This window comes from Paenibacillus sp. NPDC056722 (assembly GCF_042790635.1).
GTDB lineage: Bacteria > Bacillota > Bacilli > Paenibacillales > Paenibacillaceae > Paenibacillus_AQ > Paenibacillus_AQ agri.
In genome coordinates, this window is record NZ_JBHTYV010000011.1 from 57672 (window position 1) to 159070 (window position 101399).

At 45.8% G+C, this 101399-nt stretch carries 86 protein-coding genes, 8 tRNA genes, 1 rRNA gene and 1 pseudogene (1 of these 96 only partly in view); 19 read left to right on the plus strand and 77 right to left on the minus strand.

The window, feature by feature from the left end:
• The 14 genes and pseudogenes from ACFRAM_RS22180 to ACFRAM_RS22245 all read right to left on the minus strand — a co-directional run.
• Positions 1 to 736, minus strand: the 5' portion of a protein-coding gene (locus tag ACFRAM_RS22180; protein ID WP_379468137.1) for a CPBP family intramembrane glutamic endopeptidase. 77 nt of this gene lie to the left of the window's left edge; only the first 736 of its 813 coding nucleotides appear in the window; the start codon lies at positions 734 to 736; its stop codon lies beyond the left edge, outside the window.
• A 70-nt stretch (positions 737 to 806) separates the two neighbouring features.
• Positions 807 to 1574: a MerR family transcriptional regulator gene (locus ACFRAM_RS22185; protein ID WP_379468139.1), complete on the minus strand. Its 768-nt coding sequence runs from the start codon at positions 1572 to 1574 to the stop codon at positions 807 to 809.
• Positions 1575 to 1784: 210 nt separating this feature from the next.
• Positions 1785 to 3299, minus strand: coding sequence for a DHA2 family efflux MFS transporter permease subunit (locus ACFRAM_RS22190; RefSeq protein WP_379468141.1), 1515 nt, complete (start codon positions 3297 to 3299; stop codon positions 1785 to 1787).
• A 3-nt stretch (positions 3300 to 3302) separates the two neighbouring features.
• The gene (locus ACFRAM_RS22195; RefSeq protein WP_379468143.1) at positions 3303 to 4076 is read right to left on the minus strand and encodes a MerR family transcriptional regulator; all 774 of its coding nucleotides are present in this window, start codon (positions 4074 to 4076) and stop codon (positions 3303 to 3305) included.
• 121 nt (positions 4077 to 4197) lie between these two features.
• Positions 4198 to 5457, minus strand: a complete 1260-nt coding sequence (locus ACFRAM_RS22200) for a TraB/GumN family protein (RefSeq protein WP_379468145.1) — start codon at positions 5455 to 5457, stop codon at positions 4198 to 4200.
• 244 nt (positions 5458 to 5701) lie between these two features.
• The gene (locus ACFRAM_RS22205; RefSeq protein WP_379468147.1) at positions 5702 to 6487 is read right to left on the minus strand and encodes a MerR family transcriptional regulator; all 786 of its coding nucleotides are present in this window, start codon (positions 6485 to 6487) and stop codon (positions 5702 to 5704) included.
• Positions 6488 to 6636: 149 nt separating this feature from the next.
• On the minus strand, positions 6637 to 7449 hold the full coding sequence (locus tag ACFRAM_RS22210; protein ID WP_379468149.1) for a CPBP family intramembrane glutamic endopeptidase: 813 nt from the start codon (positions 7447 to 7449) through the stop codon (positions 6637 to 6639).
• A gap of 182 nt (positions 7450 to 7631) precedes the next feature.
• Positions 7632 to 8891, minus strand: a complete 1260-nt coding sequence (locus tag ACFRAM_RS22215; protein ID WP_379468151.1) for a TraB/GumN family protein — start codon at positions 8889 to 8891, stop codon at positions 7632 to 7634.
• 178 nt (positions 8892 to 9069) lie between these two features.
• Positions 9070 to 9834: a MerR family transcriptional regulator gene (locus ACFRAM_RS22220; RefSeq protein ID WP_379468154.1), complete on the minus strand. Its 765-nt coding sequence runs from the start codon at positions 9832 to 9834 to the stop codon at positions 9070 to 9072.
• A 445-nt stretch (positions 9835 to 10279) separates the two neighbouring features.
• Positions 10280 to 10591: a YbjQ family protein gene (locus tag ACFRAM_RS22225; RefSeq protein WP_379194440.1), complete on the minus strand. Its 312-nt coding sequence runs from the start codon at positions 10589 to 10591 to the stop codon at positions 10280 to 10282.
• A 104-nt stretch (positions 10592 to 10695) separates the two neighbouring features.
• Positions 10696 to 11949: a TraB/GumN family protein gene (locus tag ACFRAM_RS22230; protein ID WP_379468160.1), complete on the minus strand. Its 1254-nt coding sequence runs from the start codon at positions 11947 to 11949 to the stop codon at positions 10696 to 10698.
• Between the two features lie 29 nt (positions 11950 to 11978).
• The gene (locus ACFRAM_RS22235; RefSeq protein WP_379468162.1) at positions 11979 to 12560 is read right to left on the minus strand and encodes a hypothetical protein; all 582 of its coding nucleotides are present in this window, start codon (positions 12558 to 12560) and stop codon (positions 11979 to 11981) included.
• Positions 12561 to 12590: 30 nt separating this feature from the next.
• A pseudogene (locus ACFRAM_RS22240) lies at positions 12591 to 12761 on the minus strand (MerR family transcriptional regulator); the annotation flags it as partial.
• Between the two features lie 158 nt (positions 12762 to 12919).
• Positions 12920 to 13777: an arginase family protein gene (locus ACFRAM_RS22245; RefSeq protein WP_379468164.1), complete on the minus strand. Its 858-nt coding sequence runs from the start codon at positions 13775 to 13777 to the stop codon at positions 12920 to 12922.
• A gap of 105 nt (positions 13778 to 13882) precedes the next feature.
• Between ACFRAM_RS22245 and ACFRAM_RS22250 the strand changes: the two genes are divergently transcribed.
• A complete protein-coding gene (locus tag ACFRAM_RS22250; RefSeq protein WP_066364950.1) occupies positions 13883 to 14224 on the plus strand; it encodes a winged helix-turn-helix transcriptional regulator in 342 nt (113 codons plus the stop codon).
• 301 nt (positions 14225 to 14525) lie between these two features.
• Positions 14526 to 16028, plus strand: a complete 1503-nt coding sequence (locus tag ACFRAM_RS22255; RefSeq protein ID WP_379468166.1) for an alpha/beta hydrolase family protein — start codon at positions 14526 to 14528, stop codon at positions 16026 to 16028.
• 484 nt (positions 16029 to 16512) lie between these two features.
• Here ACFRAM_RS22255 and ACFRAM_RS22260 read toward each other — a convergent pair whose 3' ends face one another.
• A complete protein-coding gene (locus ACFRAM_RS22260; protein WP_379468168.1) occupies positions 16513 to 16722 on the minus strand; it encodes a hypothetical protein in 210 nt (69 codons plus the stop codon).
• A gap of 109 nt (positions 16723 to 16831) precedes the next feature.
• Here ACFRAM_RS22260 and ACFRAM_RS22265 point away from each other — a divergent pair, with 109 nt between their 5' ends.
• Positions 16832 to 17683 (plus strand): CPBP family intramembrane glutamic endopeptidase, encoded by an 852-nt coding sequence (locus tag ACFRAM_RS22265; RefSeq protein WP_379468170.1) that lies wholly within the window; start codon positions 16832 to 16834, stop codon positions 17681 to 17683.
• An 18-nt stretch (positions 17684 to 17701) separates the two neighbouring features.
• Positions 17702 to 18313 (plus strand): TetR/AcrR family transcriptional regulator, encoded by a 612-nt coding sequence (locus ACFRAM_RS22270; RefSeq protein WP_379468172.1) that lies wholly within the window; start codon positions 17702 to 17704, stop codon positions 18311 to 18313.
• An 89-nt stretch (positions 18314 to 18402) separates the two neighbouring features.
• Here the strand turns inward: ACFRAM_RS22270 and ACFRAM_RS22275 are convergent, their stop codons facing one another.
• Both ACFRAM_RS22275 and ACFRAM_RS22280 read right to left on the minus strand, forming a co-directional pair.
• The gene (locus tag ACFRAM_RS22275) at positions 18403 to 19581 is read right to left on the minus strand and encodes an MFS transporter (RefSeq protein ID WP_379468174.1); all 1179 of its coding nucleotides are present in this window, start codon (positions 19579 to 19581) and stop codon (positions 18403 to 18405) included.
• 112 nt (positions 19582 to 19693) lie between these two features.
• Positions 19694 to 19999 carry an ArsR/SmtB family transcription factor gene (locus ACFRAM_RS22280; RefSeq protein WP_379468176.1) on the minus strand — a complete coding sequence of 102 codons (306 nt, stop codon included), beginning with the start codon at positions 19997 to 19999 and terminating at the stop codon, positions 19694 to 19696.
• Positions 20000 to 20157: 158 nt separating this feature from the next.
• On the opposite strand from ACFRAM_RS22280, the gene ACFRAM_RS22285 reads away from it, so the two are divergent.
• Entirely contained in the window at positions 20158 to 20592 is a 435-nt protein-coding gene (locus ACFRAM_RS22285; protein ID WP_379468178.1) for a VOC family protein, read from the plus strand.
• Positions 20593 to 20609: 17 nt separating this feature from the next.
• Here the strand turns inward: ACFRAM_RS22285 and ACFRAM_RS22290 are convergent, their stop codons facing one another.
• Together ACFRAM_RS22290 and ACFRAM_RS22295 are read right to left on the minus strand one after the other, a co-directional pair.
• Entirely contained in the window at positions 20610 to 21464 is an 855-nt protein-coding gene (locus tag ACFRAM_RS22290; RefSeq protein ID WP_379468180.1) for an NAD-dependent epimerase/dehydratase family protein, read from the minus strand.
• Between the two features lie 61 nt (positions 21465 to 21525).
• Positions 21526 to 22791 carry an MFS transporter gene (locus ACFRAM_RS22295; protein ID WP_379468182.1) on the minus strand — a complete coding sequence of 422 codons (1266 nt, stop codon included), beginning with the start codon at positions 22789 to 22791 and terminating at the stop codon, positions 21526 to 21528.
• 131 nt (positions 22792 to 22922) lie between these two features.
• On the opposite strand from ACFRAM_RS22295, the gene pdxR reads away from it, so the two are divergent.
• Positions 22923 to 24326: a MocR-like pyridoxine biosynthesis transcription factor PdxR gene (pdxR, locus tag ACFRAM_RS22300; RefSeq protein ID WP_379468184.1), complete on the plus strand. Its 1404-nt coding sequence runs from the start codon at positions 22923 to 22925 to the stop codon at positions 24324 to 24326.
• 67 nt (positions 24327 to 24393) lie between these two features.
• Here pdxR and ACFRAM_RS22305 read toward each other — a convergent pair whose 3' ends face one another.
• The 4 genes from ACFRAM_RS22305 to ACFRAM_RS22320 all read right to left on the minus strand — a co-directional run bounded on the left by ACFRAM_RS22305 (position 24394) and on the right by ACFRAM_RS22320 (position 27510).
• On the minus strand, positions 24394 to 25431 hold the full coding sequence (locus ACFRAM_RS22305) for a sensor histidine kinase (RefSeq protein WP_379468186.1): 1038 nt from the start codon (positions 25429 to 25431) through the stop codon (positions 24394 to 24396).
• Between the two features lie 4 nt (positions 25432 to 25435).
• Positions 25436 to 26128 (minus strand): response regulator transcription factor, encoded by a 693-nt coding sequence (locus ACFRAM_RS22310; RefSeq protein ID WP_379468189.1) that lies wholly within the window; start codon positions 26126 to 26128, stop codon positions 25436 to 25438.
• A 6-nt stretch (positions 26129 to 26134) separates the two neighbouring features.
• Entirely contained in the window at positions 26135 to 26602 is a 468-nt protein-coding gene (locus ACFRAM_RS22315) for a DoxX family membrane protein (protein WP_379468191.1), read from the minus strand.
• 65 nt (positions 26603 to 26667) lie between these two features.
• Positions 26668 to 27510 (minus strand): DM13 domain-containing protein, encoded by an 843-nt coding sequence (locus ACFRAM_RS22320; protein WP_379468193.1) that lies wholly within the window; start codon positions 27508 to 27510, stop codon positions 26668 to 26670.
• 1092 nt (positions 27511 to 28602) lie between these two features.
• Between ACFRAM_RS22320 and ACFRAM_RS22325 the strand changes: the two genes are divergently transcribed.
• The 3 genes from ACFRAM_RS22325 (at position 28603) to rplD (ending at position 30760) form a co-directional block, all read left to right on the plus strand.
• Entirely contained in the window at positions 28603 to 29643 is a 1041-nt protein-coding gene (locus ACFRAM_RS22325; RefSeq protein ID WP_379468195.1) for a Cfr family 23S rRNA (adenine(2503)-C(8))-methyltransferase, read from the plus strand.
• Positions 29640 to 29909, plus strand: coding sequence for a CD3324 family protein (locus ACFRAM_RS22330; RefSeq protein WP_379468197.1), 270 nt, complete (start codon positions 29640 to 29642; stop codon positions 29907 to 29909). The genes ACFRAM_RS22325 and ACFRAM_RS22330 overlap by 4 nt, the downstream gene beginning before the upstream one ends.
• A gap of 221 nt (positions 29910 to 30130) precedes the next feature.
• Positions 30131 to 30760: a 50S ribosomal protein L4 gene (gene rplD / locus ACFRAM_RS22335; protein ID WP_379468199.1), complete on the plus strand. Its 630-nt coding sequence runs from the start codon at positions 30131 to 30133 to the stop codon at positions 30758 to 30760.
• A 139-nt stretch (positions 30761 to 30899) separates the two neighbouring features.
• On the opposite strand, the gene ACFRAM_RS22340 is transcribed toward rplD, so the two are convergent.
• Entirely contained in the window at positions 30900 to 31496 is a 597-nt protein-coding gene (locus tag ACFRAM_RS22340; protein WP_379468204.1) for a TetR/AcrR family transcriptional regulator, read from the minus strand.
• 232 nt (positions 31497 to 31728) lie between these two features.
• Between ACFRAM_RS22340 and gap the strand changes: the two genes are divergently transcribed.
• Positions 31729 to 32739, plus strand: coding sequence for a type I glyceraldehyde-3-phosphate dehydrogenase (gene gap / locus ACFRAM_RS22345; RefSeq protein ID WP_379468206.1), 1011 nt, complete (start codon positions 31729 to 31731; stop codon positions 32737 to 32739).
• Between the two features lie 129 nt (positions 32740 to 32868).
• On the opposite strand, the gene ACFRAM_RS22350 is transcribed toward gap, so the two are convergent.
• From ACFRAM_RS22350 to allC, 31 genes are all read right to left on the minus strand, one after another.
• Positions 32869 to 34281 (minus strand): Sapep family Mn(2+)-dependent dipeptidase, encoded by a 1413-nt coding sequence (locus tag ACFRAM_RS22350; protein ID WP_379468209.1) that lies wholly within the window; start codon positions 34279 to 34281, stop codon positions 32869 to 32871.
• A gap of 33 nt (positions 34282 to 34314) precedes the next feature.
• On the minus strand, positions 34315 to 35160 hold the full coding sequence (locus ACFRAM_RS22355; protein WP_379468211.1) for a carbohydrate ABC transporter permease: 846 nt from the start codon (positions 35158 to 35160) through the stop codon (positions 34315 to 34317).
• Positions 35161 to 35162: 2 nt separating this feature from the next.
• A complete protein-coding gene (locus ACFRAM_RS22360; RefSeq protein ID WP_379468214.1) occupies positions 35163 to 36035 on the minus strand; it encodes a carbohydrate ABC transporter permease in 873 nt (290 codons plus the stop codon).
• Positions 36036 to 36129: 94 nt separating this feature from the next.
• Positions 36130 to 37395 (minus strand): ABC transporter substrate-binding protein, encoded by a 1266-nt coding sequence (locus tag ACFRAM_RS22365; RefSeq protein WP_379468216.1) that lies wholly within the window; start codon positions 37393 to 37395, stop codon positions 36130 to 36132.
• Positions 37396 to 37501: 106 nt separating this feature from the next.
• Positions 37502 to 38677, minus strand: coding sequence for an acyl-CoA dehydrogenase family protein (locus ACFRAM_RS22370; RefSeq protein WP_379468326.1), 1176 nt, complete (start codon positions 38675 to 38677; stop codon positions 37502 to 37504).
• Positions 38678 to 38790: 113 nt separating this feature from the next.
• Positions 38791 to 39858, minus strand: a complete 1068-nt coding sequence (locus ACFRAM_RS22375; protein ID WP_379468218.1) for a response regulator transcription factor — start codon at positions 39856 to 39858, stop codon at positions 38791 to 38793.
• Positions 39851 to 41572: a cache domain-containing sensor histidine kinase gene (locus tag ACFRAM_RS22380; protein ID WP_379468220.1), complete on the minus strand. Its 1722-nt coding sequence runs from the start codon at positions 41570 to 41572 to the stop codon at positions 39851 to 39853. Before ACFRAM_RS22380 ends, ACFRAM_RS22375 begins: the two co-directional genes overlap by 8 nt.
• Positions 41573 to 41792: 220 nt before the next feature.
• Positions 41793 to 42638, minus strand: coding sequence for a sulfurtransferase (locus ACFRAM_RS22385; protein WP_379468222.1), 846 nt, complete (start codon positions 42636 to 42638; stop codon positions 41793 to 41795).
• A gap of 22 nt (positions 42639 to 42660) precedes the next feature.
• Positions 42661 to 43971 carry an LLM class flavin-dependent oxidoreductase gene (locus ACFRAM_RS22390; protein WP_379468224.1) on the minus strand — a complete coding sequence of 437 codons (1311 nt, stop codon included), beginning with the start codon at positions 43969 to 43971 and terminating at the stop codon, positions 42661 to 42663.
• A 20-nt stretch (positions 43972 to 43991) separates the two neighbouring features.
• Positions 43992 to 44849 (minus strand): carbohydrate ABC transporter permease, encoded by an 858-nt coding sequence (locus ACFRAM_RS22395; RefSeq protein ID WP_066365032.1) that lies wholly within the window; start codon positions 44847 to 44849, stop codon positions 43992 to 43994.
• Between the two features lie 15 nt (positions 44850 to 44864).
• Positions 44865 to 45797, minus strand: a complete 933-nt coding sequence (locus ACFRAM_RS22400) for a carbohydrate ABC transporter permease (protein ID WP_379468227.1) — start codon at positions 45795 to 45797, stop codon at positions 44865 to 44867.
• A gap of 69 nt (positions 45798 to 45866) precedes the next feature.
• Positions 45867 to 47234, minus strand: a complete 1368-nt coding sequence (locus tag ACFRAM_RS22405; RefSeq protein WP_379468229.1) for an extracellular solute-binding protein — start codon at positions 47232 to 47234, stop codon at positions 45867 to 45869.
• A 33-nt stretch (positions 47235 to 47267) separates the two neighbouring features.
• Positions 47268 to 48233, minus strand: a complete 966-nt coding sequence (locus tag ACFRAM_RS22410; RefSeq protein ID WP_379468231.1) for an amidohydrolase family protein — start codon at positions 48231 to 48233, stop codon at positions 47268 to 47270.
• 18 nt (positions 48234 to 48251) lie between these two features.
• Entirely contained in the window at positions 48252 to 49757 is a 1506-nt protein-coding gene (argH, locus tag ACFRAM_RS22415) for an argininosuccinate lyase (RefSeq protein WP_379468233.1), read from the minus strand.
• A 287-nt stretch (positions 49758 to 50044) separates the two neighbouring features.
• Positions 50045 to 50509 (minus strand): phosphotransferase, encoded by a 465-nt coding sequence (locus ACFRAM_RS22420; RefSeq protein WP_379468328.1) that lies wholly within the window; start codon positions 50507 to 50509, stop codon positions 50045 to 50047.
• Positions 50510 to 50563: 54 nt separating this feature from the next.
• Positions 50564 to 50854 (minus strand): hypothetical protein, encoded by a 291-nt coding sequence (locus tag ACFRAM_RS22425; protein ID WP_379468235.1) that lies wholly within the window; start codon positions 50852 to 50854, stop codon positions 50564 to 50566.
• Between the two features lie 166 nt (positions 50855 to 51020).
• Positions 51021 to 52226, minus strand: coding sequence for an MFS transporter (locus ACFRAM_RS22430; RefSeq protein WP_379468237.1), 1206 nt, complete (start codon positions 52224 to 52226; stop codon positions 51021 to 51023).
• Between the two features lie 130 nt (positions 52227 to 52356).
• The gene (locus tag ACFRAM_RS22435; protein ID WP_379468239.1) at positions 52357 to 53253 is read right to left on the minus strand and encodes an SDR family oxidoreductase; all 897 of its coding nucleotides are present in this window, start codon (positions 53251 to 53253) and stop codon (positions 52357 to 52359) included.
• A 140-nt stretch (positions 53254 to 53393) separates the two neighbouring features.
• On the minus strand, positions 53394 to 54353 hold the full coding sequence (locus ACFRAM_RS22440; protein ID WP_379468241.1) for an AraC family transcriptional regulator: 960 nt from the start codon (positions 54351 to 54353) through the stop codon (positions 53394 to 53396).
• Positions 54354 to 54629: 276 nt separating this feature from the next.
• On the minus strand, positions 54630 to 57293 hold the full coding sequence (locus ACFRAM_RS22445) for a glycoside hydrolase family 38 N-terminal domain-containing protein (protein ID WP_379468243.1): 2664 nt from the start codon (positions 57291 to 57293) through the stop codon (positions 54630 to 54632).
• A 793-nt stretch (positions 57294 to 58086) separates the two neighbouring features.
• Entirely contained in the window at positions 58087 to 60255 is a 2169-nt protein-coding gene (locus ACFRAM_RS22450) for a glycosyl hydrolase family 95 catalytic domain-containing protein (protein WP_379468247.1), read from the minus strand.
• 80 nt (positions 60256 to 60335) lie between these two features.
• Positions 60336 to 61997: an extracellular solute-binding protein gene (locus ACFRAM_RS22455; RefSeq protein WP_379468249.1), complete on the minus strand. Its 1662-nt coding sequence runs from the start codon at positions 61995 to 61997 to the stop codon at positions 60336 to 60338.
• 122 nt (positions 61998 to 62119) lie between these two features.
• The gene (locus ACFRAM_RS22460; RefSeq protein ID WP_379468251.1) at positions 62120 to 63010 is read right to left on the minus strand and encodes a carbohydrate ABC transporter permease; all 891 of its coding nucleotides are present in this window, start codon (positions 63008 to 63010) and stop codon (positions 62120 to 62122) included.
• 12 nt (positions 63011 to 63022) lie between these two features.
• Positions 63023 to 63934: an ABC transporter permease gene (locus tag ACFRAM_RS22465; protein ID WP_066365077.1), complete on the minus strand. Its 912-nt coding sequence runs from the start codon at positions 63932 to 63934 to the stop codon at positions 63023 to 63025.
• Positions 63935 to 64242: 308 nt separating this feature from the next.
• A complete protein-coding gene (locus tag ACFRAM_RS22470) occupies positions 64243 to 65337 on the minus strand; it encodes a GntR family transcriptional regulator (RefSeq protein WP_379468254.1) in 1095 nt (364 codons plus the stop codon).
• 155 nt (positions 65338 to 65492) lie between these two features.
• Positions 65493 to 66887 (minus strand): allantoinase, encoded by a 1395-nt coding sequence (locus tag ACFRAM_RS22475; protein ID WP_379468256.1) that lies wholly within the window; start codon positions 66885 to 66887, stop codon positions 65493 to 65495.
• 34 nt (positions 66888 to 66921) lie between these two features.
• Positions 66922 to 68310, minus strand: a complete 1389-nt coding sequence (locus ACFRAM_RS22480) for an NCS1 family transporter (RefSeq protein WP_379468330.1) — start codon at positions 68308 to 68310, stop codon at positions 66922 to 66924.
• 319 nt (positions 68311 to 68629) lie between these two features.
• Positions 68630 to 69943 carry an amidase gene (locus tag ACFRAM_RS22485; protein ID WP_379468258.1) on the minus strand — a complete coding sequence of 438 codons (1314 nt, stop codon included), beginning with the start codon at positions 69941 to 69943 and terminating at the stop codon, positions 68630 to 68632.
• Between the two features lie 39 nt (positions 69944 to 69982).
• On the minus strand, positions 69983 to 71365 hold the full coding sequence (locus ACFRAM_RS22490) for a uracil/xanthine transporter (RefSeq protein ID WP_379468260.1): 1383 nt from the start codon (positions 71363 to 71365) through the stop codon (positions 69983 to 69985).
• A 77-nt stretch (positions 71366 to 71442) separates the two neighbouring features.
• Complete coding sequence (locus ACFRAM_RS22495; RefSeq protein WP_379468262.1) at positions 71443 to 72681, minus strand: pyridoxal-phosphate-dependent aminotransferase family protein; 1239 nt, start codon at positions 72679 to 72681, stop codon at positions 71443 to 71445.
• 36 nt (positions 72682 to 72717) lie between these two features.
• Entirely contained in the window at positions 72718 to 73989 is a 1272-nt protein-coding gene (allC, locus tag ACFRAM_RS22500) for an allantoate deiminase (protein ID WP_379468264.1), read from the minus strand.
• A gap of 223 nt (positions 73990 to 74212) precedes the next feature.
• On the opposite strand from allC, the gene ACFRAM_RS22505 reads away from it, so the two are divergent.
• Positions 74213 to 75844 (plus strand): PucR family transcriptional regulator, encoded by a 1632-nt coding sequence (locus tag ACFRAM_RS22505; RefSeq protein ID WP_379468266.1) that lies wholly within the window; start codon positions 74213 to 74215, stop codon positions 75842 to 75844.
• A 116-nt stretch (positions 75845 to 75960) separates the two neighbouring features.
• Here the strand turns inward: ACFRAM_RS22505 and ACFRAM_RS22510 are convergent, their stop codons facing one another.
• From ACFRAM_RS22510 to ACFRAM_RS22530, 5 genes are all read right to left on the minus strand, one after another.
• Entirely contained in the window at positions 75961 to 78471 is a 2511-nt protein-coding gene (locus tag ACFRAM_RS22510; RefSeq protein WP_379468270.1) for a glycoside hydrolase family 38 N-terminal domain-containing protein, read from the minus strand.
• An 18-nt stretch (positions 78472 to 78489) separates the two neighbouring features.
• Entirely contained in the window at positions 78490 to 79458 is a 969-nt protein-coding gene (locus ACFRAM_RS22515) for an ROK family protein (protein ID WP_379468272.1), read from the minus strand.
• Positions 79458 to 81329 carry a class I mannose-6-phosphate isomerase gene (locus tag ACFRAM_RS22520; RefSeq protein ID WP_379468274.1) on the minus strand — a complete coding sequence of 624 codons (1872 nt, stop codon included), beginning with the start codon at positions 81327 to 81329 and terminating at the stop codon, positions 79458 to 79460. Before ACFRAM_RS22520 ends, ACFRAM_RS22515 begins: the two co-directional genes overlap by 1 nt.
• A gap of 95 nt (positions 81330 to 81424) precedes the next feature.
• Positions 81425 to 82351, minus strand: coding sequence for an AraC family transcriptional regulator (locus ACFRAM_RS22525; protein WP_379468276.1), 927 nt, complete (start codon positions 82349 to 82351; stop codon positions 81425 to 81427).
• A 74-nt stretch (positions 82352 to 82425) separates the two neighbouring features.
• Positions 82426 to 82797, minus strand: a complete 372-nt coding sequence (locus ACFRAM_RS22530) for a winged helix-turn-helix transcriptional regulator (protein WP_379468278.1) — start codon at positions 82795 to 82797, stop codon at positions 82426 to 82428.
• Positions 82798 to 82971: 174 nt separating this feature from the next.
• Here ACFRAM_RS22530 and ACFRAM_RS22535 point away from each other — a divergent pair, with 174 nt between their 5' ends.
• From ACFRAM_RS22535 to ACFRAM_RS22545, 3 genes are all read left to right on the plus strand, one after another.
• Positions 82972 to 83862 (plus strand): NmrA/HSCARG family protein, encoded by an 891-nt coding sequence (locus tag ACFRAM_RS22535; protein WP_379468280.1) that lies wholly within the window; start codon positions 82972 to 82974, stop codon positions 83860 to 83862.
• A gap of 141 nt (positions 83863 to 84003) precedes the next feature.
• A complete protein-coding gene (locus ACFRAM_RS22540; RefSeq protein ID WP_379468282.1) occupies positions 84004 to 84585 on the plus strand; it encodes a TetR/AcrR family transcriptional regulator in 582 nt (193 codons plus the stop codon).
• Between the two features lie 108 nt (positions 84586 to 84693).
• The gene (locus tag ACFRAM_RS22545; RefSeq protein ID WP_379468284.1) at positions 84694 to 86064 is read left to right on the plus strand and encodes an MFS transporter; all 1371 of its coding nucleotides are present in this window, start codon (positions 84694 to 84696) and stop codon (positions 86062 to 86064) included.
• A 136-nt stretch (positions 86065 to 86200) separates the two neighbouring features.
• Here the strand turns inward: ACFRAM_RS22545 and ACFRAM_RS22550 are convergent, their stop codons facing one another.
• Complete coding sequence (locus ACFRAM_RS22550) at positions 86201 to 87061, minus strand: helix-turn-helix domain-containing protein (protein ID WP_379468286.1); 861 nt, start codon at positions 87059 to 87061, stop codon at positions 86201 to 86203.
• Between the two features lie 240 nt (positions 87062 to 87301).
• Here ACFRAM_RS22550 and ACFRAM_RS22555 point away from each other — a divergent pair, with 240 nt between their 5' ends.
• Genes ACFRAM_RS22555 through ACFRAM_RS22575 form a run of 5 tightly spaced genes read left to right on the plus strand, consistent with a single transcriptional unit; the run spans position 87302 to position 91153 of the window.
• Entirely contained in the window at positions 87302 to 87724 is a 423-nt protein-coding gene (locus ACFRAM_RS22555; RefSeq protein WP_379468288.1) for a GNAT family N-acetyltransferase, read from the plus strand.
• A gap of 35 nt (positions 87725 to 87759) precedes the next feature.
• The gene (locus ACFRAM_RS22560; RefSeq protein WP_379468290.1) at positions 87760 to 88782 is read left to right on the plus strand and encodes a glutathione S-transferase C-terminal domain-containing protein; all 1023 of its coding nucleotides are present in this window, start codon (positions 87760 to 87762) and stop codon (positions 88780 to 88782) included.
• A gap of 14 nt (positions 88783 to 88796) precedes the next feature.
• On the plus strand, positions 88797 to 89648 hold the full coding sequence (locus tag ACFRAM_RS22565) for a transporter substrate-binding domain-containing protein (RefSeq protein ID WP_379468292.1): 852 nt from the start codon (positions 88797 to 88799) through the stop codon (positions 89646 to 89648).
• Between the two features lie 10 nt (positions 89649 to 89658).
• On the plus strand, positions 89659 to 90402 hold the full coding sequence (locus tag ACFRAM_RS22570) for an amino acid ABC transporter permease (RefSeq protein WP_286154950.1): 744 nt from the start codon (positions 89659 to 89661) through the stop codon (positions 90400 to 90402).
• Positions 90395 to 91153, plus strand: a complete 759-nt coding sequence (locus ACFRAM_RS22575) for an amino acid ABC transporter ATP-binding protein (RefSeq protein WP_379468295.1) — start codon at positions 90395 to 90397, stop codon at positions 91151 to 91153. The genes ACFRAM_RS22570 and ACFRAM_RS22575 overlap by 8 nt, the downstream gene beginning before the upstream one ends.
• A 283-nt stretch (positions 91154 to 91436) precedes the next feature.
• Here ACFRAM_RS22575 and ACFRAM_RS22580 read toward each other — a convergent pair whose 3' ends face one another.
• From ACFRAM_RS22580 to rrf, 16 genes are all read right to left on the minus strand, one after another.
• A complete protein-coding gene (locus ACFRAM_RS22580) occupies positions 91437 to 93161 on the minus strand; it encodes an ABC transporter ATP-binding protein (protein ID WP_379468297.1) in 1725 nt (574 codons plus the stop codon).
• The gene (locus ACFRAM_RS22585) at positions 93158 to 94015 is read right to left on the minus strand and encodes an ABC transporter ATP-binding protein (protein WP_379468299.1); all 858 of its coding nucleotides are present in this window, start codon (positions 94013 to 94015) and stop codon (positions 93158 to 93160) included. The genes ACFRAM_RS22580 and ACFRAM_RS22585 overlap by 4 nt, the downstream gene beginning before the upstream one ends.
• A 9-nt stretch (positions 94016 to 94024) precedes the next feature.
• Positions 94025 to 95038, minus strand: a complete 1014-nt coding sequence (locus ACFRAM_RS22590) for a FecCD family ABC transporter permease (protein WP_379468301.1) — start codon at positions 95036 to 95038, stop codon at positions 94025 to 94027.
• Entirely contained in the window at positions 95035 to 96060 is a 1026-nt protein-coding gene (locus ACFRAM_RS22595; RefSeq protein WP_379468332.1) for a FecCD family ABC transporter permease, read from the minus strand. The genes ACFRAM_RS22590 and ACFRAM_RS22595 overlap by 4 nt, the downstream gene beginning before the upstream one ends.
• A 73-nt stretch (positions 96061 to 96133) precedes the next feature.
• Positions 96134 to 98104, minus strand: coding sequence for a helix-turn-helix domain-containing protein (locus ACFRAM_RS22600; protein WP_379468303.1), 1971 nt, complete (start codon positions 98102 to 98104; stop codon positions 96134 to 96136).
• Between the two features lie 553 nt (positions 98105 to 98657).
• Positions 98658 to 99467, minus strand: coding sequence for a CPBP family intramembrane glutamic endopeptidase (locus ACFRAM_RS22605; protein ID WP_379468305.1), 810 nt, complete (start codon positions 99465 to 99467; stop codon positions 98658 to 98660).
• Positions 99468 to 99488: 21 nt separating this feature from the next.
• Positions 99489 to 99704, minus strand: coding sequence for a MerR family transcriptional regulator (locus tag ACFRAM_RS22610; protein ID WP_379468307.1), 216 nt, complete (start codon positions 99702 to 99704; stop codon positions 99489 to 99491).
• 303 nt (positions 99705 to 100007) lie between these two features.
• Positions 100008 to 100086, minus strand: a tRNA-Leu gene (locus ACFRAM_RS22615).
• A 14-nt stretch (positions 100087 to 100100) separates the two neighbouring features.
• A tRNA-Arg gene (locus tag ACFRAM_RS22620) sits at positions 100101 to 100177 on the minus strand.
• A gap of 6 nt (positions 100178 to 100183) precedes the next feature.
• Positions 100184 to 100258 (minus strand) — tRNA-Gly (locus ACFRAM_RS22625).
• 37 nt (positions 100259 to 100295) lie between these two features.
• A tRNA-Lys gene (locus ACFRAM_RS22630) sits at positions 100296 to 100368 on the minus strand.
• A 42-nt stretch (positions 100369 to 100410) separates the two neighbouring features.
• Positions 100411 to 100488 (minus strand) — tRNA-Asp (locus tag ACFRAM_RS22635).
• Between the two features lie 24 nt (positions 100489 to 100512).
• A tRNA-Met gene (locus ACFRAM_RS22640) sits at positions 100513 to 100589 on the minus strand.
• Positions 100590 to 100630: 41 nt separating this feature from the next.
• A tRNA-Val gene (locus tag ACFRAM_RS22645) sits at positions 100631 to 100706 on the minus strand.
• Positions 100707 to 100763: 57 nt separating this feature from the next.
• Positions 100764 to 100838 (minus strand) — tRNA-Glu (locus ACFRAM_RS22650).
• Between the two features lie 468 nt (positions 100839 to 101306).
• Positions 101307 to 101399, minus strand: a 5S ribosomal RNA gene (rrf, locus tag ACFRAM_RS22655); the annotation flags it as partial.

Here is a 101399-nt window from a genome sequence, read left to right on the forward strand (position 1 = left end):
CTGCAGCGATCGCCAACACCGGAGCTAGTGCACCAGCGAGAGGAAACGACGACGAGCCATTCGTAGAAAAAATGCTAAAGTCCCAAAGTCCGTGCAGGAGCATGGCGAACACGAGCGATCCGGTAGACCTCCGGGCAAGATAGAAGATCGAACCGAGGCCGAAAGCGATCAATACCTGGAACAAGGCACCCGCCCCGATGCCCAGGAAGATGTTCGGCAGGTGGAAGACTGCGAACATCGCGGTTGCAAGCAGCCAGACCCCGGTTTCACCGAAGCGGCTGCGCAGAGCGACTATCAACTGACCCCGGTTGATCATGTCCTCATTGAAGCCGACCAAGATACTACCCACAATGAGATACAGCCACATGAGGGGCGTGAAACGGCTGAAGTCACCGATCAGCATGTTCACGATCGCGATGACCATCATGATGATCGGAAGAGTCATCGTCCATCGTGAAAGACGCTGCCTTTCCAGCAGACTGGGGCGCCACCATCCGTAGATCGTGACCATTGTGATGGTCAGCACGGCACCGCCGGACAGTGGTATTACGTACCAGAGAAGAAGGGTCTGCGCACTCTCGCCTATTCGCGGGTAGTCGACACCATTGAGCACAAAGATCGCGTAGAAGACTGCGCTGTAGAGGAAATAGGTGAGAACACCCCATCGTACACGGGGACGAACTCGAAGGGCGGGATCCGAAGATTCTTGCAGCATGTCCCTATTATTTGACATCATAAACACTCCCACTATACATTAGTATTTTCTTTCATTTGCTCTTGTTTTTTAGATTTCAACATCGAATACTTCAAGAACTAGGGATATCATGACTGAGCAGATGAACTAACGCTTCAACCAAGTAGTTCATAAGTTCCGGTTCGAATTTCGGAAAAAGCTGCAGATCCCACTCCCCTAGCGCTATTAGCGTTTCGATCGTCTCCAGTTCCTGTAGCGATTCGCCCAACATCTGCTCGATTATCAGCTTTATAGTAAGCGCACGCTCCTGCACAAGGTGATGTTCCGGTGGTAGCCCTTGCTTGGACATCACGAGCAGATCGTTCACCGTTATCATGATCTTACGTTCTACCTGATCTCGTTCTTCCGGGCTCAATCCACTTAGTAACACCGATTGTACGAATGTATCCGGCAGACGTTCGGAGAGCCATTGCTTCTGCTCCTCCTCATGCTGAATGGAACGAACCATCATCAGAATAAGTCCTGGATCAATCGTGTCGTTATCATCAACGATTGCTATTGCCCGTTCAACCGTATCCACAATGCGCTGAATATGCTGCTGCTTCTTCAGCAGCAGCCCATATTGCAGCTTCAGAGAAGCATTAAAATCCTTGCCGTCCTGCTCCAAATACTCGCTGATATCTTCCAAGGAGTAATCTAAATATTTTAAAGCCAATATTTGATGGAGTCGGAACAAATCCTCATCAGAATAAGTACGGTATCCACCCTCGGTGTATCCGCTTGGCTTGAGCAGCCCCTTGCGGTCATAATATCGCAAAGTAGGTGTCGACGTTGAGGTCAATTTCGAGAATGAACCAACGGTATAATGCTTCTTACTCATCTTACTCAGCCCCTTTCTAGTTTCAGTATAAAGCTTAAAGTTACTTTAACCTCAAGTCCTTTTTTTGGACTCTAATTAAAAAAGATCTCCATATTAGTTCAAACTCCCCATAACGAGTAGGATTTTCTGGGTAAACAAAATAGCCAGCCACCGTTGGATTTCCGGCGACTGACTGATTAAACTGGCAAGGTGCCTGTGAAGCCTGTCTTACTAATGGAGAACAGTACCACTTTCAGGTTGATTTAATCCTGCCTCTTGTTCGTTTGGTTTGACACGCTTCATAAATAACGAGATGAACAGGGCGATAATCGACATGACACCAGCAAAAATAAAGGCGCCTTTGATGCCAAAAACAAAGGAAGAAGGCAAATGAGCTAACATCGCAGAATCTAGTTGAGCAAGATTAAGCCCATTACTCATATCAAATCCTTGATCACGCAAATAGTTTACTTGACCTGTCGCTAGCATCGTCATCGCCAGCGCACTGCCAATCGCTCCAGCCACTTGCTGCAGCGTACTCATTATTGCTGTACCGTGTGGATAAAATTCAGCCGGCAACTGGTTCATCCCATTGGTTTGTGCTGGCATCATGACCATCGACAAAGCTAACAATAATGTACAGTGCAAGGCAACAATAAACACGGTTGGGGTATTCACCGTAATCGTTGAGAAGAGAAACATAACGGCACCAATTAAAATCAGACCAGGTATAATTAGCCTTCTTGGTCCATACTTATCAAACATTTTACCCATAAGAGGACCCATTATACCACTAATGAGCGTACCAGGTAGCAAGAGCAGTCCGGCCTGTAAGGTGTTTTTTCCAAGACCGTTCTGTAAAAGCATCGGCAGCAACAGCATAGATGACAAAAGCAGCATCATCACTACAATGAATAGCACCACCGACAAACTAAACATTGGAAAACGGAACGTACGGAGATTCATGATCGGTGATTCTATACTCAATTGACGCCAAGTGAAGAGAATAAGTGCTGCTACGCCGACAATTATAAAAGATATAACCAACATACTACTCCAGCCACTCTCGCCGGCTTTGCTGAAGCCGAATAATAGACTGCCAAAGCCGATTGTCGAAAGCAGTAGCGAAAGGATATCAATTTTCGGACGTGTAATCACGGATATATTTTTCAAGAAGATTATGCCGAAGATTAGTGAGATAAAAAGAACTGTGCCGGAAATCCAGAAAATCCAATGCCAAGACAGCTTTTCAATAATTAAGCCGGCAACGGTTGGACCAGAAGCAGGCGCAAGCGTCAATACAAGTCCCATCAATCCCATAGCTGCACCGCGCTTCTCCGCCGGGAAAAGAATCAGTATGGCATTCATCATAAGGGGTAAAAGTAAGGCCAGACCAGCGGCCTGGAAAAAACGTGCCACCAGAAGCACTTCAAAATTAGGCGCTAATCCAGCAATGATTGAGCCTAGTGTTGAAAAAGAGAGCGCAGCAATAAATAGTTGTCTCGTTGTAAACCATTGAAGCAGCAGACCAGACACTGGACCTAAAATACCTAGTACTAACATATAACCTGTAGTCAGCCACTGGATAGTAGTCGGGCCGACTTGTAACTGCTTCATAAGCTCTGGAAGTGCAATATTTAGGGCTGTTTCGCTAAACATGCCAATGAAGGCGCCTAATAATAAAGAAATAAGAATGGGTGCTGCTTTTACTTGTTTTGTTACATCCGTTTGAATAGATGCTTCCATGTCTCACTCTCCACTTCGTCCATTAAGATTGGTAAATACTTTATATAGGTAGTTCTTAAAATCAGGCGGGAAGCTGCCCGGGTAGAGCTGCCAATTCGTCTCCTCCAATGCGCTCCCAATTTCGCTGGTCCCCAGCCCTTGTAGCGATTCTCCAAACCACTCCTCGATGATTTGCATTAGAGCAAGCGCACGCTCCTGCACAAGGTGATGTTCCGGCTGTAGCCCTTGCTTGGACAGGATGAGCAGATCATTAAGACCTATTGTGATCTCACGTTCTAGCTGGGTCCGTTCTTCCGGGCTTGCTTCGCTCATAAATATCGATTGTACAAGCGTATCCGGCAAACGACCGGAGAGCCACTGTCTCTGCTCCTCCTCATGCTGAACAGAACGAATCATCAGCATGAGGAGCCCAGGATCAATCGTATCGTTATCCTTAACGATCTCTCTAACTCTTTCAATCGTAGCCACAACGCGCTGGATATGCTGCTGCTTCTGTAGCAACAACTCATGTTGCATCTCCAGAGAACCATGAAAATCCTTGCTGTCCTGCTCCAAATACTTGCTGATTTCATCTAAAGAGTAATCAAAATATTTTAAGTTTAATATTTGATGGAGCCGGAACAATTCGTCATCGGAATAGATACGATGTCCCTTTTCATTGTAGCCGCTCGGCTTGAGTAACCCCTTCCGCTCATAAAAGCGCAGCGTTCCTTCCGTGGTCGAGGTCAGTTTTGCAAATGAACCAATCGTATAATACGTCTTACTTATCGTGCCCACCCCCTTTCTAGCGCCAGTATAGCACCTGAAGTTACGTCAGGGGCAAGCACTTCTTTGAACTTTAAAAAGGGCTAACCTCACGGTTAGCCCTTTAGTATTTTGAACGATGATCATCTACATGCTAATGTTTTTTCACCTTAAAGCCTGCCTGCTCCAGCAATGGAACAATCCCCTTGTCGCCCAGCATGTGCCCAGACCCCACTGCAACCAAATGAGTTTGTTTTTTATCACTGTTCAGATAGTCTTTAATCTTCTCGAACATTGCTACATTGCGATCAGACATTATGCCTTTGTAATATTCAGGATCCCAGCCAGTTGATTTGCTTGCTTCAGCCAGGGCGTTATAATCTCCTTCTTTCCATATTTTAGGGAAGAAATCCACAGGAACATCTGGAGCAGGGGGAACCACAGATTTTGGATCCAAAGCTAGGAGTAGAATTCTTTCCTGTAGAGCGTCGGAGTAGCTATTATTAAGCCGGTAATTTCCTTCCGTAGTTTCCAGCGAAATAACAGGCTTTTTCGCTTTGTTGGCCTTATTAATAAGGTACAGGTCAATACCCATTCCCGTTTCTAAGCCGTCATCTGCAATATTAGAGTAACTAATCTGTCCCTGGATCACCCACGGCTTTAAGTTATCAAAGCTATTTTCCGGCATTTCACGGGCGTTCAAGAATGATTTAAGTTTTGCATACGTTTCTGCGGAGACATGATTACTCAACGTATCCCCGTCTTTATAAAAGCCCAGTTCCATTAACTGTTGTTGTACTTCTTTGGGATCAATCTTTGACATGTCAACCTCTACGCTCAAATCATCAGCATCATTGAGCGCACGCTCAATCTCTGGACGCAGCGGGTACATGCTATCGTCGGCTACGTGAACTGTACCTAACAGATAAACGGTGTTGCCTTTGTTCTCTACCTTCCACATAAAGCCATGGCTTCCTTCTGACTGTTTCCCAGAGGTCAGCATCACCTGGTGCAGTGACGGATTCCAGGCCACCTGATAGCCTGCAGTTTCAGCGGCAAAGCGGAGCGGCACATACGTTTCATTCCCGATTTGCTTTGGTGCTACATCGAGTTTGACTGCTTTGCCGTTTGCAGTAGCATTAGTGCTGCCAATCTTCAGGGAGAAGGAGAGACCTTCTTTCGAACCGCTAACGGTACGGGTCGCTTGATCCCATTTCACTTGGACGCCCAGCTTCTCCAGAAGGATACGCATGGGAACGAGTGTCACCCCTTTTTCGATGATCGGTGCAGATTTGCTGAACCGGATCTGCTCTCCGTTGAGTCCTACAGATAGAGCTTTCTCTGCTGCTTGAACAGAAGAAAATGCAGAGGTAAGCAAGGATAGAGAAATTAATGCAACACTAAGTTTTTTCATTGGTGTGTAGCTCCTTCTAGTTAGAATAATAAAAAGTGGCTTTCTAGCATCAGCTTATCGCTTGACGTTACGTCAAGCGCAAGCATTCTTTTGGGCATATCAGCACAAAAAAGAGCCATAACCGAAATTCCCCTATCGAATGGAGTAGTTTAGACAACATTCGATGAATAAATTTAGGCATGACTCTATCAAATTAAAATTCAATCCGAAACATATAGAATAGCTATCACTTATATGGACCTAATCATTCGCCCTCTCCTTCAATCAGCGAAACCATCATATGAAAAAACACCTCACTCAAATAGTTCTTAAATTCCGGATCGAAGTGACCTGAGATCAATTGCGGATCCATCTCCTCCAGAACTCCTACCGCTTCGTTCTTCCACAGCTCCTGCAACGGTTGTCCAAACGCCTGCTCGTATATCGGCTTCAGAGGAAGCGCATGCTCTTGTACAAGCGGATGATCCGGCGGCAGCCCTTGCTTGAACATGACAAGCAGATCATTAAGCGTCATCATCAGCTCACGTTCTAACTCAAGCTGTTCCTCCAAGCTTGAACCACTCATAAACATCGATTGTACGAGTGCATCCGGCAGACGATCGGACAGCCACTGCTTCTGCTCCTCCTCGTGCTGAATGGAATGAATCATTAGCATAATAAGCCCGGCATCGATCGTATGATTGTCCTTAACAAGCGCTCTTACCCGTTCTATCGTAGCCACAACACGCTGGATATGCTGCTGTTTCTGCAGCAGCATATTATATTGCATCTCCAGAGAAGCGTTAAAATCCTTACCGTCCTGCTCTAAATAGTTGCTGATGTCATCCAAGGAGTAATCTAAATATTTTAAGGTTAATATTTGATGGAGTCGAAACAAATCCTCATCGGTATACATCCGATGTCCCTGTTCATTATAGCCGCTTGGCTTGAGCAACCCCTTGCGATCATAAAAGCGCAGCGTACGTCCCGTCGTCGAGGTTAATTTAGCGAATGAACCAATGGTATGGTAAGTCTTACTTATCTTTCTCATCTCCTTTTTAGTGTCAGTATAACGCCTGACGTAACGTCAAGCTCAAGCATTATTTCTTTGATCATATCAACAAAAAAAGAGTCATAGCCAAAACTCTCCAATTGAATGATGTTGCCTGAACAGCATTCAATGGAGAGGGATGGTATGACTCAGCCGGCTGGTTGTGACACACTTTGGGCGCGATCGCGCCCTCTTTCACGGCGGAGGATGATCGGAACCGTGATCACTGCAACGATCGCCAACAACGGAGCTAGTGCACCAGCGATGGGATACGACGACGAGCCATTCGTAGCGAAGTTGCTGAAGTCCCAGAGTCCGTGCAGGAGCATGGCGGACACGAGCGAGCCGGTAGACCGCCGGGCAAGGTAGAAGATCGAACCGAGGCCGAAAGCGATCATTACCTGGTACAGGGCAACCACCCCGATGCCCAGGAAGATGTTCGGCAGGTGGAAGACTGCGAACATCGCTGTTGCGAGTAGCCAAACCCCGGTTTCGCTGAATCGGCTGCGCAGAGCGACTATCAACTGACCTCGGTTGATCATGTCCTCATTGAAGCCGACCAGGATGCTACCGACGATGAGATACAGCCACATGAGAGGCGTGATACGGGTGAAATCGCCGATCAGCATGTTCACGATCGCGATGACCATCATGATAATCGGGAGAGTCATCGTCCACCCGGAAAGACGCCGCTTTTCCACCAGGCTGGGGCGCCACCATCCGTAGAGCGTGACCATTGTGATGGTCAGCACGGCACCGCCGGACAGCGGTAATACGTACCAGAGAAGAAGGGTCTGCTCACTCTCGCCCACTCGCGGGTAGTCGACGCCGTTGAGCACGAAGATTGCGTAGAAGACTGCGCTATAGAGGAAATATGCAAGAACACCCCACCGTACGCGGGGACGAACTCGAAGGCCGGGATCCAAAGATTCCTGTAGCCTGTCCCTATTAATTGACATCATAAACACTCCCACTATAAATTAATATTTTCTTTCAGTTCCTAGTCTATGGGTACTACTAACTCTGTCTTCTGGAGAAACATATATTGCATCGCCTTTTCAACAATAGTTCATCCGTTGTTAGAGGTATTATCACTACATGCTAATGCAGAAATTATAGCATCCTCACCCAAGCTGCTTAAATGTTACTGTTTTACCACCTTGTATCCCGCCTTCTCCAACATAGTAACCAGACCAGAGTCGCCCGCAAAATGTGAAGCGCCAAGGGCAATCATATACGTTTCTTTTTTATCACTGTTCAGATAGCCTTTAATCTTCTCAGCCATTGCTAAATTGCGGTCCGTCTGCATACCTTTGAAATAGTCATCATCCCAGCGAAGCGCATCGACAAATTTAACCAGGTTTTTTTCATCGCCAGTTTTCCATACTTTCAGAATATCATCCATCGACATTTCCGTAGCAGAAGAAGGCAAAGAATTTGGATCCAAAAATTGAAGGAGCAGCTTTTCCTGTAGAGAGTCGGAGAAGTTGTTGAAGACCTGGTACTGGGACTCAAAAGTCTCTAGCCCAATAATTGGCTTTTTCGTATTGATGGCTTTGCCCATGAAATACATGTCAATACCCATACCTTCGTCTAAATCTTGTTTTGCCCCCAAAATGGTCCCCATCTGTTGCTGAGCGTACCACGCCTTGATGTTATCGAAGCTATTTTCCGGTAGTCCATTTTCTTTCAGGAATGCGGTAACTTTGTTATAGGTTGCTGCAGAGATATGATCCTTCAGTGTGGTTCCGTCTTTATATTCACTCACATCAGTTATCAGTTTAGTTAATTCGTCGGGGACGACCTTTGTAAAGTCGACCTCTACGCCCAAGTAGTCAGCAGCATTGAACGCATTCTCAATCTCCGGACGCAACGGGTATATAGTCTTGTCGACGGTGTGGATTGTACCAAGCATATACACGGTGTTGCCTTTATTCTCTACCTTCCACAAAAAGCCTTTGCTGCTTTCGGATTGTTTTCCAGAGGTAAGGCTAACCTGGCGCAGCGATTGATTCCAAGCCACTTGATAGCCTGTAGTTTCAGCAGCAAAGCGGAGCGGTACATACGTTACATTCTTGATTTGCTTTGGTGCTGCATCCAGCTTAACCGTTTTCCCGTTTGCCGTGGCATTCGTGCTGCCAATCTTCAGGGAGAAGGAGAGACCTTCTTTCGAACCGCTGACGGTACGAGTCGCTTGATCCCATTTCACTTGGACACCCAGCTTTTCCAGGAGCGGACGCAATGGGACGAGTGTCACTCCTTTTTCAATGATCGGTGCGGAGTTGCTGAACTGGATTTGCTCGCCGTTTAACTTTACGGATAAGGATTTTTCCGCTGCTTGAACGGAAGAATATGCAGAAGTAAGCAAGATCAGGGAAAGTAATACAGCGCTAATTTTTTTCATTGGTATATAACTCCTTCTAGTTGGAATAATAAAACGCAGTTTTAATCGTTTGAGTTCTTAAGCAACCTTTTTATATCCGATTTCTATATCTGTCTTTATCTCTATCTCTATCTCTATCTCTATCTCTATAAGCAACCTTCAATATGCGTCGACGGACAACTTCGTTTGGGGATGTAACCTATTGCTCTTCCTTCATCTTCTCCTCCCACATACGACGGAACAAATGAACGAACGCCTCAGACAAGTATTTCGCAAAGCTAGGCTCAAAGTTCGGGAAGAGCTGCGGATCCACCTCCTTCAGCACTCTTCCCGTCTCGTTCGTCCCTAGTTCCTCTAGCGGGTGTCCAAGTATCTGCTCAAAAAACAGCTTTAGAGCAAGTGTGCGCTCCTGTACAAGTGGATCATCCGGCGGCAGCCCCTGCTTGGACATAACGAGTAGATCATTAAACACTATCATCAGCTCAGTTTGCAGGTTTACTTCAACACTAAATATAGATTGTACGAGTGAATCCGGTACACGCTCGGAGAGCCACTGCTTTTGCTCCTCCTCATGCTGAATGGAACGAATCATCTGCATAATAAGCTCTGGATCAATCGTATGGTTGTCCTTAACAATCGCTCTTGCCTGCTCAACCGTATCGACAACGCGCTGGATATGTTGCTGCTTCTGCAACAACAGCTCATATTGCAGCTCCAGAGAAGCATTAAAATCCTTGCCATCCTGCTCCAAATATTCGTGGATTTCATCCAACGAGTAGTCTAAATATTTTAAGGTTAATATTTGATGGAGCCGGAACAAATCCTCGTCGGAATAAGCACGGTATCCCTTTTCGCTGTAGCTGCTTGGCTTAAGCAATCCCTTGCTATCATAAAAATGTAGCATCCGTTTCGTCGTTGAGGTCAGTTTAGCGAATGCACCAGCGGTATAATGTCTCTTATTCATCTTTCTCAGCCCCTTTCTAGCATCAGTATAAGGTGTAACGTTACGTTACACTCAAGCATTTTTTTTATTCTATTTAAGATGAACTTAAAATCCTAACATAGGGCTCGGTCGTCACTACGGTGGAATGTTTGGACTTCCGGTCGTTATTGTCTCCAGATTTTTGGATTATACCGCTATTAGCGGATAAAATCCGGAGACTGCCTGTGCTTCCGATGCGAGCTTTCCTGCGGAAAGCTTTCAGACGAGCGCTTCGCTCCTACAGTTCCAAACTTCCCCCTTCACTCCTTCTCGCTTTTTGTTACTTTCTTTTGTTTATCTTATATAGTCAAAAAAAGAGCTCCCTAGTCAAACTCCTTATATCAAATGGAGCTGCATGAATACTAAAAAACTAAATTAAAAATAGGGCTAACCTAATGGTTAGCCCTGCAATATTATGAACGACTACTTAGATAACAACTGCTGTTCCACTAACAGCTACCATCATCATGTCCTGGCGGACAACTGCGTAATTGATCCCCACGCCGATTACAGCGTTGGCCCCCATCGTCGAAGCGTGCTGGGTCATTTCTTTGAAGGCCGCGTCTCTTGCCTCCCTTAGCTTGGTTTCATAGGCTTTCGAACGCCCGCCTACCAAATCTCTAAATGAGGCAAGAATATCCCTCCCGACATTAGCTCCCATAATGACTTCACCGGTTGCCACACCGACATATTCTCTGACTGGGGAACCTTCAACGACTGCGGTTGTTGTAATAATCAAGTGTTTCCCTCCTAACAAACAAATGGATTGGAGCTAAACTCCTGGAGAAAATAACAGAGCCAACCTAATGGCTAGCTCTACCGTGTAATAAACAAGAATGAGTGCTATTGTTTTGTTACTTTGAAGCCTTCCTTTTCCAACGATGGAACGATTCCTTCATTACCCAGCAAATGCAGCATTCCAACGACAACCAGGTAAGTCTCTTTTTTATCACCATTCAGATAGCCTTTAATCTTCTTGGTCATTTCTTCGTTGCGGTCATTGATTAGACCTTGGAAGTATTCAGCATCCCAGCCAGTAGTGGTGAACTCATTCAAAGCTTTTTCATCGCCCTGAAGCCATATTTTGTTCAGATAATCTATCGATACATCCGGAGAAGGAGGCGTCACAGATTTAGGGTCCAGGTTCTGCATCAGCAGCCTTTCCTGCAAGGCGTCTGAGAAATTGTTGTTCATTTTCATCTGGGACTCCATAGTTTCTAGTGAGACTATCGGTTTTTTTGCTTCATTAGCCTTTTCAATCAGATAATTATCAATCCCTTTTTCTGGCGTAAAGCCATCCTTTGCAACTTGAATGTTCATGATCTGTTGTGTGACGAACCATGACTTGAAAATATCGAAGCTATTTTCGGGCATTCCATTGGCTTTCAGGAATGCTGTAACTTTGTTATACGTGTCTGTAGAGATATGATCCTTCAGTGTGGTTCCGTCTTTATAAACACCCAATTCCAATACCTGTTTTTGTAAATCTTCGGAAGTGACTGTCGACATATCGACCTCTACCCCTAAGTAGTTGGCAGCTTTTAACGCATTCTCAATCTCCGGACGCAGCGGATACATCCCTTCGGGTACATGATGGATTGAACCCATCACATACACCGTGTTACCTTTATTCTCCACCTTCCACAGAAAGCCGCGGCCTTCTGTATGCTGCTTCGAAGTAAGAGTAGCCTTGCGCAGTGATTGATTCCAGGCCACTTGATAACCTGTAGTTTCAGCGACAAAGCGTAGCGGCACATAGGTTACATTCCGGATTTGCTTTGGCGCTGCATCCAGCTTGACGGCTTTGCCGTTTGCAGTGGCGTTTGTGCTGCCAATCTTCAGGGACAAGGAAAGGCTTCCTTTGGAGCCGCTGACGGTATGCGTCGCTTGATCCCATTTCACGTTGACGCCCAGCTTCTCCAGAAGGGGACGCAACGGGACAAGGGTCACCCCTTTTTCTACAATTGGTGCGGAATTGCTGAACTGGATCTGCTCACCGTTTAGCCATACGGACGAGGCCTTCTCAGCTGCATGAGCGGAAGAAAGTCCAGAGGTAAGCAGGCCCAGGGTTAGTATGGTAGCGCTAAGTTTTTTCATTGATATAGAGCTCCTTCTGTCGGAGTAACCTACTCTTTTTCTTTTTCTATTTCTCCCCATTGCCGAATCAACATATGACCAAACGCTTCAATCAAGTAGTTCTTAAAGTCTTGTTCCAGGTTCGGAAAGAGCTGCGGATCCATCTCTTCCAGCACTTTTCCGGTCTCGCTATTCCACAGCTCTTGTCCGAGCATCCGCTCGATCATCATAAACAGCGTAAAGGCATGCTCCTGTACAAGGGGATGCTCCGGCGGCAGTCCTTGCTTGTACATCACCATCAGATCGTTTATCTCTAACGTAAACTCACGTTCTACCCGGATCCGTTCTTCTACACTTGATTCACTCATAAACACCGATTGTACGACCTCATCCGGCACACGATCGGAGAACCACTGCTTCTGCGCTTCCTCGTGCTGAATGGAATGAATCAGCAGCATAATGAGTGCGGGATCCATCGTGTCGTTATCCTTAACAATCGCTTTTACCCGTTCAACCGAAGCCACAACGCGCTGGATATGCTGCTGCTTCTCCATTAACAGCTCGTATTGCCTCTCCAGAGAAGTCTTAAAATTCTTGCTGTCCTGCTCCAAATACTTTCCAATTTCGTCCAAGGAATAATCTAAATATTTTAAGGTCAATATTTGATGGAGTCGGAACAAATCGTCATCCGTATAGGTCCGGTGGCCCTGCTCATTGTAGCCGCTTGGCTTGAGCAGCCCCTTTTGATCATAGAAGTGCAGCGTACGTACCGTTGTCGAGGTCAGTTTGGCGAATGAACCAATCGTATAATACGTCTTACTTATTTTTCTCAGCTCCTTTCTAACGTCAGTGTAGCACCTGACGTAACGTCAGGCGCAAGCATTCTTTTATATGTTATCCAAAGAACAAACATTAAACTAAAAAGACCCGCGTGAGTCGCGGATCTTTTCTGTATTTATTAGACAAGAACGATTATTTTATCGCTAATATCTTATTTATTTAAAATTGGTATTTCGCTAAGCAGTTCCTTCAAGTTCATAGCATCCCACGGCATATGCTCTGTTATACCTAATCCAACTACATCTGTTTCTTCAGATAGCTCTTTAAGCAGCTTAAGGAGTCCCGGCATTTGCATAGTTCCAGCAGCAGAAAAATCATAATGTGCTTCAGGGTTGGCGAAGATTAAAGAACGAAATGCCTTAGGGTCAAGCACATCCAGATCAATGTGAATCGCCAGATGCTTAATGTTATTCTGTTTAATCCATTCTTTTATAGATTCAGTGCTGTTTGTTAGCTCCTCGGTTCCAGCGGTTCTAATCCCTAGCCGTTGAATGATTTCTGCATCAAAATCCGTTTGCACATTTAAACCCGCAATAAACACATGTTCAGGTTTTAGGGGCGTTTTCACATGTTTGACGAATTCTTCATCGCCTTCTCCCAACAAGTTGCCAAGAGGTAAGGTGTGTCCATAATCATATCCTACAATTCTCCCTAAATCAGTGTGAGCATCAATCCAGATCAAACCTAATTCCCCGTTGTATCGTTCGTTCAAATAGGCAAATGGGGCTTGTTCAACTAAACAGTCACCACCAAACATAACGATACGATCTGGCTTATGCGCATCAATGATATGATGAGCCGCCTCTAATTGTGCAAGCAGCTGTTTTCTTCCATAGATACCGTTCTCGTTCTCAAACGGAGTTCCGTCATAAGCCTGAACAGGAACAGGAATAAGGGGCTGATCATTATCAGGAGCGAGCCAAGCAAGCAGTTCAGCTCCAAAAGAATAGTTAGGATTATTTCCCCCTTGCCATTGCGGCATCAGTAAGCATATGGTTTGCTTAGTCATTTTTTGCTCTCCTTTTATTTAAAGTAAGGCTAGTATAGAATGTGAGCATACAAAAAAATAGTACGCACAATATTGATAGGTACTATCAGAAAGGATAGTGTAAACATGAGTATGGCTGAATATAAAGGTAAAGTTAAACATATTCAAGATACGCCTTTTGGCTATACATTATCGATTATCGGAGGAAAATGGAAAATGGTTCTCATTTATCTCCTCGCCGAAAACCAGCCGGTTCGCTTTAATGATCTGAAGAGACAGGTTGGAGCGATCACATATAAAATGCTCAGTTCACAGCTTAAAGAGTTGGAAGCAGATGGCATGGTAAAACGGGTAGAATACCCTCAAGTTCCCCCAAAGGTCGAATATAGTCTTACAGAAAAAGCCGAAACCTTATTGCCTGTGTTGGAAGGGTTATGTGAGTGGGGAGTACAGCATCAGGAGCATTAAATTTATTACCGCAAAGAAAGCTGCAGGGTTAATAAAACCTGCAGCTTTCTTTTTTATTCGTAAGCGTCAAACCCTGCACAGGAACACGAATTGTTGTTTCATTGCCATGAACTGCATCACTTACATATTCCGTATATTGTGTTGGAATCGCATTCCCGGACCACAAGATCGAATTACAAAATTGTAAGTTAACTTTAAGGTAGCTGTAAGGTAGATGTAAGGAAAATCGATAGTTCAGGCCAGTCTGGCAGGATAAGATTGGAACAAATAAAAATAGAAATTTTTTAAAAGGAGAATCGAGATGAGGCTGTTTGAACTGTTGCTTTTTGTGTCAAACATCGGCTTGTTTGCATTAACAGTCCTATTAAAAAAAGGACAGCGTAGAATTCCAGTATTCGTTGCAAGCGGGATCGCCACACTTTTAATGGTCATTCATTTGACGGTAGAAGGATACAGAGTTCAGCTATTTTTCCCATATTGCATAACGATCATTTTCTTAGCCATTTCAGGTTATAGCTATTTTAAAAAAACCGGACCCAAAAAGATCCCGCGAGTCTTGCTAGGTTTAGCTTATACCGCTATAGCGACAATGCTGGTCGTAACAGCGGGTCTCATGTATGCTTTTCCTGTATTTAAACTGCCTGAACCGGCAGGCGAATTTAAGGTGGGAACACAAGCTTTTCATTTCGTGGATCCCAATAGGGAAGAGATTTTCGGAGACGCCAGAGGTAGTAAGAGAGAATTGATGGTTCAGGTATGGTATCCGGCACAAGCTGGCACCGGCAAGTACGCTCCCTTGATTCCCGATACCCAGATTTTAAGTTATATGGCTGCGAACTATGGCCTTCCCGGGTTTACTCTGCAACACCTGAAGTACGTATCCAGTCATACTTATTCGAGGGCCGAAGTCTCTTCGGCACAGACTTCATACCCGCTGATCCTTGCGAATCCCGGCTTTGGCTCTTCCAGGTTCCTCCACACGTCGCAAGCCGAAAATCTCGCGAGTCACGGATATATCGTGGCCGTGATCGACCACACCTACAATACATTTGCAACCGAGTTTCCGGACGGCCGAATCACGACTAGCTCAACCAACGACTTATTCTCGCCCGACCATGATTACCGGACGGAAAGCGGAAACCGCGACAAGCTCGGAAAGGTGTTAACCGACGATGTGACGTTTACATTGGACCAATTCGAGCTCATCCAATCAGGGCAGATTCCTAGTCATTTAAAAGGGAAGATTGATCTCGGTCATGTCGGGGTGTTCGGTCATTCCATCGGCGGAGCGACGGCCTATGACGCTGCTTACGATCCGCGAATCGCGGTTGGAATAGACTTGGATGGCGCGCTTTATCGGCTGCGTGACAGAGAGGGTCTAAGAAAGCCGTTCTTGTTCATGAACTCGCAAAGCGAATTCGAAAGATTAAAGAAGGTAATGGATAACCACGCCTACACGGAGGCAGAGCTTAAACGTATGGGCAACACAAGAGAGTGGATGGATCAAGTAACGGAAGACAAAAAGCTAGAGCTTGAACGGATGCGCGAATCGGCCGACTCAGGGGGACAATTCCTCTATATCGAAAATTCGGAGCATTTGAACTTTACCGACGTACAATACATTTCTCCGATATTCAAAATGCTGGGCATTACAGGAAAGATTGCGTCCGAAAGAGCGAACTCCGTTATCAATGCCTATATGCTGGATTTCTTCGATATGTACCTGAAAAATCAAGGCGGAACCTTAATGAAAGGACCGGATAGCCGCTTTCCGGAGATGAAGTTCGGAACCTCACTATTGTAATTACGGAACAGGCTACCGATTTTTATATACTCCCCATCAAGCAGACAGGTTTAACAAATAAACCGCTACTTGATGGGGAGTTTTCCTTTGTCTAAGAAGAACGAATAGATCAGTTGTAGAGGCACCAGTCGTCTTAACAGTGAAAAAGAGGAGTGATTTCTTCAACTAACGGCATTTTTGTACCTTATTTTCCTCAAATATAGACATATGAGTAAAATAAGGGCATTATTGTATCTTATTTTTCGAAAAATTACGCTGATTGGGCTATTCTGGAAGATTTAAGGTACAATATTGCACTTAATCTCCACTAACCCCTCGCTACAGAGAATTTAAGGTACAAAAATGCCGTTAATTATCCTTTTTATATAAGCTCTTATTTTCTTGGCTATGTTTGTTTTTTAATGCGTTCTATATAGGCTGTTCATCGATTTAATTTTTGCAATATTCCCCTTAATGGCTTCATCCCCTTGTTTGCTCACCTTCTTCAACTCCCCTTTGTGCCATATCCTTCGACAACAGAGTGAATATATCTATAAATACCCATAATTATCCATAAATTCACCAATAAATGCTTATCTGCCGCCAACTGTGCGGACTCCAGCCATTTCGCATCTACAGCTTCATAGAAGTCGTCTTGCATTCTGATTGTTGTAACTTCAATGTTCTTATCCACTTCCAAAGTTTTCTTCAGCACGCGATAGCAACTTCAAGCTCTTGTACCCAGTTGACAGAATGAGACGATGCCTCTATATTGTAACTACCGACTATATAGTCGGTAATATAATAAGAAAAGGGTGCATGTCATGGAAAAAAATTATGGTCTTCAGCCGAAGATCCCTTTCGGCCTCAAATCCTTAGCGGGATTCCTCCTCATTTTTGTCATTTGGCAAGGAGGTTCATTTTTATGGTTAAATCTAGTGAACTCCTTGATTCCCGCCACTCGCTCAGGATTACCTAGCTTTATCGCGCTTTTTTTAACCTTTTGGTTCCTGATTCTCGGGGTCTTTCTTATTACCAGGTATTTCTTCAAGATTCCTTTTCGAACATTTTTGTTTGAAAATAAACGGCCCGATTTCCGAAAATTCGCGACTTATTTTTCATGGTATTTCGCAGCACTGATCCTGTATTTACTTGTCGATATCGGCGTACATCCGCAAGCTTTTACGCTTCATTTTGATCCGCTTCGCTGGTTAGGCGTATTCATTGTTGTCATCCCTTTGATTTTTGTTCAGAGTGCTTCTGAGGAAATTTTGTTCAGGGGCTATATGTACCGGATGTTCAGATCATTAAAAGGCGGCGCATTCTGGTCGATCTTTATCTCCTCTCTCACCTTCGCCCTGGTACATGGTTTGAATCCTGAGATGCTCAGCAATGGCATTTGGGGACCGTTATATTACTTGATGGGGGCATTCTTTCTCGGAATCGTTGCTTATCGCACCAATGGTCTGGCTGCTACGACAGGCATCCATTTTGCCACGAACATTTTTAATTTCACGATTTGGGGATATGGTACATCGACGGCGGATCATATGGGGCTGCAAAGTATCGTTTACCGCCACACGCTGGATATGCCGTTTGCATTCTGCGGAATTTTTGCTATCGTTATCTCATATGGCGTTTTTCAATTTTTCAAGCATAAAAGGAGCCGTTCGTAAGGTTCCCAGGAGGGACTTATGACCAGAAGACGATTGCCGGCAGAAGAAGCAAAAGCAATTATTTTAAACCATGCCAAGCTGTTATTTATTGAAAAAGGTTATGATCGGGCTACAATGGACGACTTATGTACACTAACACAGATGAGTAAAGGCAATTTATATCATCATTTTAAAAATAAAGAGGTCCTCTTTCTCCAGTTGCTGTCCCAGTATTCCGAAGAATCCTCACAAAAGTGGCTTCGTCTGGCCGAAAGATCCACATCCCCTAGCGAACAGTTGCTTGAAATGGCGGATTCATTCGGAAGAGAATGTGAAAATCCCTTAATCCAAGCACTCGAAGAATATGGGAGGACACTCTCCAGCGATTCCGAAGCATTGGTTACATTGAGAGAGATTGTAGAAGTAGTCTATCGTGCTATTCGAGAAGTGCTGCAACAAGGGGTACAGCAGGGTGTTTTCATTAATGAGGATTTCGAAACGTTGAGTTTTAGTGTGATTTCCACCTTGACTGGGGCAACACAGCTCTGCCTGGCGAAGCCAGAAAAATTAAGCGGGGACGAATACGCCGCCCTGCATGTCAATGCGATCAAGCTGCTGTTAAAGGGAATTTCCATTGATGGTACCAGCTAAGGACTATTGTTAATTCCACTTAAAGGTTATTGAAAAGGTTCCTGCTCCGCTTGAAAAAAGCAGATCAGGAACCACTTGCGTGCTAGCTATTAATTGCGAGATGTGAGTACCTTTTGTTTCATTTTTGCATTCAAGAAGAACGAGGCCAGAATGGCAATGAATACACTGATCGCACCAACCCATGTGATATGTGATAAGGAAGTTTGATTGACAACGATGCCGCCAATGCCAGCCCCTGCAGCCATTGATAATTGCATCGTGGATTGATTGAGGCTCAGCATCACGCCTGAATAATTCGGTTCAATTCGCACCATGTTATACTGCTGAGTAGGACCTGTAGACCAAGCCGCGAACGACCACAGCATCAGGATAACAACAATCGGTATCCACGAATTTGTAAACATAACACTAACCGTTAGTAAAATTAAGGCCAATACATGCAGTGTCATTCCCCCACCCAAGGTACGGGCAACGCCCCATTTATCGGCGCTATAACCACCGAATTTGGAACCGACCAAGCTGGCGATACCAAAAGCCAGTAAAACGCTGCTCAGTATATTTTCATTTAAACCAACAACCGTAAGAAGATAAGGTGAAATGTAAGTATAAGCGATCGAGTAACCCCCCAGCCAAAAGAAGGTGATCGCAAGTCCGAGCGCAACCCTGCTATTTTTAAGGAAGCCCAGCTGCTTGGAAAGGGGTACAGGATCATCACCTTTTATACGGGGAATGGTGAAATATATAACGATCATGACCAACAGCCCCGCCAAAGATAGAAGACCAAATACTGATCTCCATCCAAATTCAGCAGCAATCATTCGCCCGAGCGGGACACCAATAATTAATGACAGGGTGAACCCCATGGTGACATTGGCAATCGAACTGGCCTGTTTACCTTCAGGTGCAATTTTGGCGGCGATAGCCAGTGCTGATACAACGACGGTCCCCGCACCTAAAGCCATCAATGCCCTTGCGACAATAAAAAGTTCAAATCCCGGCAGCACAAACGCCAGCACATTAGCTATCACAAAAACGCCCAGTGCGGCAACCAGTAACTTCTGTCGTTCAATCTTCGCGGTCAAAGCCATAACCACTGGCGTACAAATAGCATAAATGAATGAGAAAATCGTTACCAATTGCCCCGCCGAAGTAATCGATATATCTAAAGATAACGAAATCTTATCTAAAATACCCGAAATCACATATTCGGATGTCCCCACCAAAAAACTGACAAGCGCCAATAAGTATACTTTCCATGTGCCTTTCATTAGATGTTTTCCCCTTTAACAAATTGATATATTTGAAATTGTCGATGTGTTTTGGCAGACTTTAAGCGGAAAAGCGGTGAAGATCACTTCACCGAATTCCGCCGTTTGTGCTTTATTCAAGCTCGCCTTTCAACAAAGCCAATGCTTCGCTAATTTTCCCCTCATCCCTTTTGTAATAGGTATACTTACCTATGCGCTCACTGGTGATGAGCCCTGCTCGTTGCAGGGTAGTTAAGTACTGGGAAGTGGTGGACTGTGTCATGTTCAATTTATCAGTCACCTGACCGACGCATACCCCGATTGTTCTCATATCAATCCCTTCATGGGGGTTAAAATGCTTTTCAGGTTCCTTCAACCATTGCAAAATTTGGAGACGGGACTCGTTAGACAATGCTTTTAAAATCTCGATAGTATCCATATCAGCTATTATATCGATAATTACCGATATGTCAATGCGACATCTTGTTAAGATTATTAGTTATTGATCCAATAAAGTTCAAGCACATGTAAAAATATGTTATTCTAGAACCGGATGAGGTAACAAATGAAATCCAACATCTTAAGGAGCTGTAAACTATGAATCCAAATATTCACAACCAAATAGTTCAGATTTATTTACCTGTTACTGATATTCGAAGGTCTGTTGATTGGTACGTAAATACATTAGGTTACCAGGTCATTTGGGAGGAGCCGGAGGCAGCCAATCTAAGACTATTTGCAGGTCCGTTATTATTCTTAAAGAAAACTTCTGCGAACCAACCCATAAAGTTCTCAATCAATAACGAAAATTGCGCTGTGCTAAGCTTTAAAACATCCAATTTGGAAGCTTTACATGAAGATTTAAAAAATAAAAATATTGCTGTAGGCGAAATAACTAAATACGGTGACGGAAAAAATGGGCCATACCAAGATTTTATTATGTATGACCCTGATGGCCACCAATTAGAAATTAACAGTTACCCTGACTTAGCTGTGCTTAAATTCAGCGAATCTCCCTGTAAGGAATCTTAAGGGCTCGAATCAGCTTTTTAGCTCAACACTTGTACAAATCCCGTTCTCCAAGTCGGATATTTCGGCTCCCAGCCATACTCATTCCGTGCCTTGGCATTCGAAGCCCCGCGCTCCCAGCCGGCACCGCCCGCTTGAACTTCAGGTACAGGCGCATGTAAAGCTTCAGCATAGACAGGAACCCACGACGTACCTGATGCAGGCTCATCATCTACAATGTTCAAAGTTCCTGCCTGCCAATTCAAGGCCAGGAAGGCCGCTTCTGCCGCATCTTCGACATGTACGAAAGAGGACACTCCGTCTGTTGCGGGCAGCTCGCTGTTCCGCGCTTTTTCTGCCATCACGCCCCTAATGTCATACCAGGTATCTGGTCCGTAAAGTGAACCGTAACGGAGAATCACGTGATCTGGAATCTCTGCAACCGCGCCTTCAAGTGCGATAATCCCATCAATTGTTGTTTTCCGTGGCGAAGGTGCTTGGATATCCAAGGAGACTTCTTCCGTAGCAGGGGAATCGCCCGGTTCGTAAGCCCAAGAGATGCTCTGAGCGATGATTTTTTTAACGCCCGCCTGCTTAGCAGCATCCACTAGATTCCGGGTCCCTTCGATTCTAATCCGCGCATTATCCGCAGAGCTCCAATTACTGAGTGAGGTAAGCTGATGAATGACCACTTCCGGCTGGATCTCTCCAAGAGCTTTAATCATTCCCTCCCGGTCAAAGGCATCTGCAATGATAGACTTTGCGCCCAATGCTTCAATCTTCTTCTGTTGCTCCGGGTTATGCGTCATTCCAATCACTTCGTGACCAGCCTTCACTAACTTTGGAAGCAGAATACGTCCAATAACTCCGGTAGAACCAGCTACAAAAATTTTCATAATCGAAAAACCTCCAAATTTATATATGATTAAGTGCGATGTTCACCCATTACGGAGAAGCTTAGAACCTCGCTTTCTCTGTTTCTTTTCGCGAAACTATGAATAATTGAAGTATTAGCATAAGGAGTGAAACCAAGATCATGCCTAGTATCCCCAGACTGAACTCCCCCATACTGTCAAAAGCAAAGCCAATCAGGATCGGGCCTGCCGCTCCTATTAAATACCCCACCGATTGAGTCATCGCTGCCCAAGAGGCCGCTTCTTCAGGACTTGACGCTGCTTCAATTGGAAGCAAATTACCTAGAGCAAATAACATCCCCGAGCCAAATCCGCAGAGGAGAACCGCTGGCCAATACAGTATGGAACTGAAAAGAAAGGCAAGACCGATCCCCTGCATGGAAGTCGAGACCAACAGCCATGTCCGCCGGGACGGGAAGCGGCGTAGCAGCATCTGTAGCATAAGCCCGCTCGGAATTTGAACCACAGCAAACACCGTCAGCATCATCCCTGCATGCAAATGTGAATCCCCTGCGTTAATCAGGATCAGCGGCAACCAACTCATGATGGAGTAAAAAACCATAGCCAAGAGTCCAAAATGGATGGAAAGCAGCCACGCCTTCTTATTTTTCCACGGTAATTTCGATGTCCCAGGTACAGCCGCCACCTCAGTGCGAACATTGCTACACCGCAGAATTCCCAACCAAAACGGTACAGCCGCAATGGCCAGTATGGCCCAGAACGAAAGTGCCGTTTGCCACGAATGAAATTTGATTTGAAAAGGGGCAGAGAAACTGGAGCCCAGCGCCGCACCAAGCGATAATGCCATGGAATAGAGTGCAATCATAAGCGGCATCCTACCTGCCAAATGCTTTTTAATAAAGCCCGACAGCAAAGGTCCCATCGTTGCGATTCCGACACCAGCTAATACAGTGGTTAAAAATAACAAGGCTTCGGTATGAACGACGATACGTAGCAAAGTACTTCCGCCAATCAGAACTAGCGACCAGGCAATCACCCGTTCATTTCCCAGCCGCTGGCCGAAACGAACAGACAATGGCGAGATAAGCCCCATACAGAGAACAGGGATCGAGACAAGCAAGCTGGCAGCTACACCGCTTATGCCGAGATCGTTTCGAATGCTTTCCAGAACGGGGGCGATGGAAGTAACCGCCGGACGCAAATTAAGTGATGCCATAAAAAGGGCTGCGACCGCCAACCAAGTAGCTACCTTACTATCCTTGCTATTCTTGCTTACCATCCGTTCGTTTACTGCATCGACATGATCTTGCCTCGAAGGTGCCCGGGGATTATTTTGTCGTTCACTCATCGGCTGATCTCTTCCTTCTGTAATAATTTCGTGCTGACAAGATTCATGTTAGCATGTTAAATTGGTATGAATAAGTACCACTTTACGCCAATATTGGTATACCAATTTCAACATAGGAAGGAGCGCTATGTATGACCGATTCCTTGGGGACTTTTATAGCCGATACAAAAACAAAACAAATCTATACGCTTCTCCGGGAACGTATTTTTTCAGGCAGATATGCAGCGGGAAGCAGCCTCCCGTCAACGCGGGATCTGGCAAGTGAATTAGGGGTGTCGCGGGCTCTTATCGTCGAAGTGTATGAACAGCTCATCGCCGAAGGTTATTTGGAAGGTCGCCAAGGATCCGGTACCTATGTCTTGGATTTAGGAGCAAGCAGGCCGGTTCAGGCGCAGTCCATAGATCCAGAGTCTTCAAATGAAATGACTTCTCCAGAACTTGCACCTTCTTTCAACGGCATTGATTTTCGTCCGAGCTTTCCTTCACTTGAACATATCCCGCATAAAAAGTGGAAAGAAGTTACGCTGAGCGTCTATGATCAGGCCTACGCTTCTAATTTTGGTTATGATGAAGATCCGGCAGGTAATAGGCTGCTTCGGGCAAATATTTGCCGCTATCTACTGGATGCCAAAGGAATACAATGTTCACCTTCGCAGGTGATCGTGACAGCCGGAGCTACCCAGGCCATCTCCTTACTATGCAAACTTTTATTAAATCCGGAAGACGCAGTAGCAATAGAAGATCCTACCGCCAGCTTCATCCATAGTATTTTTGCTGCAACTGGTGCCGACATTATCCCCGTTCCCGTCGATGATCACGGCTTGTGTGTCGAAGGCTTGCCAACTCATGTACAACCTAAGTGCATCTTCGTTACACCTTCACACCAGTTCCCATTCGGTAGCATCCTGTCCATCAGCAGACGTATTCAACTACTCGACTACGCCCGGCAAACCGGAAGCTATATTATCGAAGACGATTACGACAGTGAATTCCGTTATGCCGGAATGCCGGTTCATGCCCTCAGAGAGCTCGACTCCGAGCAAGTAGTCTATGTTGGGACTTTCAGCAAAAATTTATATCCATCACTACGCTTAGGTTATATGGTAGTTCCCCAGGAATTAATCGACCCTCTGCTTCGGCTAAAGCGAATGACGGACATGCAATGTCCGACCTTGTCCCAAATCACACTAGCGCGGTTTATCGCCGACCGCCATCTGGAACGTCACATCACCCGTATGAAGCGTATTTACGGTAAAAGACGGAAGCGACTCATCTCCGCTCTGACGGAAGCATTTGGCCACAAAGTGAATATTTCAGGTGATGCTGCAGGCTTGCATCTAGTTACCAAATTGCCCGGACGCCAGTTTGATTCGCTAACTGCTGCGCAGCTTGAAGAACGGAATATTAAAATTTATCCTGCAGAGAGATATACCATCGCCAAAGGAAAATACGAAGAGAGTCTGATTATGGGGTTCGGTAATGTAACGGAGTCACAAATTGCGGAGGGAATCAGAACGATTGCCGATTTATTATAACTTTATCTTGTTGCACGAACACACGAAACCGCGGCTGCCAAGAAGAACAGATCTAGGCTGCCGCGGCTTACACCCGTTGATTCGGAATCTGAACAATAAAAGTACTTCCTATCCCTTGGCCCGAAGACACGGTCAGTTTGCCATGGATGAATTCGGTCAGCTCCTTGGCAATCGCAAGTCCTAATCCAGAGCCACCGTACTGCTGATTTCGGGATTTTTCAACACGATAAAATCGTTCGAAAATTCTTTCCAGTTCATCTTCAGAAATTCCAATTCCTTCGTCTTTAACTTCCATATACGTGAACGTATTATCACAATAGATATGAAGCTTAATACTGGTTCCTGGTTTGGAGAATTTGATAGCATTTCCTACTAAATTATATAGAATCCGTTGAATACACACTTTGTCTGTTACAACAGATACACAGTCCTCGTTAATTTGTACATCAATTAGCCGGTTCTCTCGCGAGATTTGGGCTTCAAATGCTTGCAAGGTATCCAGGATCAGCTGATCAATCCACACAACTTCCGGCTTATAAGCTATTTCCTTATCGTCTATGGCCGCGATAGCCAATAGCTCATTGGCAAATGAAACCACCCGCTCCGTTTGCTTCCCAATTCCAAGCAAATAGTTCCGAACCTCGGCGGGATCAGTGACCACCTCATCGACCAGAGCCTCCGAGTAAGACCGGATAGAGGCAATTGGGGTTTTAATATCATGGGATAGATTAGCAATCAGTTCATTCCGGCGGCGTTCTTCGTCCTGAAGGGCTTTGATTTTCGCTTTAATTTCAAGTCCCATATCGTTCATCGATTCAGCAAGCTCTCTAAGCTCCACTACCCGGCTCTTATTTAAATGCTGATCATAGTGCCCTCTGGAGATCCCCTGACTCTGCCGGTTCAACTGGGCAATATTCCGTGTCATAGGGAAGATAAACAGTGAATTAATCAACAATGACAGTACACTGGACGAAACCGTAATCATCATTGCCATCCTGAGCCTGTCATAGTCCAGGAACATCTGTTTATACGCAACAAATAGCAGCAGTGTCACGATGATTAAACTAATCAGATACGATAAAAAAACCAATGTCCGCAGCTTCATGACACTACTCTCCTTCTCTTTTGAACTGATATCCCAGACCCCACACGGTTTTAATGAATATCGGCTCCTGACCGGCTTTTGAAGCGATCTTCTCCCGCAAATGATGGATATGAACATTGACGGTATTGGCGTCCTCATAGTATTCATAACCCCATACTTCTTTCAATAATTCCGACTTTGGAATAACGCGATGCTTCTCCTGAACAAGAAACCACAACAGATCAAATTCTTTATTGGTGAGATCAAGCGTCTCTCCATAAAGCTTTGCCACCCGCTCTTCCCGGTTCAGATACAATTCCCCTTCATTAAGGATGGCTACTCGAGGCTTCGACTTTTGGGATCGCTTGATAATATTTTTTATGCGGAAAACAAGCTCTCGCGGGCTGAATGGCTTGGTCATATAATCATCTGCCCCTAAAGTCAGCCCGTATAACGTGTCTTTCTCCTGATTTAGAGCAGTCAAAATTAAAAACGGAATATCTAAACCTTGATTTTGGAGCGACTCTATGAATTCATAGCCATTCATTTTAGGCATCATCACATCAATGATTATAAAATCGATAGCATGGTTATGAACAACATGCATAGCTTCTTCTCCATTGCTCGCCGTATATACCCTATAGCCATCATTCTGTAAATATAACTTACAAACATCTACTATGGGTTGTTCGTCATCAACGATCAATATGGATAACAACGATGATCACATCCTTTTTTCTACACCATTCCAGTCTTTCCGCCATTTCGCATAAAGCCAGCGTTCCACACTCACGTAAGCTGTAAACCTCTTCCCCGTAAGAAGTAAGGTTGCCATAAGTATATCTGTCGGATAGGTAAATATCATATCAGCCAATATATAATTAGCATTCACGAACACCGACATGACTAGCGCAGGTACAATAAATAAACCCGCTATAAGCCCAATCCCGATCAGGATTTCACCCCAAGGGATTACAACATCGAAGACTCCTGAAAAGGGACTAACGACGTGACTGAAAAATGCTTTGTACCATTCAGGAGAATCATGATTTGCTGCAATGACCGGGATTAAGCTTTCAACGCCAAAACCGCCTGAAAGCTTATCATAACCGGATTTAAGCCACATCCAGCCGAACAGAACACGAATTACACTTAATATCCAGCCGGCTATTTTTTGAGTAGCCTTTATCATTACTATAATCTCCTTTTAAAAAAGGTACCATCCTCAAAATAAGTATGGTACCCATCCTATTTATTTTAGCTGAGATCTGCTGTGCCAAATACCACGTGGGCTTTATCGCAGTAGATCACAATGGAATCATAATCATTCAGATTGGCTCCCGCCAGGTCGAAGGTCTGCTCACTCTTTTCCAGATCAATTTTGCCCAAGCTCTTACCCATCTGCACATCTTTGCCCTTCGTTAGGTAGATATGGAGGTCTGGACCTTTAGACGTTTTGAAGTTCGTCAGCATGACCTTGCCATCCTTGATTTCTACATTACCTTCAGATATTTGCTTGTTGCTGCCGCTCAGCATGCCCGTCTTCGTGACCATTGCCGAAGATGTCGCTGGTTTATCCATTGGTGTATCTGTCAAATCTGCTGCCCCGAACGTAACATGGGCTTTATCACAGTAAATAATAATAGAGTCATAATCGTTCAGATTGGCTCCCGCCAGATCGAAGGTCTGCTCGCTCTTTTCCAGGTCAATCTTGCCCAAGCTCTTACCCGTCTGCACGTCTTTTCCCTTCGTCAGGTAGATGTGGAGGTCTGGACCTTTCGAGGTTTTAAAATTCGTCAACATGACCTTGCCATCCTTGATTTCCACATTACCTTCAGATATTTGCTTGTTGCTGCCGCTGAGCATGCCGTACTTCACCATCATTGCAGTAGTTTCCTGACTGTTCCCTGCATTGGTATTAGAAGCTGCTTTATCAGGTGAATCAGAGCCCGGCATGGCGGTTGCCGTCGCTGTTGCGGCCGCATTCCCAGTAGTGGATGTGTTAGTTGCTTTGTTAGATGCTGTGTTAGCTGCTCCGCATCCCGCCAAAGCTATGGATAAGGTCACTATTGCTGTTGTTGTCGCTAAAAATTTCATCATTCGTCATCTCCTCAGTAGTTTTATGATTCTGTATTTTGCTTACAGTTGAATTGTAGAACAAGCCTTTTGCAATTGTAATTAAACGCCCATTACAACTTTCTTAATTAAGTATTAAGTCTTCTATAACAAAAATTCTTCAGGGTTCCTATATAAGACGAATTTTAGATTCTCACTCAAGGCTTGGTCGTCACTACGGTGGAATGTTTGGACTTCCGGCCGTTGTTGTCTCCAGATTTTTCTGATTATACCGCTATTCGCGGATAAAATCCGGAGACAGCCTGTGCTTCCGATGCGAGCTTTCCTGCAGAAAGCTTTCAGACGAGCGCTACGCTCCTACAGTTCCAAACCTCCCCCTTCGTTCCTCCCCGCCCTCTGTTAATTTCTTTCATTCGTCTTATATAGATTGAAAAAAAAAGGTTGCTGTGCTAAACTATCAGCAACTTTGTTGACAGGGGTTGAGGAGAGTAATGTAAAATTTCTTGCTTAGTTAGAGAAGATAAAACATCATTTGTTTTATTCTTTTTAGGCAAGGAAGTTACTTATTCTCTTCACTCAAAGTTATACATTACTAATCCAGTCACGCTTTTAAGGAATAGTGTATTTATTTGGGCTACAAGAAGGGAAACTTTCTTGTAGCCCATTTTGTTTTGCAAGATATCACCACTGAAATTGTGAGTCTGTAATACAGCAATAGACTTTTATCTTAAGGAGGCTTTCAAAATGTTTGAGGTTGTACATGTACAAGTGAACTGTTCATTATCCGTTGGCACGGTTCACGATCACAATAAACGGATGCCGGAGCATTTTCCATCTATTGATAGATGCACATAGCAACTTAGCTACAAGCTTCGTGGATTATAACTATATAAATTGAACCTAAGATCTTTATACGGAGCAAGAACGTCATTACGGGAAATGTTTGGACTTTCGGCCGCTGTTGTCTCCAGATTTCTTTTATTTGTACCGCTCCTACAGTTCCAAACTTTCCCTTCAATCCTTTCTCCTTTTTGATTTTCCAGTTCAATCTATATAGTTGGTCAATGTTCATGTTCGATATAGGACATTTTCTCCGGCTCAAGAGGAGAAAAGCACATGAAATCAACTTCGAAATACGAAATGATACAGCAAATATTGGCCGGCTTAAAACAGCCCGCATATCGTTTTCAACAAATTGCGGACGCAATTTTTAAGCAAAGAATCGGCGAGTATGATCGAATGACTATACTACCCAAAGCGATAAGAAAGGAATTAATTAAACATCTTGGTGAACAGGTTTTGGGCTTAACCCCAGTCATTCAAAAAACATCTGCACAAGTGAACAAGGTGCTTTTTGCTATTCAAGGCGGTGAACATATTGAAGCCGTTCAATTATGCTATGAGCGCGGTTGGAAATCCTATTGTATTTCCAGTCAGTGCGGATGCGGGTATGGCTGTAGCTTCTGTGCTACGGGGACAATTGGATTGAAGCGAAATCTAACAGCTGATGAAATAACCGATCAATTGTTATATTTCCATCTAAACGCTCATGTCTTGGATAGTGTTTCATTTATGGGCATGGGCGAAGCGTTAGCCAATCCCAACATCTTCGACACGCTCAAGATGCTAACGGATCCACAGATTTTCGCCTTAGGCCATCGAAGAATTACTGTTTCTACCATCGGAATCCTGCCGGGTATCGAGCGTCTGACTACGGAATTCCCGCAGGTTAACCTTACTTTCTCGCTGCACTCTCCAATCGACGAGCAACGCAGTAAGTTAATGCCTATTAACAATCGATTTCCTCTTAATGATGTGTTGAACCAACTGGATCAGCACATTTGCGCTACAGGCAGAAAAGTATATATTGCCTATATTTTGCTTCGCGGAGAGAACGACTCCAATGAGCATGCAGAAGCTATGGCTGCTTTGTTAAAGAACAGAGGGCCGTGGGAACATTTATATCATGTTAATCTGATCCCCTACAATGCAACCGACGTAACGCCTGAGAGCTTTCGTCAATCGGACAAGGAGCGTGTACAAAGCTTTGTCAGTATCCTGAAATCAAAAGGAATTAAAGTCACTGTGCGGACGCAATTCGGAACGGACATTGATGCAGCATGCGGACAACTCTACGGAAGGGGTGAAAGTACATGAGGTATATCAACGCTAATAAAATTCTTCCAAAAGAATTAATTTTAAAATTGCAGGATTTTGTTCATGGTGAGTACATCTACATTCCCGCAATAGAAGATCAGCATAAACATTGGGGTGAACGGTCTGGCTCGCGAGAAGAGATTGATAACCGGAATCTTGAAATCATAGAAGCCTATACTTCCGGTTCTTCGATTCAAGATCTTGCCGAAGTTTACTGTCTTTCTGTTTATGCTATAAGAAAGATAATTTATAACAAATCAGACTAAATGCATAATCAATTTCGCCATCGCCACGCCCTAGCTTCAGGGCTGCGGTGGCTTTTTTATTACAGCTAATCCTCGTTGTTATACCAAATAATACAGAGCCATTTTGTGTATAGTTTATGTGATTTTTATCTGTTAACCTTACAAATATCGTTATTAATTCGATTAAAGTCACTGATATTTTCAAACCTATCGTGACTGTTTACAGTCTGGAGGAAAGAACAATGTTGAAGGTCAAAGTTTTTGATATGGGGGGTAATATTGTTGATGAAATGGAGCTTGAAGAATCCGTTTTCGGTATCATTCCCAATGAGTCTGTTATGCATGAAGCAGTTGTTAACTATCTGGCAAATCAACGCAGAGGAACACAATCCGCATTAACACGCGGTGAAGTTCGAGGAGGTGGCCGAAAACCGTATAAGCAGAATAAAATCGACAGATCTAGAGCAGGTTCGATTCGTATGCCGCATTGGCGTGGCGGAGGCGTTGTATTCGCTCCCAAACCTCGTGACTACAGCTACAAACTTAATAAAAAGGTTAAGCGACTTGCTATTAAATCTGCGCTATCCAGTAAAGTACAGAACCAGGAACTTATTGTTGTTGATGAGATCAAATTAGACAATTACAGAACAAAATCTATCGTCTCTATGCTTAATGCCCTTGGAGCAAATAAAAAATCCCTGATCGTTAAACCATCGATGGACCCTATTGTATTTAAAAGCGCCAATAACATACCTGGTGTAGAAACTGCCGTAGCTGATTCCCTTAATGTATATACCATTTTGAAGTATGAGAAATTAATAATTACGAAAGCAGCTATGAATATGATTACGGAAATGTACTCTTCATTTTAGGTCTGTTACATTAATGTCTAAATAAAAAAAGTACATTAGATATACTATCTAATGTACTTTCATCAAACGTTGATTTTATATCGCTATTCAGAGAAGTTTTAACGTTCTCGGTCATATCCTCGTTATATTCTGGTCAGTACTAGGTCTTTAAACAACAATTCTGCAAATAGGACGCAAAGCATGCTGTATTGATTTGCATATGCTTGTTATCCCCATCCAGCTTGCTGAGCAAAATGCCTCCTTCGAGCAAAGAAAAGGCAAATGAAGCAAGGGCCTCCGCATCAAGGTCTTCCTTAAACTCCCCACTATTCATCCCGTCAAGAATGATGCTCTTCATCATATCCAAATAGGTATGCAGCCCTTGCCTTGCCCGGTCACGAAGCTCCGTATGCGTATCGTCACTTTCCACTGCTGTATTCTGCATGGGGCATCCGCCAACAAATGGTGGATTATCAACAACATCCTCATACACACGAAAAAATGCAAGTAACCGCCCTGACGCAGACTGCTCTCGGTCGACCGCCTCGGCAAATTTCCCGCTAACCAAACTGGCAGCGTAATTGTAGGCTTCAAGCGCAATCTCATCTTTACTTGTAAAATGCCGATAGATGCCCCCCTTCTTAATTCCGGTGTCAGCAATAATATCGTTTAACGATGTACCGGCATATCCTCTCTGATTAAAGATTGCTGCCGATTTCATAATAATGTGCTCTCTTGTTCGATCTCCTTTTTTCATGGGTTCCTCCGAATGACCTTATTCTAATGTAACATTATATCAAATTTTACGACCGAAGCCTTGCCAATGTCTAAAATCCTGATATAATAAAGATACCGATCGGTATCTTTTATCTTAAAACTAACCCATTCCAAAGGCAAGCTTGTTTGGCTTCGGTTCAGTGCTTACCTTTAAGTTCTATTGGACAAAATAATGTGGAATGGATTTCGAACGAAAACAGGAGGTTTATGCAATGAGTGTAAAAGTAGGCATTAACGGTTTTGGGCGGATCGGAAGACTCGCTTTTCGTCGAATTCAAGAGGTGGAAAATATCGAGGTTGTGGCCATAAACGACCTGACTGACGCAAAAATGCTGGCCCATCTGCTCAAATATGATACTACACAAGGCACTTTCCATGGTGATATCGAAGTTCATGATGGAGCTTTTACTGTTAACGGTCAAGAAATTAAAGTGCTGGCTAACCGTAACCCTGAAGAAATCCCTTGGGGCGAGCTTGGCGTAGACATCGTGCTTGAATGTACAGGTTTCTTCACCACTAAAGAAAAGGCTGAGCTTCACCTGAAGGGCGGAGCAAAGAAAGTCGTTATCTCCGCTCCGGCAACAGGCGACATGAAGACCATCGTGTATAACGTAAACCATGAAACGCTGGACGGAACGGAAACCGTCATTTCCGGCGCTTCCTGTACTACGAACTGTCTGGCTCCTATGGCTAATGCTCTGAACAATAAGTTTGGCATTCAATCCGGGTTGATGACAACCGTTCACGCCTATACAGGTAACCAGAACACCCTTGACGCGCCGGATGCAAAAGGTGACTTCCGCGCAGCACGGGCGGCTGCAGAGAACATTGTTCCTTACTCCACCGGTGCGGCAAAAGCCATTGGCCTCGTTCTTCCCGAACTGAAGGGCAAGCTTGATGGTGCATCTCAACGTGTGCCTGTGGCAACAGGCTCTGTAACGGAACTCGTAGCCGTATTGAACACCACCGTGACCGTTGATGAAGTGAATGCCGCTATGAAAGAAGCATCTGATCCAGATACGTACGGATATACAGAAGACCAAATCGTCTCTTCCGATGTGAAGGGGATGACATTCGGGTCCCTTTTTGATGCCACGCAAACAAAAGTTCTAACTGTAGGCGACCAACAACTGGTGAAAACCGTAGCCTGGTACGATAATGAAATGTCTTACACCGCTCAACTGGTTAGAACATTAGAATATTTCGCAAAAATCGCCAAGTAATAGATCCCGAACTTTCATTCGGACAAAATAGGTCATCGGTGTTCTCTCCTTATGGTATGGCTGTCGCTTATCCTTTCGGAGGTACCGATGACTCTTCCTTTTTAAATTGCGAATTTTTCTGGCGTATTGTTATCCCACTTGATACAACTCATTTAACTCTAATAACGCTACAATATAAATCTTTAACGCAGTGATCAGATTAGGAATGGACTGCACCTCATCCGGGCCGTGAATTTGACCATGACCAGGAGGCAGATTAAGCGATGAAAAATCAGTCGGTAAACCAGGGCCAAAACCTACCGCGTGAGGCAGCTTTCTGGCATAAGTACCTCCACCCATTACAAAAGGCTCACCTTGCTCTCCTGTTACGGCTTGATAAACTTCCATGAGACGTTTTACCTCTGGCGTATCGGGGTCATAATAACTCGGCTCACTATCATGAATATTAGTCAGGGTAAAGCCACTTTCCTGTAACTGCTGCAGCAGCACCTCGGATGACTGATGAATAGGGTAGCGAATATTTAACTCCAACGCCAGCCGTCCATCCCGCCCTTGTAATAACGTTCCGACACAGGTTAAAGCTCCAGAAAGCTTATCCTCACAATGGATGTCTAATGCCTTTCCATCATAATGCTTGCAAATATCATAAATTTTCTCAAGTTGCTTGTGTGTAGACTCCTCAAACCATGCAATTCGCAGCAATGGCTCAAGAAGGACTGCTATCGCATTACTTGTCCCTTCAGGAAATGCGGCATGCCCGGACTTGCCGACTGCGAATAATGTAATCTCTTCTTCCGTCTGACTATACTGAATATGAGATGGCAGGTGGTTTAGCTTGGCAACCGCTGCTTCATCACGCCGCACAATAAGCTCAGCATAACCAGGCACACTATTAGAAGCCACTCCCCCCTGTATACGAAGGATAGATGAATCAGCAATATCACAGTTTAAGGTAACAGAGAGCATTCCCTTTTCTCCATAACAGACCGGAAATCCGCTATCCGCCACAATATTAAAGTCAGGGACATGATAATGCTCACGATAATACGCAACATCAAGCATACCTATTTCCTCGCCACTTCCGACAATATGCTGCAGTTGATAGTTTAACGGGATACCCAGCTCCTGAATAAATCTGAGTGCATAAAGAACGGCAATGACAGCACCTTTATTATCTTGTACACCTCTGCCGATAAGAAAACTGTCCTTTTGCGTACAAAAAAAGGGCGGGTAGCTCCACCCCTCTCCTGCAGGAACAACATCGACATGTCCCCAAATGCCTACAGTTCGCTTGGTCTCATCACCCATGCTAATTACTGCGCAATAATACTCCCGGTTAAACGTTTGCAAGCCATAGCGTTGACCTAAATTCAATATGTACTCAATAGCCTCCGCACACTTTTCCCCGAATGGATAAGGAGAGGATGGATCATAGCTGGCTACACTTGGAATATTTACTAATCCGGCAATGTCTTCTAATAGCTCTGTCTTATGCTTCTCAATCCATTGTTCAATCTGCTCTTCAATAACTAAACCTCTCATTAACTTCCCCCCGCTCTTGGAGTGTCTTGTGCATTATCCTTTAATTGCACCTTCTGTTAGTCCCGCGATAATGTACTTCTGACCGGCTGCATAGATCACGATAATAGGCAACATCGCCATTAAATACGAAGTGAAGGCCATGGTGTAATTGAAGGAATATTCGGTCTTAAAGTTATATTGAAATAGGGGGAGTGTCCAGAACTCCTTCGCTTTATTCAAAATTAGTAATGGAAGCATAAAATCATTCCAGAACCATAATGAATCCATAATGATAAGCGTCACTAGCATCGGCATAATTAAACGTAATGTAACAAGATAATAGATTTGAAAGGTGCTGCAGCCATCAATTCGTGCCGCCTCTTCAATTTCGGTAGGCATTCCTTCAATATAATTGACGAGCAGAAATACCCCTCTTGTTAAGCTAAGCGCTCCATATAATAAAATGAGTCCAAACGGATTTAATAGATCCATATTGGTCATGATTTTAGTTAAAGGAAGCATAATTACTTGAAAGGGCACAAACAATCCTAACAGAATATAGAGATATAGAAATTTATAATATTTTTTATGACGATTACGGGCAATAGCATAAGAAACGGTAGGATTAATGACGAGAACTATGAATACAGATCCGACTGTAATCAAGGCCGTATTCCATACCACTCTCCAGTAATTTCCTTTAGACAGCAACTCTGCGTAATTCGAAAAATTCAATGCTTTGGGAAAACTGAAAAAACCTTTACCAGCTTCTTCTAATGTCTTAAAGGAATTAATGATAACAAGATACATCGGCCCCAATATAATGATGATTCCAATAAGTAAAATGATATTTCGGAGAATACGCCAGCCAAGCCCTTCTTTTCGTATCGATACATTCATACTTAATGGACACCACCTTTACGTGTTAATTTAATTTGGATAAAAGATAACACCGCAATAACGATAAACAAGATAACTGATTCTGCATTAGCCATCGCAAACTTTAAGTTCTGAAATGCATCATTATATATCATAATCCCAATAACATTGGTGGATTTTATTGGACCGCCACCTGTCAGGGTATAGGCATAGTCAAAGGAAGTGATACCTGATTTAATCGCAAGCACCATATTTACGGTAATCGTCGGAATTAGAAATGGAAATGTAATATAACGAAAACGGTTAAAGGTACTGGCCCCATCAATTCTGCCCGCTTCATACAGCTCGGAGGGAACCGATTGCAAACCTGCTATAAAGATAAGGGTCGGCAAGGCCACCGCCTGCCAAATGTTAACAATCACAACAGCAAACAAAGCATACTTGGGATGGGCTAAAGGACTTTGGAATAATTCCATAATGTTTAAGGCCTGACCAATCGGAGGAATGACTCGCACAAATATCTGGTCCCAAATTAAAGAAATGGTTACAGCACTAATGATGGCCGGCACGAAATATATCGACTTGGTAAAGGTTTGCAGCTTCTTAAGAGAATTTAAGCTTAAAGCTAAAATTAATGACAAACTCATTACTCCTGCTACAAGCATCACTGCATATTTTCCAGTAACTAATAATGAGTTCCTAAAATTCGGGTTATTCCATAGCTCCACATAGTTACTAAACCCTACATAATTGTAGCTAGAACTAATCCCATTCCAATCTGTAAAGCTATATTGAATACCTACAATAACTGCATAAGCAAAAAATAGTGTATACAGAATGATAGCCGGAACCGTGAATAAGAAATAAGTTGAGCGTTCTAGAAATTTGCCTATCATGCTGCACCTTCCTCATCTCATTGTTACGTGAAGCTTGTAAATAGGGAACGACAATTTGAATGCTCAAATTGTCGCTCCGTTCAAAGCTATTGATTTACTTAACAGCGTTAAGCTTGATCGTCTCATCAATGTTCTTGAGGTATTGTTCAGGCGTATCGTTATTAATGAGATAACCTTGAGTTGTACTATAAAGCTCCGTTACGATCGCACTTTGGAGCGTTGATGACATCCAGTCATGAACTCTACCATTGTCGATAAAATCAAGGATAGGCTGTAAATATTGATCGCCATAGGTTGTACCCTTAATAATGGAAGGTTCGCCAGATAGATCAGACCATTTCTGAGCAACCTCTGGTCGGGCAATATACTTTAAGAAGGTAAGCGCAGCTTCTTTTTCCTCAGGCTTTGCTTTTGCCGAGATAGATAGGGAAGCATTGACACCTGATAAAGCTGTCGTTGCATCTACAGTATCGTTGGGAAGTGGGAACGCACCGAATTTCAAATTAGGGTTAGCAAGCTTAATATTCCCACGTCCATATGAGCCAGAAATAATCATAGCGGCTTGACCATTAGCAAAGGCTTCTTGCATCATTTGAGCGCTCACACCAAAAGCATCCTTATTAGCATACTGCGTTAGTTCTTTGAGCTTCTTAGCAAATTCCAAGAATACCGGATTGCCTTCCACTTGACCTTCGCCCTTAGCCACTTTAACCATTTCTTCAACACCACCAGGTGCAAAAGCAATGTTCGTTGCTTGGAAGATATGACCTACATCCTTCAATGGAAGATAGAGCGGTGTAATGCCTTTGCTTTGGAATAGTTTGCAGGCTTCGATAAATTCAGCATAGGTGGTTGGGATTTTCACATGATTTTGTTCAAATAGATCGATATTATAGTACACTGCCATATAATTTCGAGCATACGGCAAAGAGTAGTATCCACCGTCATCTGCTGCAGTCATATCCAAATATTTTTCGTTAACATCTTTGATAAAAGGTTGATCGCTTAAGTTTTCGATATAGCCATTTTTCACTTTTTCCTTAAATTGAAGCTGTGTTGGGAAATCAGTGAATAGGGGTGGGATATCATTTGTTGCAAAACGGGAGGTTAATACTTTAACCGGGTCAGGTACGGTATTCATATTAATTACGATATTCGGATTTTCCTTTGTAAAATCAGCAATAATTTCGTGATAGGCATTTTGAATAGCTTCCTCACCCTGCTGCTGGAAAAACTCGATTTTAACAACATCGCTCTTGCTTGCATTTCCATTCTCTGCTACGTTTTCCTTCCCGCATGCCGTCAGAATTATGGACATTAATAACATAGCTGTAACAGACAGCTTTGCACTTCTTTTCATCTCTTTCTCCCCTATCTATATAAGACGAATTTAAGATTCTCACTTAAGGCTTGGCCGTCACTACGGTGAATATTTGGACTTCTGGTCGATGTTGTCCCCGGGGTACTTACTTCCCTAATGCACGATTCGCTAGATTCGTAATGACAACATCGTCCATTGGCGGATTATGAAGTCCTGCACGAACATCGCGATACATACGCTCCAGCGGGAAACTCTTAGAAAGGCTCAAGCCGCCTACAATTCTCATTGCGTGATCAACCACACGTAGTGCCGCATTGGTAGCAAGATGCTTGGCAACACCTAGCTCAATCTTCAAATTTTCGCGATTATCCGTTTCCTTATCCCAACGATCTGCAGTATCGTAAAGGAAGGTTCTTGCTGTAATTAAATCAAGTTCAATCTCTCCAATTAGACGCTTAATATTGGGCAATTCAGCGATTGGAACTTGTAATGAATTAGGCTGGTGGTTCGCTGCAAATGAAAGGGCGAAATCCCTGGCGCCATGTGCAATTCCGAGATAACAAGCTGGAATATGCAGCATGTTACCGTCTGTTGGAACAGGCTTGCGCAGCTGATCTTTTGCTTTTCCACGAATGAGATATCGGTCCGGAACAAATACCTCTTTCAATGCAATATCATGACTGCCTGTGGAACGCATGCCCATCGTATTCCATGTCTCCAGCACTGTGGCGCCATCGCCTGCTTCTACGAGAAATGATCCTACAGTATCGGTATCTGACATCGTAGCTGCAATAATAAACTTGTTAAGAATCGGACTTAACGTACAGTACGATTTCTGACCGGTTATCCGCCAGCCACCCTCAACTTTAACGGCTGTCGTCTCAGGCTTACCACCACGGGTCGGACTGCCCATTGCTCGCTCACTTACCAGTTCGTTCAATACTAGCCCATCATTTACAACCTCAAGGCATAGCTCACTAAAAAGCTCTTCTGGAATTGCACCTGATAGATGAAGCTGCTTCAATAAACCAATATGCCACCCGATTGCCAGTGCAGTGGAGCCGTCTCCTCTTGCCAGTCGCTCTTGAGAAAGAACCAGTTCATAAATCGATGCTTCCTCTCCTCCATATTGCTTTGGTACGGTAAGAGCAAGGTATCCGCTATCTCTTAACTCATTAAAATTCTCAAAGGGAAATGTTCCTTCAAGATCATGCTTAGGAGCTCGCTCTGCAAAAATCCCTGCCAGCTGATCTGCTCTTGCTGCAATTTTTGCTTCCCGCTCATTTCGTATAAAACGATCTGAAGAATCAGAGTATGTCATCATTAACAACTGCCTTTCTCATAATCCATAGTGGTTTACTTCGTTTAATAGTAATGTTATTTCCTTAAAAATTGAATATAAAAAACCCGAGTTTTTTATTGTAAAAAGCCGTACTAGTCATCCACCAAATGCTGTTTACGATATTCATTGGGTGTAAATCCATAAAATTTCTTAAATACATTGGAAAAATACTGCGGATCTTGCTCAAATCCACATTGTTCAGCTACTTCATATATTTTCAATGTAGGATGTAAAAGCAATAGCTCCTTCGCCTTCTTCATGCGAACAGAGGTCAGGAACTGAGTGTATTTCTCTCCTGTATCTTGTCGAAACAGCTTACCCAAATACTCCGAGTTAAGAAATAAATAATGCTGCGCCAGCCATTGCAAAGAAAGCTGTCTATTCTGAATATGCTGGATCGTTAATTGCTTTATTTTTATAACCAGCATCGCTTTCTTATCAATTTTCCGGTAATGATAGCTTGTATACAGCTTGCCTAACTCCTTCTGGAATGCTTGTATATCTTGACTTTCTACATTTGTGTGTACTGTACTAATGCCATATTCAGATTTCAACTGGGTGCGGATATAGGAAAGGACATGATTATTGTTGTCTTGAATGGTATGCAATGATAACCCCTCACTTAATAATTGCTCGATCCATGCTCTCGATATCTTCATTAATTGGGCTTCATCAGCATCAACAATCGCCTGGAGCAAATCACTAGGGATAGAGGAAGAAAGGATTCCTTGATTTTGGGGCACGCTTGAAGCAATGTTGCCCGCAGCATTACTACGAATAACATCTACCTCGCCCTTAGACCACTGCAAAGCCTCAGTAATCTCATGCTCATCACTTGGCTTTAGTAAATACCGTCGCACCCCAAAACGCATCGCCTGAGTAGCCAGTTCAAACTCTCCGAATCCTGACAATACAATAAAGACAATTTGGGAAGAAATCTTTGAGCCTTGCTCAATTAATTGAAGTCCGTCAATAATAGGCATTTTAATATCCGTAATGACTACATCCGGCTGGAGCGCTTGAATCTTCTCTAATGCCTGCTGTCCATTGATAGCTGTCCCTACCAACTCCATACCAAGGGTAATCCAGTCTATGGCTTCTGCAATTCCTTCTCTTGCCATCCGTTCATCATCGACGATTAATACCCGATAGCTAGACATGACTATCTCCCTCCTTCAATAAAACAGGAATTGTAATTCGAATAATGGTTCCTTGATCCATGCCTTCCAAAATCCCAATACCATAGGGCTCTCCGTACAGTAATCGCAAACGTTCATGAATGCTTCTTAGTCCAATTCCCTCACCCGAGTCTTGCTCTAAATAATGTGTGTCCATCCCTGGACCTTGATCTGCAATCCAAATCTCTAATTGCTCGCCAAAACGTTCCCCGCTAATCGTAATGTGACACTCTCCTGTTAATTCATCAATACCGTACTTAATAGCATTTTCAACGATAGGCTGGAGGATGATTGCAGGAATATAACATTGGTTTAATTCATCAGGAATATTGATTTCACATTGCAGTCGTTCTTCAAAACGATATTTCTGAATGAGTAAATAGTTATGTACATGCTGAATTTCTTCCTGTAACGTGACCATTTCCTTTCGACTTGTTGTGCTTCGCAACATATCACCCAAAGCTTTAACCATACTGGAGATGCGCTCTTGTCCCTGTCTGCGTGCCAGCCAGTTAATAGAATCTAACGTATTGTACAGAAAATGAGGATTCAGCTTCGCCTTCAACGCTTCATACTGAGACTCCTTGATATGGATTTGTTTGATGTAATTATCCTTAATTAAGCGGTCTAATGAGGCTGTCATTTTGTCAAAGCTATTCGTTAACCATCCGATTTCATCCCTATTCCTCACAGGCTCTTCTCGATAAGTCGCAAAATCACCTTGCTCAACCTTGCTCATCCGAACAGCCAGCGTCTCCAAGGGACGTGTAATGCTTCTTGCAAAAATTAAGCCGATCCACACAAGCGAAACAAGAATGAGCGTATATAACAGCAGTAGTATTTTCTTCATCAGAATGGCTTTCTGAAATAACGATTCATAAGGTACCAGATTCACCAATGTCCAACCTGTAAAGCTCATTGTAGATAAGGTACTTAAATATTTATGATGATTTAACGTGACCATCTCATAGCGCTCACCTGATCGTTCATTCTGTATTAAAGAGCTTGGCATAGGCTTATCTTTCCATTGCTCATCATTCCAATAGATTGGGGTATGATCTTCATAGATGAGTAACTTATTATTGGAAGATGACGAATTGGAGCCCATGGATTCAATCAAATCATCCGCATTCACTCGAACAATTAACGTCCCTAACGATGGAAAATCCATGCTCTTCACTCCCCTTATTTCCCTTAAGGAAGTAAAAATCTTGGAATCTCTTTCCCCACCCTTCCACAGACTGCCCCCTTCCTTCTGAGCGGCCATTGCAATAAATTGCTTACTATAAGCTGGTGCAGTCTCATCCTTGGTTGTGCCCAGCCAGTAACCCTTGCCCCAATAATCAATAATCGCTACAGAGCGAATCGGATAATTAAAGAAACGGTACGACAACAACTTCTCTTCCATCGCATGAATCGCATAATAGGTTTCGCGACTATTCTTGCTCTGCTTGATCTTCTCCAGCCCTTGCTGAATGTCAGCGTCACTTGCGATCGATTGTGTCATTCGGTCAATGGCGGCTAGCTTGTCCTCAATTCGTTCTGAATACAAATATAGCTTCTCACTTGTTTGTTCATAGACAAGCTGTTCATATAACTTATGCATATTTTGTACGTACAAAAGGCTGATGCCGCTCGTCAATAGAACACCGATCAACACAAACAGCACCAGCTTATGTCTGATTCTTATTTTCATTCCGAATTCTCCCCTTGCCCCGTCTAACCACTTCTATCGTCCCCCGGAAACAATGCTCTAATAAAAAATACTCTATATTCCCCAGTAAAACAATAAGGGAATAAGAGTATAGTTGTTGGGAATATCGAAGTTTTCTAAATTTCTGACGATCTGAGACGCGGACTTTAGTGGGTTATATTACAGAAAATTATCAATATTGAGGATATACGAGAGTTCATTTTTAGCTTTTACTAGCTAACTCAATCTCCGTAAACTCATCATTTCCCCATTCTTCCCAAGATCCTTCATACGGACGGATATCGGGATATCCAAGTAAACGTAAAACAAAATAGGTATGTGCCCCGCGTTGGTTGGTTTGGCAATAAGGAATAATCGTCTGGGGCCGCTCAAGACCAGCTTCGGTATACTCCTTTTCCAGGACAGAATGATCCTTAAAACGGGTAACCCCCTTCTCGTCTGCTTCCTGGAGTGCGTCACGCCATTCTTTATGAATCGCACCAGGAATACGCCCTCCTCTTCTATTGTTACGCTGATCCTCACCGGTATACTCCAAGATGTTACGTGTATCAAGCAGAATAACATTTTGTAGTCCTGCCTGAAGTTCCTCTTTGGAAGTAATGAGCAGCGGGTTAGCGTTTAGACTTATTGAACCCTCTCTCCGAGGTGACGGCTGATTACTAGAGACCTCATAGCCTTCTGCAGTCCATGCCGCAAAGCCGCCATTAAGGAGTTTCAATTGATCTCGCAGCCCGTAATACTCAAGAACATAAAAGGCACGTGTGGCAAGCACATTATTACCTTCGTCATAAATTACAATCGTTGACTCCTTGGTGACCCCGAAGCCTTCTAACCATTGTTGTATCTGCTCTTTAGGAACAATCGATTTTTGAACAGGCTCTTTAAATGCTTTGACATTCAACCAGTAAGCACCCGGAATATGCGAGATTTCGTAGTTATTGGCTCTAGCGTCAAGCAGAATCAAATCCTGCTCGCTTCTATGCTCTTCCAGCCATTCGCTATCTACAAGCAGATGAGCGTTAGGATATGATGAATGTTGATCCGTCAAAATAACAAACTCCCCTCTACAATTAAAGTGGCTCGAAGCCTAAATTCTCCCTTAGCGTGTGCCCTGTATAGCTTGTTGGAAATAAGCCACGGCGTTGTAATTCAGGAACAACCAGATCAAGGAATGCTTCTGCTCCTCCGCTCGCCAATTCAGGCATAACCGTAAAACCATCAGCAGCGCCACTTATAAACCATTCTTCCATAGTATCAGCTATTTGTTTTGGCGTCCCTGCTATGTTCAGCTGACCATGCCCAACCCAATGCTTCTCGAGGAGTTCCCGAAGGGTTACCGTCTGATTATTCACTACTTTTTGCACCATTTGATAAAAGGACTGATATGCATTTCCTCCACTTCTATCCGGTAGCTCGGGGAATGGCTCATCCAGTGGATAGCCTGAGAAATCAATACCAAGCAGGTTGGATAATGACATAACCGCTCTTTTAATAGGTGCCAGCTGCTGAAGCTCCGTAGCGATTTTAAGCGCATCTTCTTCATTTTCAGAGACGATCACATGAAGGGCTGGCAGGATCTTAATCTGCTCGGGAGATCGTCCAGCTGCTATGGCTCTATCTTTAATGTCTTTGTAAAAGATACGTGCATCCTCAATGGACTGCTGAATCGTGAACAGTAATTCTGCAAACCCAGCAGCAAGATTTCTACCGTCCTCAGAGGCGCCAGCTTGGATCAGAAGAGGTCTGCCTTGAGGTGAGCGCATAAGATTTAATGCTCCACGTACGGAATAGTACTTCCCCTCATGATGGATCTCGTGTACCTTATCCACCTGTGCATACACCCCTGATTCTTTATCCTGCACAAGCGCGTCAGATTCCCAACTATTCCATAACTTTAAGGCCACCTCTGTAAATTCACGGGCACGCTCATAGCGTTCCGCATGAGGGGGTAATTCCGATAGTCCAAAATTAAACGCTGTTCGCTCAACCCCTGTCGTTACAATGTTCCAGCCCGCTCGCCCCCCGCTAATATGATCCAGCGATGACAACAATCTAGCTAAATTATAGGGCTCGTTGAACGTAGTGGATACAGTAGCGATTAAACCAATCCGTTCCGTTACAGTTGCGATTGACGCAAGTAAGGTTAGCGGCTCAAACCCAAAAATCGGACTATATTGCACCGCTGTAGCTTCAATGGATAGACCATCTGCAATAAAAAGCGAGTCGATGCGAGCCGCTTCAGCTTTTTGAGCAATGCGAAGATACTGCTTGATGTCGTGAATATCTTTTAACTGTGTGCTCTCATGGCGCCATGCGCCTTTGTGGGAGCCTGAATTTTGGAGAGCCAGGTTTAATATCATTCTACGACTTTGTTCGCTCATCGTTATCACCTTTACTCCTCTTATTTCATACCGCTTAGTGCGATGCCACGTATAATTTGCTTTTGGAAAATAAGGAATAACAAGATCAGTGGCGCTATTGAAATTGTTGTTCCGGCCATGATCAGAATCCAGTTACTTGTATCCTTGAGCTCACTGGAGAAATAAACAATCCCGACAGGCAATGTGAATTTCTCTTCCGTTTGTAGCACGATCAGCGGCCAAATGAACTGGTTCCAGTTTCCAATAAACGTGAGAATGATTAGGGTAACGATAGCAGGCTTTACGAGTGGAATCGCTATATTAAGCAGAATACGCCACTCATTTAGACCGTCGATGCGGGCGGCATCAAGTAGTTCAGAGGGGATAGAGTCCATAAATTGCCTCATAAGGAAGATCCCAAAGGCTGTAATAATGCTAGGGAACAACACACCCCAATTGGTATCTGACCAGCCAAATTCGTTGGCAATCAAATACCATGGAATAATAAGCATTTCCGTTGGCACCATGATCGTGCTAATAATGATAAGAAAAATAACCTGCTTGCCGATAAAAGAAAATTTGGCGAGTACGTAGCCTGCTGCCGTATCAAAAATAACAACCGTGGCAGTTCCAATTAAAGAAATAATAAGTGTATTTTTGATCCAGTCGCCAAACGGAGCCTTTTTAAAAATCGTAGCATAGTTATCGAATGTTATGGTCTCTGGGATCAAGCTCAAGTTATATACATCCTGCGGAATTTTAAAAGAAGTGGCAACCATCCATAAAAAAGGAAACAGCATAATCCCGACACCGATAATGAGCAATAAATAAATGAGTGCCGTATGAAGCTTCTTAACGGGTAATCTCTTGCTACCTTGGACTTCCCTTGCTGAGCTCATTGGAGCGTCCTCCTATTAATATTCTACTTTTTTATTCAAGACTTTTAATTGCAGTAGAGTGAGTACTAAAATAATCGCAAATAGCACTACCGTGGCAGCCGCTGCTCTGCCCATCTTGAACTGCTGGAACGCTAAATTGTAAATGTAGAGTACCATCGTTGTTGTACTGTTTAGAGGTCCCCCATTAGTCATGCTTAGCACTTGCCCAAAGGATTGCAGATAAGAGATGACGCCAATCACTGCTGAAAATACGATCACAGGATTCAGTAAAGGCAGCGTAATATGAACAAATTTTCGCCACCCGCTTGCTCCGTCAATAGACGCAGCTTCATAATACATTCGAGGTATCGCCTCTAACCCAGTCATAAACACCAGCATTTGGAAACCAATGCTTTGCCAGATCATCGTTAAAGTCACTAGAATTAGCGCTTGGCGTGGAGATTGTAAAAATAATTGCGGCTCTATCCCTAGCTGTAGCAACACTTCATTCAACCAGCCATTACGCATGAGAATCCAACGGAATACCCAGCTAACAGCGACAATGCTTGTCACGTAAGGGATAAAATAGATGGTTCGGAAAAAGCCACGAAAACGATAAATACTTTGCAGAAGCAACGCAACCGCTAGACCCGCAATGAGCTGGCCTGGGACGCCTATAAGAACGAATTTGAATGTATTTAAAATAGATTTACTAAAAATTTCATCGCTGAATATGGTGCTGAAATTTTCAAAACCGACGAAGGGCTTCTCTGAGGACAACAAATTCCATTCCCTTACGCTTACATTAAAGGCATAGAAGATGGGGATCATGCGTGTGCTGAGGAAATACAATAACGGTATACCCAGCACGATATAAATAAACAGGTATCGCTGCGTCTGATAGGACAGCCTTACACGGAACAGCTCCCTGCTTTTTCGGGCAGTAAGTCTGATGACATGTGTGAGCATCTCTGATATTTCCTCCCTTTAAAGAAGGATAGGGCGCTAGCAATGAGCTAAGCGCCGCTGATCCTGCTATTATTTTTTCTTGTCGACCTCAGCCCAGTAGTCATCGTAGAGCTTTTGCACTTTTGCCACAAGATCGCCAAAGGCCTTCTCTACAGAAACATGGTTTACCAATACTTCATTGGTCGCATCGACAAACAGCGTTTTTTCTTGCGTCTCATCGATGAAGAAATGCGCACGGCTATGATCAAGCTGAGTGATGAAAGGTCCGAGCTTCTCATCCTTCACATATTTATCCTGGCTTGCTACTGCTTTCTGTGCAGGCAGTTCCCCGATCCGGTCCACCCATTTCTCTTGAACTTCTTTGCTTGTTAAAAATTTCAGAAACTCCGTAGCGGCTTTTAGCTTATCCCCTTCTACGTTTTTCGGGATTGCATTCGCCCAGAACGAGGATGGTGTTGACTGGGCTTTATAAGATGGAAGTGGTGCAACTCCGAAATTCAAATTCGCAAAATCCTTCTTAATGGAGCCTAGACGGAACGAACCGTCAATATTGAGTGCTGCGTAACCATTCATAAAAGCATTGCTATCATTCTCATAGAAGCCATTAATACCGACCTTGTGCTTGATAGCGAAATCGAGCAAGTATTGGAAGGCTTCCAAGCCAGCTGGCGTATCAGCCCATAAAATTTTGCGGCGATCTTCGCTTAAATCCTGGCCGCCCGCTTGAGGCAGAAGGCCATCACGATACCAGTGATGCAGCTGTGCACCAGGTTCCCAAGCTAAACCCTCTACAACAAACTGACCTTTAGCATCCTTTTCTGTTAGTTTTATAGAGTCCTCTACAAGCTGCTCCCAAGTCGTTGGAAGCTCCTTGATTTGTGCCTTGTCTAGCAGGTCTTTGTTATAAAATAAAGCGAGTGTGCGCACTGCGGTAGGAATGGCGTAATAGGAGCCGTCGATTTTGGCGGCTTCAACGAGCGGGTAGTAGTCTTTTTCAATTTCCGCAGTAGGGAAGCTGTCTTGAGGCAGTGGCTGCAAGTAGCCTGCGGCAACATATTTCGGTAACCAGCCATAATACAAATTAATAATATCCGGGCCTTTTCCTGCGGGTACGAGCGTGGCTACCTTTTGATTATATTGGTCATAGGGGAAGTTGGTTTGCTTGACCTTAATATTGGGATGAAGGGTTTGGAATTCTGTAATGAGTTCATCAATCAGCTCGACTTTAGCTGGAAATTCATATTGCCAATATTCAATGGATACTTCTTTTTCCGGCTCACTCTTTTCCGAAGCTGTCGGTTCGGTAGCTGCATTGGACGGCTTTGCATTTTCTTTTTTATCATTACTACTACCGCTACTGTTACTGCTGCATCCAGCAAGCACCAAGATGATGGCGAGCAAGGTTGTTATTGATTTTATCCCTTTTTTATTTTGCATGATATCCACTCCTATTTTTATAAAATGTGTATATTAACCTTGCTTGGACAAGCTTGTATTCGAGGTAACTTCATCATGCCGTAGCTGTTTCAGGTTCAATAGGCGACGCGCATTATTGCCGAATATTTTTTCAATGTCGTCTTCGGGTATCCGAAGATCACGCGCTGCACGAACTTGATCCTGTAAGTAGCGATAAGGAAATCCTCTTGGAAAACCGCTGGCATCTGTACCGAAAATGATCCGGTCTGGTCCGATTAGCTCATAAGTTTTGCGAAGTACAGACTCCAAGGTTAGCTCGTATGGCATCCAGCGCATCCATTGGTTAGAGCCTGACGTATCCACATACACATTCGGGCAGCTCCAGCATAGGTGCAGCAATTCCTGAAAATATCCAGCGCCGAAGTGCGGAATGATGAATGGAATATCGGGATAATCACGAGCCGTATTAAAAATAGCAAGCGGACTAATATTGGGATGATGGGCGATCCCTCCCGCATGACCAAGTAAGCCAAAATGGATAAGTACAGGTAATCTCTTTTCAGATAAGAAGTTCCAGATGGGTGTGAAAGAGGGATCATCAAAGGGGCGTGAGATTAACGGTCCAAACAGTTTGTAGCCCTTCAAGCTAAGCTCATTGACCGCTCTGCGCAGCTCAGCCTCTGCACCTTCCTCCTCAATCGAATGATAAGCAAAGCCCGTAAAGCGGTCTGGATGTCTGGAAATTTGGTCAGCCATATTGTCATTATTTAAGGCTGTTAGAAAGTTCAGTCCACCGATTCCGTATTTATCAAGCTCCTGAACCCATCGATCAATTAGCGGGGTAGTATCACTCTCGTCATGTACAGGTGCTGGTTCGGGGAAATCCCAGGTCAGACGCATCCGTTCGCTGCGCTCGGCGCCGTAGCTTGAAATAAGTGCATGACTATTTTTGCTGCCTAATTGAAGCTGGTAGGGTAGATGTCCGTGAATATCAAATACTTTGAACGATTTGCGAAACATCCGATCACTCCATTCTGTTTAGTTGTACTGCCAATTGGATAGGATCTCATCGAGCTGTGCTGAGGCGGTCGCTAAAATTGTTTCTCGTTCAATAATCCACTCTTCCAAGCTGTACAGCCTGGCGTGTTGAGCTTCCAATGCCCGTTTGATTTCACTTGGACTTGGTCCTCCTCTAAGCCTGCGGATGTTGACAAAATGCTCAGGGTCTAGAGCTAGCTTAAATTTCTCTTTACTGAGCTTGAGAGGAACTCCAATCGTATGAATAGCGATCTCATTAAGGGATTGCAAGTCTAATTCCCCAACTCCTTTCCCTTGTTCAACTGCCAGTGACACGAGCCTACTTACAATCTTGTGGGCATTGCGAAATGAGATTTCTTCTTCTCTTACTAGAGTGTCTGCAAGCTCCGTTACGGTTGCAAAGCTCGCTGCTGCACGCTTGTTAAGTACATCTTTATTGATTTCCAAGGAGTCAATTACCTTTGACAGCAGTCTGTAGACAACCTCAAGCGTATCAAGGCTTTTCCAAGCAAAGGGCTGCAGATCATCCTCCGTGTCGACGATATCGCCAAAAGGGGTGTTATGAATCATCGTGAGCACAGTTTGAGAAGCTCCAACAATGCTGGATAATAACGAGCGAATGTGCTCGATCGACACGGGGTTTCTTTTTTGCGGCATAATCGAACTGATTTGTACATAAGGGGCAGCAACCTTTATAACAGCAAATTCCTGAGTACACCACAGCAATAGCTCTTGAACGAAACGTCCGAGATTAATCGCTGCCAGCTGCGTACCAGAAGCAATCTCAGCAACATAATCTGCTCCACTTACCGCGTCATAAGAGTTCTCGACGAGTCCATCAAACGCAAGCAGTTCTGCCACACGTTCTCGATTGATGTCATAGCCTGACGTAGTTAGAGCAGCCGCTCCCAGACTACTTAAATTACAGTTGGCATAAGCAGCCTGAAGCCTGCGAATATCCCGGGCCAGTGAATCACTTACCGCGGCGATATAATGGGCGATTGTAGTAGGCTGTGCTTGCTGAGTATGGGTATGGGCGATAAAGATCGTCTCCGTATGCTTCCCGGCAAAATCAAGCAGGCTAGCATGTAGTTCAAGCGCAGAGTGAAGTGTTCGAAGCAGCCTTTGCCGTAATGTAATTCGGTAAATGGCAATCCCCATATCGTTGCGACTGCGTGCAAGATGCAGATTACTTGAAGAGTCATCCGATAATTTCAGAAGCTTATCCTCAACTTCAAAGAATAAATCCTCAAACTGTCCAGTGTAATTCCCTTGTCTAAATTGCTCCAAATCAATGCTGAGTAAAGCCTTTGCTATGTTTGTGGCATCCTTTTTGGATAGTAAACTTTGCTCAAATAGCATAACGAGATGTGCTTTATGTACTGCAATCATCGGTAAGAGCAGCTCTTGCTTCGCATGATTGTAGGCGGGTTCCAGCACGGCTTCCACGTAGGTTTTACTGGGAAACTGGTTTCCCTCCTCTTGTCCATGCCTTCTAATGACCAAATTATAGGACCTCCCTTTATAAACGCCGTTACGATCAATAGCGGAAAGATAAATGGCAGAGAAAATAAAAACAGCCAGAGAAAATCGCAAGTGTGCGACATCTCCGGCTGTCCGGTTGAATGCGTATTATTCTTATTGGAATGATATGAAAAGGATAATAGCACCATTTGAAATTATTTACAATACTTTTTTTATTAACAAAATATGAGTAAATAAAAATTGTGAGAATGGTGGGTTTATTTCTCAGTTATTTATGATGCGGTTCTCGTTAGCTCAATATTCGGTTTCTATATCCAATCATCGAAATGATCGTCTACAAATGCAATCTCATTCTCATAGTGAGCCAACTGTCCCTCATCAATCATCTTTTGAAAAGCCTGGTTTCCGTTAGCAGCAAAATTTTTTATCGTATCACATAGAACAATCAATCGTTCAATAATCCATTCCCGCAGATTAGTAGGCACGGGTATACCATAAGATTCAAAAAACAAATGAATTCGCCGACGGCGCTCTGCAGCATGTTTTTCATGCTTATAGGGTACTATTTCCATTTTCCCTGAAGAAAAGTAAGGCATGAAATCGCCAAGCGGTATCGATGTGTACAGGGTATATGCAATGTCCCACAGGCGCGGACCTGGGCCTGCCATATCAAAATCAATCAGCGCCGCCGGCTGACCATTCCTAAAGACAAGGTTATAAAACGCTGTATCATTATGGCAGATCACTTCGTGCTCGGCATCATTAGCATATATAAGCTGCCATTTGGCCTCACTACTGGGTGTAAAGGACCCCGTCCCATCATGGAACTAACGTAAAAGTTGCGCCAAGCCCACAAGCGTTTCGTCCGTCCACCATGTGTATGTTTCAAGCTCCGGCTGATTAATATCTCCACTAACAAATGTCAATATCTCACGGCCGGAGTCATCGATTCCGAGAAATCTTGGTGCTCCCTCAAAGCCTTGTCTTTCTAAATGTTTGAGCAGTTCATGAACACTTGAACTCCAATATCCTATAGGGCGACGAACAGTGTCTCCTTTACGAACTATATGGTTTACATTTCCGCCACTCAACACTTCTTCTTGAGTCATAAGGTTCATTCCTCGCTTCTCCATGCATGATCATTGCAGATTTCACCTGAGGTTCTCACCTGATAATAGCAAAATGTTACTGATTTTTACTCATCAAAAACAATTATAATTAAACATTCATGCCCCTAGCAGATCACAGGCTAACTGCCCGTTAGCATAAAAACGACTCTTTCCATCAGCTTACGACCTCTTTGGCAGCATCGTTACGAATCAGGCAAGAAGCCAAGAATCCGATCCCCAGCACAAGTGCCAACAAAATAAAGGTGAGCGAGAAGTTGTCCGTTCTCATGCACTGAATCGCAATAATTGGTCCTAAACTCGTTCCCGCAAACAGGATAAACGTATAAACAGATACCGCGATGCCGCGCGATTGCCCACCAAACTGACCCACAAGAGATATGAGAGCTGGACCTACAAGAGCGATGCCCGCAATAAAGATGACGCTCATAATCACAAGCAACGTTAAGTTTGAGATTAGACCTAAAGAGGCAAGCCCGAGTACAGCTAATAATAATCCTCCACGCAATATCTTCATTGTGCCGAAACGCTCAGCAAGCAGTCCTGCAAAGGGTGAAAGCAACATCCCTAACACACCTGCGGAACGAACGTATAAAATCTCCTGTTTGTTTAACCCAAATGTCGAGCTGCTCAAATAGGTGCCCAAAACAGTCGACATACTTACGAACGACATCAAAAGTACCAGCGCCACTAAATAAGCAAGTATGAGGTTCTTACGGGCAAATAATTTCCCTATGTTTCGAATCGGATCCAGGATACTGGAATTTGGATTCTGAAAATCCGCTTTAGGCAGGAATTTCAAGACCAGGATAGCAGTAATGGAATAAACCACTGCCAAAAAATAAAAAATGGCGCTCCATCCATAATATTGGCTAACAATTCCACTCATCACTTGTCCAACGATTCCGGCTACCATAAATCCGGTTGTAATGAACCCGATCGCCGTGACCCGTTTTTGCGCAGGGAACATTTCAACAGCATAGGCAAGTGCAACAGGAGAGAACGTTGCCGCAGCCGCCCCCTGAAATCCACGTAATACAATGATCCAGGAAAAATCGCGGACCAGGCCAATAAGAAAAGATATGCAGGTTAACGCAATTAATCCGATAAATATAACACTCTTGCGGCCATATTTTTCAGATAATGGACCATAGATAAGACAACCTATCGCAAATCCCAACGAGAAGATACTGCCTGCAGTTGCAGCCTGCGTGGAAGATACTCCAAAGACATCCGAGAACAAGGGAATGAGCGGAAGGGTAACGTACAGGCTAGACATGATAACCATGCCTGCCCAGCACAGAATCATGGTCATGGCGGTATAATTTCTGGAGGGATGATTAGCTGATATGGCTTGGTTCATAAGAACACCTCTTTTTTAAAAGATGACGCCCCTGCGGAGCTCACATCAAGAGCCCCCTTCGCTGGATTAGCGGAAGGGGCCAGTTCAAGTTTATGCCGTAAGGCGATCCTACAAAACTTGTCGTTCTAGATCAATTTTTGAAATAATTTCCTTCCAGGTCACGCAGGAGATTCGCATGCTCAGGCTTCCATCCGAGCAGTTCTTGGGTCAACTTACTCGAAGCCTGGATGTTTTGCGAAGCGAAATGCGTCAGCCAACCAAAGTGACCAGGAGCATCTTCAACTGACTTGCTGATCACAGGCAAATCGAGGTGGCGACCAATGACTTCAGCAATCTCACGAATGGACACACCTTCCTCGGCGATTGCATGCAGCTTGGAGCCTGCAGGTGCAGCTTCAACTGCCAGTCGGTAAAGTCGCGCTGCATCCAGACGGTGTACAGCAGCCCAACGGTTTGCACCTTCGCCCACATAAGCTGAGGCACCTGTACGACGAGCGACATTAATCAATGCCGGAACAAAACCGCCGCGGTCACCAGCGCCGTGTACTGAAGGTGGTAGTCTCAATACGGATACACGTACGTTCTTAGAAGCCAAGGATAGAGCCTCTTCTTCAGAAGCAATACGGTGCTTACCCGCAGTGCTGGCATCAGGAGCATCTTCCTCAGTGTTAATTCTACTTGGTGCAAGATGGCCAATTACGGAAGTAACAACCAAAGGGCGGCCAGAACCGGCAAGCACTTCACCGAAAGTCTGAACTGCACGCAGGTCTGTGACTCCAGCACCTGTCATGTTAGAAAAGTCGTGGTTGAAGGCCGTATGAATGACACCATCCGCTGCTTCTGCACCGCTTCTAAGACTTTCAGGATTATCCAAAGAACCACGGTGTACAGTTACCCCGGCTTTAAGAAGAGCACTAGCCGCTTCTTCCGAGCGAGCCAAACCAATGACTTCATGCCCTGCTGTTAACAATTCATTTACAACGGCAGAGCCGATGAAACCAGTCGCTCCAGTTACAAAAATACGCATTAAGAGATCCTCCTCTAAATATTAAATCTACTTGAATCGACGAAAAGATGATGACGTAATCGGAATTCGTGGTTTCAAGGATAATTTAATTTTAGAAGATATACTGACCTAAGAATTGCCTGTTCTGGTTCACTTGTTGCCTATTTCAACGGAAGTTGTTGACGTAATCCTGCAATGTCTCTTTTGGGCGGATTTCCAAAAAAGCGGCTGTAATCCCGATTAAATTGCGAGGGACTAGCATAGCCTACTAGATTGCAGGCTGTTGTCGCGTCCATTGCTTCAGATACCATTAACCGTCTCGCTTCATGCAGACGAAGTGCTTTTTGATATTGTAGGGGACTCATTGAAGTAATGGACTTAAAGTGCACACGAAAAGTAGACTCACTCATATGTGCCATTTCCGCCAATTCCGCAACTTTCATGGGATGGGAATAATGATTACGGAGCCAAGCGACCGCCTTTGTAACCAGATTGACTTCCGAACCTACAAAACCAAGTTCAGCGATCCGAGCTCCAATAGGACTGCGCAGAACACGTAGCAAAATCTCATCCATTACAAGGGGGCCGAGCAATTCGGCATCACTGGTATTGGTTAGACATTCTACAAGCCTTGAGGTAGCGTTAATCATTCCTGCATCGGCATTAAGAACATAACCGGCACTCCATTTCGTTACGGCAGGCACTCCATTTGGATATACTCTGAGTGCTAATTCAGCAATTTTTTGCGGGTCAAGTACCAGCTTCACACTTAAATAAGGCTCCAAGCGGCTAGCGTGAGTAACCTTCAAAGCAATCGGCAGCGCAACAGGGAGCATAAGGATTTGCGATTGAGCGAATTGATAGACCTCTTGCCCTACTGTCACTGTCTTAGCCCCTTGTGCAACAATTAACATGGAGGGCAAGTCGAAAGATTTGACCTCGTCCTTACTTGCTGCAGAATAACGGCCCACAGACAAAGCAGGAATACGTTGTCTAAAGGTCCCATCATACGGAGTATGGTCACTAATCAACTTGGCCAAGCGAAACGTCTCTACAGCAAGCGATTCCTTGATGCTACCGTTCGCAGGTATAGCCAATGTATGTTCGGATTGGAATGTCATAAGTACAATAGCACCTCCAATGGCTCTATCCTGTATTGTTTCATATGTTTTGACATGTATCCCGGTCCATTAGAAATGGGACTATGTAAACAATAATACAATTTCATAAAAGTTTATATCAGTATAATTTTAAAGTTGCTTCTCATAGAAAAAAACCTTCAAGCGGTAATGCCATGCTGCAATCACAAGGCATCCGCTTGAAGGTTTTTTTACATTTACCGATTCTCCAGACAATAGGCTACTCCGGTGAAAATTCGTACTTCGTCTTTCTTAACCCTATGCTTCTAATATAACCAGCAAATGCCGCACTTGCTTGGCACCAAGGTTGATGTGTAACGTGCCTACATCCTGGGTAGCCAATGGATTCAGCTGCTCCTCCAGAACATTGGACTCGTACGCTTCCGCAATCACTCTGCCTGGAAAGCTCAAGCGAGCCTCTGCATTGTCCTCCTTCACATTCCTTACCCGCACAATGATGCCCTTACTTGTCTCCGCCGGTTTCACATCGAAAATGTGCACATGTTCACCCTCAAAGGTGATGAATTGTCCTTCTTCCTCCTGCTTGCAATCCAGAACAGGGGTGGCATAGATTTGTGATACACCTTGAGTGGAAGCTTCAGTAATGGCTGATGGTTCGAACGCACGATAAGTCGACAGCACATAAGTAAAAGAATTAAAACCAGGCTGGCGCGCTCTAAAGTTCGTTTCCCAGTAGTTATTCATAGGCCAAGCCAACAGTAAGGGATTGCCCGACTTGTCAATTTGCTTGTGCTCTCTGCCGAAATTGAAATCCCCTACTTGCACCAAAGGTGCATCGGGGCAAACCAGTGTTACACCATGGTCGCCGTCGAATAGGGAAACGCTTTTGTCCACGGTCACAAAATCTCTGCATACACCCGGCAGCTGCTGCTCATCCAGCTCCACAAGCTGTCCGGCAGTATCGTAGAAGCATCGCCAGTCTCGCAAATTGAGCGGAATCGCGAAATAAGTTCCTTCCGGAGTGGTGATGTCTTGCTTCATATAAGAAACTTTGATCTCAATCTCCGGACGGTAGCTGAATAGCGTGAAGCGCTGCTCCAGATTATCTACTCCAGGCGCATCCCACTGTAGCACCAGTGTTGCATCATTTGTCCCCTGCTCAACGAAACAGTCGAGCAAGCGGGAATACGTCTGCCTTGCGGCAGGCCAGTCGTTATTCCAGCAGCTGATGCTATTATTGCCTTTCTCAACATCCCGCGAAAAAATAGTTTGTCTGCTATTTTCAGCAGCGGTCGTGTCAATCGTCTCCTGAACATATTGGAACAACGTCCACGGACTGGACAAATCAAGCGTTTCCCAGCCGTTTTGCTTGTCATACAAGCTCAGAATTCTTCCCCGAACGGGATCGAATTGTAGCCGGTGATACGGAGACTCAATATGACCGTCTAGTACTTTGATTTCAAATCCCCGATTCATCGCACTAAACGGATCGTTCCATTGCTCCTTGGAGCCGGGAAAAGCTTCAAGATTTGCAGCCTGCTCCGCCTTCTGCAGCTTATCGAACGGAATTTTACGCCAGCTGAACGGCGGCAGTTCAATCACGCCATAGCTCTCTCCGCCAGTAAGACGATCGTTGTTCATAAGCACTTGCCTCATTCTGTCGGCGCTCAGATGCCGTCCAGGCGCTCGAAAGCTTGAAGGAACCCGCAGGTCATGCTTGATTGGAGCCGATGAATAGTTCACAAGCATAATCCCCTCGGGGTCATCCCCCTGAATCGGATTTGCGGTGAGCTGCTCCAGTTGGCTTCCAAGCAAGTAGCCAGTTAGACTATTGCCTTGGTACGCGTAGTGCGCTTTGTGTGCCCATTGAATATCAACATTCAAATGATCGGGATCGGCGATGGCGTTAAATGCCCCCCAGGTGTGTTCGTCGTATAAATGGATTTGCTCCCAAGCTTGCCGTTTGATCACCGGATATCTTCCATCGGCCTCCCCTTGGAAGGCTTCCAGCAGCTCGACCGCCTTCATCCCTTGCTTCGTGCGGCGATTCAGCTTCGTTTCCTTGGCTGCACTGCCGGAACCAAAGTTCCAATAGTCTGTCCAATCCCCGGCATATGTAGGAAGCTCCTCCGTATGCTTGCGTACTCTTGCGTACAGCTGCTCCGGCGTCACGAATGAAATTCGCTGTTCGCGCGACTCGCTATTCCATTGTTTGATGAGGTCTGCCAAATCCTGATCCGGCGGGTTGTTATCGTATAGCGGCAGATTGGTTGCGGTTAAATAGACGAAATCGAATGGATAGTCTGGATTATCCTCGATCTTCTTAAGATATTGGGCAAGACCCTCCGCCATAAGATCTGTGCTTTTATCGTTTACATTACAGATTTGGCTGAACAGTGAATAATGCTCACCGTTGAACGTCAGCAGCTTCCTATGATCAGGCGTCTCCCAGTGGAAAGCGTTCGGCCTTTTGAAGGGAACGGTACCCATATGGATGTTGATTCCCATGATGAAGAACTCTACACCGGCATCAAGCAGCAATTGGCTGTAAGGCCACGGCTGACCATTGACATCATGGTGAATAGCCGTGGTGATATCGATCCCAAATCGGCTGCGCAGCTCCTTGATGGGCTGCAACATACGAGCCGTTTGCTCCGCAGTCACAAGCGGTGTTGTATGCATGAACGAAGCGGAGATACTCATTTGCCCACTGTGCAGATAACGGCGGAACTGCTCAACCTGTTTTTCGGTTGCATCTTCCAGCCACCTCAGTACAGGGTAACCGGATTCACAGGTCCAGCGGAATTTATTCTCCTCTGCCCAATTCTCGGTCGCTTCGCATAATTGCAGGGCCTGATCGATATATTTCTTTTGCAGCTCCAGTAGAATAGGCTGCGCATGAGTATAGCCGATATCCAAATGGCTGTGGTGAAGCACAAGTATTTCTTTAATTTTTGACACAGACTTTCCTCCTGACATGCTAGATTTACTCGTTACTGCGTAGCTATATAGATTGAACTTAGAATTCTTACACGGTGTTAGATCATCATTGCGGAAAACGTTTGGACTTTCGGCCGCTGTTGTCCCCAGATTTCTTTGATTAGACCGCTTCTAGCGGTTGAAATCTGGAGACAGCGTATGCTTCCGGTGCGGGCTTTCCTGTGGAAAGCTTTCAGGCGATCGCTTTCGCTCCTACAGTTCCAAACTTCCCCCTCCATTCCTTCTCGCTATTTGTTGTTTTCTTTTACTCGTCTTATATAGAATTTTTATATCTACATAGAACGAATTCACAAAACAAACATAGCCAAGAAAAAAGAGAGCTTATATAAGAAGGATCAAAGTGTAATTAACGGCATTTTCGTACCTTAAATCCTCTGCAGTTAGGGGTTAGTGGAGATTAAGTGCAATATTGTACCTTAAATCTTCCATAATAGCCCATCGAGCGTGTTTTTTCCAAAATAAGATACAAAAACGCCCTTATTACCCTTATTTACCTATATTAAAGAAAAATAAGGTACAAAAATGCCTTTAGTTGAGGAGATGGCCCTCTTTTTTCACTGTATGGCGACTAGTGAAGGGGAATATACCGCTTCTAGCGGTTGAAATCTGGAGACAGCGTATGCTTCCGATGCGAGCTTTCCTGCGGAAAGCTTTCAGGCGATCGCTTTCGCTCCTACAGTTCCAATCTTCCCCCTTCGTTCCTCCTCGCTTTTTGCTACTTTCTTTTTATTCGTCTTATATAGTAGTTTTATATCTAATGACCCAGCAGCCTATAAGACTTGCCGGCTTCTGTATTAAAAGAAATGATGTTCCCAGACAACTGCCACTCGACTTCCCTTTGCTGATCGCCAGCGCCATCTATTTCTACAATAGAGAACTCCCCGTTTGACCATGGATTCAAGATGCTGCAGATCCTGCCCTTCTCACTAGTAAGGTCAATATGCGTCACCTTTCCTTCCGACAGCTCGCTAGATACAAGAAATGCTCCAACGGCTCTCAGGTTATGGAAACGGGCAGCCTTCTCCTGCGGCCACACCGGGAACAGCTTGATCACCTGCTCATGGCTTTGCAGCAGCATTTCGTTGATAGCAGAAGGTACGCCACTACAGCATTCAATGCCCCCTCCGCCGAAGAAGATGAACAGATTCGGGAAGCTATGCTCCGAGCATTGGCGGCGAAGCTCGCGAAGAATAGTCTCAGGATCATAACCGACACGCGCGGCGGCGGTGAATATGGTTGGAAAGCCGTTATAATCCGTCCAGCGGTTCAACACCGTAATCGTATCCTTGGCAATCTGCAGAAGCTGTGGATCTGAATCTAGACCGATCCCGCCAGCAGGCCAGATATGCTGGATGGCGAGCGTATTGTCTCCCCACCATTCATGTCCTTGCTCCGTTAAGCGGAATATCGTTTTCTCTTCGCGCTCAAACGTCGGATAATCGCTGATATGCTCCAAAATATGAGTCCACTTCTCATGACGATCCCCATCAAGCTGCAATTGCCCAGAAATATCGAGCAGTCCTTTGAATAGCATCCGAATAAGCGCTAATGAAAGAATAGGATTCATATCATCCAGGCCGCGGTCCCAATCCTCATTGTCATGCGACTCTGTATAGGTTCCGACTTCATGAATGGCATCACGATAAATCACGTAACGGCCATCCTCGAAGGTCAGATAATCCTCCCAGAAATTCGCCACCTCAATCAGGAACGGGTACACATAACGGGCATATTCAAAGTCATACGTATAGTAAAACCGCATCAGCATGTTGACTGTACTTAGCGCCGAATTACTCTTTTGTCCCAAAAACATGTGTCCGTTCTCATAAGGCGTATTACATAGTGCTGTAGGCAAACCTTTCGGGCCAATACCAACATCGTAATAGAGCCCTCTACATCCCAAATACTCCTCTGCATACCGACGACCGTTCACCATATACTCCAGCAGCGGTGTATCATACGGTTCGCTCAGCTCAATGTGGTTGGACGAATACACACCCCACCAAGGAGCCTGGTAATTGTAATTCAAATGATAATCTCCCGCCCATTCCGGGTTATCCGTCGTAATCCAATTGCCGAATAAACCCGGCGCGAACTTCTTGTTTCGGCTGCAGCAAGCCATAATATAATGGGAGCCGTACCAGAACTTCTCTAGCAGTTCATCCCCGATTTCAATGGCAGACTTTGCCCAGAACCCGCTCCACCAGTCGGTGTGCTCTGAACGCAGCGAAGCAATCCGCTTCTCGTCGATAAGCCCCGCTCTGCTAATCGACTCCTGTAAGTAGTTGTCCTCATCATGGTTCGTCGCCACGGAGGCAACGATATATTGTTTTGTTCCAGGCTGTAGTTCAAAGGAATGACTTCCTGACGAGCTGCACATAGCAATAGCGCCTTCCGTTGGCCATTCGATGCCTTCACCGGTAAATTTACGTACCGCCCACGCAGTATCGCCATCCTGTCCCTGCTCCGTTTCCGAGCCATTTCCGGTCTGCACCCACAGATCCAGCGTAACGGAAACGGCTTGCTTTTCACTGCTCAGCTCCACGATTAACACATTTTCCAGGGCTGAAATCCAGGAGATCATCTTGACCGACGCTGCCGCTCCATGAAATGTCGATACAATAGTTGCTTCATCCAGTCGCTGCTCGCTATAATACGAAGCATTGGCCAGATCGGGTATATGAACATCAATCCCGCCGAGCAAGCACGGGCTACCATTCGAATACATCAGCTGCGCTTTCCAGAAATCATTTTTCGAGATCCATATGCGCTGCTGTTCAGGCTTTCCGCTAATAGTGACACCGAGATCGCCATTGCCAATGACCGGGCTATCGACGACCTTGTCTGTAGGGACAATTTTCGGAGGCTCCGTAAAGATTCCCTTATACTTCTCCACTCTTTGTTTCCATTCCACAGCTTCCATGTAAGGTTCCACCACCAGTTTTTAATGTTCAAAATCATGCCCGCCCCCCCTAGAAGGAACATAGCGGGCATGATCGCTAATTATTTATTCGCTGCACGTCTTTCCTCATATCTCTTCAACGCATCGTCATAGATCTTAAGAACTTTATCGAGATCGCCTGTTTTCTTAATCTTAGCCTGGAAATCAGCCCATTTATCAAAGCTTTCTTTGCCATTCACGAATTTGTTCTGCATCTCTGCTACATACGTATTTACCGGCGACATGACTGAGGTGATCTGCTCGCGTTCATCATCTGTAAATTCAAGGCTAGGCTCGAAAATCATTGGAGGTACGTAATCATTAGGGAACGGCATATTTTGGAACGCAGTTTCCCATGGTTCTTCAACCAGTTTGCCATCTACAATACCTGAGTCCTTAGGCGCAAAATCAACGAATGCTCTCGTATCAATGGCCATTTGCAGACCAGGACGGTAGGAGCTGCTTGATCTCGTTCCGTATTTATCGCCTTCAATCCATGGGTTCTCCGCATGTTTAATCGAATCCACAAAGGTTGGTTTGCCGCTGGCATCTTTGGTGTAGCTCGTACCTTCAATCCCCCAAGTAATCAGGTTTATAATTTCCGGTTTATATTGCAAATCCAACAGCTTCATTAAATCCTTCACATTCTTAGCCTTCGGACTGACCACCATCACCGCACCCGAGCTAACTCCGACGGAGCTGAAGTCGTTCACACTTTGCCATGCTTTCCCGTATTTCGGATTATCGGGGAATAGCGAAATGACGAACTTCTCCCCTCCCGTTGATGCGCGATTCCAGTCACCCGGGAAGGTAAACCAGTTGGACAGCAAAATGAAGTTCGTGCCGCTCATTGCTTTTTTCTTAATAGCATCGGTTTTATCCGAGAACACCTCAGGATCTAGCAGCTTATCCGCATACAGCTTATTGGCAAACTGCAGCGCTTCCTTATACGATTCTTCGAACGGTCCGTAAACATAATTTTTTCCGTTCCAATAGATGGACGTGCCTCCATTGTGGTTAGCATAAAAGAGTGGATCGAAGGAACCGCTTTGCGTATTCACCGGATAGGAGTTCGGATATTTCTCTTTTAACGTTTTTGCAGCTTCATACAGCTCATCGATCGTGCTTGGAATATTGATACCTTCCTTTTGAAAAATATCATATCGATAGGTTACCGGCGAGTATACGCCCATGCCTTTATCTTTTGCTTGCCTTGGAAGGTCAATATTCCATAATCCATAGAACTGTCCATCTGAGCGGATCGCCTTGATTTTCCCATCGGTCGCTTGGTCGATTAAGCTCATATAGTTAGGCAGAAGGTCTTTATACTCGCTCAGCTCCAGGAACGTGCCCTCTGTTTCATATTGCTTAAAGAGGTCTTTGCTCATGACCATGAACAAATCTGTCGTATCACCGCTCGCCAGCAGCAGCTTGGATTTCTCCTCGTATTCGCCAATCGGGATGTAATTATATTTAATGTCCAATTTCTTACCCGTTAGCGCTTCCATCTGTTTAATCCATTCCTTGTGCACCATAGAATCTTCTATTTTGGCGCCAAAGGAAGGCAAGGTTACAGAAAAGCTTAGCGTTCCAGCTTGCTCCGCAGTGTCACTGTTTCCCGAATTTGTGGAAGTAGCGTTAGAGCTGCATCCTGCCAAGATGGTTCCTACGCTTAATACACCTGCAAGCAATAAAGAAGATAATTTGAAGCGTTGTCTCATCATTACCCCTCCTGAAAACATAGTCATCTTTTTGTCTTCCATTAACAATTACAGGGTACGTGCTATGCCGCTATGCTCAGGTCTCTTTTCTAATAACCACCACTCCTCTCAGCTGCCTCGGAAAATCAACCTTTAACAGCACCAATCATGACACCTTTCACAAAATATTTTTGGAGGAACGGATAGATCACCATGATGGGGAACATCGCAATAACAACAATCGCCATTTGAATATTTTTCGCATTCACATTCATTTGTGCCAGCATCGCTTGCATGACTTCTGTTCCGGTTCCGGAATCGAAGGAAAGGGAGAATAAATATTTTCTTAGGATCAACTGTAATGGATACTTATTCTCGTCCTGAAGATACACCAGTGCTTCAAACCATCCATTCCAGCTGCCAACAATGCCGAATAGAGCAAATGTCGCCAGAAGCGGCTTGGAGAGCGGCAAATAAATTTTGGTTAAGATTTGAATATCGTTAGCCCCATCAATAACAGCGGATTCGCGCAAATCGGCTGGTATGGATTGATAAAAGGACCTGAACAAAAATACATTAAACGCAGATACACAGCCGGGGATAATCATGATCCAATAGGTATCAAGCAAATGAAGACTCCGTGCGAGCAAATAAGAAGGAATCAAGCCGCCACTAAAGAACATCGTAATGACCAGAAAGATCGAAAGAAATTTTTTGGCCATGAAGTCCGGGAGCGTCAGCGGATACGCCATTAATGAGGTAAAAGTCAGCATGAACAAGGTGGAACCCAGTGCATATATAATGGAATGCGCGTAGCCCGAATACAGAAATGGGTCCTGGAAAATATATTTGTAACCGCCTACATTAAAGCCCTTCGGAAAAATCGTAATATCCCCTCTAAGAATAGGTTCAGAACTGCTTAAAGAAACTGCAATGACGTGCAAGAATGGATATAGCATGACCACACATAGCAGCAGCATCAACAAAATATTGAACACGTCAAATATTTTTGAACCAACACTTTCTTTACCTACCATGTCCAGCACCCCCTACCAAATACTTGTGTCTGATACTTTACGGCTTAACATGTTTGCTCCTATGAGCAAGATAAATGCAACCAAGGACTGGAAGAGCCCAATGGCGGTCGTATATTCAAATCTTGACCCCATAATCCCTTCACGGTAAAGATAGGTCCCAATAACATCCGCAACCTCATAGGTGTCCGGGTTATACAGCATAAGGATTTTCTGAAAATCCGTACCCAAAATCCCGCTAAGGGACAAAATAAGCAAAATAATCGTCGTTGGTTTGATATGCGGCCAGTTAATATTTCGCACCTTCTGCCAGCGATTTGCACCGTCAATACTCGCAACATCATATAGCGTAGGATCAACACTGCTTAATGCCGCCAGGTACAAGATTGTACCAAAACCGATCCCCTGCCATATGTTTGAACTGATAAATATGGTCCTGAACCATTCAGGCTCTGACAGAAACACAATCGGATCGACGCCGAACCAACCTGCAATTTTGTTAAACAACCCTTCTCTCTCGGTAAAGGTCCGAAGAATACCCACAATAATGACCGTGGAAATAAAGTGCGGCAAGTAGGATATGGTCTGTACCGCTTTTTTGAATTTAGGAAACCTTAATTCGTTGAATAGCAAGGCCAGAATGATCGGGGCGGGAAATCCCCATAACAAGGAGTAGATACCTAACAATATGGTGTTCTTAAGTACCCTCATTGCCATAGGATCTTGAAAGAATAAAATGAAGTACTTAAACCCTACCCATTCACTGCCCCACATCCCTCGAACCGCACTATACTTTTTGAAGGCGATCTGTATCCCGTACATTGGAAAGTAACTAAACACCAGTACAACCAAAAATCCAGGCAATACCATTAAAAATAAGTAACGTTGCTTCCAAAATCGTTTGAAAAACTTGTGTGAAGTTACCATCTCTGCTTTCCCCCTTCAAAAACTTGGCACTTAAAGCTTCTCTAGAAAAAGCAATGTTACCGCTTACAACAAAGAATACAACCATTGAATATCTGTGTCAATATATGATTTTTATTTAGATTATAAATGATACAATAAATGATACAGAGGCTATATCAAAACTCTAATTTCACTGATTGCTATCCAATTAAGAATCGAAAAAAGCGACCTCATTGAAAGTCCGTAACGGAATTTCAACAAAGCCGCTATCAAATTTGTGCCAAATGTTCATTTGGATACAAGCTGACCTTTCAAGATTATAAAAACATTCAGGTGCCTATCGAGCGAACAGTCTCTCCGATATAAATGTTGGATTTGCATACTTGTCCGTAAAACAACTGATCTTCGTTGCCATCAATCATGTTCAGCAATAACCCGGCAGCACATTGTCCCATTTCATAAAAAGGCTGTGTGATTCCAGTTACATTTAATTTGATTCTGCGGTTTAAATTTTCTGCATCATAGGTGACGAGCGATACATCCTCAGGTACGCGAACATTCATACTTTGTAACGAACGGAGGGCTGCCTCAGCAATTTGATCATTTGCAGTAAATACAGCCGTGAACGACATTTCTTTCATTTTTCTCTCTAGAACTTCACAATAATGGTCAAATTCATCAGAGAAATCCTCATACTTGGTGGGAATAAACACTTCGAATTCATGCGAATACGGCAGTCCTGAGTCAACAATTGCCTGCTTGAAGCCCATAAGCCGTTCATTGATCGTGCTTATATTACTATTTTTAATAAATAGCATTTGCCTATGTCCTTGTTCGATGAGCAGCTTGGTCAGGTTGTAAGCGCCTGCAATATTATCGCTGGTTACATACGGAATGCTGGTATTGTAGACTACCCGATCCAAGCTTATGTATTTGATCCCGTGATCCTGAAGCAAGGAAAAAATCCGATTATTAATCTCTTCATGCCCTTCGCTCATAAAGGGACTTAGGATCACCCCTTCTACCTTTCTTTCGACTGCCCCTCGTACGAGGGATTCCAGCTTTTCAAGATTTCGGTCATCACTTGAACTTAGCAGCTGGTAGCCTCGTAGAAACAAGGCATCTTCCACTCCCCGCAGTGCAGTCGCCCAGATCGGATTATCGATGCCGAACACAAAAGCAGCCACCAGACGCGTACCACCTTGCAAAATCTCCTTCTCTTTATTCATGAAGGTTCCTCTGCGACTATCCCGGATAAGCCACCCTTCCTCCGTGAGCTCCTTGATCGCCTTTTCAATCGTATTCACACTAGACTCATAATATTGGGCGAACTCGCGGCTGGATGGCAGCCTGTAGCCCTCAGTCCACTCTCCGCTTATCAGCCTTTGCTTGATATCCTCTTTGATAACCGAGTACTTAGCCACAGCTTCATTCTCCTCATGTAATCTTATCATTCACTGTACCCTTCGCCCCAATCTGTGTCAAGTTTCTTGATACAAGAAAACAAAATCCACAACCTCGTCTGAAGTTGTGGATGGATAAGAAAGCGATGAATATGACGCTCTGCATGTCAATGCGATCAACCCATTATATCTACTAATTGCGTTCCCTCCGGTTTCTGCCATTGACCGTTCTTACCTATGCCCTCGTTCTCCAGCACACGCCCATCTTGTACAACAACCTTACCACGCACGATCGTTCCGACAATGCTACTTGGGAAAGTATGCCCCATGTACAGACTTTGCTTATGTTTGGCGTAGTAATTGTCTTCAGTTACGGTAAATGGTGTATCCAGGCCGATAATCGCCAGATCGGCGTCCATGCCTACGGCAATCTTGCCTTTGCGATCTGCAAGGTCAAAGCGCTCGGCAGGAGCGGAAGCGGTCATACGGGCGATCTGTTCCAGTGGAATATGGTTCGTCTGAGACAATTCCAGTGCAGCCAGCAGCGTAAACTGCCCGCCGCTAATGCCGCCCCACGCCTGAAACAAATTGAAATCCTTAGGGTCTTTCATGTCATATGGACACGGCGAGTGGTCCGAGGTCAGCATGTCGAACTTGCCTGCAGCGACCAGTTCAATCAGCTTCTTCTGCTCAGAGGCTTCACGCAGTGGGGGCGCACATTTGGCGATGCTGCCCCGTTCGCGAAGAGCGTCATGATTAAATAGCAGATAGTGCGCACATGTCTCTACGGTTACATTCATTCCGCGGCTTTTCGCATCCTCTATCTTGCCCACCGCTGCCTCAGAACTGATATGCACGAAGTGCAGTGCACAACCGGTGATCTCTGCATAATACAGCGCCCGCTCAACCGCTTCGACTTCAGCAAGGATCGGTCGTGTCGCCAGATAATCATCGGCACTTACACAGCCTGCCTGTTCCTTCTCCGCCTTGAGCCAATTCGTGATCGCCGCACTCTCCGCATGCAACGCCAGCACTTTGCCCAGCTTGGCGATCTTCTTCATTCCGCTGAGCAGCGTCATCTCATCTACGGCTTCGAACTCTTTGTTACCTGTCGTAGACAGAAATGCCTTAAATCCGATAACACCAGACTTCGCAAGCGGCGCAAGATCGTCTTCATTCCCTGGCACAAGCCCGCCCCACAAACCGAAGTCCACGACTGACTTCTCATTGCCAAGCCTTGCTTTATCCAGCAGCGCTTCACAGTTAACCGTCGAAGGAATTCCGTTCAGCGGCATATCGAAGAAGGTTGTACATCCTCCTGCCGCCATCATCGATGATCCAGTAGAGAACCCCTCCCAATGCTCACGCCCCGGCTCACTGAAATGAACATGAACATCAATCATCCCCGGCATAACGACCTGACCCGCTGCATTCCACTCGTGACGGGCTGAGGCAGCCAGCCCCGATGTAATTACTTTGATCTTGCCATCCTTGATGCCGATGTCAACCTGCTCTACACCTGTCGGGAGTACAACTACTCCATTACGGACGATTAGATCCATCTGTTCCATCGTGATTCGCTCCTTTGTATTGTCCTTGTTCCATCTATTCGAAAATCGTGCCGCGCTTGAAGGCCGAGCCTTTGAATGCATATTTCGTCAGCAAGAAGTATGAGAGCCCTGCCACGATAAAGCCGACGATCCAGCCGAGGTCTACTTCTATGAATGCCGCAGCAGCGCCAAGCGTCATGGCGAGGATTGCGCTTGGATTGTAACCAGCAAAGCTGCCGTTCTCCCGATATAACTCAGCGACATCCACCTTCTGACGACGCAGGATATAGAATTCAACCAACAGAATCGCAACGATCGGCCCTAGGAATGCCGAGTAGATCAAGACGAACATGTTCAGACCATGCGCTGAAGAGTCTTTCACCAGCACCCACGGGAAGGAGCAAAGCGCCAGCAAACCCGTGATCGCTACTGCAGGTTTGTACTTTAGTTTCGTAACAAAAGAGATAACGTATGCGGGAGGAACAATATTCGCCACCATGTTAACTGCAATAACACCGATCACGATAAACGCGGATACACCAACGGTGATATACGAATTGTTGACAACAATAGCGAACGCCTTGACCGGGTTCGAGATCCCTGTTGCCGCTGCCATCATCGCACCGATTGTCAGTACGAAGCCGTAGGCGACCGTAATCGGGCTGAAGTACAGGAAGCTTCGTTTCCCATCACTGATCCCTGGCTTCAGTTCGCGGGAGTAGTCTGCTGCACTCAGGAATATTGCAGCGTAGTTACCCAGAAAAACCATGATAAAGGAGAAGAACGGCAGGCCCCATGTCCCCTTCGCATGGACCCAGTTATGCATGATAGCATCACTGTGTGAATTCACCAACAGTCCGAATACATAGATTAGCGCGAGTACGATTACGATTGATGCGAGCGTCTCCACCCACTTAATCGCGTGAAACCCATATAGCGAAAGGCCGATCTGGACAAGCTGCAAAGCAATAAAACAAACTGGAATACTGTCAAAGCTGCCGCCTGTGACGACCTTGACAATCTCATTGAGCGCCGTTGCGCCAACCCAGCTCTGGAAACCGTACCAGATAATCGCCGGTATGCCCCGAAGGAAGGAGGAGATGATCGCTCCCTTGGTGCCAAACGACATCCGAAGCTGTACGACATACGGGACGCCTGTACGATAGCCGAAGCGATCATTGAGTGCGAAGATGACTGAGATGAGCCCGATGGCGATGATCGCAGCTACAAAAGTCTGCACGAGATTCAAGTTAGCAACGCCGGCAGCGATAAGGCTCGCACCAAGTGTCATATTCCCTAGATTGACACCATCACCGATCCACATAAACATGTAAGAGATAACCCCTACTTTCCGATCCTTTTCTTGCTTCGGTCGAAGGGACTCGTCAACATACATCTCTTCTTTCAATTGCGACTGCTCCTGAATGTGACCCGCCAAATCCATAGACATCTCCGCTCACTCCCTTTTTTCTGGTTCGTCATCTAATAGGTTATATAACATAACTTTATTATGTTATATTTCCTTACTCAATCTTTATATTCTTCATTTTATCATCTATTTTTTATAAATCATCAGCAAAATCGTAGATTATCTTTCAATCCATTGGTGAATATGCACAAAATAAAATCACATGTTATGTTATATTTATAACGATAGCGGTTATAGACATGTCGGAAACCAAGCTTCAACTGCACAAAAAAACTGCCGGCATACACTCGGCAGTTACTTAATTCAAAAGATATGAAGATATTAATACCCTCATCTATTCAGCAGTGGACACTCTTATATCACCATACCTTGCCGCCACCCAATGCAGCAGCGCCCGATCCCGGCCCGGCGCGGCAACGAATGACACCCCGATTGGCAGACCGTCCTCACGCCACACTGGAACTGTTAATTGTGGCAGCCCTGCCAGACCCGCTATGCACGATAGTTGCATGACTTTTGCACGATATACCTCAGCTTCCTCCCCTTGGAGCCCACGCAGCGGAGCGACACCTGGCGCAGTCGGCAGTACCAACAGCCCATCGACTCCTAGCAGACTCGACAGTTCTGCACGCAACACCGTTCGCAGTTCCTGCGCCCAAGTGACATCCGCTTCCCGCAGCGTACTTGTCCACTTCAGCCGCTCTGCAATTCCCGATCCGAAGACAGGCTGATGCCGCGTTACCCACGTCCCATGCTCCCGCCATATCTCCATTCCTTGCAGCAGACGAAAAGCTTGCGACCACAAAATCAGCCCCTGACCAAGCGAGGCATACTCCTCAGGCACTGAGTAAAGAGATTGCTCCATCCACACCTTCCACACTTGGTCAGTCAGATGAACAGGTGCCAAAGGCAAGGGATAATCCCCCTGCAGCTTGCCCACATGTGCCAGCAACTTGTCCCGATCTGCCGCCTCCGGCACGGCCCATATCTCTTCATCCATATAGATCTTATGAAATGAAGTGACAGCTGGGTCACTCTCGTCAGCCAACAATACTTCGCCAACCTCAACGATCCATTGCAATTTCCGACTCATCCAGCCCACGGTATCAAAACTGTGCGCCAGCGGAATCACCCCATCCAGCGATACCATGCCATGTGTTGGACGAAAACCGTACACCCCGCAATAGGATGAGGGAATCCGCACCGATCCACCTGTGTCAGTGCCGATTGCAAATTCAATATCATCAGCTGCCGCCGCAACTGCTGAACCACTGGAGGAGCCGCCAGGGATTCTCATTGAATCCGCCGGGTTGATCGGCGTGCCGTAGTGGGCATTTTCTCCGTTCAAGCTGTACATCAGTTCGTCGGTATGTGTCATGCCATCAAGTGCAGCACCCGCCGCCAGCAATCGCCGAACAACCTCCGCATGGCGGGGCGCCGCTTCATGGGTGCGCAGCCAGTCCGGATTGCCCGCTGCATTCGTATGCCCCGCAACCGCGACGACATCCTTGAGCGCGAAGCGTGCACCATTTAATCTACCCTCGCCAGTCGGTGGCACAATAACATTCGGCGCAATATAGGCTTGATAAGCTTGCCGTTCTATCTTACTGCTTGTCTGGTTAGTACGATGATGTTGATCAGAGCTCATCCGGCGCACCTCCTTGGTTAAAATCATCTTTCACTGCTCTCATGATGCTAATCGTTCCGGACGATGCGGAATCAGCTCCATCAGCAGCGCCAGCAGAATTCCGACAAGCAGGCCATTACCGAGTAACGGTCGCAGTAATGCAGGGAGTGAGACAAAGGTCGTCGCAGGCAACCCCATCAGGATCACTCCTACGAAAAGCGGTATACCCGCTGCATACAGATTGACCGAATCCTCCATTCTGACTTGCCGGAAATAATTAAGCGATGAAAATAACAGTCGCACATACGTCACCAGCAACACTGCGCTTCCTATACTCAGCGGTAACAATGTCATCCAGTCACTCACCACCGGAATCAATCCGACGATCATAAAGAGCAGCGCCCCCAGTACAAACGGCAACCGCTCCCTAATGCGTGTCTGTTGAAGAAAGCCGATGGATGACACATAAGGTGCATAAGGGACCGTCCCCAGTACACCGGACAACACTGTAAGTACACCGCTAATTGTAAACGAGCGCCGATACGTTTTGTCGTCTGCTTCCTGTTCATAGATGTCATCAGTTCCCTTGATCGCCCCGAACGTATTGGATGTATTCACCAGTCCTGCAATTACCGCGATCAGTATCACACCAATATCTAGCCCGCCCCAGCTCTGTGGCACACCTACCGGAAACAACCAGTGCCCTATACCTCCCCCTTCACTTGTCACGCTTGCTGGTACTGATTGTGTGACCCCAGTCAACTCATGATCCGCTCCAAATAACACGGCATACACTGCCCAGCCCGCCACGATTCCGATCAGCAGCGCATAAGGAGCCACTCTGCGTCCGCCCTTGATGACAATCCAGATTGTCAATAAGGCTACCGCCGATGCTAAACCGAATACTGCCGGATGAAGCACCCGCTGCGCCTCGGACATGCCTGGAGATATGCCCATCATTCCTTCGAGGAAGATCAAGTTCAGACGACAACCGAGCAGAAACATAAATACCGCCATCACCCGAGCCGTGAACAGCCGAGCCAGCCAGGCTCCCCAGCCTGTAACGCCAAGCAAAATCGTCATGACTCCCGACAGCACTACGCCCACTGCCAGACTCGCTCCAACCTCCTGCAGACTTCGTCCGATGGAAGGTGCAGCCGCGCACAGTCCGAGAATCACTCCCCACCACAACCCCGACTGACCTTCCATTATCGCCCTGCGATGTCCGATTGCCGCCTGCATTACACTAGCAATGCCTGTCAGTACAAACGAGATTTGAACCAGCATCTCTACCTGGGTATGCCCTAATCGAAATGCTGCTCCGACCGTAATCGGGATCACAACTGTATTCGTAAATAAAAAGAAAAACCACTGCAAACCAGCAGCCCAACGCAAAGCCCCAAGCCACTGTTTATTCGCGACATTGCTACGCTTCCCACTCACCGACTGACCTCCCTCTAAACCCAAAGACCTCAGTCTATTCAAACTCAGTGCCCCGAAAAACACATGACACTCTTACATCAGTTTGCAGCCTGCTCCACTCCATACGCATCAAGCGCCGCCTGCATTCCACGTCCGATCTCAATCTTCGCCTGATGTCTAATCAATACAGCTTCCAGTGCAGACAGCACAAACAATACATTTTCCTTACGACAGCTGTAGCCCATCGTGCCGATCCGCCAGATTTGACCATGCAGCGGACCAAACGAACTAGCGATCTCAATTCCGAACTGTTCCAGTAGCATCTGCCGCACCGATTCTCCATTGATGGCCGCCGGAATTTTTACACAAGTCACCATTGGCGCTTTCCACGGCACATCATTGAACAGCTCCAGGCCCATACCACGAATTCCCGCCATCAACGCCCGTTCATGCAGACGATGCCGCTCGAATCTCGCTTCCAGCCCTTCCTCCAGCACGATCCGTACACCTTCACGAAGCGCATACAGCATCGAGGTCGCTTCCGTATGGTGATTCAATCTACGTGGTCCCCAGTAATCCTGAAGCTGACTGAGGTCAAAATAATTACTTCGAATCGGCACACGCACCTCAAGGCGATCCTGCTCCTGCGCGACACCGCGCTCAACCTTTTTGCGCGTCAACAGCAGCTTCTCAATCACTTCGTTATACGTAATAGGTGCCATTCCGGACGGGACGGACAGACATTTTTGCGTACCGCCGATCACAGCATCAAGCTGCCACTCATCCACCTTGACCGGCGTTCCACCCAGCGTCGCTACCGCATCAACAACCGTCAATACCCCAAGTTCCCGGCACGCAGGACCAATCTGATCAAGCGGCTGCATACAACCCGTCGAAGTCTCGCCATGCACGATAGCCAACACCTTGGGCTGAATACGACGCACTTCTTCAATCACCGCCTGCTGGTCGAATACCTGCCCCCAAGGACACTCCATCAGATGCACAACCGCCCCGCAGCGCTCGGCGATCTCCGTAAGCAGATGCCCGAAACGGCCAAAGATCGGCACTAGCACCCTATCGCCTGGCTCGATCACGCTGCATAGCACCGCCTCCAGACCAGATCGCGATGTACCATCGATTGGGAATGCCCACTTATTGTTCGTTTGAAACACTTGCCGGAGCATGTCCATCGTCTCGTTCATCATCGCGGTAAACGCCGGGTCGAACTGCCCCAATATCGGCGTACTCATCGCACGCAGCACACGAGGATCTACCTCCACAGGCCCAGGTGTCATTATTGTCCGTAAGGGTGCTTGAATTTCCCGATAGTTCGTCATTTGGTCTGCCTCCTCAAATCCATATCATGATATACGTTAATACGCCAACTCATACAGCAGTTCAATTAACAAGCGAACCCCGCAGACCAGCTCATCTGTTCCAGTAAACTCACGTGGGGAATGACTAATCCCTAAATGACTGGGTACAAATAACAGCGAAGTTGGGCAATAGGTGCCGAACACTTGTGAATCATGCCCCGCACCACTCGTCATCCTACGATGGGAGATTCCCTGACGCGCCAGAATCATCTGCGCTTTGGAAGCCAGTGACTCTGACATCGCTACAGGGTCTTCATCCATCCATTTGTGATACGTAAGCGTTGTGCCTTGCGCCGCCGCGATCTTTTTCCACTCGATAAACAAGGCCTCACAGAACTGACGGATCACTTCAGCATCAGGGTGCCGCACATCAAGACTAAACGTCACTTCACGCGCAATAACATTGCCCACATTCGGATGAATCTCCATCCGTCCGACGGTAGCAACTAATCCATCCCCCTGTCGCTTCGCCCACTCACCCACTAGCCGAATCAATTCAGCAGCAGTCAGGAGCGCATCACGTCGCCACTCCATTGGGGTTGTACCCGCGTGATTGCTTTCCCCGCTTACCGTAACTTCATAACGACGTTGTCCAACGATGTGGCTGACAAGCCCGATGGATTGGCCTTCTCGCTCCAGCACCTCGCCCTGCTCAACATGCAGTTCGATAAAGCACTCCAGATCATCGCGACGCGGTGAAGGATGAATCCCCATCCCGAATCCTGCTTGCCCCATCGCTTCACGGAATGAGATTCCCTCAGCATCTGCGATCCCTTCGACCTGCTGCATGTCACGAATCCCAGTCATACTGCCAGAACCCCAATAAGTCATTGGAAAGCGACTACCCTCCTCCTCGCAAAGCGACACAACCTCAATGCTCCTGCGCGGTGTCCCGTAGTGCTCTTTTAGATAACGGACAGCGATAAAACTGGCAATAATCCCGTAAGCTCCATCATATTTACCACCATCGACAACCGTATCCAGATGTGAACCAGTAAGAATCACCCGACCGTCCTGTTCCGTGCCGGAAAGTCTTCCGAACAGATTTCCAACATCATCATAGCGCGGCATTAATCCGCCCTCTCGCATGCAATGCTCCAAGGCCGACTGAGCCGCTTGCCATGCGGGAGAATAGAGTGTTCGGGTCACACCATGATCCCCATGCTCCCCTTGACCACCATAAGTTGCGAGCCAGTCGATCATCTCACTCACCTGCTGATGCAGATCAGTAGGTGACGGGACCACCAACGGTTGTTGTTCGATCCTCATTTCGCATTCCCCCATTTTTCACTACATGCCCGTCTGCCTGTGTCTGTACCTTCACATCCCACTCTGTATTCATGTCAGATTTTATAACAAAATGTTGACTTGGCAAACTCATTGTCTTCATTGTAAAATAAATCAACCTAAAAAACATGCACGTAGGTGTAGAAGAACCGGTGTAATAATTGTACACAATAACTAATACAGAGAATTGTCAGGAGGCATTGTCATGAAACTAGAGGAATTGTTACACATCCCTGTTTTTAACGGAACGCAGATCGTCGCAGGGAACGCGGGGCTGGAACGCGAAGTACTGACGGTCAACATGATGGATGCCCCCGATATCATTACCTTTCTCAAGCCCAATGAACTGCTGATTACGACAGCCTTTCATTTCAAGGATGACTTGCCTTCATTACTGCTATTGATCGAGGAAATGGGGCGTCAGAACTGCTCGGGATTAGGAATCAAGACAAAACGCTTCCTTGGCACTCTGCCTTCTGTGCTGATCGAACGCGCAAACGAACTGGCTGTCCCCTTGCTGGAACTTCCAGTCGAACCATCGCTCGGTGACATTGTGAACAAGTCACTTAGCCATATTCTCGATGTACGTACACATGAGCTGCACAATGCAATGCAAGCTCACCGCCAATTCACCCATGATATAATGAAGGGCGAGGGTACGGTTAAAGTGCTGCTGGACCTGTCAAACTTGCTTAAAACTCCTGTCTTTCTGCTTGATCCTCACCTTCGTCTTCTTGCAGGGAAGCCACAGCGGCAGACCTTGACCGCAGAATTAGACCAACTGATGTCCGAACGATGTTTGGTATTATCGCCTCCTTCAACATTCTCCAGCTTTTCATTTCTAAAGGAAGAACGAAGTGTTCTGACTCTATTCCCTGTCTATACCTATCAGCAGCTCCACTATCTTGGTGTAGAGGCTGAACTGTCCTCCAAAGATCGCTCGACGATTCTGACCATTGAACAGGCTGCCAACGTTATCGCCTTCGATCTGATGAAAGAACAAGCGCTCAATCAGAACCGCCGTCGTATCCAGAATGAATTCTTTGGCAAATTCATCAACGGCTCTTTTTCCAGTGCAGACGAGATTATCAGCCGTGCGCGAGAGCTGGGACTGCCGGAGAGTCAACGCTATATTTGCGCAGTTGGACAACTTGATGGAGGAGACAAGTCTCTCAGTTTTATGCAGTACAAATCCGACCAAGATCGGATTGCCGATCATATAGTGTCCGAACTCCGAACCTTCCCCCAAACCATTCGCCTTTTCCTGCTCGACAAGCACTACGTCTTACTGATGCTGCTGACAGACGAATGGCGAGAGGTGGAAACGTCCTTCTTGCAGGGACTGTCGAGACTACAAGACCGGCTTCAGACGCATAATGAAGCTTCGCTGTCCTTTGGCGTAAGTAGTTACGCCCAGCAACTTATCCATATCCCGGTCTCGTACAAGGAAGCCAGCGAAGCACTCTATTTCGGTGGAATGGCGGGTCGCTGCCGCTTTGTCGAGTTGTATCAACCAAAAGAGGTGCCGGAAATTTTACGCCTGATCCCCTATGCTCATCTTAAGAAGTTCTATCTGGAGACGTTCCAAGCATTCATCGACGAGACGATTAAGGACCATCGCTTGCTGCTCCAGACACTCTCTGTCTATCTGGAGACTCACTGCCAGCTCGCCGAAACTGCAAAGCGCCTCTATATTCACCGCAATACGGTGATATACCGATTGGAAAAATGTGAGGAGCTGCTAGGGCGCAGCCTAAAGGACCCAGAGGAAACACTTCGCTTGCGGCTGGCGTTCCGGATTAAAGCATTGTTACCCGAGCATGAACTGAGGGAATGAACAGAAATGCTGATTGTAATGAAATTCAAGTCAACACGAAGAAACAGCGCTCCTCCAGAACGAACAGGAGAAAGCGCTGTTTCTTCGTGTGTTATGTGCAAGGTAAACTTGTTACCTCAGTCGCGGGACCGGGTTACAACGAATGGCTCAATAAGACCCTGCAGGGACGAGGCAATGCTAGCCGGAGGCATTTTATCACCTATAGCAACGTAATATTGGAACTCATAAAATCCGCCCAAGGTTGCTTTGAAATTCGTCTCCCAGTAGTTAGTCATGAGCCAGGCATAGGTTTCCGGACTAGCGTCAGGCTGCTGCTGGGTATGAACCTGTCTCGTGCCGTAATCTAGCGATCCCAATTGGATAAGCGGTGTATCTGGAGTCGCCAGCATCAGGGAACGCTCTTCATCCTGCCACGCGATACCTGCTTGTACGGCGGAGTAGTCCAGACAGCTTCCCGGAATTTGGTCTCTCCAAGGTCGTACGACCCCGCCGGGCTTATCCGCATATAAAGTCTCTTGCTTACTGTCCCCAGCGGTAAACGGCAGCGCAAGATACACATTTTCCGGATTCCAGACACTGTCCTTATGAAAGCGGACGGAGATATCTACACGGCTGATCTTGGCGTATACCTTAAGGAACAAGGAGAAATAGGAGATCCCCTGCAATTGGTAGCGAAGCTCCAGCGTAGCATATAGCGGACCGTTATCCAGCTCTTTGACAGAGGCAAGCCGGCCGATCGACCGCTGCACACCCAGGCCTTTACGGTTACGTCCCATGCGTGACCGAGTACCCCAGACCTCGGAGGCCTCTGATTCCGCAGCAGGAACAGTAACCTCATAAACCGGTGTAAAAGCACCATATTGTGCATCCGGCCGCAGCAATTCTTTTCCTGCCTCTTTATCGTACCATGAGGTAATGCCGCCTGTTTCCGACCATTTCAGAGAGAGGAACGGAGACTCCAGCCCATGCTGAGACCATGTGATTGGTGATGCAGCTACCCCTGCCGGCATAACCGGATAAATATCGACCATATCGTATACCCGGTCACTGCCGACAAGCTTCGTATTGGATACTGTTATCCCTGTGCTCGCAGACTTCTGCGGCAACGGACGCAAGGTCAGCATACAGGTCTGCAGTCCCTTCAGCGTCAGCTCTGTGATGATGATCTGCGGTTGGGATGATTGCATAGGCAATACTTCTCCAGTATCTTCACGGATGACCTCCACGCCACTGCGAAGCTCATCCGGCTCCCATCCCTCCAGCCTCAGCTGCACCAGCTCCGTGATTTCAAGCTCCGACGTATTCGTTACACGGAAGCGATATGGACGGCCAGAATATAATGTCGCTCCATTCTCAGCCAGCAGCACAGCATCCAGTGCACGATAAGCTAAACGGCTTGCTTCTGCAGCATGGGCCTGCTTGCGCACCTCCAGCATTTGTACATTTTTATGCCAGGGTTCATAAATGGAGGAATGATAGCCCCAGGTATGCTCTGCATACAGAACCAGTGCCTGCTCGACCGACTCCAGTTCTTGATCACTGACATGTTTCCGCTGCGGATCAAGCTTTTCTACCTTGCGGAGCGTGCGCTGCGCGTCACGGTAAATCTGGGTATGCATCGGTGTGGAGCTGACGCCATCTGTCCACCAATCCGGCCAATCTCCTGCATGAACTGGCAGCTCATCTAATCCTTCCTGCTTCAATCGCTCGAAAAATTGACTCAAGCTGACCATTTCAATGGAAATCTGCTCACCGTGCTGACGATTCCATTGCCCAATCCATTCAATGATTGCACTGTTCGGCGCTCCATTGTCCGTTGGCAGTCCAGATAGCATGACAGGCACGAACGGATACGGATACTGTTCCGCCTCCAATTGGGTGAGATAGCGATGAATACGGATATTAGCAATCTGATCGTGAATCTCCCCCGGCTCAACGAGCTTATGATTGAACTCGTCGCGGATCATATATTTGCCAAGCGCTCCCGGGCATAGCCCAAGCTCGTTGCCAAACATGTAGTGCTCGCCGTTCCATACCAAGAGCCGCTCGCCGCTAGGAGACTCCCACCAGAACGGAAGCTGCTTGCGCCCAAGCGGGTACATGCCGTGATGAGTATGAATGCAGCTGAATAAATGCTGGATACCATTTTGCAGCAGACTATCGGCATATCCCCAGCTGTAACCGTTAATATCTGCCGTCATCGCACTATCCACCTGATGTCCGATCGAACGGGCGTATGCTTGCGCTTTGCTATGAATTTTGCTTAGCAGACCGTAATCCGGCAGCTCGGTCATATTGAGGTATGTTCCGGATAATTCAATGTCGCCCCACAGAACGGCCTCGGCAAAATCCCGCTGCTCAGCAGCACTGGCCTGCTGCAAAAACTGCTCCACAGCCCAGAAGGTCTCACACGTCCAGCGGAATCCTTGCCAATCGGGGTTAGCCCCGCTATGAGCATCCTGGACAATACGCAGAGCCTGGCGAATGAAATCGACATGGTATTGTTCAATTTTCTCCTGCCGCTCGGTGTAGCCCAGATCCGTGTGAGAATGGTGAATCGCGTAAATTGTCCACTTACGTGCAGTCAGCGGAATAGAGCTCTGCTCTAATTGTTGTTGAAGGTTCATCCTGAGAACTCCTTTATGTTATGAATGGTGAAATAGTTGATGTATGCCATAGAACACTTGCCCCAGCACATCGTTCTCATAATAAAGCTCTGCCTGCTCCGGCTTCAGTGCGCTCAGCAAGCTGTCTGCAAATAAGTCTCGGCTTTTGGCAATTTGTCCGCCAAGAACAAGCTTGTCGGGCTGAAAGGCAGCTACATAAGGACGAAGCATGTGACCAAGCCGCTGGCCGTATATTTTCCATACCTGAATGGCGGAGGGATCACCTGATTGGGCAGCAACAGCCAGATTCTGTACACTATCATCGCTTGAACGAACCTGGAGGCTATCACCCAGCGACAAAATCCCTCTGCTGCCGAATACATCATCGATTCGTTCTCCGTCAAATTTCTCTTCATACAACATGCCCGTGGCCGGTACGCCTGATCTGCCGGTGACCACTTTCCGCTTCTCAATAAAGGTAGATCCAAGCCCCGTTCCCAGCGTCAGACATAGCATTTTGTCCTCCGGGAACAATCTGCTGACGCCAAGGGAGAACAGCACGGCATCATTGCCCAGTCGGATAGGGGCCGCAGCCAGCTCGGACAACCATGGCATTGATGAATTAAGCTCCGCACGCCGGGTTAATTCATCCCGCAGCAGTGCTTGCAAATTAAGGCCGTAAATGGATTCATATTTATTGAGCCCACGAATACGTGAAATACCTGACTCATATTCGAAAGGTCCCGGAAAGGCAAGTCCGATTACAAATCCGGCCGGATGTTCTTCGATACCTTGCTGCGCTCTATAGGCGGTTGACAGTTCCAGAATAAGATCTGCCAGACCGCCGACGATCTGTTCCGGGGTTCCATTTGAATGTGATGGCCGAATGAAAGGAAGCTCAGGCAGAAGAATGCCGTTCTTAAGGACACCCGCCTTCAAATACGTTCCTCCAGCATCGATTGCAATGGTCGTCATTAAGCCGGTCTGCAGTAAGACCCCAGGCTCCATTACGCTTCACCACCCTGCCAGTGATGAGGCAGCAGCGGAGTATGCCAATCTGGGGAAACCTGAGCAACGATTAAGCTGCATGTTGTGTCACCTATGGATTCAATCCGGAATTCCCCCACTGCGGCGGGAACAATGTAGGACTCCGCATATCCCCATTCCACAGCGGCTTCTTCATTGTTCAGCGGCGTAAGACGAACACGATTGCCTTCGACCAGATTGAACATGAGAAATTGACCGTTCGTATCGCCATGCCATTCGCCATTCAGCTTTAATCTTTTGACCTGGAACAGCAAGTCTTCACGCTCCCCCAGCAATTCTTCGCTACTACTGCCCTGTACGCGAGTAATGACAGGAGATGGCACCAGATGCTTATGAACATAACCCGTATCGAAGCTGTCATTCATATTGCGGCTTGCATGGTCGCGGTTAATAGGCCGCGGCAAGCCGTCTTTGTCCAGACGCAAGTGGTCGTAAATTTTGAAGGTAAACCACCAGGTGGTAGATGAGATTTCCAGCACGAGGTTGCCTCTGCCCGCGTAATGAACGGCTCCAGGTGGAATAAGGAACAAATCGCCTTTTTGAGCATCCAGCACGTTGACATACCGCCCTACTTCTAGCGGCTCTCGCGAGGCATGAGCGTTATCCACTGCTTCCAGCAACTGTTCTCCGGTTGTTCCTTCGGTAAAACCAAGGGCTACAAAGGGAGTTGTTCCTTCCTCTTGCTCCATGATGTAATAGGACTCCTGCTGGGTCATCCTTTCATTGAAGGTTTCCTCAATATAGGATTGGCGGGGATGAACCTGTAGAGATAGATTGTCGCCCCCAATCGTATCCAGATAATCAAAGCGGATCGGGAAATAATCTCCGAATAGCTGAACATTCCGCTCCCCTATAATTTGCTCTGGATGAGCAGACAACAGCAGCGGGAACGGTAGCTCCAGCGTATGACCGTAGGCTTCAATCAGCAGCGTATTTTCCGGTGCGATCGGCTCAAAGCTCCAGGCGCAGTTATCCCACTCCTCTGGCAATTGACAAAGCTTCTTCAAATACTGCCCGCCCCAAATGCCCGGAGCAAAGAAAGGTTTCACACGAATCGGCTGCTGTGCGGCGGCTTGCATGAGAGCACGCAGCAGCGGAAGCGTAAGAAACGTCGGCTGATCAGGATCATTCATATCCATGTAATAGTCAAAATCATTCAGATAGCGCTTACGGTATTGCTCCCATACCGGCCATTCCAGGAACAATGCTTGTTTATACGTCTCTACTGAATCTACACATTCCCCGAGTTGCAGCGAACCCATTCCTTGCCGGTGAAGGCGCTGTTGGTTCTCTCGTGAAATGTCACAAAATATAGATAGTGAGGCATCCGAAGAGAGGTAGCCTGCGCCTGGTCCATACGTAATAATCATCGTACGTGAACCAGTCCCCTCTAAGGATTCCAAGGATGGATGAAGCTTTTCGGCGACGTCATTCTGCCAATCAGCTTGCGCCTGCGCTCTGAAGTAATCTTTATAATCGATATCTGAAGCAATAAATCCAAAAGCGCGGTTATCGGTCAAATAACGGTCAAACGCCGATAATAGCTCTGCACTGCTTTTCATATACCGCGTACTATCCAGTTCAATATATGCAATGTTCTCTTGGCTACATAACGTTTGCAGTTGCTCAAGGATTGTCGTAAATAAAGCGCCATGGGTACCGTCAACGGCTAAATGATATGTTTTGGAATTGTGTTGGTTAAAATGGTCCTCTATTAGCCGAAGCCATGCCTCATAGCCCGTCCCGATATCGGACTGCACTTCCTCATGACATTGCAGCCTTACAGGATTAACCGGAACCGGATTAAAGGATCGAACTTTACTTACTTCCATTGCTGCTGCCTCCCAACTCGTAATCAATGCATGTTCACATTGTATAAATTGTTGGGGACAGCGTCTTTAAAGGAAAGGGCACTATTTTTGTACAATCAGGACATATTCGGAGGGTAATGATTTTTGCCGGAGCGACCTTCGGAGAATTGCGAACGGCGAAATTTGGCAGGGGATACACCAAGCGCACGGGTAAAAACACGGGTAAAGTAATGCACGGACTGAAAGCCGCATTGTAACGCAATGTCTTTAATGGGTAAGTAATCATTTAGCAGAAGCTGTGCTGCATGCTGCATCCGGCGCTCCTGAATATAATGTACGAAGGACTGACTGAGATACTCCTGAAATAATCGGGTCAAATGCCGGGAAGAGATATGCAGATGACTCGCAACGGTTGCAAGCGTAAGCTCATTGCTTAAATTATCGTCGATGAACCGCTTGGCTTGGCTAAATAAAGCATGCCCTGGAGAAATCGGTTGTTGAACACTTTCACCCGCGGTAAGTGTCAGGCCATGCAAATCCGGGAAGGACAACAGCAGCGAATGCGCAACCTTTTCCAGGGATAGCGGGATTGTTGAGACTGAACTTGCACACAACGCGATTAACGCCTGCCACAAATATCCTGTAGAAAAGGAGTCAGCCCCGCTAACAACGCTGTTTCCTCTATCAGCTAGCTGTCGATACGCTTCGAGATAAAACGGCTCTGTTAGCGATGCATCTATTTCAAATGCAACATAGCATAATGTTAATCCGGAGGTGCTTCGAATCTGGTGCCATACGCCAGGCTTCGATAGAAACGCCGTTCCTTTTACTAGATCATACTCCCGGTCGTGTTCATAATAGCTCCCCTCTCCATCCATCACATAACAAGCTTCAAAAAAAGAATGGCGGTGGAGGGAATTATCGTAATGAGCCGGCATGAATCCCCAATATAAAATAGTTATGGACAAGCCGGTTCCTTGAATTTTGGTAGCATGTCGGTTACATATAGCATTGGCCCTTCGGAAGCTGGATTGGATCGACATGTTCATCCCTCCTTTGTTCGCTCCCATTGTATACTGCCCTCTTCATGAAATACAAGGTAACCATTTCACGGATCTTACCTATTTGTGCAACAACGATACTCGCGACCATCAACGAGCTGCGGATGTTCCCCCCAGTTTTCACCCCATTTACGCATTTGCCCAAGCACGGGGATATACTCCCGCCCTTTATCCGTTAGCGAATACTCAACGGTTACAGGTACAGTAGGAAACACTTCGCGATTGATGACCTTGTACTCCTCCAAATGACGCAGGACATCCGTTAAAGACTTAATGCTGATGTTATCTAAATTTCTTCGCATTTGATTAAATCGTTGCGGCCCCAGACTTAGTAAGGAAAGCACCAAAAAAGACCATTTTCCGCGCACAACCTCCAAAGCTTCACGAATAGAGATGAGGCATAGCTCGTCCCCTTTACGTACATCCACAGATATCACTCCTAACTAAAATATAGGTAGTCTATTTTTTGAAGTTATATATAAATAATGTGTCTCCTTTAAATTATATAGTTAATATTTTAAGATAACAACAGGACTTATTTAACTGCTGTGGTTAGCTTAAGCAGAGATAGCCTAATAAAGCTTAGAGAGGAACATAATGATATGAGCGATAAAAAAATATTAGTTTTGGGAGCAACCGGACAACAAGGAGGTGCGGCTGTTAGGCATTTACTCGCCGATGGCTGGAAGGTTCGTGCATTTGTCCGCGATTTATCAAGTGAGAAGGCCCTGCGACTGTCCCAATGGGGAGCCGAGCTTTTTCTCGGTGACATGAACGATCTTGCTTCGCTCGATGCCGCTATGCAGGGGATTTATGGCGTATTCAGCGTTCAGGCGTCGGGCTGGACCCCTACTCTCGAATCCAACGATGATGAAAGACGTATTGGGAAGGCTGTAGCGGACGCTGCCCTAAAGGCGAAGATCCAGCACTTCGTTTATACATCTGTTGGCGGTGCAGATGCGCAATCCCGATATCGTGACATGCAGAAATGGGATATCGAGCAGTACATTCTTTCACTCGATTTGCCGGCTACCATATTACGTCCCGCCACCTTCATGGAAAACTTCGCAGACCCGATGTCCGCCGGCGTGCAGAACGGAACGATCGCACAACCCTTCAAGCCAGATGGAGTGATCCCACTCGTAGCTGTGGACGACATCGGCGCTTTCGTTGTGTTAGCACTTAGATCTCCAGACGACTATTTGGGCAAAACTGTTGAAATTGCCGGCGACAATTTAACACCCTTGCAGATTGCCGATGCTATAGGCCGTATAACTAACCGTACCATTCCTTACGTTCAAATTCCGCTGGACACGTTGCGCCAGCATAATGAAATCTTGGCCGGCGTGTTCCAATGGTTAAACGAAGAAGGCCACGAGGTCGATATTTCTGCTGTACGCAAGACATACCCGGAACTTACGGATTTCAATACCTGGGTGGAAAAGCAAGGAAAAGCAAAGTTTGAAGCATTGTTTCTTCCTGAGCATTCATGAGATTATGTATGAGACAGCACCTGTATCACTATAACTGAAAAAAGCGCGAGTAACAGGGTCATTTTACCCCTTGCTCGCGTTTTTTAGATTTATACTGTCTAAGTTATTGACTACGCATTCCATAATGATTATGATGTAACCATGAGTAGACCAAGAGAATTTGATTATGATACCGTGTTGCACGCCGCCATAGACATTTTTAGGGAACATGGCTATAACGCTTCATCATATGACATCCTAACGAAAGGAACCAAACTAAACAAACAGAGCCTCTATGGCGCGTTTGGCGATAAAAAAGCTTTGTTCAGCAAGTCGATGTCATTGTACAACACTGAGTTTCTGGAACGGTTTGAGGAATTGCTGAGTCATGGTACGACCGCACTGGAGACACTGCGCTATTGGCAGCTGCATTTTCTTCGCCCCCATTACGAACACAATTACGGCTGTATGATTGTAAATTCAACGCTTGAGTTGCAGAACTCCGAATCCAGTAGTGTCAAAATAGAGTTTGACCATATGTTCCAGCGGATGAAAGAAATGCTTGAGGTCGTTATCTCAAAAGGCCAGCAAGAAGGGTCCGTTATTCTGAAGCTTTCCAGCGAACAAATCTCTACCCATCTGGTAAACACCATCATCGGGATAAGAGTTATGGTGCGTTCAGGTGCTACCCATGAACAAATGCAAAGCCAATTGGATACGGCAATTGAAATGCTTTTAATTTAATTCACCTCTCCAGTAGAGGTTTTTTTATCCTGATTTATTGACCACGCATTCCATAATTAATCGTAAGACGTAATCTTTCTTATTTTATAGAAAAGGATGTTAGGCACAATGTACAATCGTTCACATAAAATCATACTGTTCATCACTTGTATCACGGTGTTCATGGCTAGTCTGGATGTTTTTATAGTCAATGTAGCCTTGAACAATATCGGTCAATCCATCGGCCAGGTCTCGCTGTCCAATCTGAGCTGGGTGCTTAACGGTTATGCCATTTTCTATGCTGCATTGCTGGTTCCTGCCGGGAAATTAGCCGATCGATACGGACAAAAGCGCGGGTTCGTCTGGGGGATAGCACTATTTACAGCTTCCAGTCTGGGCGCAGCACTAAGCGGCAATCTGTGGCTCCTCGTCATGTTCCGGTGCCTCCAGGCCGCCGGGGGTGCAATGCTGACGCCGAGCGGACTGGGTCTGCTACTAACAAACATTCCCGAAGAACACAAAAAACGTGCTGTCCGGATTTGGGCCAGCAGTGGCTCACTCGCAGCTGCAGCGGGTCCGGCGGTTGGAGGCTTTCTACTGGAGCTCTCTTGGGAGTGGATTTTTGTGGTCAACATCCCTATTGGTATTCTGGCTTTCCTGGCTGCGCTCCGTTATATTCCAAAGGATAAGCCGAATCAGGCTTCGCGGCTTCCGGATCTTTGGGGAGGTCTTCTGCTAATCATTGCTATCGGCTCACTTTCACTCGGACTCGACAAAGGGCCTGATTGGGGCTGGGGCAATGTCTACACCTGGGGTAGCTTTATCGTATTTGCTCTGGCTTTACTGTGGTTCATCCTACAATCTCGTCGGCATCCCTTTCCGATTATTGAGTTTTCCTTATTTCGCAGCAGACCTTTCACCAGGTCCAGCATAGGTGTCGCTCTTATTAATGCGGCTTTTGCACTTGAGTTGTTATCTGTCATTATGTACCTGCAAAATGTGTGGAACTGGTCCACACTGGCTACTGGTCTTGCTCTTACTCTCGGTCCTTGTTTAGTATGGCCTTCTGCCACACTTGCTCAACGTCTTGCGAGACATATTCAGATCAATAAAATCGCAGCAATCGGCAACCTGTTGATCGGTGCAGGACCGCTGTTGTTTATCTTGTCCGCGCAGGCCACACCGAACTACTGGCTACAAATTTTGCCGGGGTGGCTGGTAATCGGTATTGGCTATGGATTCGCTTTGCCTATTATGATCTCTTCAGCTACCTCTGACCTGCCCCGGGAGCAGGCATCGACCGGCAGTGCAGTGGTGAACATGTCCCGTCAGATTGGTTCTGTTCTCGGAACGACGCTGCTGGTCATCGCCCTGAGTACCTCATCAGCACCCGCCCTTGGGACTTTCCGTCATGGATGGTGGATCGCCCTCGTTCTCTCCCTGTTTGGAGCGGTTGCAGCACTGGGCATTCTGCCCAAGGCGGAAAAAGTGCTGGGATGAAATAAGTCCAGAAAGAAGAATCTAAAACCCGCGAAAATCCTTGTAAAATCAAGGGTCTTTCGCGGTTTTTTTTCTAAACTATCATTTCCTCACTTCTAAAACTATCGAATTAATTAATATCACTACGCCGTTACGGTTACCGTACTATCGGTGTACCATTTCCGTTCATCAACATATGAGCCGAATCAATCTGCTGGATATACTTCTTTGGCGTAACGAAGCTGAACTCTTTGAATTCTTTTATAAAATGATTCTGGTCAAAATAACCCATTTCGAAAATACGGTCAAGCGTCTCGTCGTAATGCTTATGTTCGAGCGAATAAATAACATTCTGGAACCGGACGATGCGGCCGAGAAGCTTGGGCGACACGCCTACAAATTTTTCAAAGGTCTTCAACATATAACGGCTCGAATATCCGGTATCCTGAGCTAGCTCCTTTACGTTCAAGGCTCCACGGAGTGTAATGATCTTTTCCGTCAGATACTTGACCAGAAGCGGGACTTCTAACCCATCGCGAAAATGCTTCAGATAAAAGGCTTCAAATGCGCGGATTCTCCCCGCGAAGCTGGTCTGCTCGGCGACTCGCTCTAACAGCTCGGCAGCGTGAGGGAATACTTCCTGAATCGGAATTTCCATCTCACTGAACTCGCCGATCGGATATTTTAAGAAAAATTCCGCATATCCAGGCATGAAGCATATGACGAAATATTCGCAATCCGAGCGGACAAATACCCCTTGTCTCCCTTTGAAGATACTTCCGCAAATATTGGCCGAGGGATGCTCCTTATGACAGCAAACTACGAGATGCAGACATCCGTCCGGAACTACGAATATGCGGTTAAAATTGAAATCATTCATATAGAATCCATAGAATATTACTCCGCCTTGAAAGAGAGGCGAGGCATCCGTACGGTATTCAGCATAGGTGTCCAGAACATTTTCAAAAATGGGCTGGTGCGGGTGGTACGGATATTTTCTCCGATTAATTGGCCTCATGAAAGACCTCCTTTAAAAACATAATACTGCCAACAAAAATACCAAGAATTCCTATGGGCAAATGTTAATATATTATTTTATTTACTTTCTAGTAATGTTGTCAATATCTTTTATAGTTCCGTTTTTTACTATATTCCTCTATCAAGACCGCCTTATAATCTGTAAAACCGAATGAGTTTACTGAGAATAATAGTTAAGAAGTGCGAATGGACACGTGAATTTTAGAAGAAAGGGTACGCTATGAAACTAAATATTTATAATGACTGTTTAAACCGGGATTGGGATCGTGTAGCCCACCTTATGAACTACTTCGATTTGTCCGACGCCCCAAGCAAAACTCATCAGCAAGCATTCGAGAATAGCTATGCCGTAACTTTCATTTATGACGACGAGGTACTGATCGGATTCGGGCGCGCTATCTCTGACGGTGTGTCCCAAGCAGCTATATATAATATCGCTGTAGATCCAAATTATCATAATCAAGGGATCGGGCGGCTGATTATTCAGGACCTGCTGAAGTTCGTCAAACATTGCAATGTCGTCTTATATACGCATCCTGACACGGTCGATTTCTATAAACGTCTGGGGTTTCGCCGAATGAAAACAGGGATGGCTATTTATCGGAACGTAGACAAGGTTGAGGAAATGGGGTTTATTGAATAGCCTCACTTGCATAAATAACCAAGGGAGATAAAACGATGACGACAGAGAATTTGCAATCTAACGTTCGTGTAAAATCCAATGAAGTTGAGCATGAGGTCAACGCAAAAGGAACCTTTATTCGTCAAAAGAATTTTTTCACTACTCCATTCGGTGCTGGAGATAACAAGCTTCCGGTTGAAGCAGGACGTTACCGGTTGATCTGGGCCAAAGGCTGCAATTGGTCTAACCGGGCCTCGATCGTGCGCGAATTACTGGGGCTGGAAGAAGCGATCAGTATTAATCTTGTAGGTCATGGCAAGCATGAACAGCATTTGGGCTGGGAATTTGTCTACGATGAGAACGGAACGGATTCCGTGCTTGTTGTGCAGTTTCTGAGTGAGTTATATGCAAATGCAGATCCAAATTATGCTGGAAGAGCAACAGTGCCGGCCCTGGTGGACATTACGACAGGAAAGGTCGTCAATAACGATTACGTATGGTTAACCAATTATCTTGAGAACGAGTTCGCTCCTTTTCACAAGTCTGGGGCACCGGATTTGTACCCCCTTCAATTAAGGGAAGAGATCAACAAGTACAACGATTTCTTGTATGACAACGTCAACAATGGTGTATACAAGGCGATGTTCGCTCAGTCAATAGAAGCTTACAATGACGCTTATAACCATCTATACTCGGCGCTTGATTCCATTGAAGACCGATTGGATCATAATCGCTTTCTCTTCGGTGATTATGTTACTGACTCCGACGTTCGTTTGTTTGTTACGCTGGCCCGTTTTGACACCTACTATTTCAAATATTTAGGACCGCTTCGCAACCGTATCGTCGATTTCAAGAACATCTGGGGTTATGCGCGTGATTTGTATGAGATTCCGGCGTTTAAGAACAATACTTATCTGCAGGACATGGCCAAATCACACGGGAAGAATAAATCAGGCACTTTCATTGATTTTAACTCCCGGTTTTGGGAGCAGGTTGATTATGATGGCCTTTGGTCAACCCCACATGACAGACAAACTAAAAGCACTGATCCGGATAATAAATTTTCACCGAACAAATAGGGGGATTATAGACTATGAGAAAAATGAGTAAACTTTCGCTTGTTCTGATGTCCGTATTGCTTCTGATTATCGTCACAGCCTGCGGAAATAATTCAGGTAAAGAAACCGCAGGAAATTTGAAAAGTGATGAGCAAACAACTGTAAATATCGCTACAGGCGGAGCACCCAAGCCTTTTTCTTTTGTAAATGACAGTAATGAAATCGATGGATACGATATTCAAATTCTGAAAGCTATTTTTGAAGGATTGCCGCAATACAAAACCAATATCGAAAAAACGGAGTTTTCTTCCATCTTTGCCGGATTGGATAGTGATCGTTATCAGATCGGTGCCAACAATTTCGCCAGCAACAAGGAAAGAAGAGAGAAATATATTTATTCTGATCCGATTTTGAAAAATCAGTTTGTCATTGCCGTAAAGGCAGGACGGGATGATATCCACTCATTTGCGGATCTGGAAGGTAAAACAACTGAAGTCAGCCCAGGCAGAAACTATACGGTTGCTTTGGAGAACTATAATACAAACATTGCTAAACAACCCGTTGTGTTGAAATATACGGAAGATGAGCTGGCGTCCACATTGCAGCATGTGGAAAGCGGAGTAGCAGATTTTATCCTATTGGATGCGGCCATGCTTAATCTTTATATCAAAGAGTTCGATTTGAAACTGACCTCCATACCACTATCGCAGGAGGATTCTGACCGGATTGGCGTCCCGTATAGCTATCTTATTCTTAGCAAGGGCAAGAATAGCGAACAGCTAGTGAACGATGTGAACCAAAGGCTGAAGGAATTAATCGAGGACGGTACGGTTTCCAGAATTAGCGAACAATATCTGAGTGGTGACTTCGCACCTAAAACCCAATAAAGGAAATCTTATGATGCCTAATATTTTTGACATTGAGCTTGTCTTCACTTTGATTCCGAAGCTGCTAAAATACTTACCGGTAACACTTGAACTTACCGTAATTTCCATGATCGCTGGGCTCCTGCTGGGGCTCCTGCTTGCTATTATCAAAATGAAGAAAATTCCCGTCTTATATCAAATCAGTGTTGTATTTATTTCATTTATCAGAGGAACTCCCATTCTGGTTCAGCTCTATTTGTCCTATGCCGGTATTCCGCTGATCTTGAAATACTACAATTATTATCATGAAACAAGTTACAATGTTAATTCCATTCCAGCCATCTTTTATGTGTTACTTGCTTTATCGCTAAATGAGGCTGCATATAACTCTGAAGTCATTCGGGCTGCCTTGTTATCTGTTGACAAAGGTCAAACCGAAGCCGCCCAATCGCTAGGTATGACGTATGGACAGGTTCTACGGCGAATCGTCCTTCCGGAAGCCTTCATCGTTGCTCTTCCTACACTGGGTAATGCACTGATTGGATTAATGAAGGGAACCTCGCTTGCCTTTGTCTGTTCAGTCGTCGAAATCACGGCACAATCAAGGATCTTGGCAGGGAATAATCTCCGTTTCTTTGAGTCCTATTGTGCGTTGGCCTTAATCTACTGGGCATTAACGATAGTGATCGAACGAGCAATTGCTTTTCTGGAAAAACGGCTTGATATCGACTTCAGGAGCCTGAGGAAAAGAAAAGGAGATGTCATTCTTGATTGAAATTCGGGGCTTAACGAAGTCGTTTCATCAACACATCGTACTGAATCATATTGACTTAACGATCCAAAAAGGTGAAGTCGTTGCCGTAATCGGCTCTTCAGGAGCAGGAAAATCTACGCTACTGAGATCCATCAATCTTCTGGAAGTTCCGGATGAAGGAATCATCAAGATTGACGACCTTGAAGTTGATATCGTTAAGCGAACCAAATCGGAAACGCTGGAGCTTCGTAAAAGTACAGCCATGGTATTTCAGCAATTTAATCTGTTTCGCCAGAAAACAGCCCTCGAAAATGTAATGGAAGGATTAATTGTCGTCAAAAAAATCCCGAAGGAAGATGCGCAAAAAATTGCCATGGTTCAGCTTGATAAGGTCGGCTTATCTAATAGAATCCATCACTATCCAAAACAGTTATCCGGAGGGCAGCAGCAACGTGTAGCGATTGCCCGTGCTTTGGCCATGCAGCCGAAAATTCTGTTGCTCGACGAACCCACCTCTGCGCTCGATCCCGAATTGGCCGGAGAAGTGCTGGATACGATTAAAAAGACGGCTGAAGAAGGAAACACAATGCTGCTGGTTTCCCATGAAATGAATTTTGTTCGTAGAGTAGCCACTAGAGTACTGGTACTCGATCAAGGCGCTATTGTGGAAGACGGAACGCAAGAAGAAGTATTTTCAAATCCCAAATTGGAACGAACGAAGCAACTTCTGGCTAATTACTATCGGGACCGGGAGCCGGAGTTCGCTATCTAAGATGAAACATCCACCTTAAAATTTAAAACCGTTGCCTGACCCACTGAAAGCCGCTAGAACAGTCGTGGCTAAATGGATTGGGAAGAAGGCCTTAAGTGGTCTTGCTGTCGCTGAACGCGATCATGACTGACGGATCACTTTCTGCTTCTGAAGAATTCATCTATACGTATGGCAATATTGATCTCATTCCAAGAAACATCGGACTATCTTTTGCCCCAATGTTAGAGCATATCAATCAGGGGCCTGGCCTACTCCTGTTTAGTCTTATTTGTATTGATTACGTTCAAGAGGCTTGCGCCGCATACAATCGTGCATAAATGCCGCCGCTACGCAGCAGTTCCTCATGCGTACCCATCTCGGCAATCTCTGTGCCCTCCAGTACGACGATCTGGTCAGCATGACGGATCGTCGATAGCCGATGGGCAATCACCAGTGTTGTGCGATCCTTAGATATGTCGTCCAGCGCCTGCTGGATCTCTTGCTCGGTCGTGGTATCAAGCGCCGAGGTCGCTTCATCCAGAATGAGGATCGGTGCATTGCGCAGAATCGCCCGTGCTATCGAGAGCCGCTGTTTCTGCCCTCCGGACAGACGCACACCGCGTTCACCAATCACCGTATCGTAGCCTTGCTCCATCTGTGCTATAAAATCATGCGCTTTAGCCGCTTTCGCTGCGGCAATCACATCTTTCTGTGTCGCGTCCTTCCATCCATAAGCGATATTGTCATACACCGAACCATCAAACAGGAAGGTATCCTGCAGCACCATCGAGATATTGTCACGCAGGCTTGAGAGCGTCACATCACGAATATCGATGCCATCCACTTCAATCGAACCAGCCTGCGGGTCGTAGAATCGGTTAACGAGACTGGCCAATGTCGACTTTCCTACACCGGTTGTGCCTACAAGTGCCACCGTTTTTCCTGGATCAATGTTCAGGTTCAACCTTTCTAGTACAGGCGCACCATCTTGATAAGCGAATGTGGCATTTTGAAAGGAGATCTGTCCTCGTACACGCGGCAAAATGACTGCGTCTCGCTTCTCCTGTATGTCTTCCTCTTCTTCCAGCACATCATATACCCGTTTAAGGCCAGCGGAGGCTCGCCCGGCCATTTCCACCAAGCCGGAAAAGGACTTTACCGGTTGATAAAAAAGACCCAGGTAGGCGATGAATCCGATAATATCGGCAATGCTTACCTCGCCTGATGACAACAGTCTGCCACCTAGTATCACGACAAGCACGGTCCCCAGCGTGGTCACGAATGCCAACAACGGCAAAGAAGTTTCATAGAACAGACTGGCGCGTAAATAGGTCTTCGTATTTTTCATAGCCAGACGAGAAACGTTGCCCCGCTCCTCCTCCTGCCGATTGAAAATTTGGATTTCCTTCATGCCCGACAAGTTTTCCTGCACTTTGCCAGCGATTTCTCCACGCGCCTTGGAACTCTCTCCCCACAGCGGTGACAACCGCTTACTTTGCCATACCGTGATTGCAAGCAGCAACGGAATCGTGATCAGACTGATCAGTGCCAGCTTCACATTGATCGTCAAGAGCAGGATGCCTACTCCAATAAAGGTCAGTCCGTTGATGATAAAGTCAGGAATGGCATGAGCAATGAAAATTTCCGCTTCCATCGCATCATTCACAACGCGCCCGGTCAAGTCACCCGTCCGGCTTCGATGGAAATAACGTAAGCTCATCTGCTGATATTTGCTATATAATCTTGTTCTTAAATCGGCCACATAATGAAGTGCGGCATAATGGTTCATATAACCTGCGAGTGATGTTCCGATGGCTTGCAGACAGGTAGCTCCAAGCAGCAACAAACCAATCTTCAGCGCTTCTGAAGCAAACTGACTGCTGCCTTCGGTCGCCAATTGTGTCAACGAGCGGAGCGCCCAGGGCAAATAAAACCCGGCAATCGTGGCCAACACGGCACCAGTTAATCCAATGCCTAACTGCAACCAGTATTTCCGTGCGCCCAGCAGGACACGCCATGCGGTTTTCATGTGGCAACCGCCTCCTTCTGTTCCTTAGCTTTTAGAAATCCTTGATCCGCCCCTTGTTCTCTACGCTTATCACGCATTAGCTCGTACGTCACATACACCGGTCGCCCCGTTCGTGGTTCCAGCATAATCTCGGCATCAATGGCAAACACCTCACGCAGCGTCCGTACCGTCATTACCCGCTCTGGAGAGCCATGCTCCATCACCTGGCCCCCACGAATCGCCACCATATAGTCGGAGAAGCGCGCTGCCAGATTGAGGTCATGCAGCACCATCACAATCGTCACCTGCTGACTGCGGTTCAGTTCATAGAGCAGCTCCAGCACTTCGAGCTGATGTGCCAGGTCCAGATAGGTGGTGGGTTCATCCAGCAGGATCAGATCGGTCTGCTGGGCGAGCGCCATCGCAATCCATACGCGCTGACGCTGACCGCCAGAGAGCGTATCGACCTCACGATGCTCAAGCGCTGTAAGCTGTGTAACCGATAGGGCCCAGGCGACTACTTGCTTGTCCTCTTTAGAGAGCTTGCCGAAGCCCCTTTGATGAGGAAAACGCCCATAAGCGACTAATTGACCCACCGTCAAACCGCTTGGTGCGGTCGGTGTCTGCGGCAGGATCGCCATCTGCTTGGCCACTTCCTTGGTAGACAATGTGCAGATATCAGCACCATTCAGATAGACCGTGCCATTCTTGGTCTTAAGTAGCCGACCTATTGCCTTTAGTACGGTTGATTTGCCGCATCCGTTGGGACCAATAATCGAGGTAATCTGTCCACGCGGAATCTGCAAATCCAGTTCTTTTACGATAAGCGTATCATTATAAGCAATATCGATTTGTTGCGCTGTAATACTTTCCATGGCGTCCTCCTAATTAGCCTTCGCTAGTAAATAAAGAAAGTAAGGAACACTGATGACCGTAATGACGATTCCCGTCGGCACATCTCCCCCCAGACTAACCGTGCGCGTAATCGTGTCAGCCAGCACCACGACTAATCCCCCGGCCAGGCTGGCAGCCGGAACGAGTAATTTGTGATCGGGACCAACCAGTTTTCTTGCCATATGCGGAGCAATCAAGCCAACGAAGAAGAAGCTTCCGCCCACGGCCACACTACCAGAGGATAAAGCAACAGCAACGATCGACAACCCCAAAAACTGCCGCTTCACGGCAAGGCCCAGCCCTTGTGCAGTCTGATTACCCAGATGGAGGGTGTTCAATATGCGAGCCTTATAGAAAATATAGCCCAGTAAAATCAAGACCCATGGTGCCAGTATGGAAATGTAGCGCCAATTAGCACCCCACAAGCTCCCCGCCAGCCATTGCAGCATGAAGTCCATCTGCGAATTATCCAGCTTGAGTGTCAGGAAGGTGGTCAGCGCCCCATATCCGCTTCCGAGTGCGACTCCGGTTAAGATCAAACCGATTGGCGAGATGTCTCGCCCACGGTGATACGATAATAAGAAGATCAATCCCGCCGCTAACAGTCCGCCAACAAAGGCCAGCAATGGCAGGGCAATAAAGGAACTCTTTCCTGTCGATGCAATGAATACAACGAAGAACAGGACAAACAAACCCGATCCCGAACTGATACCTAGTGTCCCCGGACTTGCCATGTCATTGCGCAGCAAACTCTGCATCACGACCCCAGCCGCCCCCATTCCCATACCTACCAAGATCGACAGTACAATTCGTGGCAGGCGAAAATCGAACACGATCAGATTTTGCTTGTCAGTACCCGTTCCCAGAAGAACGTTCAGCACTTCTAGCGGTGAAAGATTCATTTTGCCAGAATTCACGCTAAGGACAGCAAACATAAGGATGAGCACCACAAGCACTACATTGACGATGATGCCCCGCTGCAACGAATAACGCTGCTTAATCATTCAAATTCCCTCCTTTGCCTGCGAGCCAGGAAGAGAAAGTACGGCACACCAATGATAGAAAATATAATGCCGATCGGTGTTTCGAACGGCTTATTGATCAAGCGGCCAACCAGATCGCCCGATACGGTCAGCAACGCACCATATAGCGCAGCCGCCGGAATAATGTACCGATAGTCAACACCGACCATGTTTCGCACAATATGCGGGGTAATCAGACCAACAAAACCAACCGGGCCAACCACGACAACAGAAAGGCCAGTCAGGACGAGCACGACAATCGTCGATAAACCCTTAACCAGTCCGCTGCGAATACCAAGTCCGCTTGCCACATCATCCCCCAAACTGAGCAGTGTAACAGAAGGAGATAGCGCGAGCGCCAGCAATACACCACCGGCAAATAGCGGTGAGATAATCAGCAATTCCCCCCACTTGGCCCCCGCTGTACTGCCTGCCGTCCAGAATGCCAATGCTTGACCCAGGTTGTAATTGATCGCCAAATACTGACTGAGTGCGCCAAACAGCATGGAGATGGACAGTCCTGCCAGTACCAGCCGTTGAGGCGTCATCCCGCGCTTGCCGAGTGAAGCGATAAAGTAGGTCATTCCGGTCGCAAGCGCTGCTCCCAGACAAGCAAATAGCATCATCTGCCCATACGAATAACCTGGCAGAAAGGCCAGGCAAAGTGCAATCGCGAATGCTGCCCCAGAGCTGATCCCCATCAGCCCGGAGTCGGCAAGCGGATTGCGCGTCGTTCCCTGCATAATAGCACCACATACCGCAAGGCTGCACCCGACGATCAGATCCGCTACGGTACGCGGAAGACGTAAGGTTTGAATAATTTGATGCTCAGTGAACGTTGGATCAAATCGGAAAATAGCCTCCCATGCAGTCGCTAACCTCATGTCGGCGGCACCGAAGCTAATCGATGCCGCCGACATGAGAACCGTTAATCCAAGCCCTACCACCATGTAAATGGTGAAGTTCATCGCCCCACGGCGTTTTTGTTCAGGCTTGTTTTTCATCACGTTTTCCTTTCCTCACCTATTGAAGTCATGTTTGTAAATTGGTGTACCCCTTTATACCTCGTCAAAACCCTTACTTAGCCATTGCCAGCAATTGATTTACAATATGATCAATCAAGGCACTGGAAGTCATTATATCCGTGGACCAAGATAGCGATGTACCCACTGTTACGATCCGATTGTGTTGCACAGCAGGTAGCGATTTCCAAACCGCATTATCAGTAGGAACTTCCGTATCTCCTATAGCGATTAGATAATCCCCTATGTAATCAGCCAAGACCTCCATAGAGATATCTCCCCAATATTTATCTGCATCAATAATATCAGTTTGAACCTTTGACGGTGCCTTCATTTGAAGTTCATTATAAATAAGCTCGCCAACCGCATGCTTGGCTCCAGCGATGTAGTTACTTTTATCACTGAATTCCCCCATAGTAATCGTCACGTCGGAAAGACCTGCATTCTGAAGGGCTAGCTTCGCTTCTTCAATTTTTTCAGCATAAGCATTCAAAACAGCCTTAGCCTCTTCTTGCTTGTTCAAAACATCGCCAATAAAATGTATCCGCTCTTCTGTAGTCATATCACCATAAGGGACATAAATTGTCGGGGCAATTTTGGATAAATCTTCATAATTTTCATCGCCCCATGCTAAAATAATCAGATCAGGCTCAAGAGTCATGACATCTTCCGGCTCCATAGCTATTTTAATGGAGTCCGTAATCTGGTTAGCAAAAACAGCCTCTTTCCCGTCCCTTGCCGCTCTTGCTACACCTAGAGGAGTTACACCTAGGGCCACCACGTCACCAACCAAATAATCGACTACAACACGCTGAGGGTTGTTAGGCACCTTAACCTCACCCTTTACTGTGGATATCGTTCTGGTCTGCGAGACTGCTTCTGAAGCTTTCGTCTCTGATACTTCCGGTTGTGTTGTCTGTTGTGTCTGCGCAGGAGTTGGATTCACCGTTCCCCCATTATTCGATGGCGTTCCCGACGCACATGCCGACAATAACAGCATCAAGCTCATCGCCGCCGCCAAGATCATTTCTTTACTTCTTACTTTTCCAAACATGGTTGATTCCCCTTCTCTAAAAGACTGGACTAGACCCGCTAGTTCCCTCTCATAGTAAAGAAAATGAGAATCATTATCAATACCATCAACCTGCATGGATAGTGCGTTTATTTTCCGATAATCACTTGGCGTCATCTTGTAATACTTCTTAAACATCCGAAACAGATTTTTCTCATCTGCAAAACCAGATCCTGTTGCGATCTCTTTAATGGTTGCTTCTGTATGCTTCAAGTCATGACAGGCAGCTTCAATCCTTCTCTGAATGAGGTACTCCTGTAAGCTCATCCCTTCCTTCTTTTTGAAGAGCCGCGTCAATTGCCCACCACTGATTCCAAACATATCGGCAATTTCTTGAAACATAATCGGCTCCCTGTAATGTTTATCGAGATATGTCTTGGCAGAACAGGCTGGATCTGGCTGGAGATAGCGAATCTCACCACTCTCAAAATCTCTGTACACCCCATGAATCAATTGATATAGAAAGCTTTTGGCCTGTAGCTGATCCATCGTCTTGCCGCGGTTCCAGCCATTCAACATCTGTTGAAACCAATCGAGCAGCAGGATAGGATTACTTGGTGTATAACCAAACTGTTGAACAAATGGATTCGCTTCCTCCAGTAATTGCTGCAGGTGCCTCTTGAAAAAAAGAGGTAATTCCGCTTTATAAAAAACCATAAAGGTCTTCACAGGCTCTCCTTTAGGCGAAATACTGAGCAGGCTCCCCTTCCCGCCGTGAACCAAGCCGAAGCGTTCCATTCCAAATGTAGTTTCATTCAGTTGAATTTGCGCTTCTCCTCCATATGTATAGATAAGCATGCTACTAGGCATTTTATACTGCTCCAACGGGTACTGGGACGCTACATTTTGAAAGCGTATATCTATTAATGTAATGATCGAACGTGTCCAAATGTGGGCCATCGTATCGATCATCTCCGGTGTAAATACCTGACTTACTTCTGCTTCTTCTTGCATTTATCTGTGCTCCCTCATCTCACTTTTTTCCAATTTATCTACCACCCATAAATTGATTTTGATTATCAATATCATTTAAAAGGTAAGTATATCATCATTATGTGACATTGGGGAGCAGGCAACGACTAAGAATGGAGGTGTAAATATAAATAAAAAAAGGTTCATTAGCTGTGATATCTAATGAACCTTTTGTTGTTTACTATGGTACCGGCGAGAGAAGCCGAACCTCACAGTTTCCCACTTGATTTTGAGTCGCACATGCTATTCGGAAGATAGCAGAAATTTTACTAGACTTTATTTAGCCAGCATTTGAACAGCTTCGTCCAGCTGCCAGTTCATACTGATACTGATCAGAGCTGTTCTAATCCAGTCCTCTGAAACAACGTATACTCGATTATTTTTCACTGTAGGCAGTGCCTTCCAGATGGAGCTCTCCTGCAATTCTTTTAAGCTTTGCTTTTCCTCTTCATCTCTTCATGCTACAAAAAACATATAGTAAGCTCCTTTGATTTTGCTCTAGAGCAGTTCAGCAGGGTTTCCAAAGACAGATGAATCAGCCGACTGATCGTGACACGCTTTGAGCGCTATCGCGCCCTTTTTCACGGCGGAGGATGATCGGGACCGTGATCACTGCAGCGATCACCAACAACGGAGCTAGTAAACCAGCGATGGGTAACGCCGAAGCACCATTCGCTGAAAAGACGCTAAAGTCCCAGAGCCCGTGCAGGAACATAGAGGCTACGAGCGAGCCGGTAGACCGCCGGGCGAGGTAGAAGATCGAACCGAGGCCAAAAGCGATCATTACCTGGAACAGGGCACCCGCCCCGATGCCCCAGAACATGTTCGGCAGATGGAAGACTGCGAACATCGCTGTTGAGAGCAGCCAGACCCCGGTTTCTCCAAAGCGGCTGCGTAGAGCCACTATCAACTGACCTCGATTGATCATCTCCTCATTGAAGCCAACCATGATACTGCCGAGGATGAGATACAACCACATGAGGGGCGTGATACGGGTGAAATCGCCGGTCAGCATATTCACGATCGCGATGACCATCATGATGATCGGGAGAGTCATTGTCCAACGAGAAAGACGCCGCCTTTCCACCATGCTAGGGCGCCACCATCCGTAGATCGTGACCATTGTGATGGTCAGCACGGCACCGCCGAACAGGGGTGCTATATACCAGAGAAGAAGGGTCCGCTCACTCTCACCCACTCTCGTGTAGTCGATACCGTTGAGCACGAAGATCGCGTAGAAGACTGCGCTATAGAGGAAATATGTGAGAACACCCCATCCTACGCGGGGACGAACCCGAAGGGCAGGATCCAAAGATTCTTGCAGCTTGTCCCTATTGATTGACATTATAAACACTCCCATTAAAAATTAATATTTTCTTTCATTTATTCTTGTTTTCTTAAAAGATAATATTTGTTGGAGACGAAGCAAATCTTCGTCGGTATAAGTCCGGTGACCCTGTTCATTATAACGGCTTGGCTTGAGTAGTCCCTTGTGATCATAAAAGTCAAGTCCACATACCGTCGTTGAGGTCAGTATAGTGAGCGAACCCATGGTGTAGTACGTTTTACTTTTCCTTCCCATCCCCTTTCAAGCACCAGTATAGTTCCTGACGTTACGTTATGCGCAAGCCCTTTTTATCCGACAAAAGAAAGACATAGCCAAAACGCTCATATTGAATGGGATGCCTGAGCAACATTCAATATGAGCGTTCTTGTGATGGGTCCATATCAGAAGTCTGTACATTTAGAAATCATTCTTACTTCTCATTTGAAGTACAGTTCGAAGATTTCGTCAGCTAATGCTATGAATGAGGTTTTAAATATAATAAAAAAAGCAGTGGTTCATTAGACTTAATGTCCAATGAACCACTGCTTTTTAATGTGATACCGGTGAGAGGACTCGAACCTCCACGGTTTCCCACTCGATTTTGAGTCGAGCGCGTCTGCCATTCCGCCACACCGGCATATTTTATTAAAATGGCGCGCCCTGAGAGATTCGAACTCCCGGCCTTTTGATTCGTAGTCAAACGCTCTATCCAGCTGAGCTAAGGGCGCAAATTATGGAGCGGACGACGGGAATCGAACCCGCGACCCTCGCCTTGGCAAGGCGATGCTCTACCGCTGAGCCACGTCCGCATACGGTAAATTTTCATTCGGCACACTTTAAAGAAAGTGAGCCATGAAGGACTCGAACCTTCGACACCCTGATTAAAAGTCAGGTGCTCTACCAACTGAGCTAATGGCTCATACTTGCAAAATACAACTTCTCGACTTTAAAGCAGAAAAGATGGCGGAACCGACGGGATTCGAACCCGCGATCTCCTGCGTGACAGGCAGGCATGTTAGGCCAACTACACCACGGTTCCAAGAATATTTGCATGAATGAAAATTGGTTGCGGGGGCAGGATTTGAACCTGCGGCCTTCGGGTTATGAGCCCGACGAGCTACCGGGCTGCTCCACCCCGCGTCAGTAAAAATATGTTATCTTATCCTCCAGAGGAGGTTACATGGTGGAGGCTGAGGGGATCGAACCCCCGACCCTCTGCTTGTAAGGCAGATGCTCTCCCAGCTGAGCTAAGCCTCCATGTGATAAGCAACTTTTATACTATATCACAATCGCTTCGATTGTGCAAGTTTTTTTTGGTGACCCGTAGGGGATTCGAACCCCTGTTACCTCCGTGAAAGGGAGGTGTCTTAACCCCTTGACCAACGGGCCATGCATCAGTTGTTTATGTGACAACAAAAAATATCTTATCATATATTTCAGATTATAGCAACAACTTTTTTGAAATTAATTTCATAGAGCGTTTTAACATACAATAAATGAGTAAAGAAAGCACTCTAAATACTGTAGAAACCTTCAGGGCTGCATTTAGTTCACCTGTTATTACAAGGCTTAGTAATCGAAATAATGGCCTCTACAGCCTCATAGAGGCTGTGTAGAGCTTCTTAAGCGGTCAGACTGTTAACGCAGATGTAGACGTGCTAGGAGGTCATGGATTCCTTTTAGCAGCAGTTGGGCGTAAGCACTTCTGTAACACAGTCTCCCGTATTTTCACATGACATTCTCCAGTACAAATCGATTACACTTTATTGTTAATTCTTTATTGTTAATTCTTCTATGTTTCAATATTTCTTCTAAAAAAATAAAAGACCACTGTTGTAAATTCAACAGTGGTCTAGTGCTTGGCGGCGTCCTACTCTCCCAGGACCCTTCGGTCCAAGTACCATCGGCGCTGGAGGGCTTAACGGTCGTGTTCGGGATGGGTACGCGTGG

Bases quoted from the DNA above. Each gene is read 5' to 3' on its own strand.
- ACFRAM_RS22185 (WP_379468139.1), bottom strand. From the start codon at position 1,574: ATGAGTAAGAAGCATTATACCGTTGGTTCATTCTCGAAATTGACCTCA.
- ACFRAM_RS22190 (WP_379468141.1), bottom strand. From the start codon at position 3,299: ATGGAAGCATCTATTCAAACGGATGTAACAAAACAAGTAAAAGCAGCA.
- ACFRAM_RS22200 (WP_379468145.1), bottom strand. From the start codon at position 5,457: ATGAAAAAACTTAGTGTTGCATTAATTTCTCTATCCTTGCTTACCTCT.
- ACFRAM_RS22205 (WP_379468147.1), bottom strand. From the start codon at position 6,487: ATGAGAAAGATAAGTAAGACTTACCATACCATTGGTTCATTCGCTAAA.
- ACFRAM_RS22210 (WP_379468149.1), bottom strand. From the start codon at position 7,449: ATGATGTCAATTAATAGGGACAGGCTACAGGAATCTTTGGATCCCGGC.
- ACFRAM_RS22215 (WP_379468151.1), bottom strand. From the start codon at position 8,891: ATGAAAAAAATTAGCGCTGTATTACTTTCCCTGATCTTGCTTACTTCT.
- ACFRAM_RS22220 (WP_379468154.1), bottom strand. From the start codon at position 9,834: ATGAATAAGAGACATTATACCGCTGGTGCATTCGCTAAACTGACCTCA.
- ACFRAM_RS22230 (WP_379468160.1), bottom strand. From the start codon at position 11,949: ATGAAAAAACTTAGCGCTACCATACTAACCCTGGGCCTGCTTACCTCT.
- ACFRAM_RS22245 (WP_379468164.1), bottom strand. From the start codon at position 13,777: ATGACTAAGCAAACCATATGCTTACTGATGCCGCAATGGCAAGGGGGA.
- ACFRAM_RS22250 (WP_066364950.1), top strand. From the start codon at position 13,883: ATGAGTATGGCTGAATATAAAGGTAAAGTTAAACATATTCAAGATACG.
- ACFRAM_RS22255 (WP_379468166.1), top strand. From the start codon at position 14,526: ATGAGGCTGTTTGAACTGTTGCTTTTTGTGTCAAACATCGGCTTGTTT.
- ACFRAM_RS22265 (WP_379468170.1), top strand. From the start codon at position 16,832: ATGGAAAAAAATTATGGTCTTCAGCCGAAGATCCCTTTCGGCCTCAAA.
- ACFRAM_RS22270 (WP_379468172.1), top strand. From the start codon at position 17,702: ATGACCAGAAGACGATTGCCGGCAGAAGAAGCAAAAGCAATTATTTTA.
- ACFRAM_RS22275 (WP_379468174.1), bottom strand. From the start codon at position 19,581: ATGAAAGGCACATGGAAAGTATACTTATTGGCGCTTGTCAGTTTTTTG.
- ACFRAM_RS22280 (WP_379468176.1), bottom strand. From the start codon at position 19,999: ATGGATACTATCGAGATTTTAAAAGCATTGTCTAACGAGTCCCGTCTC.
- ACFRAM_RS22285 (WP_379468178.1), top strand. From the start codon at position 20,158: ATGAATCCAAATATTCACAACCAAATAGTTCAGATTTATTTACCTGTT.
- ACFRAM_RS22290 (WP_379468180.1), bottom strand. From the start codon at position 21,464: ATGAAAATTTTTGTAGCTGGTTCTACCGGAGTTATTGGACGTATTCTG.
- ACFRAM_RS22295 (WP_379468182.1), bottom strand. From the start codon at position 22,791: ATGAGTGAACGACAAAATAATCCCCGGGCACCTTCGAGGCAAGATCAT.
- pdxR (WP_379468184.1), top strand. From the start codon at position 22,923: ATGACCGATTCCTTGGGGACTTTTATAGCCGATACAAAAACAAAACAA.
- ACFRAM_RS22305 (WP_379468186.1), bottom strand. From the start codon at position 25,431: ATGAAGCTGCGGACATTGGTTTTTTTATCGTATCTGATTAGTTTAATC.
- ACFRAM_RS22315 (WP_379468191.1), bottom strand. From the start codon at position 26,602: ATGATAAAGGCTACTCAAAAAATAGCCGGCTGGATATTAAGTGTAATT.
- ACFRAM_RS22320 (WP_379468193.1), bottom strand. From the start codon at position 27,510: ATGATGAAATTTTTAGCGACAACAACAGCAATAGTGACCTTATCCATA.
- ACFRAM_RS22325 (WP_379468195.1), top strand. From the start codon at position 28,603: ATGAAATCAACTTCGAAATACGAAATGATACAGCAAATATTGGCCGGC.
- ACFRAM_RS22330 (WP_379468197.1), top strand. From the start codon at position 29,640: ATGAGGTATATCAACGCTAATAAAATTCTTCCAAAAGAATTAATTTTA.
- rplD (WP_379468199.1), top strand. From the start codon at position 30,131: ATGTTGAAGGTCAAAGTTTTTGATATGGGGGGTAATATTGTTGATGAA.
- ACFRAM_RS22340 (WP_379468204.1), bottom strand. From the start codon at position 31,496: ATGAAAAAAGGAGATCGAACAAGAGAGCACATTATTATGAAATCGGCA.
- gap (WP_379468206.1), top strand. From the start codon at position 31,729: ATGAGTGTAAAAGTAGGCATTAACGGTTTTGGGCGGATCGGAAGACTC.
- ACFRAM_RS22350 (WP_379468209.1), bottom strand. From the start codon at position 34,281: ATGAGAGGTTTAGTTATTGAAGAGCAGATTGAACAATGGATTGAGAAG.
- ACFRAM_RS22355 (WP_379468211.1), bottom strand. From the start codon at position 35,160: ATGAATGTATCGATACGAAAAGAAGGGCTTGGCTGGCGTATTCTCCGA.
- ACFRAM_RS22360 (WP_379468214.1), bottom strand. From the start codon at position 36,035: ATGATAGGCAAATTTCTAGAACGCTCAACTTATTTCTTATTCACGGTT.
- ACFRAM_RS22365 (WP_379468216.1), bottom strand. From the start codon at position 37,395: ATGAAAAGAAGTGCAAAGCTGTCTGTTACAGCTATGTTATTAATGTCC.
- ACFRAM_RS22370 (WP_379468326.1), bottom strand. From the start codon at position 38,677: ATGACATACTCTGATTCTTCAGATCGTTTTATACGAAATGAGCGGGAA.
- ACFRAM_RS22375 (WP_379468218.1), bottom strand. From the start codon at position 39,858: ATGTCTAGCTATCGGGTATTAATCGTCGATGATGAACGGATGGCAAGA.
- ACFRAM_RS22380 (WP_379468220.1), bottom strand. From the start codon at position 41,572: ATGAAAATAAGAATCAGACATAAGCTGGTGCTGTTTGTGTTGATCGGT.
- ACFRAM_RS22390 (WP_379468224.1), bottom strand. From the start codon at position 43,971: ATGAGCGAACAAAGTCGTAGAATGATATTAAACCTGGCTCTCCAAAAT.
- ACFRAM_RS22395 (WP_066365032.1), bottom strand. From the start codon at position 44,849: ATGAGCTCAGCAAGGGAAGTCCAAGGTAGCAAGAGATTACCCGTTAAG.
- ACFRAM_RS22400 (WP_379468227.1), bottom strand. From the start codon at position 45,797: ATGCTCACACATGTCATCAGACTTACTGCCCGAAAAAGCAGGGAGCTG.
- ACFRAM_RS22405 (WP_379468229.1), bottom strand. From the start codon at position 47,234: ATGCAAAATAAAAAAGGGATAAAATCAATAACAACCTTGCTCGCCATC.
- ACFRAM_RS22410 (WP_379468231.1), bottom strand. From the start codon at position 48,233: ATGTTTCGCAAATCGTTCAAAGTATTTGATATTCACGGACATCTACCC.
- ACFRAM_RS22425 (WP_379468235.1), bottom strand. From the start codon at position 50,854: ATGAACCTTATGACTCAAGAAGAAGTGTTGAGTGGCGGAAATGTAAAC.
- ACFRAM_RS22430 (WP_379468237.1), bottom strand. From the start codon at position 52,226: ATGAACCAAGCCATATCAGCTAATCATCCCTCCAGAAATTATACCGCC.
- ACFRAM_RS22435 (WP_379468239.1), bottom strand. From the start codon at position 53,253: ATGCGTATTTTTGTAACTGGAGCGACTGGTTTCATCGGCTCTGCCGTT.
- ACFRAM_RS22440 (WP_379468241.1), bottom strand. From the start codon at position 54,353: ATGACATTCCAATCCGAACATACATTGGCTATACCTGCGAACGGTAGC.
- ACFRAM_RS22450 (WP_379468247.1), bottom strand. From the start codon at position 60,255: ATGGAAGCTGTGGAATGGAAACAAAGAGTGGAGAAGTATAAGGGAATC.
- ACFRAM_RS22455 (WP_379468249.1), bottom strand. From the start codon at position 61,997: ATGATGAGACAACGCTTCAAATTATCTTCTTTATTGCTTGCAGGTGTA.
- ACFRAM_RS22460 (WP_379468251.1), bottom strand. From the start codon at position 63,010: ATGGTAGGTAAAGAAAGTGTTGGTTCAAAAATATTTGACGTGTTCAAT.
- ACFRAM_RS22465 (WP_066365077.1), bottom strand. From the start codon at position 63,934: ATGGTAACTTCACACAAGTTTTTCAAACGATTTTGGAAGCAACGTTAC.
- ACFRAM_RS22475 (WP_379468256.1), bottom strand. From the start codon at position 66,887: ATGGAACAGATGGATCTAATCGTCCGTAATGGAGTAGTTGTACTCCCG.
- ACFRAM_RS22480 (WP_379468330.1), bottom strand. From the start codon at position 68,310: ATGGATTTGGCGGGTCACATTCAGGAGCAGTCGCAATTGAAAGAAGAG.
- ACFRAM_RS22485 (WP_379468258.1), bottom strand. From the start codon at position 69,943: ATGAGCTCTGATCAACATCATCGTACTAACCAGACAAGCAGTAAGATA.
- ACFRAM_RS22495 (WP_379468262.1), bottom strand. From the start codon at position 72,681: ATGACGAACTATCGGGAAATTCAAGCACCCTTACGGACAATAATGACA.
- allC (WP_379468264.1), bottom strand. From the start codon at position 73,989: ATGAGGATCGAACAACAACCGTTGGTGGTCCCGTCACCTACTGATCTG.
- ACFRAM_RS22505 (WP_379468266.1), top strand. From the start codon at position 74,213: ATGAAACTAGAGGAATTGTTACACATCCCTGTTTTTAACGGAACGCAG.
- ACFRAM_RS22510 (WP_379468270.1), bottom strand. From the start codon at position 78,471: ATGAACCTTCAACAACAATTAGAGCAGAGCTCTATTCCGCTGACTGCA.
- ACFRAM_RS22515 (WP_379468272.1), bottom strand. From the start codon at position 79,458: ATGGAGCCTGGGGTCTTACTGCAGACCGGCTTAATGACGACCATTGCA.
- ACFRAM_RS22520 (WP_379468274.1), bottom strand. From the start codon at position 81,329: ATGGAAGTAAGTAAAGTTCGATCCTTTAATCCGGTTCCGGTTAATCCT.
- ACFRAM_RS22525 (WP_379468276.1), bottom strand. From the start codon at position 82,351: ATGTCGATCCAATCCAGCTTCCGAAGGGCCAATGCTATATGTAACCGA.
- ACFRAM_RS22535 (WP_379468280.1), top strand. From the start codon at position 82,972: ATGAGCGATAAAAAAATATTAGTTTTGGGAGCAACCGGACAACAAGGA.
- ACFRAM_RS22540 (WP_379468282.1), top strand. From the start codon at position 84,004: ATGAGTAGACCAAGAGAATTTGATTATGATACCGTGTTGCACGCCGCC.
- ACFRAM_RS22545 (WP_379468284.1), top strand. From the start codon at position 84,694: ATGTACAATCGTTCACATAAAATCATACTGTTCATCACTTGTATCACG.
- ACFRAM_RS22550 (WP_379468286.1), bottom strand. From the start codon at position 87,061: ATGAGGCCAATTAATCGGAGAAAATATCCGTACCACCCGCACCAGCCC.
- ACFRAM_RS22555 (WP_379468288.1), top strand. From the start codon at position 87,302: ATGAAACTAAATATTTATAATGACTGTTTAAACCGGGATTGGGATCGT.
- ACFRAM_RS22560 (WP_379468290.1), top strand. From the start codon at position 87,760: ATGACGACAGAGAATTTGCAATCTAACGTTCGTGTAAAATCCAATGAA.
- ACFRAM_RS22565 (WP_379468292.1), top strand. From the start codon at position 88,797: ATGAGAAAAATGAGTAAACTTTCGCTTGTTCTGATGTCCGTATTGCTT.
- ACFRAM_RS22570 (WP_286154950.1), top strand. From the start codon at position 89,659: ATGATGCCTAATATTTTTGACATTGAGCTTGTCTTCACTTTGATTCCG.
- ACFRAM_RS22580 (WP_379468297.1), bottom strand. From the start codon at position 93,161: ATGAAAACCGCATGGCGTGTCCTGCTGGGCGCACGGAAATACTGGTTG.
- ACFRAM_RS22585 (WP_379468299.1), bottom strand. From the start codon at position 94,015: ATGGAAAGTATTACAGCGCAACAAATCGATATTGCTTATAATGATACG.
- ACFRAM_RS22590 (WP_379468301.1), bottom strand. From the start codon at position 95,038: ATGATTAAGCAGCGTTATTCGTTGCAGCGGGGCATCATCGTCAATGTA.
- ACFRAM_RS22595 (WP_379468332.1), bottom strand. From the start codon at position 96,060: ATGAAAAACAAGCCTGAACAAAAACGCCGTGGGGCGATGAACTTCACC.
- ACFRAM_RS22600 (WP_379468303.1), bottom strand. From the start codon at position 98,104: ATGCAAGAAGAAGCAGAAGTAAGTCAGGTATTTACACCGGAGATGATC.
- ACFRAM_RS22605 (WP_379468305.1), bottom strand. From the start codon at position 99,467: ATGTCAATCAATAGGGACAAGCTGCAAGAATCTTTGGATCCTGCCCTT.
- ACFRAM_RS22610 (WP_379468307.1), bottom strand. From the start codon at position 99,704: ATGGGAAGGAAAAGTAAAACGTACTACACCATGGGTTCGCTCACTATA.